The following is a 106,701-nucleotide window of genomic DNA, read 5'->3' as shown; positions in this document are numbered from 1 at the left end:
CCGACGGTCACCGCGATGTCGGCGTTGATGACGATGCCCTTGTCGAGGAGCATCTCGACGACGTCCGCCAGACTGTCGCCCTCGCGGGTCGGCCCCGCCGTCCGCGTCGGGCGGTTCGGCTCGTCGTCACTCATCGTCGTCACCCCCCTCGCGGGCGTCGGCGTCCTCGAACCGGTCGCCGTAGATGCGCTTGCGGTTCGGCGCGGTGGAGTACTTCGTCTCGCGGGGCACCGTCGAGTAGCGCGTCCCGCGACCGACGCTCGGGCCGGACGACGCCGAGGCGAGCGTCGAGTACGCCGTCGGGTTCCGCGAATCGGGCTGGGTCGCCCGTCCGGTTCGCTCCTGGTTCTCCTCGCGGAGCGTCTTCAGGCGGTCGTGGGTTTCCAGCAGGCCCTTCCGAAACTCGTCGACGGCGTCCCGAAGCCCCGACTGGATGGCCGCCTGGAAGGCCTCCGTGTTGGTGTCGTCGGGGATGCTCGCGAAGTCACCGTCGTCGTCCCCGTCCATCATCCCCTCGCCCGCGCCGTCCATCGCGTCGTCGAAGGCGGACTGGAGTCGCGAGAGGCGGCTCTCGTCGTCGTCGATGTCCTCGCCGAGCGCCTCCTCGAGGGCGGTCTCGAACTCGTCTTTGTTGCGCCAGAACTCCCGGACGTCGACGGTCGACCACAACTTCCCGAGTTCGACGACGTCCAGCAGTTCGCGCGACTCGATGGCGTCGGTGGGGTCGCCGCTGGCGACGGCGTCGGGGATCGACTCCACGTCGACGATGTCGGGTAGTTCCTCGACGTTGATGGCCTCCGGTAACTCCGAGAGGTTCACCGTCTCCAGCAGTTCCTCGGCCTCGAGTGCGACCTGCCGGAGGTCCTCCAGCGCCGTCTCGGCCTCCTCGACCGATTCGTCGAGGACGAGCGCCCGGAGGAAGGTGAGGACGTCGCCCTCGGCGCGCTCGACGAGCGTCGCGATGTCCTGTGTCCCCTCGTCTTGCGTTCCGCCGTCGCCAGCCTCGGACGCGTCGGGATCGTCGCTCATCGCTTCACCTCCACCCGGCCGCTGAGTTGCTCGCGGGCGCGCTCGGCCACGTCGAGTTGCGCCTCCAGTTCCGCCCGCCGCCGTTCGTACTCCTCCTCGGAGTACTCGCCGAGTTCGTACAGCAGGCGGTTCTCCTTCATCTCGTCCCGGATGGCGCCCGTGTCGTACATCTCCTCGATGGCCATCGAGTGGATGACGTTGAGCACCGTGACGAGCGGTTTGAGCAGGAGGTCGTCAACGATGAACATCAGCGCTTGGCCCCGATTTCGATGTCGACGAAGTTGTACGGTGCCCACGGTCCCGTGTACTGTACCGTGAGGTCCTCGCCATAGTCGTCGTCGATGGCGCTGACGGCGTCGTCGAACGCCTCGCGGTCGGCGCGGTCGACGAGGTACGACCGGTTGAACACGAGGCGGTCGCTGAAGAGGTCGTTCTCGGACTCCTCGTCGCTGACCGCGCGCAGGCGGTCGGCGACGTCCGCGACGACGGCCTCGCGGTCGAGGGAAGCGCCCTCGTCGGCGACGAGTTTGACGCCCATCTCGACGGCCCCGTCTATCTCGCGGAGCGACTTCGTGAACGCCCGACGACCCCCGCGGAGGACGGACTTCAGCGCCCGCCCGTTCTTGAACGTCATCCCAAAGCGCATCGGCACGATGGTCCGCCCGGTCTCCAGAACGGCCTGCAACACGTCGTCGTGCGCGCGGGCGTTCTCGTCGGTCCGTTCGGGGTCCATCGTCCCGATGTCGGTGACGACTGCCGCCAGCGGGCCGTGGCTGACCGTGTAGACACGGTCGGCCCCCTCGACGCCGTCGACGGAGAGGTCGAGGGGGTCGTCGTCCTCGACCACCCCGTACGTGTAGAGATGTGAATCGCTCATGGTGGGCTGGGGTGTATCGCGGAAGCCTTCTCCGTTCGCGGATAAAAACCCCCGGCCCGCAGATGAAAGCGGGCGAGGAAATAGACACCCCAGAGAACTGTACTCGTCCGCGACTAATCGTACTGTGCAGGCAGAACTACCATCCCGGTTCTCCGTCACTCGGACAGTGATGGTACAGCAGACACCGGGGACGGCGAGTCTGGCGGAGGTACTCGACCGCATCCTCGACAAAGGCATCGTCATCGACATCTGGGCCCGCGTCTCGGTGGTCGGCATCGAGATTCTGACCGTGGAGGCCCGTATCGTGGCGGCGTCGGTCGACACGTTCATCCACTACGCGGAACAGATCGCGAAGGTCGAGCAAGCGAGCCAGTCCGGGGAACTGGAGGACCTCCAGGACCTCGAGACTGGCACGCAGGCCATCCCGCCGCGGGCGGCCGAAATCGAACACTCGGCACAATGAGCCGACCGCGGGCGGCCTGAGCGATGGCCGACGACACGGAGCAGTGTCGGGCGCTCACGGAGGGCGGCGAGCGGTGCTCCCGTCCCGCCCGCGAGAACGGTCTCTGCCACCAGCACGACGAGGACGACCCGACCGTCGACGACGAGTCCGACGGGTCGGAGGAGTCGAGCGAGTCCGGTGGCGCCGACGGGACCGATAGCTCCACGGACGAGGAGCGCGAGAGTGAGGACATGAACGAGGACACCGACGAGTCCGATACCGACGAGTCCGATACCGACGAGTCCGGCGACGCGGACGGCGACGTCGGCCTCATCGAGATACGTGACACCGTCCGCGCCAACGCGACGGCGCTCATCGGCCACCCCCTCGACGCCGTCGTGGCCATCGGGGCCGACGGCGACGACGGCTGGCGGGCCGTCGTCGAGGTGGTCGAGCGCTCGGCGGTCCCCGACACCGAGGACATCCTCGGGCGATACGAGGTGTACCTCGACGACGGGGGGAACTTCCAGCGCTACGGGCGACTGGACCGCTACCGGCGGGCCGACACCGACGTCGAGGCCGTCTAGCGCCAGTCGACCAGTTCCTCGAAGCGCTCCCACGCGGCGCGGTGGCGCGCGCCGCCGCACCGTTCGACGACCTCCCCGAAAAAGCGGATGCGCTCGCGGAGTTCTTCGCTGTCGTACCTCGGTACGTCGAGCCGTGAGGCCGCGACGGTCGCTTCCACCACCGCCCCGTGCGCCCGGTTCGTCACGGGGACGACCCGTCGCTCGATGCCCGATTCGACCGGCGAGAGCGCCCACTCCTCCCACGTCGTCCCGCCGTCCTCGCCCGAGTCGACGGAGTCGACGGTGACGTGCGCCCACGCGTCGGCACTCGGGAGCACCGGGTCGTCCGCCTCGCGGACCGAACACGCGGCCTCTACGAAGTCGACCGGGTCGCGCGTGAACTGGACGTAGCCCTCGCCGCGGTCGCGGAAGTTGCGCCACGTCCGGGTGCGCCCCCACGTGCGCGCCGTGGCGGGACCGTCAGCGTCGGGTGCGTGCAAGCCGAGGGCGGCGACGTTCCAGCGCCCGTTCGGGCCGAGCGTCGTCACGACGGACTCGACGACCCCCTCGAACGCGACGGGCCACCCCGCGAGCGCGTTCGACTCGCCGTCGGTCATACCGCCAGCCCCCGTTCGAGGGCGACGTAGAGGGCCGCCGCGATCAGATCAGCCGTCGTGCCGGGGTTGACGCCCTCGGCGACGAACGCCTCGGCCAGTTCCTCGGGGTCCGTCTCCCCCGCGAGCGCTGCCCGTGCCCGTTCGGTCGCCTCGCGGGCCGTCGCCGCGTCGCGCTGTTTCTCGACGAACGTGTCCGGCCGGTCGGCCAGCAGTCGGAGGAACGCTCGCGCGGCCCGGTCCGGGACGGGTCTCTCGTCGTCGAGAATCCACTCCGCGGCCTCGAACGTCCGGGGAAAGCCCGCCGCCCACTCCTCGGCGACGCCGTCCACCTCGCGGCTCTCGGCCATGAGGTCCGAGAGGGTCAGGCCGCGCCCCCGGAGTGCCGGAATCGCCTCGCTCCCGCGTCGCACGTCGAGGGCGGCGAGGTCTCCGGGCGGGTCGCTCACGGCCACGTCGACGTGCTCGAAGGCGCGGTAGAACTCGCAGGCGTCGGCGACGGTGGTGGACTCGACGACCCGTTCGACGCCCTCTCGGTCGAGCGACCCGCGACTCGCCGCCCGGACGAGGGGGACCAGCAGCAGTAATGCGCCGAACTGCGTGTTGCCGGCGGTCTGGTCCGCCATGCCGAACACCCCGCGCTCGAAGGCGAGGCCGAGGGAGGCGTTCCCCGCCGCGAGGCGCAGGCCGGGGGCGCTCCCCACCGCGCCGGCCACGAAGTGCTCGAAGCGCAGGTCGTCGTGGTCGCGCTGGCGGTCCACGTTGCCAGGTTTCGGCGTCCCCGTCACCTCCAGCAGGAGGGCGAGTTCCGCGTGCTGGGCGTGGCTCCGGCGACTCATCGGGTCGCCCTCGGCCCCCCTTCGTTCTCCCCGTCGGCGCGCTCCGCGAACCAGTCGTCGGCCGCCTCTCGCACGCGCGAGAGGACGCGCGGGTCGTCGCTCGGCCGCCCGACGCTCACCGCGTCCGCGCCGTGGGCGAGGTACTCCCGGACGGTCGCGCGGTCGCGGACGCCGTTGTTGGCGACGACGAACCCGTCGAACGCCTCCACGATGTCACTGACTGTCCACTCCGAGTCCATCGCGTCCACGTGGAGGACGCTCGCGCCCGCGTCGTCCAGTCGCCGGGCGAGGGCGGGGAGGTCGACGCCCTCGACTTCGGCGCGGACCTTCACGCTCACCGTCGCGCCCGCCTCGCTGGCGGCGGCGACCTGTTCGCAGAGTTGGTCTGTGTCCCGGAGGAGGGTCTCGCCCGCGCCCGCCGCGCACATCTCGTCCTGTCGGCAGTGGGCGTTCACCTCGAGGAGGGCGTCGTGGTCGTCACAGACACGGGCGACGTCGCGGAGTGGCGCGAGCGTCGTCGTGCGGACGTTCACCCCGAGGGTCATCGGGAGGTCGTCGGCCGCGGTCAGTTGCGCGTCGACGAACGCGACGGGGTCCTCGGGGAGGAACTCGTCGCGGTCGCGGGCGACGAGTGCGCGTGCGGCCTCGCGGGTCGGACCGTCGAGGGAGAGGCCGCCGAGGAACGCACACCCCGCGTACTCGCTCGCGGCGCGCGCCCACGCGGCGTCCGCGGCGCCCGAGAGACTGGCGAGGGCGACGCGCGGCGAGAAATCGACCCCGCTCATCGCGCGACGACCTCCAGTGCGCCCGCGACGGCCCGCGCCACGCGTTCGGAGTCCTCGCCGTTGTCGAGGGCGGTGTCGGTGCGGACGATGGGTCGGTCGAGGTCGGTCGGATCGTCCTCGTCGAGGACGAAGGCGTCGGCGAAGGGGTACGCCTCGGCGACGCCCGCCGTCGACGCCTCGTGACCGGTCGCCTCCATGAGTTTCGCGGCGGGTCCCGAGAACACCCGGTCGCCCACGAACGGCGAGACGGCGACGACTGCGGTGTCGTCGAGGGCGGCCCGGAACTCGTCCATGGCGGTCATCGGCCCGATGCTCGTCACGGGGTTCGAGGGACCGACGACGACGGGGTCCGCGAGGGAAGCGAGGACGGCCTCCGTGGGGGTGGCGTCGTCCGCGCCCCGGAACTCCACGTCCTCGACTGCGGGTTCGCCGCCGCGGGCGACCCACCACTCCTGGAAGTGCATGGGCCCCTCGGGGGTGTGGACGATGGTGGCGACGGGGTCGTCGCTCATCGGCAGGAGGTCGCGGTCGAGGCCGAAGGCGTCGGCGAGCGTCCGGGTGGCCTCGGTCAGCGTGTGTCCCTCGTCTACGAGGCTCGTCCGGGTGATGTGGACCGCCCGGTCGCGGTCGCCGATGTACATGAACTCGCCGACGCCGGAGAAGCGCCGCCAGCGGGCGATGTCGCGGCCCGCGGTCTGTGCGTCCTCCGGCAGGTAGCGCGGGCCGACGCCGAGTCCGACCTCCTCGGCGAGGCGGCGGAGTTCCTCGTGGGTCGTGCCCCCGTCGTCGGCGATGCCCCACCACGTCTCCCGGTCGAGGACGCCGCCGTCCATGAACAGGATCGTATCGAGATCCGGCGAAACGAGGTGCCCTCCCAGTTCCACGTCGTCGCCCGTGTTGCCCACCACCGTCGTCCCGGTGGGCGGGAACACCTCGCTCGCCCCCGCGAGCAGTTTCGGTGTCCCCGTCCCTCCGGCGAGGAACGTCGTCATTGGAGGTGATTTCGTCGTGGTGGGTTTGTATCTGACTGTCGGCCGTGGCAGGCCACAGAACTACCCGTCGGACGCGAGTCCCGGCGTGCATGGCACTGCGAACCTACCGACTGGTCGTCGCGGAGACGGAGACGGGCGAGGACATCACCGCCGACGTGTACAACGAGGAGGGGACGCTCGCGGAGTCTGCCCGCATCCCCTACGAGGACCACGGCCTGACCGTGGACCGCGAGGGCGACGCGCCCTCGGAACGCGAACACACCTTCCAGGCGGACGTGACGACGATGCAACTCCAGACCCAGCGAGTCGACGGGGCGTTCGACGTGTCGGTCCTCGGTGACGGCGAGACCGTCCACAGCGAACGACTGACCGACGAGGAGTGGGGGCTGACGTCGTCGTAACTGAACTATTCTGAATACATGACTGTGTGGTTAATTTAGTTGTGTGGGCGACAACTTAAACCACCGGGAATAGCCCCGTGAAGCGTTACCGTGCTCTGGGGAATCATTCACGGTAGACCATGCCACTGGACAAGAAGCGGTTCGCGGTCGTGTTCCTCGCGGCGAACGTGCTACTGGTCGGCGTCGGTGCCTCCATCGCCCTCGGTGGAGTGGCGGTGGCCGTCCCGACGGCCGGCGTCGGCGGGTTCACCGTGACCTTCGACGAGTTGCAGGGACAGGGGTTCACCCAGTACGCGACGATAGAGAACAACAGCGACTGTGCGGCCTACCCGGCGACGGTCGCACAGATCGAGTCGGGCTACATCAAGGGTCTGCACCTCTACAAGGACGTCACCATCCCGGAGGGGATGCCCGGGGGTGGTGACACCATCCGGCTGTCGGTGAAGTCCGACCAGAAGGCCGAGTTCACCGGCCTGACCCAGAAGGCGACGTACATCGGCGCGGACCTCACCTTCAAGAACGGCCAGCGAATCGAGGCTGGCGCGCCCAGCGCGAGCGTGCAGGACGCCCTGAGTATCACCTCGCCGAGCGTCGTCATCGCCGACGCGAAGATCAAGGCACAGAGCCAGTTCGTCCAGTCCATCACGCTGCCGGGAACCGAGGTCACCACCACGGTCAACCCCGAACAGCGCGCCGACTTCCCGCAGGCGGCCTGCGCCGCATCCAACGGGTCCTGACATGAGTACCATCTCCGACACCATCGGCGACAACCGGGCCGTCCAGTCCGTCTCGAACTACCGCTCGCGGTTCGGGGCGTGGAAGCGCCAGCGGCCGTTCTGGGGGGGTTCGCTGCTCGTCCTCTCGGGACTGATCATCGCCATCATCCCGCTCGACCTCGCGTTGAAGTTCGCGCTGGTGCCGACGGACTTCGCGTTCGTCGGCCTCATCTTCGCCGTGTTCGTGGTGCTGTCGGGGGTGTTCGCCCTCTACCAGCCACAGTTCGCGGGCTTCTTCGGCGCGGCGGGGATACTGGTCGCCATCATCTCCATCTTCGGGGCGCTGGGCGGCTTCGTCGTCGGGACGCTCGTCGGCATCCTCGGCGGGTCGCTCTGCGTCGCGTGGGAACCACCGCGAGAGGAATCGGCGGGCGCGACTGCGACGGACGGGAGCGCGACGACGAACGACGGAGCGGCGGCGGACGACTGAGCCGACGCCTCCCCGTCAGCCGAGCAGTCCGGTGAACAGACGCGATTCCGCTTTTCTGAGGTGCTCGTCGATGGTGCTCGACGCGACGCCGAGCTGTGCGGCGATGTCGTTGTGCGTCGCCTCGCGCGGGATGGTGTAGTAGCCCATGTCGACCGCCGTCTGGAGGACCTCCCGCTGTCGGTCGGTGAGCGCGGAGAGCAGTTTGTCCTCGCCGGGCGCGTAGTCGCCCGCCTGCTCGATGGAGACGTCGACGCTGTCGGGGAACTCCTCGTAGGCCTGCCGGAGGTTGGCCTGCGTCCCCGCGACGGTGACGAGCAGTCGGCCGTCGTCGGTGTACTCGAGCGGGGTGTCGATGATGAGGGCGTACTTCTGGGCGACGTACATCAGCGTCCCGGCGGGCGACCCCGGGCGAACGTAGATGTAGAGGTCCGTGGCCCCCTCGTGCGTGTCGATGACGTCGTGGGCGATGACGTCCGGGTGGTCGGCGAGTTCCTCGCAGAGGGGCCCGACGTCGCCCCGGAGACGGTAGAACAGCACGCCGTTGCCGTTGAAGAGGGCGTCGACGTGGAGGAGTTTCTCACGGACGACCCCGTCGTGCTGGGCGATGAGCGTACCGACGGGGTGGATACCGCCCTTCTCGGGCCTGATGGAAATCGTGACATACCGCATGCTATCACAATTCTGTCGGTTCGCGGTATCACTGTGGTGGCTAATCCTTCGGGGTCGTCAGTGACGGATATAAATACCCGGTCATACCTCACGCAATCGCCATGCACCGTCACGTGGTGTCATGGATAGAGAGCCGTGAGTTCCCACATCACCGCCATCGGTGTCGTCGTGGTCGTCGGGGTGTTGCTCGTCGCGTCCGTCCCGGCGGCGGCACAGCCCCAGCCCGCGCCGACAGCTCAGGAGGTACCGCCGGACGGCGCGGCGAACGACGGGTCGGACAACGGGACGGACGAGGGATCGGGGAACGAGTCGGTGCTCGACCTCCGGGAGGCGTTCGGCTGTTTCCCCGCGGTTCCACTCAGTGACGTGGAGATGGACGCCTACCGGCAGGAGGCGTCGAACCTGTTCATCCGGGCCGCCGCCGAGCAGTCCAAACCCGTCACGACCGAGGGGACGTTCTCCATCGCCGCCGAGCGCATCGAGTCCTCGACGCTCTGCGTGGAGTCGGCCGGTCCCGACCGCGTCCGCCTCCGCATCGAGGACGCCACCATCTCCACGGGGTCCATCCGCGGCGGGGGCATCGACCTCGCCTTCGAGGAGGCGACGGCCGACTCCATCACGCTCGTCATCCCGCCCGACCAGGTGCCGCGCATCATCGTCGAGCAGTTGCTCGCCCCCGCTGCCGAGAACGGCACCGCCGACCCCATCGACGAGGTGACCGCGCCGGTCGAGAACGTCACCGGCGACGTGGGTGACGTGGTGAACGACACGACGGACCTCGTCAACGGGACAGTCAACGACACGACGGACCTCGTCGACAACACCACTGACACCGTGCGCGATACGGTGAACGACACCACCGGGACCGTCGGGGACGCGGTCAACGACACCACCGGGACCGTCGGGGACGCGGTGAACGACACGACGGACACGGTTGGTGATACGGTCAACGACACCACAGACACCGTGCGCGACACGGTGAACGACACCACCGACACGGTGGGAGACACCGTCGACGACACGACCGACGCCGTCGAGAACACCACCGAGGACCCGACGAGCGCCCCCGACGAGACGGCGGACCTCGTCAACGACACCACCGGGACCGTCGACGACACGGTGAACGACACCACGGACACGGTCGACGAGGCGGCGAACACGGTGACGAACACCACCGACGGGGCGACGGACACCGTCGACGAGACGGTCGACGACACGACCGACGCGGCCGACGAGACGGTGAACGAGACGACGGAGGCGGTCGACGACACCACGGAGACCGTCTCGGAGACGACCGACGAGGTGACCAACGACACGTCGGAGGCCGTCGACGGGACGACCGACACCGTCGAGAACACGACCGACGGGGCGACCGACACGATAGAGGAGTCGACGGGGGCTACCACGGAGACCGTCTCGGAGACGACCGACGACGTGACGAACGCGACCGGCGACGTCACGGACGCGACCAGTTCGACGGTCGAGACGGTCACGGGCGACGAATCGACCGACGAGCAGACCGAGACGGCGACCCCGGAGCCGACCCCGACGGCCACAGCCACACAAACTGCGACTCCGACGGCTACGGCGACACCGACCGCGACGCCAACCGCAACGCCGACAGCCACACCGACTGCCACGCCGACCCCCGACGCGGGTGACACGGTGGAGACCGTAGTCGACGGCGCGTCGGAGACGGTGGACGACACTGTCGGGTCGGTGACGAACTCCTCGGGCGAGGACGACGACTCCGACGACGGCGGAATCCTCTGATAGCGCCCGCCACGCGGCCCGCGAGTGCTGACCCTTTTATCCGAACGCGCCGAACCCGACGTATGAACTCCGTCAAGGACAGCGTCCACGACCACATCGAGGTGGAGGGCGTCGCGGAGGCCCTCCTCGACACGCCGATGGTCCAGCGACTCCGGCGCATCCGGCAACTCGGGACCGTCTCCTTCGTCTATCCCTCCGCGAACCACACCCGCTTCGAGCACTCCCTCGGGGTGTACCACCTCGCCAATCAGGCGCTCGGGCACCTCGGCATCGACGGGCGCAACGCCGAGCGTATCCGGGCGGCGGCGCTCCTCCACGACACCGGCCACGGTCCCTACTCGCACAACCTGGAGGACCTCATCTACCGCCACACCGGGCGCTACCACGACGAGATTCACGACCTGCTGGGGGAGGGGGAGGTGGCGGCCATCCTCGAAGCCCACGACCTCGACCCCGAACGAGTGGCGGACCTCGTGCGCGGCGACGGGCGCTACGGACAACTGGTGTCGGGCGAACTCGACGTCGACCGGATGGACTACCTCGTGCGCGACGCCCACCACACGGGCGTTCCCTACGGCACCATCGACCACGGGCGACTCGTGCGCGAACTCCAGTTCGTCGACGACGAACTCGTCCTCGCGGAGGGGAACATCCAGACCGCCGAGTCGCTCCTCCTCGCGCGTGCGCTGATGAACCCGACCGTCTACAACCACCACGTCGCCCGCATCTCGAAGGCGATGCTCCGCCGGGGCGCGCAGCGACTCCTGCGGGCGGGCGCGACCGACGCCGGGGCCCTCCGCCGGATGGACGACCGGGACCTGACCGTCGCGCTCCGCCAGTGTGAGGCGACCGCGGAGTACGCCGAACGGCTGGACACGAGGAACCTCTACAAACGGGCGGTCTGGGCGGAACTGGACGCCGTCGACGACGACTTGCTGATGGCCGACTCGCAGAAGATACGCCGCTTCGAGGAGGACATCGCCGAGGCGGCGGGCGTCGACCCCGAGGCGGTCGTCCTCGACGTGCCGGGCAAGCCCTCCATCCCCGAATCCACCAGTCGCGTCGTCGTCAACGGCGACATCCGCAAACTGGAGAACCAGTCGACGCTCGTGCAGGCCGTCCTGCGGGTGCAAGAAGACCAGTGGCGCTTCGGCGTCTACGCCCCCGCCGGGGAGATGCAGGCGGTCGGCCACGCCGTCGAACGCGTCCTCGGACTGGACCTCGACGCCCTCGTCAGCGACATCCGCGTGGGGCGGCCAGCCACGCTGGACGAGTTCGCCGGGAACTAAGCCCTCCCCGTCCGCCTCTCGACTATGCCCACGCACGTCGAGGGGACCGTCCTGCGCGGCCCCGACTTCGACCCCGTCGAGGGGCGCGTCGTCGTCGAAGACGGGCGTATCGCCGACGTCGAGGAGACCACGACCGACTCGACCGATATCGTCTGCCCCGCGTTCGTCAACGCCCACACCCACATCGGCGACTCCATCGCCAAAGAGGCCGGCGGCGGCCTCTCGCTCGAAGAACTCGTCGCGCCGCCGGACGGTCTGAAACACCGCCTCCTGCGCGCGGCCGACCCCGACGAACTGATCGAGGGGATGCGACGCTCGCTGTCGTTCATGCAGGCGGGCGGCACCGCCGCGTGCATCGAGTTCCGCGAGGGCGGCGTCGACGGCGTTCGCCACATCGAACGAGCCGCCGACGGACTCGCAATCGACCCGGTCGTCCTCGGTCGGGAGACGGTCGAGGCGATGCACGCGAGCGACGGCTTCGGTGCCAGCGGGGCGAACGACGCCACCTTCGACGCCGAACGCGAGGAGACCCGCGAGGCGGGCAAACTGTTCGGCATCCACGCCGGCGAGGTGGACGACAGCGACATCGGCCCCGCGCTGGACCTCGACCCGGACTTCCTCGTCCACCTCGTCCACGCCGACGCGGACCACCTCGACCGCATCGCGGAGATGGAAATCCCGGCGGCGGTCTGCCCCCGGTCGAACCTCGTCACGGACGTGGGCCTCCCGCCCGTCGAGGACCTCCTCGACCACACGGACGTGGCCCTCGGGACGGACAACGTGATGCTCAACTCGCCGTCGATGTTCCGCGAGATGGAGTTCACGGCGAAACTGTACGACGTCACAGCGAGGGAGGTCCTCGGGATGGCGACCCGCGCGGGCGCGGACGTCGCGGGACTGAACTGCGGCCTGATAGAAGAGGGCCGCGACGCGAAACTCCTCGTCCTCGACGGCGACTCGGACAACCTCGCGGGCGCACAGGACGTCGTCCGCGCCGTCGTCCGACGCGCGGGCGTGAGCGACGTGAAGGATGTCGCCCTCGAATCGGCCGACTGACCCCGGCCACTACTCGACGGGGCGGAGGTGTTCGCAGTCGCCCGCCGTCACCCGCACGTCGCCGTCTGCGGTGCGGACCACGAGCGTCCCGGGCCGTTCGACGTCCCTCGCCTCTCCCACGACCTCTCCGCCGGGCGTCTCCACGCGCACCCGCTGGCCGAGCGTGAGGGCGTGCTCGCGCCACGCGTCGAGAATCGCGTCCGGGTCGCCCCGGAGTCCGTCGAAGGATTCGAGCAGTCGCTGGGTGAACACCCGCCGGTCCACCCGCTCGCCCGTCTCGACGCGAAGGCTGGTCGCGCCCGCCGGGAGGTCATCGCTCCCGGCGTCGGCGTTGACGCCGATGCCGACGACGACCCACCCGACGCGGTCGGCCTCGCCGCGCATCTCCGTGAGGATGCCCGCGAGTTTGTCGTAGTCCGGTCCATCACGTGGGACGACGACGTCGTCGGACTCCGTCCGACTGGCAGTCATCCCGCGTGGGACGACGACGTCGTTCGGCCACTTGATGTGCGCGTCGACGCCCGCCTCGCGGGCCGCTTGCGTGGTGGCGACGGCCGCCGCGAGAGTGTAGAGCGGGGCGTCCGCGAGTGGCAGGTCCGGCCGACAGACGAGACTCAGGTAGACGCCGCCGGGCGGCGACTCCCACTCGCGGTCCAGTCGCCCCCGTCCGCCGGTCTGGCGGTCCGCGACGACGACCACGTCGCTCGCGCCCGCCTCCGCGAGTTCGCGGGCACGGCGGTTCGTCGAGTCCAGCGTCTCGTGGTGCGCTACCTCGAAGGGGGCGTCCAGTCCGAACGACAGCGCGAGCGCTCCCGACTCGGGCACCGTCGTCAGGGAGTACCCCTCGGTCTCGCTCTCGACGCCGAACCCGGCCTCGCGGAGGGCCTCGACGTGCTTCCAGACCGCGTTCCGGGAGATGTCGTGCGAGTCGGCGAGCGTCGGCCCCGAGACGGGGCCGTCGGCGAGTGCCTCCAGTACCCGCAGGCGCGTCTCGTTCATATCGGGGGTACCGGGCGTCCGGGCTTGAGGCTGTCCGTCCGGCGGGGCCGTCGCTCGCGGGGGCGAAGCGAGACGAACGCGGCGCTCAGAAGGGGACGGTGTCGCGGTCGAACCCGGCGGGCGTCTCGCCGAAGGTCGCGCCCGTCTCGGCGTGCACCTCCGTAATCTCGGGAATCTCCTGCACCAGCCTCGTCTTCAGCGCCTGAATCGTCATCGGGGAGATGCCGCATCCCGAGCAGGCGCCGCCGAGGGCGACGGTGACCGACCCCGCCTCGGGGTCGAGGTCGAGGATGGAGTGGCTCCCGCCGTGCATCTCTATCTGCGGGAAGTTGCGCATCAAGAATCGAGAGACTCGCTCGCGGAGTTCCTCCTCCGTCGGGGTGGCGTCGGCGCTCATACCGGAGACGACGTCCGGGGGCGATATAGCGTGCGCGGTCCCGTCGAACGGGACGTGAGTGACCGGAGTCAGTCGATGACGACCAGCACGTCGCCCATGTCGACGCTCTGGCCCTCCTCGATGGCGACTTCGGTGACCGTGCCGCCGTGTTCGGCGACGATGTCGTTCTCCATCTTCATGGCCTCCAGCACGCAGAGGATGTCGCCCGATTCGACCTCGTCGCCCTCGCTGACGCCGACCGAGAGGATGGTCCCCTGCATCTCGGCGGTGACCTGTTCGCCCTCTGCGGAGACCGACGAGCCACCGTCGTCACCGCCGCCCCCGGACCCGCCCGAAGAGGGGCGTCGGCCGCGACTCTGTCCGCCGCCGCCCCCGCCCCCTGCGGGGAGCGTCGGGCCGCCGCGCTCTTCGAGCGAGACCTCGAAGCGCTTGCCGTTGACCTCGACGGTGAACTCGCGTTCGGTGACTTCCTCGTCGTCCTCGTCGTCGTCGGTCGCCTTCGGCCCCCACTTCTCCTGGGCCTCCTCGATGCGCGTGCGGTCGAGTTCGTTGTCGAGGTAGTTCGTCGTGTGCGTGCCCGCGACGAACGCCTCGTCGGTGAGCATCAGGCGGTGGAACGGGATGATCGTCGTGACGCCCTCTATCTCGTACTCGGCGAGCGCCCGCTTCGACCGGGCGATGCAGGTGTCGCGGTCCTCGCCCCAGACGACGAGCTTCGCGATCATCGAGTCGTAGTCCCCGCCGATGGTGTCGCCCTGTCGGAGGGCGTCGTCCATGCGGACGCCGATGCCGCCCGGCGGGTCGTACGTCTTCAGCTTCCCGGTGGCGGGCGCGAAGTCGTCGGCCGCGTTCTCCGCGTTGATGCGGAACTCCATCGCGTGGCCGTCGAGTTCGACCTCGTCCTGCGCGAAGCCCAGTTCCTCGCCGGCGGCGACGCGCAGTTGCCACTTCACGATGTCGATGCCCGTTATCTCTTCGGTGACGGTGTGCTCGACCTGAATGCGGGTGTTCACCTCGAGGAAGAAGAACTCCCCGTCCTCGACGAGGAACTCGACGGTGCCCGCGTTGTAGTAGTCGGCCTCCGCGACGCCCTGTCGGGCGGACTCGCGGATCTCCTCGGCGAGGTCCTCGGCCAGGGCCGGCGAGGGGCCCTCCTCGATGACCTTCTGGTGGCGGCGCTGCAGCGAGCAGTCGCGCTCGCCGAGGTGGCGGACGTTGCCGTGGTGGTCGGCGATGACCTGCACCTCGATGTGGCGTGGGGCTTCGAGGTAGCGCTCCAGATACACGGAGTCGTTGTCGAAGTAGGCCTCACCCTCCCGCTTCGCGGAGGTGAGCTGGTCTTCGGCCTCGTCGGGTTCGTGGACGACCTTCATCCCGCGGCCGCCGCCGCCGCCCTCGGCCTTGATGGCGATGGGGTAGCCGTACTCCTCGCCGAAGGCGTGGACCTCCTCGACCTCCTCGACGGGATCGGTGGTGCCGGGGACGATGGGGACGTCCGCGGCCTGCATGACCTTCCGTGCCTTCGTCTTCTCGCCCATCTGCTCCATCGAGTCGCTGGAGGGGCCGACCCACGTGACGCCCTCGGTCTCTTCGACGAGTGCGGCGAACTCTGCGTTCTCGGCGAGGAAGCCGTAGCCGGGGTGGACGGCGTCCGCGCCGGCTTTCTTCGCGGCGTCCACGATAGCCTCCTGGTCGAGGTACGAGTCGGCCGCTCGCGCGGGACCGACGTTGTACGCCTCGTCGGCGTAGCGGACGTGACCGGCGTTCTTGTCGGCCTCGCTGTAGATGGCGACCGTGTCGACCCCGAGTTCTTCGCAGGCACGCATGACGCGTACCGCGATTTCACCTCGGTTGGCGACGAGTACCTTCTCGAACATGCCCGTGTCTATCAGCACTCGCCCAATAAATCTAGTACCTTCGATTCGGCCCCCGTGTGTCGCTCCCGTGGTCCGAAGCGGCCATGTGGGTGGCGGGCGGAGAGAGAGTATGCGATGTATCGCTCACCGGGGCTGTGCGGCCCGCGCCCCGGAGAACACGGTCCGGGCGGTCGAACTCGCCGCCCCCCACGTCGACATGGTCGAAGTCGACGTCAGACGCTGTGGGTCCGGCGAACTCGTCGTCTTCCACGACGAACGCCTCGGCCGACTCACCGACGGCCGCGGGCGCGTCGCGGACCGGTCGTACGACCACCTCCGGCGACTCTACGTCGAGGGCTCCGACGAGCGAATCCCCCTCCTCCCGGACCTGCTGGCCGCGGTCCCGCCGGACGTGGGCGTCAACGTCGAGTGCAAGCACGCGGGCGTGGCCGCCGACCTCCTCGCCGCCCTCAACGGCGTCCCCAACGAGGTGCTCGTCTCCTCGTTCGACCCCGACGCCCTCCGCGAGGTGGGCGAGGCGAGCGACCTGCCCCTCGCGTATCTCTTTCACCGCGAGGTCAGACGGTTCGGCCGCGACTGGACGCGGGCCATCGAGCGCGCCCGCCGTCTCGGCTGTTCGTACCTCCACCCGGAGTACCGCCTCTGTCTGGAGCGCCCGGAGCGAATCGACCGCGCGCACGACGGGGGCTTCGAGGTGAACACGTGGACGGTCAAACACCCGCGGACCGTCGAGCGACTCCGCGAGGCGGGGGTCGACGGCGTCATCGTGGACGACTGGGCCATCGTCTGACCTGACCGCGACCCTCACCGTTTTCCCCTCCCTCGCCCATCCTCGGCCATGACTGACTCCGGGACCGTAGCGGCCGTCCACGTCGCCCCCGAATCGGGTGCCCCGGTGGTGGAACGGGCCTCGGTCGAGGCCGTCGCGGGCCGCGGCCTGCGCGGCGACCGCTACTTCGAGGACCGAGGGACGTTCTCGCAGTCCGCGAACGACATCCCTCGGGACATCACGCTCATCGAACGCGAGACGCTGGAGCGCGTCGAACGCGACTACGACATCGCGCTCTCGCCGGGCGAGCATCGGCGCAACGTCACCGTCTCGGGCGTCGCCCTCGACCACCTCGTCGGCAGGCGCTTCCGAGTGGGCGAGGTGGTCTGCGAGGGCGTCGAACGCTGCGAGCCGTGTTCGTACCTCGAACGGTCGCTGGAGAAACGCGGAATCCGGGAGGCGATGGTCCACCGCGGCGGCCTCCGGGCGCGAATCGTCGAGTCCGGAACTATCGCTGTCGGCGACGCCGTGGAGACGGACGAGTAGTCAGAAGCGGTCGGCGCGACCCGCGGCGGACCACGCGTCTGTCGGCGCGCCGAGTGGGACACGCTGGCGGGGGCCGTCGAGTCGCGCCCGCCCGGCGAACGCCCAGCGGAGGCCCTCCCACGTCTCCTCCTCGCCCTCGGCGGCGGCCAGTTCCTCGGCGGCGAGGTGGGCGCGTACCGCGGCGGCGATGGCCGCGGCCTCCTCGCTGTCTGCGTCCGCAGGCACGCGGAGTGAGGTCATACCCGGGGGTTGGCGGAGTCGGGACTTGAGTCGTGCGGTAGCGACAGCGCTTCGGCCGCGCTGACCCGGGGGACGGCGCGGGCGGCCTCCCGCCTCAGAGCGGGATGTTCCCGTGCTTGCGCGAGGGCTGGTCGACGCGCTTGCTCCGCAGCATCTTCAGGTCCTTCACGAGGCGGCGGCGCGTCTCGGTCGGTTCGATGACGTCGTCGACGAACCCGCGGTCGGCGGCGGTGTAGGGGTTCGCGAACTCCTCGCGGTACTCGTCGATGAGTTCCTCGCGGCGCTCCTCGGGGTCGTCCGCGCCTTCCAGTTCCTCGCGGTAGAGGATGTTGACCGCACCCTTCGGGCCCATGACGGCGATTTCGGCGGTGGGCCACGCGTAGTTGACGTCCGCGCCGATGTGCTTCGAGGCCATGACGTCGTACGCGCCGCCGTAGGCCTTGCGCGTGATGACGGTCATCAGGGGGACGGTGGCCTCGGAGTAGGCGTACAGCAGCTTCGCCCCGTGTTTGATGATGCCGCCGTGTTCCTGGTCGGTGCCGGGCATGAACCCGGGGACGTCCACGAACGTGAGGATGGGGACGTTGAAGGCGTCACAGAAGCGCACGAAGCGCGCGCCCTTCAGCGAGGCGTCGATGTCGAGGGTGCCCGCGTTCGCGCGTGGCTGGTTGGCGACGACGCCGACCGAGTGGCCGTCGAGGCGGGCGAACCCCACGACGAGGTTCCGGGCGTACCGGTCTTGCACCTCGAAGAACGACTCCGTGTCCACGACGCCCTCGATGACGTTCGTGATGTCGTAGGGCTTCTGTGGCTGGTCGGGGACGACGGATTCGAGTTCCTCGTCGGCGCGCTCGGGGTCGTCCCACGGCTCGACGCGCGGGGGGTCCTCGACGTTGTTCTGGGGCAGGTACGACAGCAGGCGGCGGACGTGGTCCAGCGCCTCCTCCTCGCCGGGTTCGGCGAAGTGGGCGACGCCCGACTCGGTGGCGTGGGTGGTCGCGCCGCCGAGTTCGTCGAAGCCCACCTCCTCGCCCGTGACCGTCTTGATGACGTCCGGCCCGGTGATGAACATGTGGCTCGTGTCCTGCACCATGAAGACGAAGTCCGTGATGGCGGGAGAGTAGACCGCGCCGCCCGCACACGGCCCCATGATGGCCGAAATCTGCGGGACGACGCCCGAGGCCATCTGGTTGCGGTGGAACACGTCGGCGTAGCCCGCGAGGGCGTCGATGCCCTCCTGGATGCGCGCGCCCGCCGAGTCGTTCAGGCCGACGATGGGCGCACCGACCTCCATCGCGCGGTCCATCACCTTACAGACCTTCTGGGCGAACACCTCGCCGAGCGACCCGCCGAAGACGGTGAAGTCGTGGGCGAAGACGAACACCGTCCGACCTTCCACCTCGCCGTAGCCGGTGACGACGCCGTCGCCCTCGACCTGTTTCTCCTCCATCTCGAACTTGTGCGTCCGGTGGGTTCTGAGCTGGTCGAACTCCTCGAACGTGCCGTCGTCGAGGAAGTAGTCGATGCGCTCGCGGGCGGTCATCTTCCCGCGGTCGTGCTGTGCCTCGATGCGGTCCTCGCCGCCGCCGAGCGCCGCCCGCTCCTTGCGTTCGCGCAACTCCTCGATCCGCTCCTGCATCGTCATTGGTTGGCGTGGGTTTCTCACACCCTCTGCAAAAGGATACCGGGAACGGACGGAGGTAGGCCGAAGCCCTATCCGGCAGTCGCGAGTACCGCGACCCATGGCACGAGAGCACGACCTGCCGCCACTCGTCGACTTCGGTGACGCCATCGACAACATCGAACGCGAGGTAGACACCGACGACCGTGGGGGAGACGACCCGGACGTGGGCGTGGACGTGTCCGAGCACGTCGCTCGGCTCCGGGAACAACTCGACCGCCTCAAGGAGCGAGGCGACCAGCAGAGCCGCGAGGGCGTCCTCGACGACATCGACAACACGGTGCTCTCGCTCCGGGAGGCCCTCGAGGAGGGGAGCACCGCCGACCAGTACGCGCAGGGTATCCAGAACCGCATCCAGCAGTACCGCACCAACCGCGAGGCCGGCAGCGAGACGCTGACCCTCTCGCGGGTCCGCCTCGAACACAACGGCGTGGCCATCGACGTGGCCGACAAGCAGGGGGAGACGGCGGTCCTCAGGGGAACGCTCGTCAACGGCGGGGACGACTCCGACGCCCTCGTCGTCCTCTCGTTCTACGACGAGGGCGGTGCGGTCTGCCGGACCGTCGAGCACTACCAGCGCGCCCTCGCGGCAGACGAACAGCGTGACGTCGAGTGTACGGTGTACGTCCCGCCGACGGCGGCCCACTACGCGGTCCGGGCGATGGACACCGCGGACGGCCGCGCGCTCTCCGGGGCCGAACCCGTCCCGGACGAACTCGCCCGCGAACGGGCCGAGGACGACGACGAGGGGCCCGACGACGGCCGGCCCGCCTCCGAGCGGAGCGCCGAGGAGATAACCGACGACCAGAACTGAGTGGTCGTCGGGCCGCCCCGCCGAACCACACCGGCTTTCTATCCCGCACGCCACACACCGGCGTGGAGAACGTCACCGACCGCACGAGCAACCCGTTCGGGATGCGCCCCTCCTGCGAGGCGTTCGTCCCCGGCTACGGCGACGCCAACGCCGAGTTCCACGTCGTCGGCGACCACCCCGGCGTCCACGGCGGGGCCGCGACGGGGACCAGCCCCGACGGGGGGAGCGCCACCGTGGCGACTGCTCGTTCCGACGACGACTCGGCCCCCGAGTCCGCCCTGCGCGTGCCGTTCACGAACGAGGCGGGTCTACGTCTCCAGCGAGCGCTCGTCGAGGGGGGACTGCTCGCCTCGGCCGGGCCGCGCCCCGAGGTGAACCGGACGTTCCTCTCGTACCTGCACATGTGCGTCCCAGACGACGGGGAGACGCCCGAGGAACGCGACTACGTGGAGATGGAACGCTTCTTCGACGCCGAACTCCGGGCCATCGCGGCCCACGTCCTCCTCCCCGTGGGCGAACGGGCGACGCGCCACGTCCTCGCGAACTACACCGCCGACGATGCGACCGGTCCCCTCGACATGACCGCTCTGCACGGCACCGAGATTCTCGGGAGCGGCTTCCTCGTCTACCCCATCCGCGACCCGGGCGAGTGGGAGGAGGGCGACCACGACCGACTGGTCGGGGCGCTCCACGACCTCCAGTCGACGGACTTCCACCGCGAGGTCGACCTCGGGCGGTTCCTCCCCGGCGACGACGACTGGCGCGTCCGATAGGGGCTTGTCCCCCGAGTCGCTACCGTCCGACATGACCGCCGAGTTCACCGTCTCCACCGACCGTCGGGTGCGGGTCGTGGACGTGACCGACCGCGTCGCCGCCACCCTCCCGGACGGGTACGACGGCCTCGCCACCGTCTTCGTCCGCCACACCACCGCCGGAATCACGCTCAACGAGGCCGAATCGCGGTTGGTCGGTGATATCGAGCGGTTCGTCTCCGGGCTCGCGCCCGAGGGCGAGTGGGACCACGACGAACTGGACTCGAACGCGGACGCCCACCTGCGCTCGATGCTCCTCGGGCGCGACGTGACGGTACCCGTCAGCGACGGCCGCCCGGACCTCGGGACGTGGCAGTCGGTCCTCCTCGTTGAGTGCGACGGTCCGCGCGAGCGCCGGGTGTCGGTCCACCCGCACGCGTCCCGCGAGTGACGCGGCTCAGAGCGCGCCCGCGAGGAGGTAGATGGCCCCCGTGAGGACGGCGGCGGCGACGACGGAGAAGACGGTGATTCGGAGGGCGTAGCGCGTGTCGGCCTCCCGGTCGGCGGGGGCGTCGACGGTGCCCGACTCGCCGCCGGACTCGCTGAAATCGTAGTGCCCGAGCAACGCGAACCGGACGCAGAACTATGTGCGCGCCTGCACGAAGAACTCACAGCCGAGGGCGAGGGGAGCGAACGCCCCGAGGAGAAGTTCGGTGGGGACCGACGTCAGGAGGACGCTGGCGGCGTAAACGACCGCGACGAGGAAGCTGGCCAGCGCGTAGTGGTACCGCTTGCGCTGTTCCGCCCGGCCGATGTTGCAGTAGCCGGGCCGGTAGGCGGAGGCGCTCATCGGCCCTCGTAGGGACTCGTCGTGTAAAGCGGGTACGCTCGGCGCAATCGAGGAACCGCGGCCCGCGACAGCAGCGGACCGTCAGCGGAGCGGTCCGGGGACGATGTAGTACCCGGAGTTCGGCGTGAGAAAGAGGTCGTTCAGGTTCAGGGCGACGACGACGACGATGCCGAGGAGCACCACCGTCCGGAGCGCCCACAACCAGACGACGGGGAGCGACCCGACGCCGCCGGTGCCCTGTCGAATCTCGTCGACGGCCTCCTGTCCCATGACCCAGCCGACGAACAGGACGACCAGCAGGACGGCGAACGGGAGGAACAACGTGACGGCAATGCCGTCGAACCAGTCGAGCCACCCGAGGCTGAGCGCCGAGGGGATGCCCAGCACGAAGATGACGCTCCCCAGCCCGAGTGCGGTCGGGGCGCGCGGCAGTTCGTAGTTGTCCACGAGGTAGGAGACGACGGCCTCCAGCAGGCTAATCGAGGAGGAGAGCGCCGCGATGAGGACGGTGCCGAAGAAGACGACGCCCACCACCTGCCCGAGCGGACCGGGGAGGTCCGCGAGCGCCGTCGGGAGCGCGATGAACACCGCGCCCGCGCCGCCGCCCGCGGGGAACGACTCCGTGCCGGGGACGATGCCGCCGACGAACAGGAGGGGAAGGACGACGAGTCCCGCGAGGACGCCGACGAACGCGTTCGAGACGGCGATGGTGAGGCCGTCCGCCCCGAGGTTGTCGTCGGCCCCGAGGTAGGAGGCGTACGTTATCATGACGCTGAACCCGACGGACAGCGAGAACAGCGCCTGTCCGGTCGCCGCGGGGATGACGGTGCCCGCGTTCGCGACGATTGCCCCGAAGTCCGGCGTGAGGAAGAAGTCGTAACCGCCGGCCGCCCCGGGGAGCGTGACGGTGTAGACGGCGAGACCGACGAGGAGGACGACGATGCTCGGTACCATCAGGCGCGTCGCGAGTTCGATACCGCGCTCGATGCCGAAGGCGACGATGACGATCGTCAGGAGCATGAACAGGGCGTGGAGCGCGACGGCTCCCGTCCCCGAGGCGACGGTGCCAAAGTACTCGCCGGGGGCGGCGAAGGCCGCGCCCGTCCCCGTCGCGTAGATGAATCGGATGACCCAGCCGCCGACGACGCTGTAGTACGAGAGCGTCCAGAAACTGCCGACGACGCCCAGCGCGCCGATGAACGCCCACTGCGGTCGGTTCAACTTGCTGAACGCCTCGATGGCGTTGATGTTCGCCCGGCGGCCGATGACGAACTCGGCGAGCAGTGCCGGGATGCCGATGAGGAGCACCGCGACCAGATAGACGACGAGGAACGCCGCCCCGCCGTTCTCCGCCGTCTGGAAGGGGAACCGCCAGATGTTGCCGAGTCCGACGGCGCTCCCGATGGCGGCGAGGATGAACCCCGCGCGCGTCGCCCACGTCTCTCGTTCTGCCATGTCACCCGCCAACGAGGGGGTCGTTGAAAAATGTGTACGAACCGTGTCGGCGGCGAACCGACGGATAGGCACGCCGGGGCAGGGTCCGCCTTTTTACCCTTCGACCGAGTCGGTCCGGCAATGGACACGAGCGACTTCGAGGGGACCGGTGCCTCGTCGACGGTCGGCCGCGACACCGGCGGTCCCATCGACAGTGCCCGGCAGTGGCTCCTGCTCGACGGCAACCGCCTCCTCATCGGTCTCGCACTGTCGGCGCTCGTGGGGGGTATCGTCTACGCACTCGTCGTGACGGGGTACGTCGGCGTCGGGAGCGGTTCGAACCTCCCGACGCTGACGGGGAGCGGTCTCACCTCGGGGCTCCTGACGGTCCTCACGGTGACGCTCTCCATCAACCAGCTCATCCTCTCGCGGGTGTTCGGCTCGACGGACAAGCTCTCGGACCGGCTGTCGGGCACCATCGACTTCCGGGACGAGGTGGAGCGACTGGCCGACGTGCCCGCCAGTCCCAGCAACCCGGCGGAGTTCCTCGCGCTCATCGGCGAGACCATCCGCGACCGAACCGAGCGGGTCCGGGAGGCGACCGACGGCGCGAACGAGGACCTCTCGGAGTCGCTCGACGTCATCGCCGAGTACGCCGATGGGCTGAGCGACATGCGCGAGAAGAACGACGACACCACGGAGGTGCTCTCGACGCTCCTCGGGCCGGGCTACGCGGACAACCTCGTCACGACCCAGCGGCTGCGAAACGAGTACGCCGAGGACCTCCCGGAGGCGGCCGCCGACCACCTGCAGGCCGTCCACGAACTCCTGAAGGCCGTCGCGGTCACCCGGCAGTTCTTCAAGACGCTCGCCATCCAGCAGGACCTCGCGAAGCTCTCGCGGATGATCGTCTACTTCGGCCTCCTCGCGTTCGTCACGCTCGTCTTCCTGACGCTCACCTACACCAAGTCCGCGGTGAACGTCGGCCCCGCGCTCCGACCGTGGGTCACGTCGGTCGGGCTGGGCGTCGTCTCCATCCCAATCACGGTGCTCGTCTCCTACATGCTCCGCGTGGCGACGGTGTCGCTCTACAGCGTCAGCGTGGGACCGTTCGTTCCGCCCGAGGAGCGCTCCGTGGACTGAGTCGGGTCCCCGGAGTCAGGCCTCGCCGTACACCGGCACCGCCGCACCGCTCGTGGGCGTCGCGCCGTCCGAACTGAGGAACAGGACGACCCGCGCGATGTCCGCCGGGTCGACCCACTTCTCGTGGTCGGCGTCGGGCATCATCTCCCGGTTGGCCGGCGTGTCGATGACGCTCGGCATGACAGCGTTGGCCCGGACCACGCCCCTGTTCTCCTCGGCGATGGTCTCGGTCAACAGGCGGACGCCGGCCTTCGACGCCCGGTAGGGGCCGTCGCCCTCGCCGCCCTCCAGCGAGGAGCGAGCGGAGACGCTGACGATTGTCCCGCCCGTCTCCTGTACGTGGGGGAGGGCGTGTTTCGACGCGAGAAACATCGTCTTCAGGTTCACGTCGAAGAGGAACTCGAACGTCTCGACGTCAGTCTCCTCGACCGGGTCGCCGCCGCGCCACGACCCCGCGACGTTACAGAGGTGGTCGATCCGCCCGTGGTCGTCGGCGATCGCCTCGACGGTGTCCCGGACGCTGTCCTCGTCGGTGAAGTCGCCCTGATAGAACTGTATCCCCTCGCGCCCCGCGTCAAGGGGCGCGTCCTCGTCGTCGGGGTCGACCACGTCCGTCGCGGCCACCGTCGCGCCCACGTCGGCGAACGCCTCGCAGATGGCGCTCCCGAGGGCACCGCTCGCGCCGGTCACCACGACAACCCGCCCGTCGAAGTCGAAGTCCACCTCGCTCATGTCACCGAGGTGGGACGCCGGCGGGATAACCCTAGGTGTCCCTACTGCTCGACTTCGAGGACGAGTTTCCCGAGGAAACTGTCCTCCAGCACCGCCCGCTGTGCCTCGGCGGCGTCTTCGAGGGGGTAGGTCCGCGCGATCTCCGGGACGACCTGTCCCGTCTCGGCGAGGTACGCGAGACGGTCGCAGACCGCGCCGATGTCGGGCGTGTTGTACATCGTCATCAACTGGAAGCGGAGGTCCTTCCCCTTGCCGCTCATCGGAACGGGCGCCTCGTCGGCGGTGTTGCCGATGCCGACGATGCGCGCGCCCGTCGCCGCCACGCGCGCGTCCATCGGGAAGTACTCGTTCATGATGGTCTCCAGCACCACGTCGGGTGCACCCGCCTCGCCGATGGCGTCCTCCAGGTCGTCGCGGTGGTAGTCGAGGGTCACGTCCGCGCCCAGGTCGCGCAGATGCCCGTGGTACTTCTCGCTCGCCGTCGTGACGACGCGCGCGCCCATCGCGTCGGCCAACTGGACGGCGACGTGGCCGACACCTCCGCTGCCCGACTGGACGAGACACGTCTCGCCGGGTTCGAGGCCCGCGTGGTGGACGAACGCCTGCCACGCCGTGACGCCGACGAGTGCCAGCGCGGCCCCCTCCGTGAACGACACCTCCTCGGGGAGTTCGGCGAGGCGGTCCGTCCGGGCGACGACTTCCTCGGCGTAGGTGCCGGGGTCGGTCCGCCCGAGGCCCGTCCCGAACACGCGGTCGCCCGTCGAGAACTCCTCGACGCCCTCGCCGACGGCGCTCACGACGCCCGCGAGGTCCGACCCGCCCTGCCACGGGAGGTCGGGGACGGGGTACTCGCCCTCGCGGAAGTAGGTGTCGACGGGGTTGACGCCCGCCGCGCGGATCGAGACGCGGACCTCCCCGCGTCCCGGGTCGGGCGCCTCGACGTCGTCGACCTGCAGTACCTCGGGACCGCCGTGTTCGTGATAGCGGACTGCTCGCATACTCGGGCGTCGGCGGGCGGGCGCAAAAAGGTGCCAGTCACGGCGACGGGTGGAGTTTTCACCGGCGGCGACGACCCCGTCGATATGGACGTGGACCCCCGCTGTCCGGACTGCGGCGTGACGATGGAGGAGATGAAGCTTCGAACCGACGACGGGTTCAAGACGAAACTCGTCTCCGACGAGGCCCGGGGTGGACTGCTCGGAAGCCTCGGGATGAAGGAGAAGTACGACGTCGAGGCGTGGGTCTGCCCCGAGTGCTCGTTGACGCGGCTGTACGCCGACGTGGACGAGTCGTAGTCGCAGGGGATTCAAGTCCCCGCTGGGCGAGCGTGGCGTATGGGACTGAAACGATGGGGGATGCTGCTGTTCGGCGTCGGAGTGCTCGCGGCGTCCGTGCTGTTCGCCCTCACGGACCCGCTCACGTCGGGAGCGTTCCCCGACTGCGCCGGGGCGCACACGCCGACGTTCACGGGAGTCGGCCCGGAGGGCATCCAGTTCACCAACGGCTGTAACGTCATCAGCTACGCACATCCCGCCATGTGGGGGGCCCTCCTCGTCGCGGTGGGTGTCATCGTGGGGAGTGTCGGCGTCGTCCGCGAGTTCCGCGAGTCACCGGCTTGAACGGAATCTAACGAGTTCACCCTCCACACGCGACAGGTTCTCACGTGACCGAACCGGCGGGATTTATGCGCGCGCCGCTCCGCCGTTCGCCCGATGAAGCTTCACGAGTACCAGGCGAAGCGGGTGTTCGCCGAGGCGGGCCTCCCGGTCCCCGAGTCGGAACTCGCCGAGAGCGTCGAGGAGGTCGTCGAGGCCGCCGAGCGCATCGGCTACCCCGTCGCCGTCAAGGCGCAGGTACAGGTCGGCGGGCGCGGGAAGGCCGGCGGTATCAAACTCGCGGACGACGAGGAGGAGGTCCGCGAGGCCGCCGACGCCATCCTCGGGATGGACCTGAAGGGCCTGCACGTCGACAGCGTCCTCGTCGAGGAGGCCGTCGACTTCACGAACGAACTCTACGTCGGCGTGACGATGGACCGCGGCGAGGGCAAACCCGTGGCCATGGTCTCGACGAAAGGTGGCGTGGACATCGAGGAGGTCGCCGCCGAGGACCCCGACGCCATCGCCCGCGAGCACATCGACCCCGCGTTCGGGATGCACCCCTATCAGGCACGGAAGGCGGTCTTCGACGCCGGCGTCGAGCGCGACATCGCGATGGACGTGGCGAACGTCCTCACGACGCTGTACGACCTCTGGGCGTCGAAGGACGCCACGGACATCGAGGTCAACCCCGTGATGGTCACGAGCGACCGCGAGGTCGTCTGTGCGGACGCCGTGATGAACATCGACGACGACGCCCTCTTCCGGCACTCGGACCTCGCGGAGATGGAAGACGAGGCCGCCGAGGACGACCTGGAGGCGAAGGCCAACGAGTACGGCTTCGACTACGTCCGCCTCTCGGGCAACGTCGGCATCATCGGCAACGGCGCGGGTCTCGTCATGACGACGCTCGACCTCGTGGACTACTACGGCGGGAAGCCCGCCAACTTCCTCGACATCGGCGGCGGCGCGAAGGCCGAACGCGTCGCGAACGCACTCGACATGGTGTTCGCCGACGAGAACGTCGATTCAGTGGTGTTCAACATCTTCGGCGGCATCACCCGCGGCGACGAGGTGGCCAAGGGCATCAACGAGGCGCTCGACGGCTTCGACGAGATTCCCAAGCCGGTCGTCGTCCGCCTCGCGGGGACGAACGCCGAGGAGGGCATGGAGATTCTGAACACGGAGCGCATCGAGGTCGAGAAGACCCTCGAGGAGGCCGTCCAGCGTGCGGTCGAACTCGCGGGAGGTGAGAACTAATGAGCATTCTAGTTGACGACGAGACGCGCGTGGTCGTACAGGGTATCACCGGCGGCGAGGGCAAGTTCCACACCGGGCAGATGGTCGACTACGGCACGAACGTCGTGGCCGGCGCGGTGCCCGGTAAGGGCGGGCAGGAGGTCGACGGCATCCCCGTCTACGACACCGTCGACGAGGCCGTCCACGAGGAGGACGCAGACGCCTCCGTCGTGTTCGTCCCGCCTGCGTTCGCGGCGGACGCGATGTTCGAGGCCCTCGACACGAACCTCGACCTCGTCGTCGCCATCACCGAGGGCGTCCCCCAGCAGGACATGGCGAAGGTGTACAAGCGCCTCTCGGAGACCGACACGCATCTCGTCGGCCCGAACTGCCCCGGTCTCATCACGCCCGGCGAGGCGAAACTCGGCATCCTGCCCGGGAACATCTTCTCGGACGGCAACGTCGGTCTCGTCTCCCGGTCGGGGACCCTCACCTACCAGGTCGTCGACAACCTGACCCAGCGCGGTATCGGGCAGACCACCGCCGTCGGCATCGGCGGCGACCCCATCATCGGGACGGACTTCGTCGACGCCCTCGAACTGTTCGAGAACGACGAGGAGACCGAGGTGGTCGTCATGTGCGGCGAAATCGGCGGCGAGGACGAGGAGGAGGCCGCCGCCTACATCGCCGAGTACATGGACACGCCCGTCGCGGGCTTCATCGCGGGCCGCACCGCACCCCCCGGAAAGCGCATGGGCCACGCGGGCGCCATCGTCAGCGGGTCCGGCACGGGCACTGCGGAGTCGAAGATCGAGGCGCTCAACGACGCGGGCGTCCCCGTGGGTGACACCCCCGAGGAGGTCGCCGACAACGTCGAAGACCTGCTGTAACGGCGTCAGAAGAGGCGATTTTTCAGTCGGACAGTTCGATAGTCCCGGAGCGACGCGACTCAGTTCGATCCGTTGGCGGAACCGTTGCCCGAGACGGTACCGGTGGTGTTCCCCGTCCCGTTGCTCTGCCCCTCCTCGACGGTGATGGTGATCCCGTCGGTGACGTCGTAGGCCTCGTGTGCGCCGTTTCCGGGCTGGAGGACCAGCGTGTGTTCGCCGGGTTCGAGTTCCAGACTGGCCGTCGTCGACCCGTCGCCGAAGTGGATGTGCTGTTCGTCGTTCGGGATGACCTCGCCCTGTGGGACGGCCTCGGCGTCGACCATGACGTGGAAGTGCCCGGCGTTCTCGTTCACCTCGCCGGCGGGTTCGACGGTGAACCCCTCGGCCTGCATCTCGACCTGCACGGGACTCGTGACCGTCGCGCCGTCCTCCGGTTCGACGAACGCGACCGAGGCGTTCTCGGGGAGACTCACCCCGCCGTCGGCGGTACCAGTTCCGTTCCCGGTGCCGTTGCCCGACTCGTTTCCGGTACCGTTGCCCGCGGTGGTCTCGTTTCCGTCCGTCGTTCCGCCGTCACCGGTCGTGTTGTTCTCTCCACCTTCGGAGCCGTCCGAGGAGTCGGAACACCCTGCGAGGGCGGCGGCCGCGGCTGTTCCGACGATACCGGTGAACTTCCGTCGCGTGAGTCGTCCCATCGTTTGATTCGACTCTCGGCCATCGGATAAAAGCCCTGAAGGAGAACAGTCTCACGAGAGCCCGTCGCCCCACGAACCACACGACGGAACGTCGACGCGAACAACCCTTATTCGCGGTCGGCCCGTGGTTCGTGTATGTACACGGAGCCGCCCGGCCCGTCCGGGTTGCCGGTCGTGGGGAACACCCGCCAGTACGCTCGGAACCCGTTCCGATTTATGACGGCGGTTCGGCGGGCGTACGGTGACCTCGCGCGGTTCCAACTCGGCCCCGTCGACGCCTATCTGGTGTCGAACCCCGACGACGTCGAACGCGTCCTCGTCACGGAGGAGGAGAAGTACCGCAAGGCGGACTTCCAGGACGACGCCGTCGACTCCCTGCTCGGGAAGGGACTCCTCGTGAGCGAGGGCGACTTCTGGGCCGAGCAACGCCAACTCGCCCAGCCCGCGTTCACCATGGGACGTATCGGCGGTCTCACCGATATGATGGCCGAGAAGACGCGGGCCACGCTCGATGGGTGGTCCGACGGGGAGACGCTGGACGTCCAGTTGCCGATGGCCCGGCTCACGGTCGAGATCATCGTCAATGCGATGTTCGGGACGGACATCGACGAGGAGACGGTGTACGCCGTACAGGACAGCCTCGAACCGCTGGGGGAACGGTTCGAACCCGACGTGGTTCGGTTCCTGACGCCGCCGTGGGTGCCTACCCCGGAGAACCGCGAGTACGAGGCGGCACTGGCGACGCTCGACGGCATCGTCGCGGACCTCATCGAGCGCCGTCGCGGCACCGAGCGAGAGGGGACGGACCTGCTCTCGATACTGCTGCGGGCGCAGGCGATGGGCGACCAGACCGACCGGCAGTTGCGCGACGAGATGATGACGATGCTGCTGGCAGGCCACGACACGACGGCGCTGACGCTCACTTACGCGTGGCACCAGATCGCTACCCACCCCGAGGTGGAGGCCCGACTGCACGAGGAGGTGGACGAGGTGCTCGGCGGGGGCCGCCGGCCGAACGAGGCCGGTGGAGCCGTGGACGACCGCCCCGTGACGATGGGCGACCTGCGTGACCTGAAGTACACCGAGCGGGTGCTGAAGGAGACGATGCGGCTCTACCCGCCGGTGTACACGCTGTTCCGCCAGACGAACACTGACGTTCGACTGGGGGGCTACCGCGTCCCGAAGGACTCCCTGCTGATGCTCCCGCAGTGGGTGGTCCACCGCGACCCGACGTACTGGGAGGACCCGGAGACGTTCGACCCGGACCGCTGGCTCCCCGAGCGCTCCGAGGGCCGCCACCGGTACGCCTACTTCCCGTTCGGGGCCGGGCCGCGCCACTGTATCGGGAAACAGCTCTCGCTGGTCGAGGCGAAGGTCATCACGAGTTCCGTCGCCCGGCAGTTCTCGATGGAACTCGTCTCCTCGCCGGAACTCCGGATGCGTCCGTCGCTCACGATGCACCCCCGGGACCCCGTGCGCGTCACCCTCCACGAGCGATAGCCCCCCACCGAAACGGGCGGCTCGACGCTGCTCGCGGCGCACAGCGGGTGAGCTGTCTCTGCCTGCAAAGAAGCTAAATAGACGCCTTGTGAACCGAGTGACCTGAGTATGACTGGAAGCGACGTGGCAGACGACCTGGAGATAGAGGACATCGAAACCAGCGGCGGCGGCACGGTCAAACGTGTCGTCGGCCTCGTCGCGGTACTCGCCGTGCTGGCCGTGCTCGCGAAACTGAAGCGCGGGAGCGGGTCCTCGGCCGAGGCCGAGGCACCAGCACGCGGCGACGTCAAGCACCCCGACGTCGATGCCGACCACGAGGAGGAACGCGGCATCGACACCGTCTCGACGCAGGACGAGGACGAGGAGGAGACGACCGCCACCTCGACCGACGAGGACGACAGCGACGACAGCGGCCTGTCGGTCAAGACGTCGAAGAACCGCGGCATCTCCGCGACGTCCGGCCGGTTCGAGGACCTCGACGTCGTCGACTACCTCGCCATCTTCGCCTCGGCGCTGCAGGCCGCCCGCGACGAGTACCGCATCCGCACCGAGAACTGACGGCGACCGCGGCCCCCGTTTTCAGCAGTTTCGGAGCGCCTTCGCCATCGCGAGGTGTGGTATCCCGGCGTCGAGGAACTCCTCCTCGCTGGTGACGTGGTAGCCCAGTCGCTCGTAGAACCCGACGGCGTGGGTCTGGGCGTCGAGTTCCAGACGCTCGTAGCCCTCGGCCCCTGCGACCGCCTCCAGTTCGTCCATCAGTCGTCGCCCCCAGCCCTCGCCCTGGACGGCCTCGCGGACGGCCACCCGCTGGACCTTCCCGACGCCCTCGCGGTACGGGCGGAGGCGGGCCGCGCCGACGGGGCGCGCCCCGTCGGTCCCGCCGTCCGACCCCGCGTACGCGACGAAGTGGACCGTCCGGTCGTCGTCGTCCCACTCGTCGTACTCCAGGTCCTCTGGCACGTCCTGTCCCTCGACGAACACCTCGTGGCGGACCGCCAGTGCGTCCGACAGGGCCTCGTCGGTGTCCACGCGGACCACGCGCTCGCTCATGGTCGGTCGTGGAGTGGAGCGGGGGAAACTCCCCCGGTTCGGGCAGAGGGGAAGTGGTTGGCCCGCCCGCCCCAACGGCGGGCATGGACGAACCCACCGTCACGCTGACCGTCCACCACGACGGCGGGGTGACGGTCCGCTCGGTTCCCGTCGGGACGAACCTCCGCCGCACGCTTCTCGACGCCGGCCTCTCGCCGTACACGCGGCTCACGGAGCGCCTGAACTGCGGCGGGCGGGGGCTCTGTGCCACCTGCGGCGTCCGCGTCGAGACGCCGCGCGCGCCCGACCACTGGCACGATACCCTCGCCGCACGCTTCGGCTACCCCCGACTCTCCTGTCAGCTGACCGTCGAGCGCGACACGACGGTGCGCATCCCCGACAAACTCGTCTGGGGCGGGCGCGAGGTGGAGTGACGCGCTACCCCACCGGGACGTCCCGGGGGTAGCCGTCGGGGACGGTGAACCCCGCCTCGCGGAGGCGGTCCGTCCCGGTGGCGAGGCGGCGCGCCCACGACGTCCCCCTGTCGGTGCGGACACCAACGCCGTACCTGATGGGCGCACCTCGGACCGTCCGCTCCGGAAGGTCGTAGCTCGCGTCGGCGTACGCCTCCGCGCGGTCCGGGTCCGAGAAGTCGATATCCGCCGGGAGGGGGACGGACGGCAGGTCGTGCTGGACGGCCATGCTCCGGTAGACGAAGGCGGCGTCCAGTCGCCCGCCGGCGAGGACGCTCGCGAGGTCCACCTCGCGGAGGACGACCGACCCGTCGAGGGCACCCCCCAGGCCGGCGAGGTCCATCGCCATCACGGTCCGGTAGCCGAGGGGGTCATTCTCGGGGTCGGTCCGGCCCACGCGCACCCCCGGGTCCGCGACGGCCCGCCAGTCCGTCCGAATCGCGTCGGCGTGGGGACCGTCGGGGTCGTAGGCGAGGACGAGGGCGTTCGTCGCGAACAGCGTCGCCTGGTCACAGACCCCCTCGAAGAGGACGGGGTCGGCGAGCGCCACCGCGTCGGGGCGGCGCGCACCCTCGCGGACGAGTCGATTGACCGCCGCACTGCCGTGTGCCTCGACGGTGCCGTCGGGGACTGACCGTGCGACGCGGAGGAGACTCCCGGCGACGAGCGCACGGGCCTCGGGGGCGTCGGGGGTGGACTCCCCGCCGAGGGTGCTTGCGAGCGCACCCCCCGTCAGGGTCGCCGCGGCACCGCCGGCGAGACCCAGCACGGAACGTCGGCGCATGGCGCAACCACGGAGGGGTACGACAAAGCCGTTGGGAAACCGTCGACGGTTACGTGTCGGGGTCGTCGTGGGTTGGACTCGCGACGGCGGAGGAGACCGAGGGGAGGTCGGGGGTGACGGCGAGCGGGTCAGTCGGTCCGCCAGGGGGTCGACCCGACGAGGAGGGTCGCCTCCAGAAGGGCGTCCTCGCCGCGACGGAGGCGTTCTGAGAGCGCCTGATGGGAGATACCGAGGTCGTCGGCGAGGTCGTCGAGGTTGGTCTTGCGCGGGACCGCGAAGTAGCCGGCCTCGTGGGCGGTCCGGAGCGCCTCGTACTGCTCGCGGGTCAGCCCGTAGCGTCCGGCGGGTTCGCCCTCCAGTTCGCGGATGCGTTCGACGTCGAACGTGACGCCGTGGGCGTCACAGAACTCGTGGGTCGCGGAGAGGTCGTCCCTGCTCGGGTACATCACCCGGAGGGTCCACTCCTCGCCGTTCCCGTACGCCTCGAGGACCGTCGCGTGGGCGTTAGTTATCATCTGGACGATGAGCTGGACCCGGTCGACCCAGTTCATCTGGTAGAGGCGCTCCTCCTCGAACTCGGCGAGGAGCGACACCTCCTCGACGGTCGGGTCGTCGGCGAGTGCTGCCTCCAGTGCCTCCGGGTCGTCCGCGCGCGCCCAGGTGAGGGGCATCACGATGTCTCCGCCCGACTCGACTACCCGCTCGCACTCGAACTCCACGTCGGGGACGGACGAGAGGGTGCGTTCCAGCGCGAACTCCCCTGCCGGTACCGTCCCGGTCACGACGGTTGCCATATCGGGTACGCGCGAGCGAGCCGCTAAAGTCTTGACCCCATCGCCGACTCGCCCTCGGTCAATTCGTCGCGTGTGCCCAGCCTGAAGTAACACCAATTTAATGCGGAAGGATGCCAAGCGTCGAACGCCTCTCGGCGTCCGATTCGGCGTTCCGCACCCGCTCCGGTGACACTGCACTTGGCCACCGGCCGTACTCGACCGGTCCGTCACCACTGGACCCGCGGGCGTCGGGAGGGTTTCCGTTTCCCGAATCCCACAAGACGAATCTCTTTGAGGGAGGGCCACGCAGCCACCGTCAATGGAGGCGGTCCTCTGGTACGTGCTCACCGGCACCCGGGGTGGTCCCAACCGCGTACGCATCCTCCGGACGCTGGACGAGCGCCCTCGCAACGCCAACAGGCTCGCAGAGGACCTCGACCTCGACTACAAGACCGTCCGCCACCACCTCGACGTCCTCGTCGACAACGGCGTCGTCACCTCCAGCGGCGACGACTACGGGGCCGTCTACGTCCCGTCCGGTCAGGCGCGCGCCCACTGGGACGTCGTGGAGGCCATCTTCGGCGAAGTCGCGGACGAATCGGAAGAACGAACCCCCCCGGAGGGTGCAGACAGTACCGACGGGGGACGCGAGGACCCCGAGACATGAGAACTGGAACCGACATGGGAGAGATTTGGGAAACAGCGTATCAAGACGGACGGAGTCGTGACGAACGATGAGCGCGCTCATCGACCTGATGCGAGTGCTCCTCGCCGCGAACCTGGTGCTCCTCGTCGCCCTCGGCTACGTCTGGGGGCGCAACTACCTCCGGTTCCGCTCGAAGCACACGCTCGGTCTCGCCCTGTTCGCCCTCTTCCTCTTCGGGGAGAACGCCGTCGGTTTCTACCTGTTCGTCCTCGAACCCACCCTCAGCGCGTGGGTCTCCGACCCGCAGGCCGTCCCGCGCCCGGCCCAGTTGACCCTGTTCGGCCTGCGGGCCATGGAGTTCGGCGGTCTCCTCTTTCTCACGTGGACGACGTGGGACTGATACACCCCATTTCGAGAACATTCAATAATTAGGGAGTATATTCGCTCCTTTTACGAACGAAATTGGGTGGGAGTTCGGCAAACGCTCTATTAGTCGATATTCGACTGTACAGACGCGCATCGGCGCACCCCCACTATGGACGACACCAACGGACCAACCGGCCACGAACTAGTACAGAACATCGTCGGCGACGCGAGCGACCTCCTGACCGACCGGCGGAGCTTCATGTCGAGTGCGGCGAAACTGGGCGTCGGCGGGGCGCTCCTCTCGTTCGCGGGCAGTGGCGGGGCGGCCGCCGAGGACCACGCAGGCGAGGTCAGCGACGTCGACATCCTCAACTACGCGCTGACGCTCGAGGAACTTGAGGCCCACTACTACGCGGAGGCCCTCGAGACGTTCGACGAACTGGAGGACATCGAGAACGAGGGGACGGTCGGCGGCGAGGTCTTCCAGGACCTCTCCGTCCAGCACAGCACCTACCAGTTCCTCGAACAGATCGGGATGCACGAGCGCGAACACGCCGACGCGCTCCGGGCGACCATCGAGAAGGTCGGTGGCACCCCCGCGGACATCCCGGAGTTCACCTTCCCGTACCAGACGCCCGAGGAGTTCGTCGCCCTCGCACACACCATCGAGAACGTCGGCGTCTCCGCGTACGCGGGCGCGGCCCCGATGATTCAGAACGAGGAGATTCTGAAGGCGGCGCTGTCCATCCACAGCGTCGAGGCGCGCCACGCCGCCTACCTCGGCGTCCTCAACCAGCGAGCGCCGTGGAGCGGTGCCTTCGACCCCGCTCGCAGCATGGAGCAGGTACTCGCCATCGCCAGCCAGTTCATCGAGAACTGAGAGAGCGACCGCGTCCCCCTCTCAGACGCCGCGACCGGGCTGTCCTCGCCGCGGACCGGACTCGGCGAGGTGTTCGACCAGTCGCGCCGTGACGAGGAGTCCGAGCGCGACGGTCCAGAGGCTCACCGCGGTCCATACGCCCATCCGCCCGCTCGCGATTCCCACGAAGCCGACGAACTCCAGCAGGATGGCGGAGAGGACGAGCACGACGATGGGCGTGTCCATCACAGGTACACGGACGGCCTCTGAGGACATTGTTACTCGGTGCCCAACCGGTCGGACGATATCACCGCGAGGAGGGGCGACGACTGCTTTCGGACGGTTAGCGTCCCCCTTTCGGGCGCCGTCGCTCGTCGAGGGAGAGTGCATCCGAAGAACCCGTCGTGGGGACGGACCGGATGCACGTCGGAACGTACGTAGAACCCGGTCGTGGGGTCCGGGTTCAGGTACGGCCGTTCACAGGTGGTACTCCCGGCGCGTGCCGGTGCTGGCTCCCGAAACGTCGCTCCCTCGGAAGCCACTCCATCCGACGACCAGCGCCATAATAGCTGTACCGCTCGTCGGTCCCCGTGACATCCACACGATACGAGTAGTCCGCCCGACGGAGCGACCGGTCAGGGTCCGTCCCACTCGTCTCGGCAGGTCGCATCGCAGAAGTGCTCGGTTCGAGCGCTCCCCTCCTCGACCCACGTGACCACGCGGTGGTCCGCGCTCACCACCGGGTCGCCACAGACCGCACAGCGCGGTGCCTCGTCCTCGTCGACGTCCTCGTTCAGATCCGACGTCGGGTCGACCATCTCGCCGTCACCCCCCTCACCAGTCGATGCGTCAGTCGCTCGGCTCGTACGTCCATCGTTGTCGAGCCAAGGGTACCCCGTAACTTAGTCCCCGCGTCGCCGCGGCTTTTTGCCGAACGCCGGGAGTTCGGCCGACTCGCCCCCCGGTCAGGGTCCCCGGGCGGAGTCGACCAGCGCCTCGACGATCGCCGTCTCGGCCTTCCGGAGGTGCTCGGCGGCCGTCGCGGGGGCACAGTCGAGTTCCTCGGCCACGTCTGCGACCGACCCCGTCCGCGGCGTCGCGTAGTACCCCACGTCGACCGCTCGCTCGACGGCCTCCCGCTGACGTGCCGTGAGGCCGGGGTCGAACGCGCCCGGACCGCCGGTGTACCGCCCGATGCGCCGGACGTCCACGCCGACCACCTCGGGGAGCGAGTCGACCACCCGCTGGAGCGCCGTCGCGTCGCCGAGGACGGTCAGGGACGCCGAGCCGTCGCCCTCGAACGTTACCGGGGGGACGACGACGGCCCCCGCCCGCGTCACGGCCCCGAACACGTCCTCGTCTACGGGGCGATGCTCCTGTCTGACGTACGTGTAGAACCGTTCCGGCCCGATCGGGGCGACATCGTAGTCGACGACGAGGTCGGTGTCGTCGAGGACCGACTCGAAGGTCGACCGGTCGCCCTCGACGAAGTAAACGAACGTGTCGGGCCCGTCGCCCGCCGTGTTCCAGTGACAGAGGTAGTCTCGCGTCAGCGACTCGCGGTCCACGATGGCCCGGTGGACCGGGTGCAGGCTTCCGCCGGCGAACCGGAGACGACAGTGGAGCGACTTCATCCGTCCCGCCCGGTCGGACCGCTTCCAACTAAGCCTTGATAAACGGGCTAGTCGGTGCGGCAGAACGCTCCTCGGTGTCGGGGGGCCAGCACTCACATGCGCTCCGACGGAACAGTGGTCTCCCGCGACGCCGACGTACCCTCCCCGCTTCGAACTGCGCTCGCCGACTTCGCCATCGAATGGGAGGTCCACGGCAACGCTCCCGCCGTCGTGGTCCGACCCGACGACGTGCAGGCGACCCTTCGGACGCTCCGGGACGACCTCGACTTCGACCACCTCGCCTGCGTGACGGCACAGGAGTACGACGACCGCTTCGAGAGCGTCTACCACCTCAGGCGGTACGCCGACCCGACGGAAGAGGTAGGCGTCGTCGTCCCCGTCCCGCGCGACGACCCACGCAGCGAGACGGCCGCGCCCGTCTTCTCGTCCGCCGAGTGGCACGAACGCGAGGCCTACGACCTCCTCGGTATCGAGTACGACGGCCACCCGGACCCGCGGCGCATCCTCCTGCCCGAGACGTGGGTGGGCCACCCGCTCAGGGCCGACTACGACGCCGAGCAGTCGCAGGTCGTCACCTTCCGCGAACACGCCAACCCCCTACAGGACGATCGGCGCGACGGCGCGGACACGATGTTCCTCAACGTCGGGCCGCACCACCCCTCGACGCACGGTGTCCTCCACCTGAAGGTGGTACTCGACGGCGAGATGGTCGCGGACGTGGACCCCGACATCGGCTACATCCACCGCTGTGAGGAGCAGATGTGCCAGCAGGGGACCTACCGCCACCAGATCATGCCGTACCCCGACCGCTGGGACTGGTCGGGTGCCGGACTGCTCAACGAGTGGGCGTACGCGCGCGCCGCCGAGGACCTCGCCGGGCTGGAGGTGCCCGAGTACGCACAGGTCGTCCGGACGATGAGCGCGGAACTCTCACGGATGCTCGGACACCTCCTCGCCGTGGGGACGTTCGCCCTCGACGTCATCGGCGAGTTCACCGCGACGTTCATGTACGCCATTCGGGACCGCGAACTCGTCCAAGATTTGCTGGAGGACCTGACGGGCCAGCGCCTGATGTTCAACTACTTCAGGCTGGGTGGGGTCGCGTGGGACCTGCCCGAACCCCGCGAGGAGTTCTTCGACGAGACGCGGGACTTCCTCGACGGTCTGCCCCCGAAAATCGAGGAGTACCACGATCTGCTCACCGCCAACGAGATATTCCAGCTCAGGACCGTCGACACGGGCCGTCTGGACCCCGAAGTAGCGAGGGACTACGGCGTGACGGGACCGGTCGCCCGCGGATCGGGCGTCGACTACGACCTGCGCCGCGACGACCCCTACGGCTACTACCCCGAACTCGACTGGGACGTCGTCACCGAGGATGGCTGTGATAACTACGCCCGCGTCCTCGTCCGGATGCACGAACTGGAGCAGTCCGCCCGAATCGTCGAGCAGTGCGTCGACCTGCTGGAGGACTGGCCGGAGTCCGACAGGGAGATTCAGTCGAACGTCCCGCGGACGCTCAAGCCCGAGGCCGACACCGAAGTCTACCGTGCCGTCGAGGCCGCCAAGGGCGAACTCGGCATCTACATCCGCTCGGACGGCACCGACAAACCCGCCCGCTTCAAGATTCGCGGGCCGTCGTTCTCGAACCTGCAGGCGCTCCCCGAGATGGCCGAAGGCGAGTACGTCCCCGACCTCGTGGCGACGCTCGGCAGTCTGGACCCCATCATGGGCGACGTGGACCGCTGAGTCCGGACGGTCAGGTCGACCCCGTCGTCCGCGTCGCTTCGAAGTGGGTGTAACTCGCGGGTGTCGCCGTCCCGTCGGCCCGGTTCGGGAGCGAACATCCGGCGAACAGGGGGAGGGTCAGGGCGGCGCGACGGAGGACGGTCCGCCGCGCGAAGGGACATGTCATGGCACGAGCATACGTGCCGTCCGCCAGGGGTCTTCCGGGGACTATCGGTCGCGCGTGACCGACTCGCCGGGCGTCGTCATCGCGCCCGCCGAGAGGACCACGCCGGGGGCGAGCGACGTGTTGATACCCGTCTTCGCGTCGTCGCCGGCGACGACGCCGTACTTCCGGCGGCCGGTCGAGACGCGTTCGCCCTTCACAGTCTGTCGGACGTCCTCGTCGTCGTGCCGGAGGTTCGCGACCTGCGTGCCCGCACCGAGGTTCACGCGGGGTCCGAGGAGGCTGTCGCCGACGTACGAGAGGTGCGGGGTGTTCGCGCCGGCCATCAGGACGGAGTTCTTCAGTTCGACGCCGTGGCCGACGTGGCAGTCCTCGCCGACGAGCGTCGCCCCCCGGACGTAGGCGTTCGGCCCGACGTCCGCGCCCGAGCGAATCAGGGCGGGGCCCTCGACGGTGACCCCCGCCTCGACGACGGCGCCCTCCTCGACGACGACAGTGCCCCGCAGGTCGGCGTCGCCGCGAACCTCGCCGTCGATACGACGCTCCATCTCGCCGAGTTTCCACTCGTTGGCCTCCAGCAGTTCCCACGGGCGGCCCACGTCCATCCAGCGGTCGACCTCGACAGCCTGTACCTCGTACTCGTCGATGACCCTGGCGAGGACGTCCGTGAACTCGTGTTCGCCGCGCTCGCTCTTGGGCACGTCCAGCCAGTCGCGGGCCTCCTCGGGGAAGACGTACGCCCCGGCGTTCGCGAGTTCCGTCGGCGGGTCGTCGGGTTTCTCGACGATGTCCACCACCCGCTCGCCGTCGAGGGTGAGCACGCCGTAGTTCGTCGGGTTCTCGACCCGGAAGGCGGCGACGCTCGGGCCGCTCTCGAAGAGGTCGGCGATGCTCGGCGCATCGTAGAGGTTGTCGCCGTAGAGGACGGCGAAGTCCCCGTCGATGTACTCGCGCGCGCAGCCGACGGCGTGGCCCGTTCCCAGTTGCTCCTCCTGGACGGCGAAGCGGACGGGGACGCCCGCGTACTCCTCGCCGAAGTACTCGCGCACGTCGTCTGCCTCGTATCCCACGACGAGGACGAGTTCGTCGGCGCCCGCCTCGACGGCGGCGTCCGCGGTGTGCGCGACCAGCGGCCGGTCCGCCACCGGGAGCATCGGCTTCGGCGTCGAGTGTGTGAGCGGTCGCATCCGGGTCCCCTCGCCGGCAGCGAGAATCACAGCCTGCATACCGGCCCTCCTCGGGCAGTCGGGATATGCCTACTGGCTCGGGGACGGTCACGAAACCCTACTCGCGGAAGATTTATCACTCGTCGGTCGACCCTACCGACAGGTCGCACAGGCCACAGTTTGCGGACCACGTCCGAGAGGTCATGGGGGAAGGGGCGGGAGAAAGTCCACGCGAAGCCCTGTGGGACCGCCGGTTCACGCGTCCATCCGGCGGACGACTTCTACCACGCAGTACCCTTCCGCGTTCCCCGTACTCCACCGAAGGACAAATAACCTACCATCACATGCACAGCCGACTGTCGGCGGGGGAGTGCGTCCCCGCTCCGGACGCCCCCGGCCGACCTCAGTACGAGCGCTCTTTCGGCTCGTACGTCTTGTTCTCGCCCTCCAGGATGGTGTCGGTGTAGTACAGTTCGGGCCGACCACCGTTCCAGGCGACCATCGTGTGCTTGAGCCACTCGTCGTCGAGACGCTCCTGGAACTCCTGGCGCCAGTGGGCACCGCGGAACTCGTTGCGCGCGAGTGCGCCGAGCGTCAGCGCCTCCGCGAGGTCGATGAGGTTACGCGTCTCGATGGTGTGGATGAGGTCCGTGTTGAACGTCCGCGAGGGGTCCGAGACGGCGACGTTCTGGTAGCGCTCGCGGGCCTGCCGGATGTCGCGGAGCGCCTGCTTCAGGCCGTCTTCGTTCCGGAAGACGTTGACGTTCGCCGTCATGGACTGCTGGAGGTCAGAGCGAATCTCGGCGTGGTTGACGCCGTCGCGCTCCATGAGCGTCTCGACGCGCGCCCGCTCGCGTTCGACGGCACGTTCGACCACTTCCCCCGCGGGGGCGTCGAGGAGTGCGCCCCCGTCCGCAGCGACGTCCTCGTCACCGATGCCGGCCTCGCCGAGCGTGACCGGCGACTCGACGACGCCGTCCTCGGTCTTGGCCGAGGGGCCGGTCTCGATCTTCGCCTCCGCGCGCTCGCGCTTGGCGGCGTGGCGACCGGCGCGCGCCCCGAAGACGATGAGTTCCGGCAGCGCGTTCCCGCCGAGGCGGTTCGCGCCGTGGACGGAGACGCAGGCGCACTCGCCGGCGGCGAACAGGCCGTCGATGCACGTCGCGCCGTTCTCGTCCGTCTCGATGCCGCCCATCTCGTAGTGCTGGCCGGGCTTGACCCGCATCGGTTCCTTCAGCGGGTCGACGCCCTCGAAGTCCTCCGAGAGGTGGACGATGTTCTCTAGACGGTCGATGATGCGTTCCTCGCCGAGGTGGCGCATGTCCAGCAGGACGTAGTCGTCCTCGAACCCGCGGCCCGCGTTGACCTCGGTGAGTTCGGCGCGGGCGACGACGTCGCGCGAGGCGAGTTCGCCGGCGTTGTTCGCGTAGCCGCGTTCGAACATGAAGCGCTCGCCCTCCGAGTTGTAGAGGATGCCGCCCTCCCCGCGGACCCCCTCGGTGATGAGGACGCCCGTCGAGGGCAGGGTGGTGGGGTGGAACTGGACGAATTCCATGTCCTCCAGCGGGACGCCCGCGCGGTAGGCCATCGCCGCCCCGTCGCCGGTGTTGGCGACGGCGTTCGTCGTGTGGTCGTACATCTGCCCCGGACCGCCAGTGGCGATGACGACGCCGGTGTTGGCGACGAAGCCGTTGATCTGCCCGGTCTTGATGTCGTAGGCGACACAGCCGTAGCACTCGCGATCCTCGGGGTCGTCGTGGTCGGTGACCGCGAGGTTCATCACGTAGTGCTCGTCGTACACCCGGATGCCCCGCTTGACGACCTGCTCGTACATCGTGTGGAGCAGGTGGTGGCCCGTCTCCGCGCCCGCGTACGTCGTCCGGGGGAACGAGAGGCCGCCGAACGGCCGCTGGCTCACCCGCCCGTCGTCGTCCCGGGAGAACGCCATCCCCCAGTGTTCGAGTTGCATCGTCTCCTCGGGGGAGTCCTGACAGAGCGTCTCGATGGCGGGGGCGTCGCCGAGGAAGTCCGACCCCTTCATCGTGTCGTAGGCGTGGTCCTCCCACGAGTCGCCGTCGCGGAGGGCGGCGTTGATGCCCCCCTCGGCCGCGCCGGTGTGACTCCTGACCGGGTGGAGCTTCGATACGAGTGCCACGTCGGCACCCTCCTCCTGTGCTGCGATCGCCGCTCGGAGGCCGGCGCCGCCCGCGCCGACCACGATGACGTCGTGTTCGTGAATAGCCATGTGAGTTGCTTGGTGGGGGTTCGCTAGTGTGTGCTCTGGGTTACCAGAACTTGAGGTTGTTCTTCACGGCCTCGCGTTTCAGTTCCTGGATGTGCTCGGTCAGCGGGATGTCCTTCGGACAGACCTCCGTACAGGAGAACTGGGTCTGACACCGCCAGACGCCCTGTTCCTGTTCGAGGATCTCCAGTCGGTGCTGTTTCAGTTCCTCTTCCTCCCGGTCGTCCATCGCGAAGCGGTAGGCCTTGTTGATGGCCGCGGGGCCGAGGTACTCGTTGTTGCCCGCCGCGATGTTACACGAGGACATGCACGCGCCACACCAGATACAGCGCGTGGACATCTTGATCTTCTCGCGGTTCTCGCGGGTCTGGCGCTGCTCTTCGAGGCCGTCGGGGACGTCCTCGCTCTGGAAGTACGGTTCGACGGCGTCCATCTGGTCGTAGAAGTGCTGCATGTCCACGACGAGGTCCTTGACGACCTCCTGGTGGGGCAGCGGTTCGATGCGGACCGGGTCCGCGAGGTCGCTCAACTGCGTCTTGCACCCGAGACGCTGTCGACCGTTGATGAACAGCGCGTCCGACCCGCAGATGGCCTGCCGGCAGGAGTGCCGGAAGGTGAGACTGGAGTCGTAGTGGTCCCGCGAGTACATCAGCGCGTCGAGGACGGTCATCCCCTGCCTGAAGGGGACGGTGAACTCGTCGAAGCGGGGTTCCATCTTCCCCTCGACCTCGGGGTCGTAGCGGAACACCTTGAGGGTGCGCGTCTCCCGCCCGCCGAAGCGGGGTGCGCTCTCCTCTCGCTGGCGCTCCGTGCTCTCGGCGCGGTCGCGCTTTCGCTCCATGCGACGCTGCTGCTGGGCGGACTGCGCTTCGGCGTCCGCCTCGTCTGCGGCCTGTTCTTCCTCTTGCTTCTGGATTTGCGTGCTCATTAGACGATGGTGGTGCCCGTCATCGCCATCGCGACGCGGATGCCCTGCGCGACGAGTGCGAGGCTGATGAGGACGAAGGTGTACTTGAGAACGGTGCGCTGGGTGCCCTCCAGACCCTGGTTGACGAGGGCGTTGTAGACGCCGTTGACGCCGTGGAAGGTGCCCGCGACGAGGAAGCCGACCATCGTCACGAAGTACCCCGGCTGGCTCATGCGGGCCTGCGTCCCCATGAACGTGATTTCGGCGGCGTGGTTGACGAAGTGCAGGAGCATGAAGTGGAACGCCAGCACGCCGATGAGGAACACGGCGGTCAGGCGCTGGAGGAGCCACCCGGTGCCCTTGCGCTCGAACGAGGAGTAGTGCTCCGCCATCAGATGGCCCCCGCGAGGAACGTCGGGATGGACGCGACCACGATGGCGCCCGTCAGCACCAGCGAGGCGTAGAAGCTCTTGTCCTGTGCGTCGAGGCCGACGCCGAGGTCCACGAACAGTAGGCGGATGCCGTTCATGATGTGGAAGACGGCGACGGCGAGGAGACCGACTTCGAGGAAGCGGACGACCAGTAGCTCCTCGAGACCGACGAGCGTCGTCGTGTAGATGTCCGTTCCGCCGGCGGCCGCCCCGCCCTGCGCGGCCGGGATGGCCGTACTCAGTACCGCGATGTGTGTAAACAGGTAGCCGATGAGGACCCACCCGGTGAACTTGTGGAACACCCACGCCCACATGCCGGCGGAGAACTCCCGCCAGCGGCCGAAGTCCTCGACGAGGCCCCTGTCGTACGACTGGCTCATGTACGTGAGTGACAGGGTGCGACCCCGTATAGTAGTTACTAACTCATCGCCCGCCTGCTGGCGGTTTTCGCCGGAATTCGGCCCGGACGGCCGACCTCACGGGCGCTCGATGGTCCCCTGTTCCTGTTCGAGCGCCCGGAGGGTCGTATCGCCCAGTTTCACGAGGTGACAGAGGGGGTTGCCGGGGTAGACCAGCGGGTTCTCGAGCAGGCCGACGAGCAGGCCGGTGAAGGGCGCCTCGACCGGGATGGACTCGTCGCGGAACGGGTCTGAGATGGTGCAGATGGCGTCGCCCTCGTGGACCAGCGCCCCCCGGCCGTAGTGGTTCTCGACGAGGCCGCCCACGTCGGCGCGGAGCCACGTCTTCTCGCCGGAGTCCTCGATGACGGTCCGCCAGCCGGGCCAGCTGACCTTCTCGGCGGGTTTCAGCCCGAACTCCGCGAGGACGCTCACGACGCCCTCCAGCGCCCGGTCGATGAGGTCACGCTGGAAGCGGTGGGCCTCGCCCATCTCGATGGTGATGGTGGGCGTCCCGGCGAGCGACGCCTCCCGCCGAAGCGTGCCGTCGGGACCAGAACTGGAGAGGATGACGTTCGAGGCGAAGGCGTTGGCGAGGCGGGCGACCTCCGGGTCGTCCATGTCGCCACGGACGTGAATCATGTTGGTCCGGCCGCGGGTCGAGGTGTGGAAGTCCAGCCCGTAGTCGCAGGGTTCGATGAAATTGCGGAAGATACGGTAGGCCATCCGCTTCGCGCCGGTGGAGGTGTCGCTGCCGGGGAACGAGCGGTTCAGGTCGCGGTCGTAGATGGGGAGGTAGCGCTGCTGGGCGATGAACGCCGGGACGTTGAGGACGGGGAGGCAGACGAGCGTCCCCGCGAGTTCGGAGTGGTCCCAGCCGTAGGCCACCTCGCGGACCACCTCGATGCCGTTGAGTTCGTCGCCGTGGGCCGCCGCACTCAGGAACACCGTCGGGCCGGGACGTTCGCCGTTGATGATGGTGACGGGAATGCGCACGGGGTCGCCGAGGTACGTCTCGCTGACGCTGTAGCGGATGTTCTGCGTCTCGCCGGGCGCGACCGTCCCACCGTTGTACGTGAACGCCTCGGACTCAGCCATATCGGGTCACGGCGGCGGGCACGTATAAATCACGCCGTCCCGGTCCCAGATGTCCGAATCGGGCGGATTCTGTCGTCCCGTACCGGCACGCATTTCACGCGCGCCCACCGTGTTCCATCCATGTCCGCCAGAGACGACGAACACGTCCGGGTCGGGGTCCTCTCGCTGCACAACAGCAAGGAGACGAAGGCCATCCTCAACGCCGTCGAGGACCTCGGCCACCGTGGTGAGTGGCTGCGACAGGAGAACACCGCCATCTCCATCGAGGACGGAGAGGTACAGGTCGAACCGGAGGTGGACATCATCGCCAACCGCCTGCTCCTCTCGAACACCGAGGAACCCGCCGAGGGCCTCGGACTGGCGACCACGTTCAACCGCCTGCGCCCCATGCTCAACCAGCCCGGGGCGGTCCTCACGGCGATTCACAAGTTCGCCACGGCCGTCACGCTCGCCGACTGGAACATCGCGGTGCCCGACGCCCTGCTCGCGCTCTCGAACGAGCGCCTCAACCAGGGCCGGGGCCGCTTCGGCGAGGAGGGGGTCTACAAGACGGCCATCGGCACCCACGGCGGCGGGACGTGGAAGGTCGACCTCACCGACCCCGTCAACCCGAAGGTCGGTAACCGGCAGGCGTTCCTCCAGAAGTTCATCGACCGCGACTCCGGCCGGCACCGCGACCTGCGCGTCTACGTCGTCGGCGAGGAGGTCGTCGGCGCGATGAACCGCTTCGCCCCCGAGGGCGAGTGGCGGACCAACGTCGCACTGGGCGGCGACGTCGAGGACATGACCGACGAGATGCCACAGGAGGCGAAGGAGACGGCGCTGTACGCCAGCGAGGTCATCGGCCTCGACTACGCCGGCGTCGACCTCATCGAGGGCAACGACGGCTGGTACGTCCTCGAAGTCAACCCCACGGCCGGGTTCAAGGGGCTCTACAAGGCGACCGGGCGCAGCCCCGCCCCCTACATCGCGAAGATGGCCATCGAGCGGGCAGGCGGCACCGTCGACGACGACCGCGTGGACGAACTCGCGGCAACGCTCGACGACTCGACGCCCACCGCCAAGCCCCGGCAGGCCGCCACGAGCCGGGAGGACACGCCCCTCATCGGCTACATCGAGGAGGTCGTCGTCTCGGGGACCAGCGGGTCGGCGACCACGCTCGCCAAGTCCGACACGGGCGCGACCCGGACGAGCATCGACACGTCGCTCGCCGCGGACATCGGTGCCGGCCCCATCAAGAGCATGACCCGCGTGAAGTCGGGGAGCATGAAAGGGGGGAAGGCCCGCCCCGTCGTCGACCTCGTCATCGGTATCGGCGGCCGTCAGCACACCGTCACCGCGAGCGTCGAGGACCGCTCGCACATGGACTACCCGCTCCTCCTCGGGCGTGACATCCTCCAGCACTACCAGGTGGACGTACGTCGCCGCGTCGACAGCGACGCACCGGAACCCGACGACGACGAAATCCTCGAAGAAGAGGAGTAGTCGTACCGCCGGGTTCGTCTCCCCCGTTTTCTCTCGCGGTGTCCCTCTCGTTTTCTGCTCTCCACTCACTTCTCGCCCCGCGTCGGCGTCCCTCCTCAGGCCAGCGGTGCCCGCTCGTCGTCCTCGTACCACCGCCAGAGGAGGACGGTGGCGTACGAGCGGTAGGGGGCCCAGCGTTCCGCGAACTCGACCATCTCCGCCCGCGTCATCTCGCCGTAGAGTTCCTCGATGGCCCGTCGGACCGCGAGGTCACCGACCGGGAAGACGTCCTCGCGACCCAGCGCGAACAGGAGGTACATCCGGGCGGTCCACTCGCCGACGCCGCGAATCTCCGTCAGGAGGTCGACCACCGCCTCGTCGTCGTGGTCTCCGAGGGTGTCGCGGGAGTACGAGCGCTCCTCGAACGCCTCGGCGATGTTCCTGACGTAACCCGTCTTCTGCTTGCCGAGGCCCGCGTCCACGAGGACCGCCTCGTCGGTCGCGAGGACGTTCGCCGGGGTGATGTCGTCGTCCAGTGCGTCGTACACCCGTTCGCGGACGGCGTTCGCGGACGCCGTCGAGATGGACTGATTGATGACGCTCACGACGATTCGCTCGAACTCGTCGTCGTACATCGCCTCCTGCAGGTCGACGGGGCCGTACTCCGCCTCCAGACAGCCCATCACCGGGTCGTCGGCGAAGCGACTCGCCGCATCGGCGTCGGTCCCGCGCTCGGGCTCAGGCTCACTCATCACCCGACGGTTGGGCGCGAGGGGACGTGGTTACTGTGCTTTCCGGTCGGCGTCCCGCCGGACCGCGGAGAGGGGACGGGCGGGCGACCCGACCACCGTCTGGCCGGGCGGGACGTCCTCGACGACCACCGCGCCGGCCCCCACGCGCGCCCCCTCGCCGACGGTGATGTCGCCGATGAGCGTCGCGTTCGCCCCGACGACCACGCCGTCTTCGAGGGTGGGGTGGCGCTTTTCGGGGTGCGGGGAGTTCCCGCCGAGGGTGACGCCGTGGTACAGGTGCACGTCGTCGCCGATGTGTGCCGTCTCGCCGACGACGACGCCCATCCCGTGGTCGATGAACAGGCGGTCGCCGATGGTCGCGCCGGGGTGTATCTCGACGCCGGTGGCCCCTCGCGCGAGGTGCGAGAGGACGCGGGCGGCCAGCGGGTGGCCGCCCGTCCAGAGGCGGTGTGCGAGTCGGTAGGCCCAGACGGCGTGGACGCCGGCGTAGGTGAGGACCACCTCGGCGGCGCTTCGGGCGGCGGGGTCTCTGTCGAGTGCGGTGCGGACGTCGTCGCGGAGTCGGTCGAACATTTCGTTGGGTCGGTGTCGCTGTGGTCTGCGGGCGGCGCGGGTGGTAAGGGTGAGAAGAGTGCTCAACAGCGACAGCACGGACCCACGGGTGGGCGATTTGCGAACGACCGACGGCGACCGGTGCTGTCGCGCATGCCACGGGGTTGCGCGGGGGTGCTGAAAAGCGTGACGGGGAGTCGGCCGGAGTCGGCCGGAGTCGGGAGCTCCGCCGGCCGGCGGGAATTTCGTTGCTGTGCGCGTAGTTGGCGGTAGCTTCCGGTGTGGCTGCTAGACCTGTGTCGCGGGGGTATCACCGGGAGGCCATTCGACGGTTGGATGAAGTGAGCAATTGAACCATCGGGAGTGTATTAGTGTCGGCACGCTACCAGTTCGTATGCATCGTCGGAGCGTTCTGGGCTGGCTCGGGGTCGCTGTTGGGGTAGGCACGACTGGCTGTGTCGACTCACTGGTGGCCCGCTCGAGCAGTGAACCGACCCCGTCAACGACCAGTTCCGGCACTGAAACACGGTCGTGTGGGGAGTACGTGTATCAAGGTGAGGCCGACGACGAGCGAGAGTTACCGTGGCATCTCACCATCCGAAACGCCGGATTGGGAACTTATCCAGTGGCGATCTCTATCAGTGACGTCTCGGGGAGTCCTCCCAGCGAAGTCATCACCTGTACTGCCACCTCCGCGGGCCATAGCGAGCTTGTGTTCGACCTCGCTGCGGAGACCGAGTACCGAGTCGAAGTCACCCTCGAGCGTTCCGGTGGCACAGAGACGGCGTCGACCACGGTATCGGGCTGGAATCGAGTAACTGGCAGCAATGAAGCGCTGGAGGTCACCGTCGAGAACGGGGAGTTCCAGATCCCTCACTTCCACTACGACGAAGGGGTATCAACTGAACGGAACGCGTAGTTCACACCCGGCGGTTAGACCCGCGGTCTCTGTCTATCGTCGACCCTTGCCGCGTGTATCGCAGGAACCTGCTCGATCGGTGCTTTAGTTGGTTGTCCGTGCGGACTCCGAGCTACTCCGCTCGGGCGATTTCACATCCTAACACGCTGTCGAGGTCCCCTCTGATGCATTCGTCCGCTAGTTCGACCAATCGAGGCCCCGGTTGCTGGGAGACCCGATAGAACCGCTTTCGTCCCTCCTGTTCGACCTCGGCGAGCGCACAGTTGTTGAGACACTGCAAGTGGTGCGAGACGAGGTTGTACGAGAGGTCGGTTCGTCCACAGAGGTCGGTGACGTTCAGGACGAACACGGGACGTGTACCTGCCGAACGGTGCAGATGAAAGACGTTCCGAAGGCGAAGGCCATCGAGGACACGCGCGGCCTCCTGCAGGCCGTCAAGCACCACGAGACGGACGAACTCGTCGGCGTCCACATCGTCGGGCCCCGTGCTGCGGACATGATTCCTGAGGCCACGTTGGCGGTCAAACACGGTCTGACGGTCGACGACGTCATCGACACCACCCTCCCGTTTCCGACGTTCTCGGAGGCATTCAAACACGCGTGCCAAGCGTTCCGGGGACTACACAGCGAGTGCCGCGCTGTAGGCCGTGAGCGGCGTCAGCTGACGAGTTCGGCGACGATCGTCCGTCGTTTCAGAACACCGAACCCCGCAGCGATGAACGCGAACCCCACGAGCGCCGACGACGGGAGCGCCTCGCCGAACAGCACGTACCCCGCTCCGATCGCCACGACGGGAAAGAGGTAGTGAATCAGATTGGTCTCCACGGCGGACCGCCGGTCGATCAGGACGAAGTAGATGACGTACGCGAGCGCAGTCGAGATCACCGAGAGGTACCCGAGTGCGAGCACTACCGTGGCGTTCACCGTCACGTCCGCCAGCGACTCGCCGACGGCCGGACTGAGCGCGTGCATCAGTCCGGCACCGAGGAGCATCGACCACGCGGTCACCGCGGGCGCGGAGATGACGTTCTCGGCGCGCCGAATCAGGACACTCCCGAGCGCGGTTCCGACCGCTGAGGCGACTATTATCAGCTTCCCGACGACGCCCGGGCTGAACAGCGAGGTGGTCCCGGGAATCAGGACGAGGAGCACGCCCGCGAACCCGATGCCGAGTCCCGCGAGACGCTCTTTCGACACCTGCTCTTCGGGGACGAGCACCCACGCCCAGGCGGCGGTCAGAATCGGGATGAGACCGGCCATCAGTCCGGAGAGGACGCTCGTCGTGAGTTCCTGGCCGACGTACCAGACGCCCTGTCCGAGCGGGAAGAACAGGGTCCCCCCACCCACGATGGCGAGGACGTCACCGCGGGTCGACGGACGCCACCTGTCGGTCGTCGTGAGCGCGTACCCCAGCATGAGCACGCTGGCGAGGTCGAACCGGACGGCGGCGATCAACAGCGGTGGCACGTAGGGGAGGGCAGCCTCGACGGCGGGAAACGCCCCACCCCCCATCACCGAAAGGGCGAGGAACAACGCGAGGTCGCGGTACTGGCCCGAATCCACGCCGGGACACTCGGCGGGGAGTGACAAAAAACCGCCGTCGTCCGTAGACGCATCGCCGCCGTCGCGTCGACGGCTGGTCGCGACGACCGAGCCACGCTCTCGCCGTCCCGTCGGCAGTTCTCGTTCGAAGTGCTCAGTCGGTGCTCGAAACGGTCCGTGGGGGTAGCCGACGTCTCGGCGCTCTCCGTCTACCGGCAGAATCAGCGACTCTGCCGACGAAGCGAACCCACGAATAGCAGGGGACGACAGTCCGCACGAGCGAACGCAGTGAGCGAGCGTGGTTCCCCGGTTCCGAGCGCGAAGCGCGAGGAACCGGCCTTTTTCGTGCAGGGTTTTGCGCCGAGGGGTGCGCGAAGCGCACCCGGGGCGTAAAACGGTGCGCTCTAGAAGCCCTTGCCGAGCAGTTCGCGGGCGATGATGTTCTTCTGAATCTCCGTGGTGCCCTCGTATATCTGCGTGATCTTGGCGTCGCGGTAGAGGCGTTCGACGTCGAAGTCGTTGACGAAGCCGGCCCCGCCGTGGATCTGGACGGCCTCGTTGGCGGCGTCGACGGCCACGCGGGAGGCGAACTCCTTGGCCATCGAGGCGAGCGTCGTCAGTTGCTCGTCGGAGTGGTCGACCGACCACGCGCTCTTGTAGGTGAGCTGACGGGCGGCCTCGGTGCGGGTGTGGATGTCCGCGAGTTTGTGCTGGATGGCCTGGAAGTCGCCGATGGGCTTGCCGAACTGCTCGCGCTCCTTGGCGTAGTCGAGCGCGCGGTCACAGGCGCCCTTGGCGATGCCGACGCCCTGTGCGGCGACCATCGTGCGCGTGATGTCGAAGAAGTTCATCAACTGGAGGAAGCCCATGCCGCGCGTGCCGACGAGGTTCTCCTCGGGGACGCGCAGGTCGTCGAAGACGAGTTCGGCGGTGTCGCTGGCGCGGATGCCGAGTTTGCCGGTGATCTTCTCCGACTTGAAGCCGTCGCGGTCGGACTCGACGACGATCTGCGAGAAGCCGTTGTAGCGACCCTCGGCCTCGGGGTCCGTCTTGCACATGGCGACGAAGAAGTCGCCGACGGTGCCGTTCGTGATCCACATCTTGTTGCCGTTGATGACCCACTCGTCGCCGTCCTTCTCGGCGGTGGTGGAGACGGAGGAGACGTCGCTGCCGGTGTCGGGTTCGGAGATGGCCGCGCCCATGATGGCCTCGCCGGTGGCGACGGGTTCGAGGAACTGCGCTTTTTGTTCTTCGGTGCCGTACTCGAGGAGGGCGTCGCTCCCGAACGTGGTGGCGGTAATGGAGAGGGCGATGCCGGGGTCGACGGCGAACATCTCCTCGACGATGAGCGCGGTCTCGAGGGCGCTGTAGCCCGCACCGCCGTACTCCATCGGGATGTTCGCGCCGGTCAGGCCCATCTCGGCGGCCTTCTCGAGGACCTCGTGGGGGAACTTCTCGTCGACGTCGTACTCCTGTGCGACGGGGCGAATCTCGTTGTCCGCGAAGCGGCGGACCTCCTCCTGTATCTGTTTCTGCTCGGCCGAGAGTTCGAAGTCCATACCGAGTCCCTCACGGACGTTCCCACATAACGATTTCCCGACTCGTTACAACCTGTAAGGAGTTGTCGCACAGACGAGTGGAAACGTTCAACACAGGGGCGACAGACCCTACACCCGTTAGCATGGAGTTCGACGACATCCAGACCATCGCCATCCTCGGCGCCGGGAACATGGGCCACGGCATCGCCGAGGTGGCCGCCATGGCCGGCTACGAGGTGAACCTGCGCGACATCAACGAGGAGTTCGTCCAGAACGGCTACGAACAGATCGAGTGGAGCCTCGGGAAACTCGCCGAGAGCGACCAGCTCAGCGAGGAGGAGGCCGACGCCGCGCTCGACCGCGTCACGCCCGTCGTGGAGATGAGCGAGGCCGTCTCCGACGTCGACTTCATCATCGAGGCGGTGCCCGAGAAGATGGACATCAAGAAGGACGTCTACGGCGACGTCCAGGAGTACGCGCCCGAGGAGGCCATCATCGCGACCAACACCTCCTCGCTGTCCATCACGGAACTCTCGGAGGTCACCGAGCGCCCCGAGCAGTTCTGCGGGATGCACTTCTTCAACCCGCCCGTTCGGATGCAACTCGTCGAGGTCATCACCGGCGCGCACACGGCCGAGGAGACCCTCGACCTCACCGAACAGCTCGCCGAGTCGTTCGGCAAGACGCCGGTGCGCGTCCGCAAGGACTCGCCCGGCTTCATCGTCAACCGCATCCTCGTCCCCCTGATGAACGAGGCGTGCTGGATCGTCGAGGAGGACGACGCGACGATGGAGGAGGTCGACTCCACCGTGAAGTACGACATCGGCCTCCCGATGGGCGCGTTCGAACTGGGCGACCAGGTCGGCAACGACGTGACCTACCACGTCCTCGAGTACATGCACGAGGTACTGGGCGAGGCGTACGCGCCGTGTCCGCTCCTCGAACGCACGGTCGAGGAGGAGCGCTTCGGCAAGAAGACCGGGAAGGGATTCTACGACTACGAGGACGGTGACGGCGCGGACGTGCCCCCTGACCAGACCCGCGAGGACGTCAAACGCCGGCTCCTCGCCGTGATGGCCAACGAGGTCGGCAACCTCGTGGGCAACGACGTCGCGCCCGCGAAGGACATCGACGAGGCCGTCATGCTCGGCGGCGGCTACCCGACCGGTCCCGCGAAGATGGCCGACGACTACGGCCTCGAATCCCTTGTCGAGACGCTCGACGACCTCCGCGAGGAGAAAGACGCCGTCCGCTACGAGGTGTCGGACTACCTCCGTGAGCGCGCCGGCGAGGGCGGGTTCTACGAGCAGGGCGACGACGCCGACGTGGAGTTCTCGACCATCGAACTCGAGTACCCCGGTGATATGGTCGGGCAGATAGTCCTCGCGCGCGAGGCGCGGATGAACACGGTCAACCCCGAGATGCTCGACGAACTCTCGGAGGCCATCGACCACTTCGAGGAGGACGACGACGTGCGCGCCATCCTCATCACGGGGAAGGGCAACCGGGCGTTCTCCGCGGGCGCTGACGTGAGCGGATTCGCCGCGAGCGCCGACCCCCTCGAAGCCATCAAGCTCTCGAAGAAGGGTCAGGAGACGTTCGGCAAACTGGAGGAGTCGCCGCTGCCCGTCCTCGCGGGCATCGACGGCTTCGCGCTCGGCGGCGGGTTCGAACTCGCGATGTGCTGTGACCTGCGCCTCGCGAGCGAGCGCTCCGAACTCGGCCTGCCCGAGCACAGCCTCGGCCTCCTGCCGGGGTGGGGCGGCACCCAGCGACTCCAGCGTCTCGTCGGGATGAGCCGCGCGAAGGAGATCGTCCTCACCGCCGACCGGTTCGACGCGGACACGATGTACGACTACAACGTCGTCAACGAAGTGGTCCCGAACGACGAGTTCGAGGAGCGAGTCCACGAGGCGGCCGCCGACCTCGCTGGTGGGCCGCCCATCTCGCGCTGGCTGACGAAGCGCGCGATGCTCCGCGGCTGGGAGGACACCGAGGCCGGTCTCGACCTCGAGGCGCAGGCGTTCGGCCACCTCATGGGCACCGACGACCTGATGACCGGCATCACGGCGTTCATGAACGGCGAGGACGCCGAGTTCGAGGGCAAGTAGGGGATTTTTCGGTCCGTCCCACGGTATCGTACGGACCTCCCGACGGCGAAAGACAGGCTTTATGAACCGGTGCGACGGAACTGTGAATGTAGCTCGGTTGGTGTAGTCCGGCCAATCATTTCGGCCTTTCGAGCCGATGACACGGGTTCAAATCCCGTACCGAGCACTTTTCGAACAGAGTGAGAAAAGCGCGCAGGGGAGGGATTCTGAACCAGGGAGCGACTGGACGAGGGGCCCGTGGTCCGGGAGCCCGTCGGTTGCGGGAGCGACGCACCGATAGCGACGGGATCGGCGTCCCGAGACCGCGTGCGAGAGGCGAATCTCCCGCCCGAATATTTCATCTCGATGGCAAAATTCCGCACACTGACCCGTCGGATCTATTCACCAAATATTATATATTTCTCTGATAATAATGCCGTATGGACCAGGAGCGCGCCAGACGGGTGACGAACAGGTCGGTCTCGCGGCGAATCGCCACGGCGGGCGTGTTCGTGGGGACGAGACTCGTTCTCTGGGCGCTCGTCCTCGTCGTCAGGGCCCACCGGGCGGTCGAGCGGTGCGCGGCGGCCGTCCGGCCCCCACGAGGGAGGGGGGCCGACTCGGGCGCGGTTCGCTCGAAGGACGACCTGAGCCGAGGGGGACGGAACGGTGCCGACGCGTCGCGGACCGTGGACGTGGTCGAGGCGAGGGACCTCCCCGGGGAGTGAGCATCCTCCTCCCCGGCAACGGGGCGCCGAGCGAGGGACCGGCCCGAACCGTCGCGACGGGGCCATCGAACCGCGCTCCGTCCGATACCGCCCTACTAATTTGAATTACAAGTCTGACAAACATTCATATATCTGTACTCGTAGTGTCTAGCAGAGGCCAGAGGGAATGAGCACGCTCGATTCACGGAATGACGTCCAGCCGAGACCAGTTACGACCGACAGCGGCGATGCGTACTGTGCGACGCACGACCTCACGACGCCGGGGTCGCTCAGCATCACCATCGTCGAGACGGTGTGTGCGGTCCTCGAAGAATCGCCCGCGGCCGTCGAACCACTGTACGATGTCGTCGACCCGGACGCACTCGACTCCCTGTTCCGCCCGAAAGCGGACGGGACACCGCGAGTGGAGGGGTCGGTCACGTTCACTCTCAGTGACTGTACCGTGACCGTGGAGGGAACGGGCGAGGTCGTCGTCGTGCCACCCGACGGGGACTGACACCGCGTCTGACCGGGGCTGCCGAGTGGCCCGGCCGTGCCGAGCAGCGTGACGTTCACCTGTAGTTAGTCGTTCAGTAGCGGCGCTGAGAGCTGTGATATCAGCAGTCGCGCAATCGTTATTATCGAATCCGACCATACTGGACGTCGAGTACTATGGCAAACCGACGATACCCCTTCGACGAGATGGATCGCATGTTCGACCAGATGCGCCGCTCCATGCTGGGCAACTTCGGTGGCATCGGCAACTGGGGCGACCGTGACTTCGAGATGCCCCAGTTCGGGCGTGGGGCCGACGACTTCCACGGCCGGGGTATGCACAGTGACATGAACCTCAGCCTCGACACCGACGAGTCGGGCTACGTCGTCCTCGCGGACATGCCGGGCTTCGAGAAGGAGGAGATCGACCTCCGCTTCGACGACGGCCGCCTGTTCATCAGCGCCCGCCACGAGGTGTCCGAGTCCGGCGAGGACAGCATGAGCATGCGTTCGCGCCACGTCCACGAGTCCATCGGCATTTCCGCCGAGGTGCGCGAAGACGAGATCACGGCCTCGTACCGCAACGGCGTCCTCGAGGTCCACCTCCCCACCGTCGAAGACGTAGAGGAGTCCGGCACCTCCATCGACATCGACTGACGCGGCCTCGCCGCATCCCCACCCACGCTTTCTCGGCGAACTGCCCGAATAAACGATAGTTCCGCGCTTTACCCGTAATACAACAACGTTCATGAGTGTCACTATCGTTGGTCGAACAACGATGTCACCGACACCTACCCCTCGGGCGGCGTGGCTCGACCGCGAACGGGAGTACACCGACGAGGTCATCGGCGACGACACGCTCGGTCGGATGTTCGAGGCGAGCGCCGACCGGAACGCCGCCCGCCCGGCCCAGCGCTATAAGGGTGGCGTGTACGACCGCTCGCTGGTCGCGGAGGGTGTCGTCGACGCCGCCCCGCGCGGGGGGTACGCGACGCTCACCTACGCCGAGATGCGCGACGTCGTCCACCACCTCGCGGCGGGCTTTCGCGACCTCGGCCTCACGGCGGGCGACCGGGTAGGTATCTTCGCCAGCACGCGCATGGAGTGGGCACAGACCGACTTCGCCCTCCTGCAGGCCGGCGGGGTCGTCACCACAGTGTACACCGAGTCCTCGTCCCGGCAGGTCAGGTATCTCCTCTCGGACCCGGGCGCGACAGGCGTGGTGGTGGAAAACGCCGAGTTGCTCGACCGGGTGCTCGAAGTCGAGGACGACCTCGACCTCTCCTTTGTCGTCGTGATGGACGAGGCGGACACGGGCGACCGCGAGGACGTCCTGACCCTCGGGGAACTCCACGAACGGGGTCGGGAGGTGTTCGACCCCGCCGCCCACGAGTCGTGGCTCGACGAGCGCTCGCCCGGGGACCTCGCGAGTCTCATCTACACCTCGGGGACGACGGGCAAGCCCAAGGGCGTCGAACTCACTCATCACAACCTCCGGTCGAACGTCAACCAGAACCGGAAACGGATGGGGCCGCGACCGGACCGCTCCGCCGATATCCCGACGCTCGGCGCGCACACGAACACGATGTCGTTCCTCCCGCTGGCGCACGTCTTCGAGCGGACGGCGGGCCACTTCCTCCCGTTCGCCTCCGGGTCCTGCGTCGGGTACGCCGAGTCCGCCGACACCGTCGCGGAGGACATCCAGACGCTCTCGCCGAACGTCGTCACCAGCGTCCCGCGGGTGTACGAGCGCATCCACGACGCCATGCGCGAGCAGGCGAGCGAGTCCGACGTGAAACAGCGCATCTTCGAGTGGGCCGTCGACGTCGGCCGGGAGTACGACCGGACCGACGACCCCGGACTCGCCCTCGAAGCCAAGTACCGCGTCGCCGACCGCCTCGTCTTCTCGGGGGTGCGCGAGAAGATGGGGGGCGAAATCGACTTCTTCGTCAGCGGGGGCGGCAGTCTCTCGAAGGAACTGGCGGAACTGTTCAACGGGATGGGCCTGACCATCCTCGAGGGGTACGGCCTGACCGAGACGGCCCCCGTGGTGAGCGTCAACCCGCCCGAGGACGTCCGTGCGGGGACTCTTGGCGTCCCCCTCGTCGACATCGACGTCCGCGTCGACGGGAGTGTGCTGACCGACGACCAGAAGCGCCGGGCGCGCGGCGAGGTGGGCGAACTGCTCGTCTCCGGCTCGAACGTGACGCGTGGGTACTGGAACCGCCCCGACGCGACCGAGGAGGCGTTCACCGACGACGGCTACTTCCGGACCGGCGACATCGTCGAACTGACCGACGACGGCTACCTCGTCTTCCACGAGCGCCTGAAGCAGATTCTCGTCCTCGACACGGGCAAGAACATCGCACCCGGTCCCATCGAGGACCGCTTCGCCACCAGCGACCGGGTGGACCAGGTGATGGTCGTCGGCGACAGCGAGAAGTTCGTGGGCGCACTCGTCGTGCCGAACTTCGAGGCCGTCCGCCAGTGGGCCGAGAAGTACGACGTGGACCTGCCCGCCGAACGGGCCGCCATCTGCGAGCACGAGCAGGTGCGGGCGTACGTCGAGACGGTCGTCGAGGAGGTCAACGAGGGCCTCGAGAAGGAAGAGCGCATCAAGCGCTTCGCGCTCGTCCCCGACGAGTGGACGGCCGAGAACGACCTGATGACCCCGTCGATGAAGAAGAAACGCCGGAACATCCTCGACCGGTACAACGACCAGCTGGCGGACATCTACGGTCGAGAACAGTCGGCGACGGCGGACTGACCACGATGACGGTGGCGGCACCGGGTCCCGCGACGCCGGGTATCGACGCCGTCGTGGCCACGGCTCTCGGGAACGCAGGGGTTATGTGCTCTCACCCCCGGAACAGAGATATCTATCCACACCGAGCGGTCGTCCCCGTCGGGACCGGACGAGGTCAGCGGGGAGAGCGCCGACCACGAACCCATAGACAGCGCCGGCGTCGAGGGCCGGGCCGGGACTGGGTCGTCCCGACGTGTGGGGGCGACACGCTCGCAGGCACGTGGAGGGGGGACGAATGACCAGGCGAACTGATTCCCCGGGGAACCGACTGGACGGTATCCTCGGCGGGGCTGGCGAGGAATCGACGGACGGGTCGTCCGGGACGTCCGGGAAGCGGTGCACGGCCCGCCGGATGGCAGAGCAGGTCTGTGCGGGCTTCATGCTGCACGACGACGACGACAGGGAGGGGACCGTCGCGGCCTTCCACTTCGTGGACGCGCGTCAGTTCCGGGACCTCGACGAGTCGACGGCGCGGACGGCCGCTGAGTCCTACGTCGACGCCCTCTGGGCGAAAGACGCCGTCGAGCGCGACCACGTCGACGGGGCGGGCATCATCGACAGCGAGACCATCGCCGAGGCCGACTGGTCGCCGGTCCGGGACGCTCTCGCCCGGCGGGCGGAGGTGGTGGGCATGTCCGAGCGCTACGCCGAGCGGACGACGACGGCGTGGCGCCGACACAAGACCGGCGGCGACTACTGGACCCCGTTCATGCATGCCCAGCGGGTGGAACTCGCGGTGGCGTTCGGCGACACCCCGCTCCCCGAGAAGCCGAGCGAGGGGCAGTCCGGGCCGGGGTCGCTCCCCGTCCGGTACGTCCTCGGCGTCGAACTCCACGACCGACACACCGAGGCCGCGTGGCGGGAGGCCGTCGAGGTGATGGTCCCGTACTACCGGGCCATCCTCGACGCCCACGAGGGGTGACCGGGGCGTCGCGCGACCCCCCCTCCCGGACGACGCGGCTTCTCGGTGACTTACCATACACAGATAGCTGTGTACTTTATACGTAATTGTCTCCATTCTCGATACGATATGGCTGTATCGACGGGGTCGACGAGTCTCGACGCGGTTCTCGCCGGTGGAATTCCCGAACGACGGACGGTACTCGTGACGGGTGGACCGGGGACGGGAAAGAGCACGCTCGGGATGCAGTTCCTGCAGGCGGGTCTCGACCGCGGCGAGCGCTGCCTGTTCATCAGCACGGAGCAGACCGTCGCGGAGATTCGGGACTCCTTCGAGGACTTCTCGTTCGGCCTGGACCACGAGGGACTCTCGCTCGCGACCGTCCACGCCGGGGAGGGGACGACGCTGGAGGGGGGCGCGGACCAACTCGTCATCGAGTCGCTGGGGACGGAGTCGGACGCGTGGGGCGAGGGCGGCACCGAGACGGGGATGGGCGGTCACGCCGTTCCGTTCTCCTGGCAGTACGTCCGCGAGTTCGTCCGGTCCCACCGACCCGCAGACCGGGTGGTCTTCGACAGCATCTCGGGGCTCTCCGTGATGACGGCGGACGAACACCGGTTTCGCCGGTTCGTCCTCGACCTCATCAGACTGTTCACCGACGAGTTCGGCGCGACGACGCTGTTCCTCGCCGAGGAGGACCTGGCCGGGGAGTCCCACGCAGACCTCGTCTCGCACAACATGCTGCAGTTCAACACGCACGGCGTCGTCAACCTCTGGCGCGAGCAGGTCGACCGGGACTACCGGCGACACCTGCAGGTGTCGAAGATGCGCGGCGTCGACCACGCCACCCGGCAGTTCGAGGTGGAGATCGCCCCCGATGGCCTCCACGTGGGCCCCCTGATGCGAACGCCGTCGCCCGCCTTCCTCCCGTTCGAGGTGGTGTCCTCCGGCATCGAGGGCCTCGACTCGCTCTGCGGTGGCGGGTTCGTCCGGGGCGGGACCACCCTCGTCGAACACGACGGGCGGGCGGACGTCCTCGGGTTCGTCTCGAACGCCATCGTCGAGCGAATCGACGAGGGCGGTGTCGTCGTCCTCCTCCCGCCGGCGAACCTCTCTCCGGAGAAACTCGACCGCGTCCTCGACGGTCGCGTTGGGTCCGTCGACCACCTGCTGGCGACGGACCGCCTGTTCGTCCTCGACCTCGTCGGGACGTGGCGCGACCGGGGGCCGAACGTCTACACACTCCCCGAGTCGAGTCGCCTCGCCACGCAACTGCTCACGTCGTTCAAGCCAGCTCTCTCGTGGTTCCTCCGGTTCGTCTTCAACCGGATGAACGACGACCGGGACGGTCGTCCCGCGACGGCCGTCACCTACACCGAGGCCCTCCTTCAGGAGTTCAGCCCGACGGACGTCAGACGCATCCACTACTGGGGCAAGGAGTCGCTCCTCGACGACCGCGACTCCGTCCTGTTCGTCCAGAACCCGAGCGTCATGGCCGAGGAACTCTCCGAGTCGTTCGTCTACGACGCCGACCAGGTCGTGCGGACGTGGCTCCACGAGAGCGGCCTCCAGTACGTGAAACTGGCGAAGTCGCCGACCGGCCGCCTCGGGGACACCCGGCTGGTCGAGTACACCGACGACCCGCCGTACGTCCGCGTCCAGCAGCCACACCGGGACCGGGACGACCCGTCCGAGTTCCGGTGAGTCCGACGGGCGTTCTCCCGGGGGTCCGTGTGTCGACGCAGTAGACGGGGACGACCCGGTCGGCCGCCACGACGGCCAGCAGCGGCTCTCGTCGTGGACGCGGCGGTCGGACCGGAAGTAGACGATGACTGATGCCACGGGGCAGGTAGCGGTGGGTTGCGGCGGGTGGGTCTGCCCCTCGCGCTCCCGGTCAGTACAACCGGCTGAACGGGAGGCCACCCTGCTGGGTGTAGACGTGGTAGGTCGCCGAGAGGACGACCCCGAGGAAGAAGATGATGGCCCACTGGGCGGGTGTGATGAGTGCGAATCCGACGATACCGAGTTCCGCCGCGATGACGACCAGCATCCCGAGGAATGCGAAGGCGATGTAGTACTCGCCCCACGAGATGCCGTAGCGCGGGACGACCTCCATGTACACCTCGACCTCGCGGACGCGCTCCTGGAGGTAGACGACCTTGCTGTCGTCGTCGTACTCGACGATGCCGAGTTTGTGGAGTTTCGGCAGGTGCGTCTGGTGGAGCGAGACGTAGACGCTCTGGCGTTTCTTCCGCGGCGGCGGGTCCTCGCCCGTCTCCTCGGTCGCGACCCGTTCGGAGAGGTCGCGGACGCTCATCGTGCCGTTCTCGCTCGCCTGAAGGCTGTCGATGGTGAGTCGCCGCCGCGTGTTTCGCAGGACGTCGTGGATGTCCCCCTCGTCGAGGGTTTGCTCTTGTTGAACGATTGCCATAGTCACCCGACCGAATAGGTCTCGTACGTATGGTAAATTTTCCTGAATAAAAGGATAGTGGATTACACGGTAGCCCCCGATGTAGGGACATCAGAAATTACACTAACATCAATAAAATATACTTATGGAATAATTGGTCAGGCCAGCCACTCCTCGGGTTTCGTGTCGTAGTCCACGTCCGACGCGGCGAGGTGTTCGACCTCGTCCCACGCGAGGTCGGTCACTTCGAAGTCCTCGCCGTCGAACCGGATGAGTTTGCCCTGCTCGTCGGGAACGGGTTCCCGGTCGCGCCGGCGGGCCACCTCCACGTCGTGTTCGTCGAGTTCCTTCACGATGGTCTTGAGGTTCACCGGCCGGCCCCACAGTTCGAAGACGCGTTCGAGCACCTGTTCGGCCTGCCTGACGTCGAGCATGACGCCGTTGTACTGGTGGCTCAACAGCAGTTCGTTGCGGTTGTCGTAGTTCGCGTCCTCCACGACGACGGTGGGCTTGCCGAAGTTGGTGAACTGGAGCATCAACTTCTTCTTGACGTCCTCGACGTCGGTGCTCGTCGCCCGGAAGTCGCGCGTGGTCTGGGTGTACTCGTAGGTGAAGTAGTGGTTCTCGTCGACGAACTCCTGGGTGAGGAACTCGTCTAAGAACGTCACGTCGTTGTGGCTCTCGCGAATCTCGCGCATCCGGTCCCACCCGGCGGTGCGGTCCACGTCCGCGAGGGCCTCCTCGACGGTGGCGTAGCGCGCGTCGTCGAACAGGTATCGCGCGATACGTTCGAGGTCGGACTGCGTCAGGCGGTGGAGGAACCCGCGGTTCTGTGCCTTCACCAGCGAGTAGTGGCGCTCACAGAGGCCCTCGTAGGTCAACACCTTCCACGGGTAGCGGTCGGCGTCCACCTCCCCCGCCTTCGCCGCCGCCAGTCCCTCCACGTCCACGCGCGGGTCGTCCGGGTCCAGTCGGTCGAGGGCGTCGTTCCCGACGGTCGCGACGGCGGGGTCGGGTTCCAGCGCCGCCAGCACCGCGTCTAGGTCCACCTGGTCGCGGAAGTTCCGCCACGTGACGCCCTCCACCCGGAGGAGGCGCTCGACGACCTCCCGGCGGTTGGTCGTGTTCTCGATGTACTCCCAGAGTTCCTTGCCGAGTTTGTACGGGTTGAACCCCGGCGAGTTGAGCACCATCGCCTGGTGGTCGGCGTAGTGGATGAACTCGTTGGCGTCCGCGAACCCCTCCTCGCCCATCATCATCGACTCCCAGTAGGCCGCCCACCCCTCGTTCATCACCTTCGTCATCTTCTGGGGGGCGAAGTAGTACGCCTCCCGGCGCAGCAGTTCGAGCACCTCGCGCTGCCAGTCTTCGAACTCCACCGCCTTCCCGCTCTCGCGGTCGTAGCGCATCCCGTGGGTGCGCAGGAAGGCGATGACGTCGAGTTCGGGTTCCGCCGGGAACCGCGCCGCGCCGACCTCCGGGCGCTGGGACTCCAGCCACTCCTCGTCGAACACCTGCCGGCGCACCTCCTCCGAGAGGCCGAGTTCGTCCAGTCGCTCGTCGATGTCGTCCGGGTCGAGCGAGAGGGCCTCGGACTCGACGGTCGTGAACGGGCGGTGCTGGTCGATGCAGTCTTCCAGACAGAGCACGTTGTCGATCCACTCCTCGACCTCCTCGCGGTCGACCTCGGGGTCGTCCATGAACGACTCGACGATGCTCGCGTGACTCGCCAGCATCGCGGCGGCGTCGGGGTTCTCGCTGAAGAGGTTGAACCACTGGTTGTTCTTGAAGAAGTCGGCGTGTGCCTCGACGTGCGTGATGACGGCCTTCTGGTCGGCCAGCGCGTTCGACTCCTGCAGGAAGGCGTGGCTCGGGTTGTCGTTGTTGACGATCTCGAAGGCCTTCCCGCCGAGGAACTGGCGCTGTTTGCGCTGCTGGTCGTACTGCATCCCCCAGCGCCAGTGGGGGTAGCGCTCCTGGAACCCGCCGTAGGCGATGAGCTGGTTCATCTCGTCGTAGTCGATGATCCAGTAGTTCACCGGGAACGGGTCGAGACCGAGTCTCCGAGCCAGCGCGTTGGCCTCCCGAACCGGCTCTTCGAGTTCCTTCGCGATGCGCTGTTTCGCCACTCGGTCCTGGTCTGATTCGCTCATTGTGCCTTTTTCCCCTCCGTACTCAGGATGGTGTAGATGGCGTCGACCACGTCCTCCGGGCCGGTGACGTAGGCGACGGCCACGTTGTCGCTCTCCTGGAAGTGTCGTTCGACCTCCTCGGCGTGGGTCGCGTTGATGGCGTTCCCGCTCGGCTGGGTCTCCACGTAGGCGTGGAGGTTCGCCGGAATCGACTCCATCAGCGGGATGACGTGCTCGTCGGTGTCGTTCGAGGAGTTCTCCGAGTCACCCGCCGCGAACACGTAGCGGTTCCACTCGCTCCAGGGGTACTCCTCTAAGAGGACCTTCGCGAGTTCGTACGCGCTGGAGATGCGCGTCCCGCCGCCCGAGCGGATGCCGAAGAACTCCTCGCGTTCGACCTCCCAGGCGTCGGCGTCGTGGGCGATGTAGACGAATTCCGCGTTGTCGTACTTCCCCGTCAGATACCAGTCGAGGGGCGTGAACACCCGCTCGACGAGTTCGCGCTTCTTCTCGCGCATGCTCCCCGACACGTCGCGGATGTTGACCACGACGACGTTCTTCTCTCGCTCCTCGATGATCTCTGGGTAGCGGTAGCGCTCGTCCTCGCGGCGGAACGGGACCTGCTTGAGGCCGTCACGGCGGATGCGCTGGATGGTCGTCGTCTCCTCGACGTTCGCCTCCATCTCCTCGATGCTGGCCCACTTCGTGCGCTCGTCGGCCGAGAGCGACGAGTAGGCGTCGTCGATCCACGCCCGCGAGACGGGCATGTTCTTCTCGCGCGCCCACCGGTAGACCCGCGTCGGACCCCACCCGTCGACCTTCAGCGCCTCGCGGACGTACTCCTCGTCGAAGTCCATCGCGAGCTTGCGCTTCAGGCCCTCCTTGAACAGGTGCTCGAAGTCGAGCGTGCTCGCCGGCCCCGTCCGGGTGATGTCCGTGTAGTCGCCCTCCTTCTCCTCGATGACCTTCTTGCCCTTCGGTTCGAGGTCCAGACCCAACTGCTCGTCGAGTTCCTGGGCGAACTCCTCGGGGTCCATCTCGTAGTACTCGTGGTCGCCGCCCTCCTCGCCGGGTTTCCCCTCGCCGTCGCCCTCGCCGGGCTGTGGCTGGGGCTGACCGACCGGGTCGCCGGGCTGGGGGGTGCCGCCCTGACCCTGCCCGACGCCGCCCTTGTCGCGGACGTCGTACTCGAACGCCGGGAGGTCGACGATCTTGATGGGTATCTTCACCTCGTCGGGAAGCGACCGGCCGAGGTCGCCGTACTGGATGAACTCGGAGAGATCCTGTCTGCGCTCCTCGCCCACCTCCCGATACCGTTCGAGGTCGTCTCTCAGTCCCATCTGTAGCTCACCTGGCTCATGACGTGCCGACTCGTGAGTTCGGCCGACGCCTCGCTGTAGTCGAACATCTCCATCATGTTGCGGACCGTCCGCTCCTTGACCGCGGCCGTCTCCGTGCCCGCCGGCGGGTCGTCCCACTGGCGGGGTTCGAAGTCCTCGAACGCCCGGCGGACGTCGCTCCAGTCGTGACTGCCGAGGACCGTCCGGATGACGGGAATCTCCTTGACGTTCACGTCGGCCACCCGGAACTCCTCGTCGCGGTTGCGCCACGCGTGGCGGTTGATGGCCGTGATGACGCGCTCCGAGCGGAACTCCTCGACGTCTGGACCCGCCTCGGAGCCCTCGTAGTCGTCCTCGTCGAACCGCCCGAGGTGCTCTATCTCGAACACCTTCATCTTCAGCGGGTCGGGGTCGAGTAGTTCCCCGCGGTCGTTCTCGATCTGCTCGTTCTCCGTCCACGCGTAGACGTGCTCGATGTACTCCTCGACGGTGGCCTCGTCCACGCGCTTCTCGCGCATGATGGCCGCGAGCACGTCCGACTCCTGCTGGCTGAAGATACGGTTTTTCACCTGTACCACCCGGTTCTCGAACTCGGTGCGCTCGCTGTCGGAGAAGACGGGTGCCTCGACGAACCCATCTGCCATCGCGTTCAGCACGTCGCGGGGCATGATGACGTGCTCGACGGGCAGGGTCGGGTGGTGGCGGTCCGACTCCTCGTGGAGCAGGTCCGCGACGACGTCCCGCGTGTAGGTGACGGGGATGCCGTGGATGCCGTCGCGCGGGTCCGACTCGAACTCGAAGTCGTCTTTCTCCCGGCGCTCGTCGCCCTGACTGATGAACCCCGCGTCGAACAGCAACGCCTTGTCCACGAGGTCGAGGCCCGTCGGCAGGTCGTCGGTGTCCAGTCGCGAGACGACGTTGTACAGCGCCGCCGCCTCGATGGCGTGCGGCGCGAGTTCCTTCGTGAACACCTGCCGCTTGTTGTCGCGGACCTTGATCTCGACCGGCTGACGGATCTTGCGCTCGAGTTCGTCGTAGGACTCGGCGGTCCACACCGTCGTCTCGTTCGTGAGTTCCCGCCGGAGCAACTCGGTCTCCAGCGAGAGGTTCGTCAGGTAGCGGAACTCGTGTTTGTCCAGCCGGCGCTTCAGCGCCTTCAGCGGGTCCGCACCCGCCCGCTCTGCGTGCTGGTTCAACTGGGCTTCGAGGTCCGGGTTCGAGATGATGACCAGTTGCGTGTCGATGTCCATCCCGATGCCCTTGTCCAGTTTCACGTGGCCCTCGTCGGGGACGTTCAGCAGTTTCTGGAGCAGGTCGGCGTGCTGGGCGGCGTCCTCCACGAGCGTCAGGAGGCCGTTGCCCTGCGAGAGGACGCCGTCGTAGCTGAACGCCTGCGGGTTCTTCCGGCCGCGCGAGTCGAGTTCGCGGAGCATCCCGTGCATCCACGATCCGACCAGCCGTTCTTTCGGCGTGCCGTCGTCTTCGCTGTGGAGGACGCCGATGCCGTCGCCCACGTCCACGACGAAGTTCTTCACGCGCAGGTGCTTCGGGTTCGTCACCGCCGAGAACAGGTCGTTGCGGCCCTGCCTGCGGTAGCGCTCTTCGAGGTAGTCGTACGCCTCGCGGCAGAACGGGTCGAGTTTTCCGTCGACCTGCACCGCGATGTGGTCGTCGAGGCGGTCGTTGAGTTCGGCCAGCAGGTCGCGCCGGACGTTCTTCGGGAACACCGAAAGCGGGTGCGACTGGACGGGGCTGACGTACCACTGCTCGTCGTCGCTCACGGGTTGCTCGCCGTAGGTGAACCCGCTGCCCTCCGAGTCGGCCCCCGAGACGTTCCACTCGACGGTGTAGCGCCGTCCCTCGTCGGTCTTCGAGTACTCGCGCAGGCCGTTGATGAGACAGCGCTTGAGTTCGGACTTGCCGGTAGCGGTGGGACCCTCCAGCCAGACGATCTTCTCTTCCTTGCCGCGGCGGGCCGCGATGGAGCGCAGGTCCGCGACGAACTCGTTCAACACCTCGGTGTTGCCGAGGATGGCGTGCTCGCCGTCGTTGTACGGGTCGTCGAAGAACACGTAGCGCTCCTTCTCCTCGCCTTCCTCGATGACCGTCCGGGTGCCGGCGGCCTCGATGGCCTCCAGCAGGTACTTCGAGGCGTGGGAGGCCAACTGTGGCCGCTCGAAGATGCGGTCGACGTACGCCCCGAGGGTCATCGGCTCCTCGTAGGTCTCGGTCAGCGCCCGGTCCGCCTCGGCGATGTAGTCGCGTTTCATTCCTCCATTTCGGCTTTGGCGACCTCCGCGCCGGCGAACTCGAGGACCTCCTTCGCACCCTCGCGCGAGTAGCCCTGTTCGACGAGCGCCTCGACCCACGCGTTGCGCTCGTCGTCCTCCAACTCGCCGCTGGAGACCAGCGCCGAGAAGTTGATGTTGTGCTTCTTGTCCTCCCAGAGCTTCCGCTCCAGGGCGCGGCGCAGGCGGTCGTTGTCCTGCGGGTTGAACGAGGTGCCCTCGCGCGCGCGCCGCGAGACCCAGTTCGACACCTCCTGGCGGAAGTCGTTCTTGCGGTCTTCGGGGATGTTGAGTTTCTCCTCGACGCTCCGCAGGAACTTCTCGTCGGGTTCCTGCTCCCGGCCGGTTATCTCGTCTTCGATGGTGTCGTCGTCGATGTACGCCATCACGTGGTCCATGTACTTCTCGCCCTGTCGCTGGATCTCGTCGACGTCGTAGGCGAGGGCGTGGCGCACGTCCTCGATGGCGCGGTCCTTGTACTCCTCGCGGACCATCTCGAGGTAGCGGTAGTAGCGCTCGAAGCGGTCCTCGGGGATGGAGCCGTGGTTCTCGAGGTTGTGCTCGAGGTGGTTGAACGTCGTCAGCGGCGAGAGGAACTGCCGGCCGCGGTGCATCGAGTCCATGATGGCCTCGGCGATCTCGTCGCCGATGAACCGCGGGGAGACGCCCTCCATGCCCTCGCCGATGTCGGCCGTCGTCGCGGCCTCGTCGCGGAGTTTCTTCACGTCGACGTCGTCGGCGTCGTCGATCTCGCCGTTGTAGGCCTTGGCCTTCTGGACGATGTCGATCTGCCCGCCCGAGGGTTCCTCGATGCGCGTCAGAACGCCGAACAGGCCCGCCATCTCCAGCGTGTGAGGTTCGACGTGGATGTCGGGGACGTCGGCGTTCCGGAGCATCTTCCGGTAGATGCGAGACTCCTCCTCGTACTGGAGGACGTAGGGGAAGTCGATGCGCTTGGTGCGGTCGTTGAACGCCTCCATCTTCTCGTCGCCCTTCTTGTCCTTGTACTCGGGCATGTTCGTGCGCCCGACGATGACCTGGTCGATGTCGATCCGGGGGTTGTTCTTCGGCTTGATGGTCTGTTCCTGCGTGGCGTGCAGGAAGTCGTAGAGGAACTCCCGCTGGAGTTTCAACAGCTCCTCCCCGCTGAAGATGCCCCGGTTGGCGTTACAGAACGCCCCGGAGTAGTCGAACGCCCGCGGGTCGCTTTCCCCGTAGATGGCGATCTTCGAGTAGTTGACGTCGCCCGTGAGTTCGGTCTCGTCCTGGTTCTTCTTGTCCTTGGGTTCGAACGTCTCGACGCACTGGCGCTTGTTCTCGTCGGCGACCAGCCTGATGATCTCGACGTGGTTCTCCAAGACCTGCTGGAGGTCGTCCTCGTAGTGGTCGAGCAGGCGGTCCATGTAGAACTCGCCCGCGGGGTCGAGGCTCTGCTCGTTGCGGATGGTGTAGGGGGCGTCGAGTCGCTCGTTGAGGTCCTCGATGACCCGGTCGCGTTGCTGGAGCGGGAGCAGGACGATGGGGTCCTGATTCATCGGCGAGCGGACCACGTCGTCGGCGGGGTCCTGGTCGGGGATGACGTCACAGAGGTTGGTCCACCGGAACGTGTACATCCGCCCCTCCTCGCGGTTCGTGTAGTCCTCGAAGTAGCGCCGGACCTGTCGGTCGAAGTCGGACTTGCCCGACCCGACCGGCCCGAGGAGGAGTTTGATGCGTTTCTCGGGGCCGAGTCCGCGAGCGCCCGACTTCACCTTGTTGACGAACTCGTGGATGGACTCGTGGATGTTGCGCCCGTAGAACACGTTCTCCCCGTCGTTGAGGGGGTCCTCGCTTGCGAGTCGGTACTCCACGACGCCGAGGTCCTCGTTGTACTCGGTACCGTAGTAATCGAACATGTCTGCGACGCGCTGGTGTGCGTTGCGCGCGACCCGCGGGTCCGCGTAGACCTCCTCCAGATACCAGTCGAACGCGTGGGTCTCACGCAGGTCCGACGGAATCGAGTCCCGGTACTCACGGCTGAGGTCTTCGAGTGTTTCCATGTCACCTGTCATTGTATCACGGAGACGTTGCGTCTCTTCCCCCGATGGGCCGGACAGCCACGCTGTCCGCAAGCCTCAGCGGCCACCCCACGCGTTGCCCGTACCATGTCACGTGGCACCGTCTGTCACTCTCCGGCGACCTACGACCCTGTCACGGGCCGGCTGACACCGGGGAGGACGCACCGCGGGACGACCACCGATACTATGGTTATTGTTAAGTGTTCACACACACATAAGCCTTGCCGCTATCCTAGCGTAACCGAGGCGTTCGGCCCGGCGATTCACCCGCGAAACCGTGTGGCGGGGAGCGGACCGCCGAACCGGTCGGTGTTCGGACCACTTCGGGGTTTATATACTTCTCTGTCTCCCGAGGGCCGACCACACGACTCTTCCCCGCCGCCGAGAAAGCGCGGGGCATGGACGCCGATTCGCTCGCCGCGGGGTGGACCGTCTGGAACGACGGCGGCGACAGACTCGTCCTCGCGTACCGCCCCGACGTGTTCAACGGCGGCGACTTCCCGCCGGAGTGTCTCCCCACCATCTACCTCACGCGGGGCCGACGCACCCGCCGCCCGGGGGTCCGCCCGAACCCCCAACCCGGCGACCCGTGGGTCGTCACCCTGTTCCTCGAACCCGACGTGGACCACGGCGGCGACCACTACGACTCCCGCGAGGAGGCCCTCGACGGGGCCGCCGCCCTCGCCGCCCGGTTCGCCGACGGCGAGGTGGACTACCGGGGGATGTATCAGGTGCCACGGGAGCGCTACTTCGAGAAACTGGAGGAACTGACCGGTCGGGAGGCTTAACCGCCTCGCTCGTCCAGAGTTGGACATGGCCACCGTCACGCTCATCGGTCCACGACTCGCGGAGGAGGGAACGGAGTTCGTCTTCGAGGGGGAGTCCCCAGACTGCGAGGGCTGTCCCTATCGGGGGCAGTGTCTCAACCTCACCGAGGGGATGCGCTACCAGGTGACCGGCGTGCGCGAGTCGGGAACCCTCGAGTGCGCCGTCCACGACACGGGCGTCACCGCCGTCGAGGTGGAACCCGCACCCATCCGCGCCAACGTCGCCTCCAACAGCGCCTACGCCGGATCGAACGCGAAACTCGAGGGGCCCTGTCCCTACACCGACTGCCCGAGCCACGAGTTCTGCGAACCCCTCGGCGCCGAGTTCGAGACGGGCTACAAGATACGTGAGGTGGTCGGCGACCCGCCGCACGACTACTGTGCGCTCGACCGGGACCTGACCCTCGTGGAGTTCGAACCCCGCGAGGAGACGTAGCCCGGCACCGTCCTCCCCGCCCGTCACGCCGTGTCCTCCACGCCCCGCACCGCGCTCCCCGACCCCGCCACGTTCGAGGGTCACAGCCGTCTGCTCGTCCGCCCGACCAGCTACGTCGATGCCCTCGTCGCGCTGGTGGAGTCACTCGCTTTCGACGCGGACGAGGCGTTCGTCCTCGTCGGCCGCCCGCCGAGTGGGGACCACGACGGCGCGCCACGCTGTCGGGACGTCTGGCGTTCCGTCGAACCCGCCCTCACACCGACGTGGACCGGATGGGCGAACGAGGGGACCGCACGACGCTGATACGCGCGGAACTCACTGGCCAGACAGGACCTACTCAGGCAGACGCAAACAGCACGTCAAGGACGATTCTCCCTTTCAGCAGGTCGCCGGGGCACTCTTCAGTGATGATCATTCCGAGCGTTACTGCAGCGCACCGTACAATACAACAATCAGTATAATCTATAAGTCTTTCTATACTGTATTTATTTAGCACAATTATTAGATGTGGAGACAGAGAATTCTTGCCACCGATGCTACTCTGATAGTCGGACTACTCCGTCACCCGAGATGCCGGACTACATTTCGTTCGGGGATATCTGAATCAGTGGCAAAATTGTACTTCCCAGCAGTCCGAATGGCACCGAGGACGACTACCCGCCGTAGGACTGTTCTGCCGACCGGCCCTGCACGGGCGACCCGCCGAGTTTCCCGGTGAGTTCACCCGCGTAGCCGAACTCGTTCTCGTAGCCGTACGGCGACATGAGGATGGGGTAGAACGACTCCTCGGCGACGAGGTGTTCGCCGTCGATAGCGGCGTACGGTTCGCCGGCGGGCACCCGTTCGAAGTTCGCCGCGAAGACGGCGTAGTCCTCGGCGGGTCGCTTCGGGACGAGGTGGGAGAGGCGGAAGATGGGTATCTCGCGCTCCTCGGGTTCGCCGCCGGGGAGCGCCCCCACCGCGGCGAGGAACTCCCGGACGAGAGTGACGGCGTTCTCTGCGGCGCGTTCGGTCCCCTGCAGGCCACACTCCACCTCGACGACGTCCGCGTACTCGACGAGTCGGCCCTCGGTGAACCCCGTCGCCTCCACGACGGCGTCCACCGAGAGGTACGGACAGACCGTCTCGGTGAGGGTGTCCGTCTCCTCGACCACCGCGAAGGGGTCGTCGTACGACTGCGTCGAGTGCATCGAGAACGTGATGCAGTCGCGTATCTCCTGTAGCAACTCGTGTGCGAGGCGGCGTTCGTGCGTGTCGGCGTCCGGGTCGCCGGGGAAGATGCGGTTCAGGTCCTCCTCCGTGTAGCGGACGCCACGGGCGAGTGCGCGTTCGTTGGCGACGACGAACTTCACGGGCCGTTCGACGTCGGGCGACTCCGAGAGGATGGTCTCGACGGCGTGGACGCCACACGGTTCGTCGCCGTGGACGGCCGCGAGCACCGCGACTTCCGGCTCACCCTCTCCCAACTGTTCGACGTACATTCACCCGTTCGTTACCGGTCACGGATAAAGAGTCACCCGGTCCGCGGACGGTCCGTCAACGGTCCGAGAGGACCTCGGGCGCGTTCCGTCCCCAGCCCGGACAGGAACTACTCGTCGGACACGACACTCCCTCCCGAAGACATTTACCGGCACCCGTCACACCATCGGCCGATGCCCTCCAGACGAACGGTGCTGACAGCGGTAGCCAGTGGTGCCGCCGCCCTCCTCGCTGGCTGTGCCGGTGGGTCGAACTCCGGCAAGCTGAGCGACACGGCCTGCCACACGAGCGCCCGCGCACACGGCGACGGCGACATCCTGAGTGGCGGTGCGATGGCGATGGCCGACGGCGGACAGGTCCGACTCTCGATTCCGCTTGACGCCGAACAGGTGCGCGAGACGGGGATGGTCGCCGTCGAACTGTACGTCGGCGACACCCTCGACCGCCGTATCCCCGTCTCGGCGGACGACAGGACCTACATGGACGACGATGTCGCGAACGGTCAGGTGCGCTACGAACACGTCCTCGGCCAGCGTCCACGACACGGCGAGTACCGCCTCGTGGCCGTCGATGGCGCAGGGGACTCCCTCGACGAGGTGACCATTTCGTTCAACTGCTTCGACGAGGACGGGTAGTCGCGCCGGCCCGCGAGCGGACCACCCTTCCCGTCAGTGCTCCAGCGACTCGACGTAGGCGAAGTCCTCCTCCCGGGCGGTCGGTGTCCCCCCGTCGAGTCGAACCTGCCACCCGTGGAGGGCCGTCGGGTCCTCCAGCGCGTTCGTGAGGACCGTGCGGACGTCCAGCAGGTCCACGCCGTAGAAGTCGTTGGGAAGGCCGTGGAAGTACTGGAGCGCCGTCCGGAAGAGCGAGCGCATGCCGTCGTCGTTGCCGGACCCCGTCCGGCCTCCCGAGGCGCTTTGCGCCTCGCTGTCCTCGAAGTCGAAGTGCTTGTACGCGCCCGCGGCGACCTGCACCATCCCGTGGAGGAACCTTGACTCGGCGTTCCCCCGTCCGTAGTTGTACCACTCGTCCTCGAAGCAGTCGTGTGACTCGTGGAACTCCCCGGCGTTGTAGAGGCGGACGCCGTGGACGGTGGCGCGCCGGAGGGTGCCGTGCTCCCAGTGCCCGTCCTCGGGGAGCCACCCGGTTGGGGTTCCCCGCTCGGGCGGGGCGACGGTCGGGTCGTGGGTGTGGTCGTCCATGTGGTGGTTCGTGCGACTGACTCAGAGGCCGCGGGCGATGTCGTTCAGGCCACGGACCTTCTCGGCGCGCCCCTGCAACTCGTCGGGGTCGAGAAAGCGCGAGAGCCCCGTCCTGCGGACGTGTTCGCGGAGCGTGTCGAGCGAGCGGTCCGCGACCGTGCGCCCGCGGAGGTAGTCCGCCAGCGCCCGGAGTTCCGTCTCGTCGGCCTGCCGGCCGCCGTCGGCACCCGTGATGTCCCACGAGACGTCCCGCGCGTCGCTGCCCTCCGGGAGCGACGCGCCGTCCGAGAGGACGAGTGTCTTCGTGGTCACCCACGGGACGATGTCCGCCGGGCCGTACCCCTGTTCTCGCAGGAGGTTGACGGCGGCGTCCGAGAGGACCAACTGTCGTCGGTGGGTCCCCACCGACACGTCGAGTTTCAACTGGTCGTCGTCGCGGACGAGGTGGGGCGAAGTGGCCATACCCCACGTTGGGCCTCCCGGGGCAAGTGTGACGTGGTTCGCTCCGGGGTGTCGGGTCAGAACGAGCGAGACGCGGTCACGAGTGACTCGACAGGGTGGCCTCGAAGTCGTCGACGGGGATGACCGAGTAGTCGACGGTGAGGGTGTCCTTCGTCGCGCGAATCTTCCCGACGAACGTCGATATCTCCGCGAGGGTCCCCTCGAGGATGAACAGTTCCATGCAGTAGTGGTTGCCCACGTGGCTGTGGACGTTCGAGGAGACGAGCGACTCGTGTTCGTGGCGCAGATGCATCATCCGTTCCTCGACGGTGGTCGTCTCGTAGTTGAACAGCACCGTGACGACGCCCATCAACTGGCGGTCCTCCAGTCGCTTGTCCTCGAACTCCCCGAGGAGGTTGCGCGCGGCCTCCCGGACCACCTCGCTCCGGCCGGTGTAGCCGTGTTCCTCGGCGAAGTCGTCGAGTCGCTGCAGAAGGGATTCGGGCATCGAGACGCTGACCACGGTCATGTATTAATCCAGGCCGGGTACGGTATTAGAAGTTCTTATCCTGAATTTGATAACTGCTGGCGGGTCGCTCGGCGCGGGCCACTCACGCCCCGGAGGTCCACCCGCCCGCCGCGTCGGCGTCCTCGTGGCCACGCTCCGCGGCCTGTTCGCGCCACTCCTCCGCGACGGATTCGCGTGCGCCCGTCGCGTCCACGAGGTCGGCGGTCGACGCCGCGGCGAGTTCCCGCATCGAGGCGTAGCCCGCCGCGCGGAGGCGCTTCGCGTACGTCTCGCCCAGTCGGGGCAGTTCCATCAGTTCGTCCTCGAAGGTTGGTTCCGGCCCCTCGGTCGCCTCTCGCGCGACCGTCGTCGGCAGGACGTACCGGAGTTCCTCGTGGGGGACGAACCCGACGACCTGCTTTCGCTTCAGGTCCTCGGTCAGGAGGACGCCACTCTCGATGGCCGTGAAGTTCGCACACTCGACCGTCGTCCCGTCCTTGCAGACCGCGGTGAGGCGGGTCTCCGTCGCGCTGTCGTCTCTCCTCGTTAACTCCGTACTCGACATCGTCGATCGTGACGTGTAGGCGACGTGAGATCGTGGCTCTTTGGGGTGCACACGGAGGACGACTCGGCTCGCGCACCCGTCTCCGGGCCGTCGGGGTCGGGACGGGGTCGACCGAGTACGTACGTCGGGACGAGGTTGACCGAGTACGTACTCGACATCCCCTGCTCGCGCGCGTAGTACATATACCATTCCGGTTCCGAAACTGGGGGCTTCGAGGCGGGCGACGACGCTGGGCTTCCACCGCTGCCCCGGTGGGAACTACAACGCCGGCGAGTTCGCCTACAACTTCATCGAGCGCGGATACAACCACGGCATCTGGGTCGTCGGAATCGTCAGGGCTGGCCCGACGGTGGACGTGATGGCCGTCTACACCAAGTGACGGAGGCTCCCGGCCGGACACACCGCGAACCGGAGCCTTGAAACCCCGAGACGGGATACACTCGGTCGCGTGCGAGGGTAGCCAAGTCTGGAAACGGCGGCGGATTCAAGCTCCGCTCCTGTAGAGGTCCGTGGGTTCAAATCCTACCCCTCGCATGACCGCACCACTGTGCGGGAGTGCGGAAGGCCGCAGGGCGGTCTTCCCTCGCAAAACCTTCACCGACTACGACTGAAGAGCGCTCGCTGGGACCGCCCGCTCGACCACTCCACTTCTTGTCTGAGCGACCGCCACTCCCCGTCAATGGTCGAACTCCGGCGCATCACCACCTACCCCGTCAAGTCCCTCGACCCGCACGACGCGGAGACGGCGGAACTCGGCCCGGCGGGCGCACTCGCCGGGGACCGCGAGTACGCCGTCGTCGCCAGGCCCGCCGACGAACCCCACGACCCCGAGACAGCCTCGGTGGGCGGGTCGGGCGTGTACGTCAACGGCAAGCGGACCGCGGCGGTCCACTGCTTACGTTCGTCGTTCGACCCCGACTCGCGGACGCTCACTCTCCGCGTCCACGGCGAGGACGAACGCCACGAGTTCGACCTCTCCGAGCGGGGCGACCTGAACGAGTGGCTCTCGGCGTACTTCGGTTCCGAGGTGAGCGTCCGGCGCGAACCCGTCGGGGGCTAACCCCGACGACCGCGAGGCCCACGGCCCCACGGTGGTCTCGACGGCCACGCTCCGCGAGGTGGCCTCGTGGTTCGACGTGAGCGTCGACAGCGCACGGCGGCGGTTCCGGGCGAACCTCGAGGTCGGCGCCCCGGACGTCCCGCCGTTCTGGGAGGACCGACTGGTCGCGGACCACGGCGAGGCCGTCGCGTTCAGGGTCGGCGAGGCGGAACTGCTCGGCGTCACCCCGTGCCAGCGCTGTGTCGTCCCCTCGCGGGACCCGAACACGGGCGCGGAGACGCCCGGGTTCCGCGAACGCTTCCTCGAACGGCGGGCGGCCACACGACCGGAGTGGCTCGACACCGACCGCTTCGACCACTACTTCCGCCTCATGGTGAACACTCACGTACCGGAATCCGAGGTCGGGGTGGCGCTCTCCGTCGGCGACCCCGTCGAGGTGCTCGGAACGCGGTCGCTCTGAGTGCGCGCGAGGCCCGCGAACCGCTGGCGGGCGGACCTGGTGCGCCGCCGAGTCGCTCGCCGGTCGTACTCCACGCTCGTCAGCGACCCGTGGGCGAGGCTGACGGCGAACACCGCGTCGACGTGGCGACCCGCACTCGGGAGGCGCGCCGGGTCGACGGTGAGCGTCTCGGGGGAGTCCGCGTCCTCCACGACGAGGACTGCCCGATCGCCCTCGAAGCGGTCGAGGACCGCGGTTCGGGTGGTCGGGGCCGACCCCGCGGGGTCGACGGGCGCGGTCAGTGAGAGGGCGAGGAGCGCACAGGCGAGGTACCGGAGGGAGGTCACACGGGGCGGTGGTCCCGTCACCGTACTTGAACGCTCGCCCGTGTGTCGTGTCGAGGAGGACTACGACTCGCCCGCGTCACCGTCGTCACCACGTCGGGGTGGGCGACGGGCCAGTCGGTCGAAGCGCGACTGGGCGCGTTCGCCCCGCGAGCGCGTCGCGTGGGGCTTGTAGCGGACGCTGCGTAGTTCGCCGTCGCGGACGACGACGGCGAAGACGGCGTCCTGCTTGCGCCCGCGTTCCGGCAGGTCCGACCGGGGGACGGCGATGTCGTCGACGTCCTCTCCCCCGCGTTCGAGGACGAGGACCGCGTCGTCGCCCTCGAAGCGGTCGAGGACCGCGGTGTATCTAGGCATACGCCTCCGTGAGGACCCGCGACCCGTTGGCCGTTTCGACCGTGACGGTGTCGCCGTCGTTGTTCCACACCGGCCCCGCTGCGCCCCAGTAGTGTTCGGCGGCGGTGTTCGACCCGCTTCCCGTCCGCAGGGTCAACTGCTCGCCCGGACCGAGCGTCGTCCCGTCTGGGAAGGTGTAGGTCCGTCCGGACTCGTCGCTGACGGTCCACCCGGAGAGGTCGATGGTCTCCTCGCCGGTGTTCTCGAAGACGACGTACTCGTCGTTCAGGTTGGTCCGGTCGTCGCCCGCGGCGTCCGCGTGGACCGAGTCGACGGCGAGGTCGCTCGCGGGTATCCCCGTGGGTGGTCCCGCGGACCCGCCCGCGGCGAAGGTCAGGCGCGGTTGGAGCGAGTCGGTCGCGTCGGGCGCGATAGCCTCGCTGGCCCGCAGGTCGAGGGGGGCCGTCGGTGCCGTCCGCTGGGTGTAGACGGTCACGTTCCGGCCGTCGCTGGCGACGACGGTGTCGCCGTGCGTCGCGGTCCAGAAGACGGGCACCGACAGGGCCGCGAGTCGGCGGAGGACCTCCTCGTGTGGGTGGCCGTAGCGCGAGTCATAGGCGCTCGATACCGTGATCACCTGGGGCGAGGCGGCCTCGAGGAACGCCGCCGAACTGCTGGAGCGACTCCCGTGGTGGCCCGCCGCGAGGACGGTGACGTTCAGCGCCTCGCGGTGGTTCGCGACGAGGTACGACTCCGCCTCGTCCTCCCCGTCGCCGGTGAGGAGCACGCTCGCCTCCCGGTAGTCGACCCGGAGGACGAGGCTGTTCTCGTTGCGCGCCTCGCCCGCGAGGTAGTCCTCGGGCGGTGCGAGCACCGACACGTTCAGGCCGGCCACAGGAATCTCGTCGCCCGCGAGCGTGAGGTAGAGGGGCACGTCGTACTGTTCGACGGCGTCGAGGTAGCGTTCGTAGGTGCGCGTCGAGGCGGCGATGCCGGGGTCGTACACCGCGCCCACGCCCTCACCTTCCGTCTCGAAGTACTCGATGACGGCGGCGTGGCCCCCGATGTGGTCAGCGTCGGCGTGACTCGTCACGAGGTGGTCGATTCGGTCGATGCCCCGCGCCCGGAGGTAGTCGAGGACATCCTCCCCGCGGTCGGTGAAGTCGCCCGTGTCCACGAGCACCGTCTCGCCCGAGGGGGCGACCACCAGCGTCGCGGAGGACTGGCCGACGTTGATGAAGTGGACGCTGAATGTCCCGTTCCCCCCGAGAGGGACGGCGTCGGGTGCGACCTCGTCGCCGCTTCCGGGTTCGGTTCCGGGGGTCGACGCCCCGTCGCCGAGCGTTCCTCCCGGCACTCCACCGGGGAACGCGCCGCTACACCCCGCGAGGACGACGAGCAGACAACAGCAGAGGGCGACGAGTCGCATCTACCCGACACAGCACTCGCAGGGACTTCCCCGCTTCCCTCGTCAGGTCGCTCCGTCGGTGCCACCCTCGGCGGCGGATTCGACTGACTCCACCTCGCCGAGGACCTCCCACCCGTCGGGGGTCTGGCGGGCGACCAGCAGGGGGTCGTCGTCGCCGTCGGAGACCATCCGGTAGGTCGTCTCGCCGTCGCTCGCCTCCCCCTGGAAGGACTCCTGGAAGAACTCGGTACTCGACACGTCGAGGTCGAGCGTCTCGCCGCCCGCGAGCGTCAGCCGCACCGGGTCGGGGGTGAGGTTGTGGACCCGCTTCGCCAGTCGGTTCATACCGCACCTGTCGCCACGGACGGACTTAATCGGTGGCGCTTTGACGCGCCGCGAGCGACCCTGCCCATGGACGACGAACGGACGCGCGTGGCCGTGGCCGAACGGGCGGCCCGCGCCGGCGCGGCAGTCGCGCTCGACGCCTTCCGGGACGACATCGACGTGGAGACGAAAGACGGCAAGACGGACGTGGTGACGTGGGCCGACCGGCGCACGCAGGAACGCGTCATCGAGATCATCCGCGGCGTCTACCCCGACGACGCCGTCGTGGGCGAGGAGGAAGACGCCCTGAAGGAGGTACCCGAGGAGGGGCCGGCGTGGGTCGTCGACCCCATCGACGGGACGAACAACTTCGTGCGCGACCTGCCCATCTGGGCGACGAGCGTCGCCGCCGTCCGCGACGGGGAGCCGGTGGCCGCCGCGAACGTCCTGCCCGCGTGGGGCGACGCCTACGTCGCCGGCCCCGACGGCGTCACCCGGAACGGCCACGAGGTGTCCGCCCGCGACGTCGAGGACCCCGAACAGTGCACCGTCGCCCCGACCATCTGGTGGGACTTCGACCACCGCGAGGAGTACGCCGCCGCCTGCGAGGCCATCGTCCAACGCTTCGGGGACATGCGCCGTCTCGGCTGTGCGCAGGCGACCCTCTCGCTCGTCGCGGCAGGTGGTCTCGACGGGACCATCACGAACGTCGATCCCAACCCGTGGGACTCCGTCGCGGGCGCGTTCATGGTCGAACGGGCCGGCGGGACCGTGACGGGACTGGACGGCGAACCGTGGCGACACGACTCGCCGGGGTTCGTCGCCTCCAGCGGCGCCTGCCACGACGTGGTCCTCGAGGCCGCGCGGGAGATCGAGGGCGACGTCGGCGTGTGGGACTGACACCGATTCGTCGAGCGGGGAACGCTCCCCCACCGCGCTTCGGGGTCCTGCACGTCGGGCACACGCGACCGGAACCCTCAACATAGCGCGGGCGGGCACATCGGTATGGAACTCGACCACCGGTTCGGTCGGAGCCTCGGCCCCGAACGGGTGTGGCTTCTGACCGCCGCCGTCGCCCTCGTCGCCCTCGTCGGCGGGTCCCTCGTCTTCCGCGGGACCGTCTGGGACGGCTTCCTCTGGCACTACTTCTGGGGGCCCGTCTTCGCGGACGCGAACAACGCTGCCTGTGCCGTGCGGGGCGGCGGCACGACCGAGTTGCTCTACTCCACGGCTGCCTGCGAGGAGGCCGTCGCCGCCGGCGGGAACATCGTCGCCGAACCCGGCTACACTCTCGTCTCCGAGGTGGGCTACGCCGCCACGCTCGTGTTCATGCTCGCCGGCGTCCTCTTCCTCCTGCGCCGACTGAAGGTGGGCCGCGAGCGCGGCCTGCTCTTCGCGCTCATCCCGTTCATGTTCTTCGGGGGCGCACTGCGCGTCGTCGAGGACGCGAACGACGCCGTCCCGCAGGGCGTCGAACCGGGCATCGCCTACCCGCTGAACTCGCTCATCATCAGTCCCGTCATCTACTTCACCGTCTTCGCCATCACGCTCGCGGCACTCGTCCTCTCGGTGGCGCTCGCCCGCCGGGACGTCGTCTCCCGGTACGAGTACCCGCTGGCGGCCATCGGGTCGGCAGTCCTCGTCGCGACCGTCGGGTACCTCGTCTGGTTCACGACGGCTCGCCTCGGCCCCGAACACCCGAGCGCCGGGTTCTACCCGCTCATCCTCCTGCTCACGCTCATCCTCTCGACGGTCATCGCCGGCGGCCTCTACCTCCTCTACGACCGCGCCGCGCCCGCCGTCACCGCCGGCACGGGCCTGATGAGCTTCGTCGTCCTGTTCGCCCACGCGCTGGACGGCGTGGCGAACGTCCTCGCAGCCGACTGGGCGGAACTGCTCGGCCTGCCCTTCTCCTACTCGCCGAAACACCCCGTCAACGAGTTCATCATCAACGTCACGGGGGCCGTCCTCCCGCCGTCGGTCATCGACACCATCGGGCGGGCGTGGCCCTTCCTCCTCGTGAAAATCGTCGCCGCCACCGCCGTCGTCTACATCTTCGACGAGACCATCTTCGAGGAGAACCCCCGGTACGCCATCCTCCTCCTCGTCGCCATCGTCGCCGTCGGTCTCGGTCCCGGAACCCGGGACATGCTCCGGGCGACGTTCGGTATCTGAGGCGTTCTCGACCCTTCCCCCGAACTCAGGGGAACGGGTGGTGTTCCCGGCCGAGTCGAGCCTCGAACCCGAGGTCCCCCGGAACCGTCTCCGCGCGCTCCCCGAAGTAGGCCTCGCCCATGAACAGCGGTTGCGCCTCGGGGACCAGCACGCGAACCGCCTCGAAGCCCAGTCGCTCCACGTCGCGCGGAGTCAGGCGGGCGGCGTAGGCGTCGAGTCCGGCGTCTCCCACCCGTCCGAGTAGTTCGTCGAGTTCGTCCTCCCCCGCGACGTCGTCGCCGACGCTGTCGGCGGGTATCGTCGTCTCGGGGTCGGTGAACGCCCGCGCGGAGTCGGGCAGGGAGGCGAAGTGGCCGATGCGTCCGCCCGCGTTCCGGGCGTCCGCCTTCCCCATCCGCGAGAGCTCCGTCCAGTTCTGGAGCGCCTCGCAGCACGCAGCGCGGGCCGCGTTCGCCACGTCGAGGTCGGCGTCCGTCCCGAGGGCGAATCGGGGCCACTCGCCCTCTCGGTGGACGGCGACGCTCACGACCGGCACGTCCACGTCCTGCGTCAGGAGCGTCGCCGTCACCGAGAGGTCCTCCGAGCGGGCGCGCCGGACGAGGGTGTCGTACCCCTCGTCGTCGACGGCGAGTCCGAGCGGGTCGTACGTCGAGTACCACGAGAGCATGGCGGCGTCGCGTTCCACGACTTCGGTGAGGCCCGCGACGAGCGCCTCGGCACCCGAGTTCCCGAGGCCGAGGCCCGTCGTGATGGTCGGCCCCGCACCCGAGAGGGGGAACTGCACGCGCTCGGCGGGGAGGAACACGGACTCGCCGTCGTGGAGGTGCTCGCCGGTGACCCACCGGCGCTGGCCGCCCGTCTCCACGTCGTCGGGGAGGACGAACTCGTCCAGTCCGACCGTGTTCGGCACGTCGCCGGCCCGGGCGGTGCCGAAGTCGGCCGTCGAGAAGACGCCCGCGCTGTAGCGTTCCAGCGCCTCGCCGATGGCCTTCATGTACGCGGCGTCCCAGTCCAGCGCCACCCCCGCGGCCTGCTGGCTCGCCTGTACGTCGCTGAAGCCGGTCGTCTCGCCCACCTGCGCGAGGTAGTAAGGGACAGGGAACGACGCCACCTCGCCCACCTGCCGGACGATGCCGACGCGGTCGTCGACGGCGCGTTCCGCCCGGTCGAGCGCGCCGTCGAGGTCCTGCGGGGCGTACTCCTGTCGGAGCGTCCGGTCGACCCCGGATCCGCACGTACAGCGCGGGAGGGGGAGGAGGTCGCGCCGCGCGTGAGGAACCTCGGTGACGGACCCGATGACGTCCGAGGCGCCGTCGAGGAGGCGGACGGCCTCGCGACCGGCGAGTGCGCCCGCGAGACGGGCCGTCGCCGCGTCCGGGGGCGTCGCGTCCCCCCCGTCGTTCCCGTCGCGGTTCGCGGCGACCCGTCCCCCGAGGCAGTCGTAGCACGCCGTATCGGGTCCGAAGCCGGAGACGGCGGCCTCGACGCCCGACACCGCAGTGGCGCCGACACCGCCCAGTTCCACCGCGAGCCAGGGGACGCCCGCGTCGAGGGCCACCTCGTTCGCGGTCTCGTGGACTCCCTCGCCGACGCCCGCGACGACGACGGCGAGAGTCGCCTCCCCGATTCCAGCCGGGTCGGTCGTCGTCAGCGCCGCGTCGGCGTCGGTCAGGGTCACCCGGACCGCGTCCGCCGCGGGGCCGTCACCGACGAGTGCGACAGTCATGTCTCCTCGCTGGTCCGACGGTCAAAAAGGCGTTCCCGTTCGTCCGTCATGGGAGCGGTCTGGGTGTGTGGAAGTCGGCGGCGGTTCAGTCGGAACTGACCGGCGGAGCGCCGTGGCCGCCACCCGGTGCGATCAGGACGCCAGCAGGGACTGGGCGACGTTGGCGAGTTCGCCGTTGTCGGCACCGCGCAGGCGGTCGTCGCCGAGGACGAGGCGGAGGCGCGGGCGGCCCACGTCGATGGGGACCTTCTCGGTGTCGATGAGGCCCATCTCCTCCAGCCGGGTCTTGGTGCGGGAGAACGTCGCCTTCGACGCGATGCCGACGTCCTCGCCCCACTTGCTGATGTCGTAGAGCAGTTCCTCGTTCTTCGCGGCCACGAGCAGGCTGATGGTGACCTCGTCGAGGCCGTCGCCGTCGCCGCGGGCCGTCTCCAGCGACGCGAGGACGCTGTCGAAGTCGGCGGCGACGTCGTCGCCGATTTCGGTCGAGAGGGACTGACGGACGCGCGTGATGGCGGGCGTCCGGAGGTTGAAGCTCTCGCTCGCCTCCCACGTGTCGGCGTACTGCTCGAGGGCGCGGTCGACGAAGTCGTCGTCGTCGGTGACGAGACCCGCGACCATGTCACCGGCGGCGACGACGGCGACGACGGCGTCCTCGGTGATGATGAGGGTGTTCGCCGCGTCGTCGAACGTCCGGAGTTCGAGGCGACCGGCGTCGATGAGGTCGGCGGCCGTGCTCGCGACGATGAAGTCGCCGAAGACGTCCTTCAGCGTTCGTTCCCCGCCGAGCAGGCGGACCGAGACGTCCTCGGCTCCCTCGACGGCCTCGATGGCGGCTTCGAGCGTCTCGGCGGACGGGTTGACCAGATAGGCCGTACCGTCGGCGTCCGCGAGTGCCGCTCCGAGGAGCGCTTCCACATCTGACTCGAGTAAGTTCGAGTTCATTGTTAAACTATAGGGGCAACTGGTATTTAATTTCACCGCACTAGTGCATCCCAAAACGGGTCGAGAGTTCTTTCGTCGACGGTTTGGGGCGAAATCGCAACACCGTGACGGTCTTAATACATGGTTACGTGAAATTCACGAGGAATTCATCACTCCAGTGGAGCGACCCGTCGTGGACGACCGGCATCCATCGTTCTTCGAGCAAATCGCGCACCTGCGGGGCATTAAGCGTCGTCTCGACGGTCGTCCCCCGCAGTCGTCGACAGTCCTCGAAGGGTGCGCGGTAGCTTCCGCCCGGCCAGCCGTCCGCGGGGACGGTGTAGGTGACGGCGTAGGCGGCCTCCTCGTCGTTCCCGCCGTCCTGTCCGAGGGGTTCGACCTTCAGGACCGACGGCTCGGCGTCCGTGAGCGAGAACGTGCCGTCCCCGACGACGGTGTAGTCGGTGCTCATCATGATCTGTCGGCGGGCCAGTTGCATCGCCCGCTCGATGCCGAATCCGCGCATCAGCAGGCGGGCGAACGTCGTCCCGACCGTCGCCGCCTGTTCGTTCAGCACGGTCCGGAGCGTGACGGCTCCCGCGATGCTCCCCGCGTCGACGAGCGTCCGTCCCTGGTGGAACGACCCGCAGGCGTTGAGGAAGAAGGTCCGCGCCCCCGACGTCGAGAGACTCGCGCAGTCGAGGCTCCCGTCCGGACACCGGAGGCCGTCAACCTCACAGTGGCCGATGTAGTGGACGAAGTCGTGTGGCGTCTCCAGCAGGTCGGCCAGTTCGTCGGCGCGCAGCGACTCGTAGAGCGACACCGACGCGGGCAGGCCCTCAGCACGTTTCCGGTAGGTGTCGGCGACCACGTCGTGTTCGCCTGCCATCGAACCGTCGTTGAGGACGACCGCAACGGCGAGTTCGCCGTCCGGCGGCGGGGCCGCGCGCCGGTGTTCGAACGCCGCCGGCCTGAGAGTGAACGCGGAGACGGGAACGCCCTCCGCCAGCCACGCGTGGAGTTCGCCCGAGTGGAGCGTCGGTTCGACGACGTCCACCGAGGCGACCCGCCCGCCGGGGGGACACCGGTAGAAGTCGTCAAGCGAGTAGCGCAGGAGGCCCTGTTCGTCGATGTCCGAGGACTCCGGCAGGTAGACGAGGCTGAGGGCGTCGAGCAGGAAGGGGAGACACCGAAGCGCCTCGTCGGTCGGGTCCGCGTACGTCGAGAGGTGCCACTCCGGACGCTTCCCGGCGAGTCGGTCCCGGTCGACGCCGAGGTAGGCGTCGAGGCGGACGCCCGGCGACGACCCGCGCAGGCCCGCCGGGCAGAGGCCGAGGTCGGTCACGAGGTCGACGCGACACGCGCGCCCCTCGCCGGACAGGTCGCGGACGAGGGCGTCGAGGGTGAAGACGTCGCGCAGGAGTGCCGCGGCCTCGTGCTGGAACGCCGGCAACGGGTCGAGGTCGTACTCACCGCCGGGGGTCGACAGGCGCGGCTGGTCGGCCCCGACCGACACCGCGGCACCGAGGTAGTACGCCAGCGGCGCGGCGACGAACAGGTGCTCGCGGTCGGCCGGGAGCGCGAGGTGGACCTCGGTGTCGGGACGCGCCGCCGCGAGCGACCCGGGTACCGTCGTCTCCGCGGCGTCCGGGTCGACCGTGACCAGCGGCGGGTGGGGGCGAACGGCGGGGTGTGAGCGCTCCGGGGCCGTCGCCCGGAGGCGGGAGGGCATGTGGGTAAGCGCCGTCGCGAGGCCGTCGACGGTGGGCGCGACCACGAGTTCGGGGGGGCCGGCTTCGTCGCCGGGCGACGACGCGTCCGGACCGCGCTCGGTCATCTATCACGTAGTCCACTCAGACTCGTAAAGGTGTATCGACGTATGGAGGGGTAGATTATTGGGAGGGCATCCCGGAGGGCCGGATATGGAGTACGACCACGTCCGGGAGGTCGACCCGGAAGTCGCCGACGCACTGGCGGGGGAACTCGACCGCCAGCGCGAGACGCTGGCCATGATCGCGAGCGAGAATCACGTCTCGAAGGCCGTCCTCGAAGCGCAGGGGAGCGCCCTCACCAACAAGTACGCGGAGGGGTACCCCGGCGAGCGCTACTACGCTGGCTGTGAGTACGCCGACGACGTCGAGGAACTCGCCATCGACCGCGCGAAGGAACTGTGGGGCGCGGAACACGTCAACGTCCAGCCCCACTCCGGGACGCAGGCGAACATGGGCGTCTACCTCGCGACGCTCGACCCCGGCGACAAGATCCTCTCGCTCTCGCTGACCCACGGCGGCCACCTGAGCCACGGCCACCCCGCGAACTTCACGGGGCAACTGTTCGAGGTCGAACAGTACGAGGTCGACCCCGAGACGGGCTACGTCGACTACGAGGGCCTCGCGGAGACGGCCGAGGAGTTCGAACCGGACATGATCGTTTCGGGCTACTCGGCGTACCCCCGCGAGGTCGAGTGGGAGCGCATCCAGCAGGTCGCAGACGACGTGGGTGCCTACCATCTCGCGGACATCGCGCACATCACGGGGCTGGTCGCCGCGGGCGTCCACCCCTCGCCCGTCGGCGTCGCCGACTTCGTCACCGGGAGCACGCACAAGACCATCCGCGCCGGTCGCGGCGGCATCATCATGTGCGGCGAGGAGCACGCCGACGACATCGACTCGGCCGTCTTCCCCGGCGGACAGGGCGGCCCCCTCATGCACAACATCGCGGGCAAGGCAGTCGGCTTCAAGGAGGCGCTCCAGCCCGCGTTCGGCGAGTACGCCCAGCAGGTCGTCGACAACGCCGAGGCGCTCTCGGACCAGCTCGCCGACCACGGCTTCTCCATCGTCTCCGGCGGGACCGACACGCACCTCGTTCTCGTCGACCTGCGCGACTCGCATCCCGAGACCACGGGCGGTGACGCCGAGCGCGCACTGGAGGACGTCGGCATCGTCCTCAACAAGAACACCGTCCCCGGCGAGACCCGCTCGCCGTTCAACCCGTCGGGAATCCGCGCCGGCACGCCCGGCCTGACGACCCGCGGGTTCGACGAGGCGGCCACCCGGGAGGTGGCCGACATCATCGCCCGCGTCGTCGAACACCACGACGACGAGGACGTGAAGGCCGAGGCCGCCGAGGACGTCGCCGCGCTCTGTGCGGACTTCCCGCTGTACGAGGAGTAGGGAGGTTCGGAGCCGCGAGTGAGGACCTCCGAAACCCGAACGGGGAGCCGTGCGGCGCCGGTGGCCCCCGGACGACTCGACTCGTCAGACGCGCGTCAGACGAGCGGCGTCGTGGGCCGAAACCGCCTTACGGAGAACCCGTGAAGCCGGCGTACGAGATTCAATATGCGTGATACGACGCCCACCTCCCGGTCCGACGACCCGTCCCCGACTCGCCGCGCCGTTCTCGCCGCCGCCGGTGGCGGCCTCACACTCCTCGCGGGGTGCAACACCGGACCGTCCGCCGGGGACGGGAACGGGAGCGACACGAACGGGTCGACGAACGGGACTACCGGGACGACGGACGCGAACACGACCGGGAACGGGAGCGGCGGGACGTCGACGCCCGAGCGCGACGACCTGGAGACGAACGTGTCGGGTCTGTTCTACAGCAGCGAGGGTCGGTCGTACACCTTCCGAGTCACCGTCGAACGCGAACGGGTGACGGATATCGGGTACGTCGAGGGCATCGTCGTCGAGACGGCCGGCGGGGACCCCCTCGGTGAGAAGTCGTTCGACGGCCCCGGTCCGTCGACGCGGAAGGCCTCCTTCGAGGTGAACGTGCCAGAGGGGGTCACCCGCGTCGTCGCGCGCGGCGTCGACAGTCTGAACGGACGGGGCGGCGTCGCGATGGCCACGGACCTCGACTCGAAGGCCATCGACGCGGTAGATCAGGGACCGGAACCGCGCTCGTTCGAGGACTACACTGTCGAAGGATGAGCGCCTGACGACGTTCGACGACGGCGACCGCTCGCGACTGTCCTCCAAGAACGTGCATACAACGGAGAGTTCGAACGCCAATCTGGGCACGAACCCGAGGGTTGAAGGGCGGTCGGCGCGCCACTCCACCCAATGACGACAGTCCTCGACGGCAACGCCGTCGCCGCCGATGTCCGCGACGGCCTCCGCGAGAGCATCGAGACGCTGGCCGACGCGGGCGCGCGTCCGGGCCTGGCCACCGTGTTGATGAGCGACGACCCGGCGAGCGAGACGTACGTTTCGATGAAACAGCGCGACTGCGAGGAGGTTGGCATCGACGGGAGCCACGTCGAACTCGCCCCCGACGCGCCCGCCGAGGACCTCTTCGACACCGTCGCTGACCTGAACGCCGACCCCGCCGTCCACGGCATCCTCGTCCAGATGCCCGTCCCGGACCACGTCGATAAGCGCCGCGTCCTCCGGGCCATCGACCCCGCGAAGGACGTGGACGGCTTCCACCCCGAGAACGTGGGTCGGATGGTCGCCGGGGACCCCCGGTTCAAGCCCTGCACGCCCCACGGTATCCAGAAACTCCTCGCGGCGGCCGACGTGGAGACAGAGGGCGCCGACGCCGTCGTCGTCGGGCGCTCGGACATCGTCGGCAAGCCGATAACGAACCTCCTCATCCAGAAGGCCCCCCTCGGGAACGCGACGACGACGGTGTGTCACTCCCGGACCCGTGACCTCGCGGCGAAGACCCGCGAGGCGGACATCGTCGTCGCCGCCGCGGGCGTCCCTGAACTCGTCACCGGCGACATGCTGAAGGAGGGGGCGACGGTCATCGACGTCGGCGTCAACCGGGTCGAGGCTGACACCGAGAAGGGCTACGAACTCGTCGGCGACGTGGAGTTCGAGAGCGCGAAGGAACGGGCGGGCGTCATCACGCCCGTCCCCGGCGGCGTCGGTCCGATGACCCGCGCGATGCTCCTCTACAACACTGTCAAGGCCGCGAGCGAACGGGCCGACGTGCCCATCGACCTGCCGTGACTGAGTCGGAGGCTCCCGGAGAGGGGGGCGACCCGCGCGTCCGCCCTCCCGACGCCCTCGTCGCGGAGTACGACGCGGGCGACACCGTCGTGCGCCAGCGCAACACCATCGAACTCCCGCCCGACCAGTGGGCGAAACTCGACCGCGACGGGGGGAAGTGGGGCGTCGGTGGGTTCGTGACCCGCGACGGGGACGTCCTCCTCGTCCGGGAGGACGCGAAGGCGAGCGACTGGGTCCTCCCCGGTGGGATGCTGGAGGCGGGCGAGACACATGCCGAGGGGGCCGCCCGGGAGGTGCGCGAGGAGACGGGTATCGCCGTCGACGTCGAGAGCCTCGCCGCTGTCAGCGAACAGACGTTCGTCCACGCGGCGGACGACCGACGCTTCGAGTTCTACTTCGCCACCTTCGACGCCACGCCCCGGGCGGCGGACCCGACGCCGAGCGACGACCCCGGCCTCCCCGACGAGGACATCGCGGCGGTGGCGTGGCACGCCGACCTCCCGGCGGACGTCTTCGACCGCGAACTCGTTCGGCGACTGCTCGCACGCGAGGGTTGACGTACTAGGGGGCGACCAGCGCCCCCGTGACCGACGTGACCTGACTGTCGGCTGGCGGGTGGCGCGACGCCGAGTCGCACCGCGGTAGCGTGGCACACCACCTGTCAGTACGGCCGTGCCGCCTGTTCGCCACTCGCCGTCAGTCCACCCGCCCCGCGAGGGTGGTCGCCTCGTCCAGACCGAGCGGTCCCTCTCGCTCCAGTTCGTCGAGCAGTGTGGTCACCCGCTCGTCGGTCGGCTCCCGACCCGCGCGTTCGAGGAGGCGGCGAACCGACTCTCGGCCGGTCTGCGCCCCGAACAGGAGCCGTCGTTCCCCACCGAACTCCGTCGGGTCGAACGCTTCGAACGTCGCCGGATCCGAGAGCATCGCGGCCGTGTGGAGGCCCGACTCGTGGCTCGCCACCGCCTCGCCGATGACGGCCTTCCGCGGGTCGACGGACTCGTCGAGCGCGTCCAGTACCTCCCGGCAGACCGGAACCAGTTCGCGTTCGACGAGACCGGTCTCCGTCCCCTCCTGACGCGCGGCGACGACCACTTCCTCGAGCGCGGGGTTGCCGGCGCGTTCACCGAGGGAGGCCACGCTCACGTCGATACGGTCGACGCCGAGCGACGCGGCCACGAGGGCGTTCGCCGTCGCACACCCGAGGTCGTCGTGGAAGTGGACCCCCATCCGGGTGACGTCCGCGCCCTCCTCCGCGAGCGTCCGGAGGTACCCCGCGACGAACGAGGGGGTCCGCGCGCCGACGGTGTCCGCCAGCGCGATGGACGCGTCGAAGCGGTCGAACGCCTCGCCGACGGCGCTCGGTTCCGCCCGAAACGCGTCGGTGAGCGTGAGGTGCGCGCGGGTGCCCCCCTCCGCCGCGCGGTCGAGTGCCTCGGCGGTGGCCGCGAACGCCTCCTCGCGGGTCATCCCCACCATGTGCTCCAGTTGACGTTCGGAGACGGGGACGAACACGTTCACGACGTCCGCGCCGGCTTCGATAGCGGCGGCCACGTCGTCCTCTCGGGCGCGGGCGATCGCGACCACGTCTGCGTCCAGTTCGCCCGCGAGCGTCGAGACCACGCGCGCGTCGTGGTCGCCCGTCGCGGGGAAGCCAGCCTCCACGAGCGGCAGGTCCAGTCGGTCGAGGGCCCGTCCCGCCACGAGTCGCTGGTCGACCGTGTACTCCCGCCCCGGCATCTGGCTCGCCTCGCGGAGCGTCACGTCACAGAGCCTCATCGCGACCCCTCCACGATGGCACCGTCGGTGGTCGGTACGTGATGGTCTGCGGGAGGACGCGCGTCGGCGCAGCGGTCGCTTCGCATGGCGGGGACTGTGCGGCCCCGCGGCTTGACTATTGGGTCACTCCAGTTCGGCGAGTCGCTCGCGGGCGGCCGCCAGTGCACCCTCGTCACCCTCCACGAGGTACCGGCCAACGTCCTGCGTGGCGCGGACGACCCGTTCGGTGGTCCGGACGTCCACCTCGCCGTCCAGCGCCTCGATTTGCCGGACGTGGTTGGCGACGGTCTGGAGGGCGGCGCTCGCCGCCGAGTCGGGATGTTCCCCGAGGTAGGTGCGGACGTCGTCGCGGTAGTCGTCGACGGCGGCGGCGTACGCGAGGCCACGGGCGGCGTGTAGCGACTCGGGGACCGACTCGGGGTCGGGTCGCTCGCCGTGGTCGGCACCGCGGAGCAAGTCGAGGAGGTACAGCTCCTCCTCGTCGGTGGTGCGCATGGCGCGACGGAGCGAGGACGTGACGGCCGCGAGTTCGGCCGCGGCGAGGTAGGTGTCCGAGAGCGGTTTGAGGTCGCCCGCGTGGACGAACCCCGTCTTGCGGACGAACTCGCGGCAGAGTTCGGCGGCCTCTTCGGCGGCGTCGAGCAGTCCGTCGTCCACGCGGTTTCGTGCCGGCGTGAGGTCGAACGTGACGGGCGTGTCCGTGTGTTCGGTGCGTTCGTCCACGCCGCGGCTCCTGAGGCTCCCACAGTTCGGACACTCGACCGTCCCGGTCTCGTAGTACGACCACTGGGTGCCGCAGTCCGTACACTCGCGTTGCCCCCGGACCTTCATGTGGGCCTCTACAGCCCTCCGAGGGAAAACGATACGTGGTCGGGGCGTGGTCCGGCGCGCTCCGGCCGCGTGACCCGAGGGGCGCGGCGTCCGACACCCCGACCTGTCCGACCGCCGGGCTTTATACGGCCGCCGTCGTACCGTTCGACCGTATGTCACGGAGTACCCACGCTCCTGGTCGAGAAATTCTCCGGTACTGAGACGCCCGACTCGGGTACATCACGTGTAACCGCCGACAGCGACGGCCACGAGGTGGTCGTGCGTCTCGGCGACGACTCGCACGTCCTCGACGCCGCGGAGGCCCGAACCCTCCGGTCGGCGCTCGACGACGCCCTCCACCGAGTGACGGAGTTCACGCACACGACGGGCGAACAGCGCCCGGACGGGTCGTACGTCGTCTCGCGTCGGCGTGCCTCGTCCTCGGGCCACCGCCGGGTGTTCGACTCCTTCGCGGCCCTCCGGGCGCGCTACGACGCCCTGCCCGAGACGTTCACCGCGGACGACGTGGAGTGGGCGACGGGTGGCCGCCGCCACATGCTCGTCTGGCACGTCGCGGAACACCCCGAGTTCGACTGTCGAATCGTCAAGCGCCAGCCCCTCACCGCCCGCAAGGGCGAGAGGCAGACGAGCGACGGTGAGGTACCGACGGAGGACTGAGCCACTTCCCCACAGTCCCCGTGGACGGTCGCGCCGTGCCGCGACACCGAGACATTTGGTCGGGCCGTCCGTGGGTCGTCTCATGCAGCCCAGACCATCGACGTTCTCCATCGTCGCCCGCGACCCGGAGACGGACGCCGTCGGCGTCGCCGTCCAGTCGAAGTTCGTCAGCGTCGGCTCCGTCGTACCGTTCGCCGCGGCAGACGCGGGCGCCATCGCCACGCAGAGCTTCGCGAACGTCGCCTACGGCCCCGAGGGACTCGACCACCTGCGGGACGGGAAGTCCGCCACCGAGGTGGTCGAGGCGCTGACCGACGCCGACGACGACGCGGCGACGCGACAGGTGGGCGTCGTCGGGCGGGACGGCTCCGTCGCGGCGTTCACCGGCGAGGAGTGCCTCGACTACGCCGGGGACCTGCAGGGCGAGCACTACACCGTCCAGGGGAACATCCTCGAGAACGCGAAGACGCTGGAGGCGATGGCCGACGCCTACGAGTCGACCGACGGCGGCCTCCCGGAACGGCTCGTCGCGGCGCTCCACGCCGGCAACGAGGCGGGCGGCGACAGGCGCGGCGAGCAGAGCGCGGCGCTGTACGTCGCCAAGCCGGAGGGTGGCTACGACGGCGGCAACGACCGCTGGGTGGACGTGCGCGTCGACGACCACGACCGCCCCATCGAGGAACTGGAGCGCGTGTTCAAGGTGTACGACGTGACCCTGCTGGAGCGCGTCGAACCCGCAGAGACGCGCGAACTGACCGGCGAGACGGCCCGCGAGGTGCGCGCGGCGCTCGCCGACCTCGGACTGTACGACGGCGAGGGGGCGGAGGCCGCCGACGAGGGGTTCGGCGAGGACGCGCGGGCCGCACTGGAGGAGTTCCGCGGCATCAACAACTTCGAGAACCACTCGCTGGTGGTGCTGGAGGACGCACTCGCCCGTGGCTGGTCGGACGCCGAGGGGAGCGGCGAGCAACGACTGGTCGACGCCGTCTGGCACGGCCTGTCGCGACTGGACCGCCGCTGACGCCGCCGCCGTCGCTCCATCGGCGGTCCGTGCACGCCCGAACCTTATGTCGTCGGCGCGTGAAGCGTCGGCCATGCGAGACGAGGAGGAGATACGCGAGCAGTACGAGTTCCTGAAAGAGCAACTGGAGAGCGAGGAGATGCGCCACGAGGGGGTCAGGCAGATGTTCACCCACTACCGGCGGGCGCTGGGGTGGGTCCTCGAAGAGGAGCACATCTGAGGCGCTGCCGGTACCTTTATGATGGACTGGCGGCTTGAGTCAAGTGACGCTTCGCTTGGAGGGCCGAAGCGTCAGCGGGGACCAATTTCAGGGCGGCGGGCCGGGGCGGGCGTTTTCATCCCGCCCGGCCCGCTTTCCTTTCCGAGACTACCCGTCGAGCGAGTCGCTTCTCCAACTCCCGAGTGACCCATCGCTCGCCGCTCCGACGACTACTCTACCCTACCCGTAATCAGGTCAGGACCTGAGCGGCGACGCTACTCGATGTTGAGGCCGGTCCCACCCGCCTCCTCGTCGCCCTCGGTCCACTCCAGTTCGAACTCGACGCTCAACTCGGGGGCACCGCTCCCCGTCTCGCGTTCCGCCTTCACCTCGAACGTCGCCCGCGCGGGCACGTCGAGGGTGACCGACTCCCCGCCGTCCGAGAGGGTGACGGCCCCCCCGGCATCGAGTTTGTCGGCGACGGCTCGCAGGTAGTCGGCGATGGCGGCGCGGTTCTCCTCGTGTTCCGACTTGAAGAGGACTTCTTCCATGGACCTGGTGTGTCTGCCGAGACGATAAGCCCCTCGCTCAGACATGATTATCCGTTGAGTAGATCGTCTGGCGACCTGTCCTGTCGGCCGCCCGTCCTGTCGCACGGCGCCGACGAAACCGACAGAAGGCCCACTGGACCGGTGCGCTATGGCGATACGCTTATGCGTGGTAACGGATACTATCTTGAAAGACACATGTACGATCTGACGGGGTTCCAGCGCGACCTGCTGTACGTCATCTCCGGGAGCGACGACCCGCACGGCCTCGCCATCAAGGAGGAACTGGAGGACTACTACGAGAAGGAGATCCACCACGGTCGGCTCTACCCGAACCTCGACACGCTGGTCGAGAAGGGACTCGTCGAGAAGGGGCAACGCGACCGCCGGACGAACTTCTACACCGTGACCCGCCGCGGTCGGCGCGAACTCCAGGCCCGCCGCGAGTGGGAGGGCCAGTACGTCGACATCGAAGCCTGAACCGCCCGCACTCCTCGATACGCCGCCACCCGAGCGGTCGCGCCGTGTGAATTCTCGCCCGTCAGTCGTCGTTGTCCGTGGTCGCGCCGTCGACCGGCGTCGGTGCGCCGGGATCCATCTCGGTGGACTCGACGGTCATCGCCGCCGGGTCCACCGCGTACGGTCGGATGGGCTTCCCGTCGAACAGCACCGGGAGGACGATGCGCGCGAAGTGGAAGACGAGGACCAGCAGGACCGGCCCGAGGAAGATGCCGTACCAGCCGAACAGGAGCGGGCCGAAGATGTACGCGAACATCACCATCCCGATGTGGAGGTTCCGCCCGGAGACGTAGGGGCGGAGGACGAAGTCGGGGACGGCGTCCACGACGACGAACGAGACGGCGAAGAAGACGGCGGCGAACCAGAGGCCCTCGCCGCCGGGCACCGCCCGCGCGACGAGGTAGCCCGTCACCGGGAAGTAGACGAGTTTCATCCCGACGACGGGGATGAGGCTGGCGACGCCCGTCAGCAAGCCGAGGAGCGTGGGGTAGGGGATGCGCACGCCCGGCGCGATCTCGTTCAGCATGGTGTACGCCAGCGCCCCGATGACGCCCGTGATGATGGCGTTGAGGATGTTGCCGAAGAAGACGGAGGCGAGGTCCGTGTCGACGGCCCGGGTGTACTCCTCGAAGACGCCCCGGTCGTCGCCGAACCGTCCCGTCACCCACCGAGAGAGACGGGGGCCGTCCCGGAGGAGGTAGAACGCGATGGCGAGCATGACGAACAGGTGGAGGAGGGCGTTCCCGATGAAGCCGACGTACCCCAGCGCCTGGTCGAACACCGCCTGAAAGGCGTCCCGGAGGCTGGGGTTCTCCAGCAAAGAGGAGGGGTCCTCGACGATGCTGGAGATGTCGAGGTACCGCTCGATGAGGGGTTCGAGGGGACCGAGGTCGACGGCCCCGGACGCCAGCAGGCGGGCGATTTCCTGTATCCCGATGGCCAGCGTGTAGACGAACAGCAGGATGGCGGGCAGGGCGAGGACGAACAGCGAGATGGCCGCCGCGAGACTCGGCGGGTAGACGCGGCGCTTCAGGCGGTTGTACACCGGGCGCGTCGAGTAGTAGATGAAGACGCCGAAGACGAACGTCCCGACGAACGAGTAGACGACGTACAGGAGGGCGACGCCGAGGAGGAGACCGACGATGCCCCACGCCAGTCGGGACCGGTCGAGGCGGGGGAGTTCCATACGTGCCAGTAGCTATCTGGTCACAAAAACCCCCTCGCAAGCGCCGTACTTAAGCAATACCGAGAGCTACATAGTAGAATATATGGATATGCAGATACCCGTCGTAGCGGACGGGCCCCTCCTCCGGCTGATGCTCGCGGCGGCGCTGGGGCTGTTCCTCGGCCTCGAACGCGAGTGGTCACACCGCTCTGCAGGTATCCGCACGTTCTCGCTCATCACCCTGCTCGGGGCGCTGTTCACCGTCCTCGAACGCGACCTGCTGCTCGCCGTCGGCGCGGTGCTGGTCGTCCTGATGGGGGCGGCGCTCGTCGTCCGGGGACTGTTCCGCGAGGACGAGGGGCTCTCGCTGACGACGGCCACCTCGATGCTCATCGCCTACGGCGTGGGCGTCCTCGTCGGCGTCGGCCTCATCACCGAGGGGGTCACCGTCACCATCCTCTCGTCGCTCCTGTTGATCCTGAAGCGGGAGCTCCACAGTTTCGCGTGGGGCCTCACCCGGAAGGAGGTGCGCTCGGCGACGGAGTTCGGCGTCCTCGCGTTCGTCGTCTACCCCCTGCTTCCGCCCGGCAAGATGCCCGTCACCGTGGCGGGCCTCGACATCGCCATCGAACCCCGGATGGTGTGGCTGCTGGTCGTCTCGGTGGCGGCCATCGGCATCGTAAACTACGCCATCGTGAAGGCCTACGGGAGCCGCGGTATCGCCGTGACGGGCTTCTTCGGCGGGCTCGCGTCCTCGACGGCCGTCGTCGGGACGATGCTCGACCACGTCCGCCAGCGTCCGGAGGCCATCTCCTACGCCGTCGCCGCCGTCCTCCTTGCGGACGCCGCGATGGCCGTCCGGAACCTCGCCATCGTCCTCGCGTTCACGCTCGGGACGGGACCGCTGGTGGGACTGGTCGTGCCCCTCGGCGTCGTCATCGTCGGGAGCGTCGCCGTGGCCGCGTTCACCGCCGACTGGTCGGAGTCGATCGAGATCGACCTCGAGAGCCCGTTCTCGACGAAGAACGCGCTCAGCTTCGGCGCGCTGTTCGCCATCGTCCTCGCGGCCAGCGCCGTCTCGCAGGCGCTGTTCGGCGACTCCGGGTTCCTGCTGGCGGCGGCGCTCTCGGGACTCGTCTCCAGCGCCGGGGCGACCACCTCCGCCGTCGTCCTCTACAACGGCGGAGCCATCGGCCAGCAGACGGCCATCCTCGGCGTGATGGTCGCCACCGTCGCCAGCGTCCTCGTGAAAGCGGGACTGACGCTCGCGGGGCCGACCCGGTCGTTTGGCTACCGGGTCTCGGTGTGGAGCGCGGGCCTCGCCGTCGCGGCGACGGGCGTGAGCCTCGCCCTGCTGGTCTGACCCGTCCGAAACCCGTCCTGTCGGCGTCGTAAATACTGCCCACAACCCGACTGTTTATTTAACCCCCTCGTCCGAACGGCCGCCATGAACCGTGAGACGGCGACGCCGGACGTGGGGTCGATGCCCGGCGAGAAGGCTCGCGAGTGGGCGGAGCGCCACCGGGAACACGCGGCGACGAGCACCTACGTCTACGACTTCGTCTGGGACCTGGCGGGCGACGCCGAGGGGCCGTTCTGTACCGACGTGGACGGCAACGTCCTCATGGACTTCACGAGCCACGTCGGGGCCGCACCGCTCGGCTACAACAACCCCCTCGTCATGGACCGTCTGCGGGAGTTCGACCTCGTGGACCCGCTGAAGATCGCCGGACAGGACTTCTACGTCTCCGGCGAGAACGTCGGCGAGGACGTTGGGATGCCGGGTCCCGCGGGCCTGATGCGCCGCCTCACCGAGATTACGGGCCACTACGGGATGGACACCGTCTTCCTCTCGAACTCCGGCGCGGAGGCCGTCGAGAACGCCATCAAGATCTCCTACGACCACACGGGCGGCAAGTACGGCATCACCTTCGAGGGGGCCTTCCACGGCCGGACGCTGGGGGCGCTCTCGCTCAACCGCTCGAAGGAGGTCTACCGCCGCGAGTTCCCCGAGATTCCGAGCATCCACGACGCGCCGTTCTGTCGTGACGAGGGCTGTACGCCCGCGACGTGTGGGTGTGGCTTCTTCGCGGGCGGCACCTCCCAGTTGCGCAAGATGCTCCACCCCGAGACGGGGTACGTCAACGCCGACGAGGTGGCCTACCTCATCATGGAACCCGTACAGGGCGAGGGCGGCTACTACTTCCCGAGCGACGCGTTCGTCGAGGAGGTCGCGGCGCTGGTCGAGGAACACGACCTGACGCTCGTCGCCGACGAGATTCAATCGGGCATGGGCCGCACGGGCGAGTGGTGGGGCGCGGACAACTACCCCCTCGAACCCGACGTCATCACATCTGCGAAGGCGCTCCGGGTCGGTGCGACCGTCGGGCGCGAGGCGGTGTTCCCCGACGAGTCGGGCCGCCTCTCCTCGACGTGGGGGGCGGGCGACATCATCGCCAGCGCGCAGGGGGCGCTCACCATCGACGCCATCCGCGAGAACGACCTGCTCTCGAACGCCACCGCGCGGGGCGAGCAGTGTCTGGAACTGCTCCGGGACGCCGCCCCCGAGGGCGTCGTCGACGTGCGCGGGAAGGGTCTGATGCTCGGCGTCGAGTTCGAGACGAGGAACCTCCGGGACGACGTGCAGGAGGCCGCACTCGCCCGGGGCTTTCTCACGCTCGGGTGTGGCCACAAGACCCTGCGACTGCTCCCGCCGCTCGACGTGACCGAGCGCGAAATCGACCTCGCGGTCGACCTCCTCCTCGCGTCCATCGAGGACGCCGCCTGAATCGCCGGGACGAACGGTTATCCCCCTCGGATGAGTTACTCACGCATGGCGACTTCCGACAGTATCGGGAGCGGGGGGCACAGCGTGGAGGTCCGACTGGACGGGGACAACACCTTCCAGTTCATGCCGGGGCCGATGGACGGCGTGGCCTGTCCCTGCTGTTTCCGCGACCAGTTGCTCCGCGAGGTCATCGCGTCCGGCCGGTGTACGGCCTGCGGTGCGGAACTGGAACTCGCCTTGCGCGCGACGCCCGCCGGGTGACCCTGGCGCGGATCGCTACTCGATACCCGGACAGTCGTGGTTCTCGGGGAGTCGGTGGGTCGAACAGTACGTGCCGCTACAGTACGAACAGCCACGGACGTCGTGCAGTCGGTCCCCGCACCGCCGGCAGGTGACGACGCCCGACCGGTAGAGGCGCCAGTCGCGCAGCGCACGGTCACCGCGCTCCCCGAGCGAGTACGCCACGCGCGGGGGCGACCCCGCTTCGACCTCCCGGCCGACGAACCCGCCCGCATCGAGTTCGTTCAGCGTCTCCGCGAGTGCCCCGGCGTCGACTTCGGCCCGCAACCTCTCCAGGTCCCCCTCCGCGACGGTGGAACGCCGGCCCTCCGGCGGTTCCCCGTCGACAGCGTCGAGCGCCATGCGTAGTCTTACACGAACGAAGAGGTAAGATTCACGTTCACTGCTCGACCCGATAGAAGTCGGGTCGGGGCCGCCCGCCGCCGCGAGGGCGACAGTCGAGGGCGGGACTCGGAGCTAGAACTGGTAGCGTCGGCCGTCGTTGTCCGGTGGGTCGGGTTGGCCGGTCATCTGCTCGTAGGTCATCCCCGAGAGGTACTCGTCGTAGGTGACGTCGTAGCCCCGCCGGAGGTGGAAGTCCACGCGGCCCGTCTCGACGGTGCCCTGAAAGAACTGGTGGAGCGCCCGTCCGAGGATGTCGTCGGCGTCGGCGCCGAGGACGGTGGTGAGGAAGGCGAGTTCGTTGCGCGTCTCGCGGTCGAGTTCGACCGAGAGGTCCTCGCCGAGGTCGCCGTACGCGTCCTGTACCTCCTGTGAGAGGTCGTCGAGACTCATACCCCATCGAGCGACGCGGGCCGGAAACGGGTTTCGCTCCGCCTACCCGTCTCGCGCCTCGCTCCCGCCGTCCGCGTCGCCCGCGGCGACCCCCTCGTAGGCGGCGTCGAAGAACGCCACCTCGTACTCGACGGTCCGTCGGAACAGGCGGCGGACGGCCCGTTCGCGGTGGGGTGAGAGGGTCGGCCCGACGTCGTCCAGTTCCCCCCGGAGGAACCCGACGACGCCCTCGAACCCGGCGCCGCGGTGGAGGTCGACCCACTCGGCGAGGTAGAATCGTTCGGGTGGGGACTCACACCGCGACGCCCACGTCAGGTACACCCACTCGGCGGGGACGAGGACGGCCAGCGTCTCCGCGTAGTCGCCCTCGTGGACCGCGCGGCGCAACAGGTCGTCGAAGCGGGCGGTGACGGGGTGGAGCGCCGGGGCCTCCCGGTCGGCCTCGGGGACGGCGAGGGCGTCGAACGACCGCCGGAAGAAGTCGTCCTCGTCGGTGGCGACGGTTCGGAGGAAGGCGGCGAACTCGGCCTTCGCGGCGAGCGTCGGGGCCTGTCCGGCCGCGTGGCCGACGACGCTCGCCAGCGTCCGGACGAACGCGTAGTCCTGGACGAGGTAGCGCGCGAACACCTCGTCCGGGAGGGTATCGGCGAGTAAGGCCTCGGTGAAGCGGTGGTCCGTGGCCTCGGTCCACGCGGGTTCGGCGCGTTCGCGCAGGTAGTCGGTGAACCGGTCGTGGTCGCTCGCGGCGAACAGGTCGTCGTCCGCGGCGGGCGAGTCGTCGGTCATACGGACCACTCCTCGCCGCGGTACGCGGCGTCCCAGAAGCGGTACTCGTAGCGCGAGGACGTGACGAACAGCTCTCGCAGGCGCGCGCGGCGTTCGGGTCCGGCACCCTCGGCCACCTCGTCCATCAGGTCGCGACACCACGCGGCGAGGTCGGCGAACTCCTGTGAGGAGTAGGTGTCTATCCACTCGGCGTACAGGTCGTGGTCGGGTCGCCCCTGTTCGTCCAGACGGCGGCCCGTCTCGTGGAACCCCCACATACAGGGGAGGAGCGCGGCCACCGTCTCGCCGAACCCCTCGTGGCCCGCCCTGACGAGGAAGTCGGTGTACCCCCGCGTGGTCGGACTCGGTTCCGTGGCTTCGAGGTCGGCCTCCGAGATACCGAACTCGGCGGCGTACGCGCGGTGGAGGTCCATCTCGGTGTCGACCGTCTCGTGGAGGAGGTCCGCGAACGTCCGCAGGCGGGCGAGGTCCGGTGCCTGCGCCGCCCCGAGGGCGAACACCCGCGAGTACTCCACGAGGTAGACGTAGTCCTGTCTGACCCACTCGCGGAAGCGGTCCTCGTCGAGGGTGCCATCGCCGATGCCCTGCACCATCGGGTGGTCCATCGTCGCCGCCCAGATGGGGTCGGCGGCCTCGCGCAACTCGTCGGTGAAGGCCATGTCCGGTGGTCGCCGGCCGGTGCCATGAGCGTACCGACCGGTGATACAACCGTGTTGCGCACCGCCACCGCGGGGGAAACAGCACGCCTAAGCGGGTGACGGCGCAATCGGGGGCAATGACCGACGCCCTCCCGACGGAGGCGGACGCGGCGGCCGAGTTCGACCGCGAGGCGGTGCGCGAGGCCCTCGTCTCGTGGTACGAGGCCGACCACCGCTCGTTCCCGTGGCGCGAGACGGACGACCCGTACCGCATCCTCGTCTCCGAGGTGATGAGCCAGCAGACCCAGTTGGCCCGCGTCGAGGAGGCCTACCGCGAGTTCCTCGACGAGTGGCCGACCGTCGAGGACCTCGCGGCCGCCGACCGGAGCGACGTCGTGGGGTTCTGGACGGCCCACTCGCTCGGCTACAACAACCGCGCGAAGTACCTCCACACCGCCGCCGGACAGGTGGTCGAGCGCGGCGGGTTCCCCGAGACGCCCGACGAACTGCAGGACCTCCACGGCGTCGGCCCGTACACCGCCAACGCGGTGGCCTCCTTCGCGTTCAACGCCGGCGACGCCGTGGTGGACACGAACGTCAAGCGCGTCCTCCACCGCGCGTTCGACGTGCCGGACGACGACGCGGCCTTCGAGGCGTGGGCGAACGACCTCATGCCCGAGGGCGAGTCCAGAGTCTGGAACAACGCCGTCATGGAACTCGGCGGGGTGGCCTGCGGGAAGGCCCCCCGGTGTGACGAGGCCGGGTGCCCGTGGCGCGAGTGGTGTCACGCCTACGCGACGGGCGACTTCACCGCCCCCGACGTGCCCACTCAGCCGAAATTCGAGGGGAGCAGGCGGCAGATGCGCGGACGAGTGGTGGGTGCCCTCCGTGAGGGCGACGAACTCGAACTGGACACGCTGGGCCACCGGGTCCGCGTGGACTACGCACCCGACGGCGAGTACGGCCGCGAGTGGTTGCGGGGACTGCTCTCGGACCTCGAATCGGACGGCCTCGTGACCGTCGACGAGGAGAGGGCCTCGCTCCGACGATAAACGTGAAGACCGAGAACCTCGGGCGCGCCGTCGTGGGCTTCGTGGGTGCGCTCCTCGGCGTCGCCGTCGTCGGCGCACTCGTCGGCCTCCCGATTCAACAGGTGCTCGTCTTCGGGACGGCCCTCGGCATCGGCTTCGCCATCGGCGCGTTGATGGTCGGTCGGTCGTAGCCCCCGCGAGTCCGGTCGGGAGGCGGGGCGGTGGGGTTATGTCCCGCGCGTCGTCACGTCCTCCATGGACGACGTTCGCGTGGCGGCGGTCTGTGGGAGCCTCAGGGACGCGAGCTACACCCGACAGGGCCTCGAACGCGCGCTCCGGGCCGCCGAGTCGCTCGGCGCGGAGACGGACCTCGTCGACCTCCGGCACCTCGACCTGCCGGTGTTCGACCCCGACGCCGACGACCCGGCCGACGCCGCCGAACTCACCCGGCGGGTCGGGGAGGCCGATTCGGTCCTCCTCGGCTCGCCCGTCTACCACGGGTCGTTCTCCTCGCCGCTGAAGAACGCCCTCGACTACTGCGGGTTCGACGAGTTCGAGCACACCACCGTGGGACTCCTCGCCGTCGCGGGCGGGGCCTTTCCCAGCGGGACGCTCGACCACATGCGACTGGTCTGCCGGGCGCTCAACGCGTGGGTCCTCCCCCATCAGGCTGCCATCCCCCGGGCGCACGCGCAGTTCGCCGACGGCGACCTGACGGACGAGAGCCTCGCGGAACGGGTGGACGTCCTCGGCCGCCGGGCCGTCCAGTACGCGCACATCGAACCCGACCCGCGGACCGTCGAAGCCCAGCAGAACAAGGGCGCTGGGGACTGACGGTCCGCCTCCCGCAGTCGGCGGCCCGCCGCCCGTCCGTCACTGGCCCGACTCGTCGGGGGTCGCGTCCTCGGCGTCGGGCGTGGCCGCCCCCGCGTCCCGTGGCGTATCGTGGGGCCGGGCGGTCGTGTCCTCGGCGTCCAGCAGGCCCATCTCGTTGCCGCCGCTCGCCGCACCCGGGTCCTCCGGCGACTCCTCCGACGCGGCGGACTGCTCCTCTCCCGCGAGGTCCGCCGCATCTGGCGTGTCCGCCGGGTCTCTCGTTTCGGCTGTGTCCTCCGATTCGGCCGCGTCCCCCGAGTCGAGGCCACCGACCTCGTCGCGGGCGGTGTCGACGCTTTGCGGCACGTCGACGCCGCCCGCGAGTGACGCCGTCCGCGCGAGCACGAGGGTCGCGAGGAAGCGTCGTCGACGGAGGCTATTCACTACTCAGTTACTTTCACGAATAGTTAAATAATTGGCGGTGGCACACCGAGAGAATCCCGCAACCCCTTTGCGGTGTCCACGAGTCCTCACGCACGTGACTCAGTGGGTCGAGACGCCGTCGGGTGGGCGGGACCGGGGACCGGCGGGCCTCCTGCGCGCGTGGGCCGAGGTGATGGTCCGCCCGCGGCGGTTCTTCCGGAACGGGGTCGCGCCGGGCGACCAGGCGCCGGGGCTGGTGTTCGCCGTCGCGGTGACGCTGGCGCACGTGACCGTCCGATTCCTCCTCGACCCGGCGCAGGTGCCGGTCATCGCGGGCCGCCCGACGGCGAGTCTCGGGTTCGCCCTGCTCGTGGCGGCGCTCATCGCCGCCCCCCTCGCGCTCCACCTCACGGCGGCGCTCCAGACCGTCCTGCTCGTCGTCCTCTCGGCGGTCGGCGTGGTCGGCGAGCGCGCGGGCGTGAGTCAGACCGTACAGGCCGTCGCCTACGCCACCGCGCCGTGTGCCCTCTCGGGCGCGCCGGTTCCGGTCCTACAGTCGCTCGCCGCCGGCTACGGCTTCGTCCTCCTCGTCGTCGGTATCGGGACGGTCCACGACCTCTCGTGGCCGCGGGCGCTCGTGGCGACGGTCCTGCCGGGCGTCCTCGTCTTCGGCTACGGCTTTCGCGGATTCGCGGCCGCCGCGCAGATGGCAGACGGACGGCTCCTCTGGGCAGTCTCGAACGAGACGAACGCGACGGGCGCGGCGCTCGTGGACCTGACACTCGCGGTCCAGTTGGTCTAAGCGATTCCGACAACCGTTTCAACCCCGACAGGTAGTTTCTGGTAATGGGTAGCTGTATCATCTGCGGCACGTCGACTGACGGCCGCATCTGCCAGAGCCACGAAGAGGACGTCGTCTTCGAGTTCCGAGGAACGAGCCCCGACCAACTGACCAACGGCCGCTTCTACCGCGGGTCCGTCGACGGCTACGCCGACTTCGGCGTGTTCATCGACATCGGCGACCACGTCACCGGTCTCCTCCACCGGAGCGAACTCGACCGGCGACTGGAGAGCCTCACCTGGGAACCGGGCGACACCGTCTTCGTACAGGTGAAGAACGTCCGGGACAACGGGAACGTCGACCTCGGCTGGTCCATCCGGCAGGCCGAACGGGAGTTCCGCGGCGCACTCGTCGACGACCCGAACGCCGACGAACCGACCTTCCTCCCCGAGGAGGAGGAGGGCGCGGCCTCCGAGAGCGAGGCGGAACCGCCGACGCCGGAGGTCCGAACCCCCGACCCGGACAGTGAGGACGAGAGCGAGGCCGAGTCCGAGGCCGAACCCGAACCCGAAGGCGGGGACGAGGCCGCCGCGGCCGAGGGCCAGTCGGACACGCGGCTCGACCGGTCCGGGCCCGACACCGACTCAGACGAGGGCATCGAGTCCGACGCCGGAGCCACGGAGGACGGCGCCGCCTCGCCGGGGAGCGGGTCGGTCGAGACGGACGCCGGGGGCCGGTCCGAGCGCGGCTCCGAGGAGGGCGCGGTGGTCCAGCAGGAACGCCCCGAGACCGAGGAGGCGGCCGACATCGAGCGCGTCAGCGTCGACTCCCTGCGCGACCACCTCCAGGAGGTCGTCCGCCTGGAGGGGCGTATCGTCACCGCCCGGCAGACCAGCGGACCGACCGTGTTCGAACTGCGCGACGAGACGGGCGTCGTCGACTGCGCCGCGTTCGTGGAGGCGGGCGTCCGCGCCTACCCCGACGTCGACCGGGGTGACCTCGTCCGACTCGACGGCGAGGTCCGCGAACGCCGCGGCGAACTGCAGGTCGAGACCGAGGCGCTGGTCGTTCTCGACGACGACGAGGCCGCCACGGTCACCGGCCGGATGGACGACGCACTCGACGAGCGCGCCCGTCCCGCGGAACTCGAACCGCTCGCCGACGACCCCGCAGTCGAGGACTCCCTCGACGGCATCCGCGAGGCCGCCACCGCCATCCGCCGGGCCGTCATCGAGTCCCGCCCGGTCATCGTCCGCCACGACGCCAGCGTGGACGGCTACCTCGCCGGCGCGGCCATCGAGCGTGCCGTCCTCCCCCTCGTCGCGGAGGAGCACACGGACTCGGACGCCGCCTACCACTACTTCGACCGTCGCCCGCTGGAGGACGGCGTCTACGACATGGACGACGCGACGAAGGACACCACGTCGATGCTCTCGAACCGCGAGCGGCACGACGAGAAGCTCCCGCTCGTCGTCTTCGCCGCCGCGGGCACCACCCGCGACTCTCTCGACGGGTTCGGCCTCCTGTCGGTGTACGGCGCCGACCGCGTCGTCATCGACGGCGGCGCGGCCGACGAGGAGATCGCAGAGGACGGGGACGCCGTCGTCAACCCCGCGCTCGCCGGGAGCGAGAGCGACACTAGCGCGACCGCACTCGCCGCGAACGTCGCCGCCCACGTCAACGACGGCGTGGCCGACGACCTGCGCCACCTCCCCGCCGTGAGCTTCTGGGAGGACGCCCCCGACGCGTACGTCGACCTCGCCGGCGAGGCGGGCTACGACGCCGACCGCGTCGAGCGCCTGCGCGAGGCCATCGCGCTGGAGGCGTACTACCAGTCCTACGAGGACAAGCGCGAACTCGTCATCGACCTCCTGTTCGAGGACACGGCGGGCCTCGCCGAACAGATCAGCGAGCAGTTCCGCGAGAAACTCGCCACCGAGGTGGAGACGGCCGAGGCGAACCTCGAGACGCGCTCCGAGGGCGGTGTCGCCTTCGCCGTCCTCGACACGGACGCGTTCACCCACCGCTTCGACTTCCCGCCGACGGGACTCCTGCTCGACGAGATTCACCGGCGCAACCGTGACGGGGCGTTCGTCACGCTGGGCGTCGGGACGGACGAACTCCACGTCCGCTCCACGTTCGACCTCGACGTGCGGAGGGTGGCCGACCGGGCCGCCGAGGCGGTCGAGGACGCGGGCGTCGCCGCCCGCGGCGGCCGCAACCGCATCGAGTTCGTCGCCGGCGAACGCGACGCCGTCGTCGACGCCGTCGTCGACGCCATCGCGGACCTCGCGTAGACACTCCCGACCCGCTTCTTCTGTTCGTCGCCCCGGCGAGCGCGCCGACGCTCTGACCAGTGCGAGACAGGTTCAAACGCTGACGTGACCATACTGTAGGGAGATGCCCACGATTCGGACCGGTGACGTCACGACCTACTACGAGCGACGGGGCGACGGTCCGTCCGTCGTCTTCGTCCACGGGGCCATCGTCGACCACGGCCAGTGGGAGCCGCAGATGGAGGCGCTGAGCGACGAGTACACCGTCGTCGCCTACGACGTGCGCGGCCACGGGCGGACCGGCGGCTCCGACCGCGAGTCGTACTCCGTCGACCTGTTCGCCGACGACCTCGCCGCCCTCGTCGAGGCTCTCGACCTCGACCGGCCCGTCGTCTGCGGCCTCTCGCTGGGCGGGGCCGTCGCGCAGGCCTACGCGACGCGCTACCCCGACCGGCTCTCGGGGCTCGTCCTCGCCGACACGTTCACCCCCGGCGACTGGCGGTGGCCCGAACGCCTCCAGTGGGCGATGCTCCGGGGCACCGTCCTCCCGGCGCGACTCGTCGGGTACGAACGCGTCGAACGGGCGATGGTGTGGTTCCAGGAGCGCGTCCGGGGCGAGGAGGCCAGCGGCGACTACGAGCGAATCGGCGAGGTCCGGGCGGGTGGTCCGAGGATGACGACCGACGAGTTCGCCAAGGTCGTCGAGGCGCTCGTCCAGTTCCCGGAGACCGACATCGACCTCTCGACGGTTGCGGTCCCGACGCTCGTCGTCTACGGGGAACACGAGATGGGGTTCGTGAAGCGCCACGCGGCGCTGA

Annotated in this window: 120 protein-coding genes, 2 tRNA genes and 3 pseudogenes (2 of these 125 running past the window's edge); 62 read left to right on the top strand and 63 right to left on the bottom strand. The window is 68.5% G+C overall.

Annotated elements, in window-relative coordinates; genetic code table 11:
* The 4 genes from NKG96_RS11655 to NKG96_RS11640 all read right to left on the bottom strand — a co-directional run.
* Window positions 1-53, bottom strand: the start of a protein-coding gene (locus tag NKG96_RS11655; protein WP_254538145.1) for a gas vesicle protein. 433 nt of this gene lie to the left of the window's left edge; the window shows 53 of its 486 coding nt (coding positions 1-53); the start codon lies at window positions 51-53; the stop codon falls past the left edge of the window.
* Between the two features lie 73 nt (window positions 54-126).
* A complete protein-coding gene (locus NKG96_RS11650; protein WP_254535119.1) occupies window positions 127-1,029 on the bottom strand; it encodes a hypothetical protein in 903 nt (300 codons plus the stop codon).
* Window positions 1,026-1,277 (bottom strand): gas vesicle protein GvpG, encoded by a 252-nt coding sequence (gene gvpG, locus NKG96_RS11645; RefSeq protein ID WP_254535118.1) that lies wholly within the window; start codon window positions 1,275-1,277, stop codon window positions 1,026-1,028. Before gvpG ends, NKG96_RS11650 begins: the two co-directional genes overlap by 4 nt.
* Window positions 1,277-1,906: a GvpL/GvpF family gas vesicle protein gene (locus tag NKG96_RS11640; RefSeq protein ID WP_254535117.1), complete on the bottom strand. Its 630-nt coding sequence runs from the start codon at window positions 1,904-1,906 to the stop codon at window positions 1,277-1,279. The genes gvpG and NKG96_RS11640 overlap by 1 nt, the downstream gene beginning before the upstream one ends.
* Window positions 1,907-2,075: 169 nt before the next feature.
* Between NKG96_RS11640 and gvpA the strand changes: the two genes are divergently transcribed.
* Together gvpA and gvpO are read left to right on the top strand one after the other, a co-directional pair.
* Complete coding sequence (gene gvpA, locus NKG96_RS11635; RefSeq protein WP_254535116.1) at window positions 2,076-2,369, top strand: gas vesicle protein GvpA; 294 nt, start codon at window positions 2,076-2,078, stop codon at window positions 2,367-2,369.
* Between the two features lie 23 nt (window positions 2,370-2,392).
* A complete protein-coding gene (gene gvpO / locus NKG96_RS20970) occupies window positions 2,393-2,935 on the top strand; it encodes a gas vesicle protein GvpO, halophile-type (RefSeq protein ID WP_303651779.1) in 543 nt (180 codons plus the stop codon).
* On the opposite strand, the gene NKG96_RS11620 is transcribed toward gvpO, so the two are convergent.
* Genes NKG96_RS11620 through cofD form a run of 4 tightly spaced genes read right to left on the bottom strand, consistent with a single transcriptional unit; the run spans window position 2,932 to window position 6,144 of the window.
* Window positions 2,932-3,531, bottom strand: a complete 600-nt coding sequence (locus NKG96_RS11620) for a DUF447 domain-containing protein (protein WP_254535115.1) — start codon at window positions 3,529-3,531, stop codon at window positions 2,932-2,934. The two genes, gvpO and NKG96_RS11620, sit on opposite strands and share 4 nt — an antisense overlap.
* Window positions 3,528-4,367 (bottom strand): triphosphoribosyl-dephospho-CoA synthase, encoded by an 840-nt coding sequence (locus NKG96_RS11615; RefSeq protein WP_254535112.1) that lies wholly within the window; start codon window positions 4,365-4,367, stop codon window positions 3,528-3,530. Before NKG96_RS11615 ends, NKG96_RS11620 begins: the two co-directional genes overlap by 4 nt.
* The gene (locus NKG96_RS11610; protein ID WP_254535110.1) at window positions 4,364-5,152 is read right to left on the bottom strand and encodes a tRNA-dihydrouridine synthase; all 789 of its coding nucleotides are present in this window, start codon (window positions 5,150-5,152) and stop codon (window positions 4,364-4,366) included. Before NKG96_RS11610 ends, NKG96_RS11615 begins: the two co-directional genes overlap by 4 nt.
* Window positions 5,149-6,144 carry a 2-phospho-L-lactate transferase gene (gene cofD / locus NKG96_RS11605; protein WP_254535109.1) on the bottom strand — a complete coding sequence of 332 codons (996 nt, stop codon included), beginning with the start codon at window positions 6,142-6,144 and terminating at the stop codon, window positions 5,149-5,151. The genes NKG96_RS11610 and cofD overlap by 4 nt, the downstream gene beginning before the upstream one ends.
* A gap of 89 nt (window positions 6,145-6,233) precedes the next feature.
* On the opposite strand from cofD, the gene NKG96_RS11600 reads away from it, so the two are divergent.
* The 3 genes from NKG96_RS11600 (at window position 6,234) to NKG96_RS11590 (ending at window position 7,751) form a co-directional block, all read left to right on the top strand.
* The gene (locus NKG96_RS11600) at window positions 6,234-6,545 is read left to right on the top strand and encodes a hypothetical protein (RefSeq protein WP_254535107.1); all 312 of its coding nucleotides are present in this window, start codon (window positions 6,234-6,236) and stop codon (window positions 6,543-6,545) included.
* A 119-nt stretch (window positions 6,546-6,664) separates the two neighbouring features.
* Window positions 6,665-7,282 carry a DUF6230 family protein gene (locus NKG96_RS11595; protein ID WP_254535105.1) on the top strand — a complete coding sequence of 206 codons (618 nt, stop codon included), beginning with the start codon at window positions 6,665-6,667 and terminating at the stop codon, window positions 7,280-7,282.
* Between the two features lies 1 nt (window position 7,283).
* Window positions 7,284-7,751 (top strand): DUF6114 domain-containing protein, encoded by a 468-nt coding sequence (locus tag NKG96_RS11590; RefSeq protein ID WP_254535103.1) that lies wholly within the window; start codon window positions 7,284-7,286, stop codon window positions 7,749-7,751.
* Window positions 7,752-7,766: 15 nt separating this feature from the next.
* Here NKG96_RS11590 and NKG96_RS11585 read toward each other — a convergent pair whose 3' ends face one another.
* Window positions 7,767-8,420: a helix-turn-helix domain-containing protein gene (locus NKG96_RS11585; protein ID WP_254535100.1), complete on the bottom strand. Its 654-nt coding sequence runs from the start codon at window positions 8,418-8,420 to the stop codon at window positions 7,767-7,769.
* Between the two features lie 135 nt (window positions 8,421-8,555).
* On the opposite strand from NKG96_RS11585, the gene NKG96_RS11580 reads away from it, so the two are divergent.
* The 3 genes from NKG96_RS11580 to NKG96_RS11570 all read left to right on the top strand — a co-directional run bounded on the left by NKG96_RS11580 (window position 8,556) and on the right by NKG96_RS11570 (window position 12,538).
* Window positions 8,556-10,193, top strand: coding sequence for a hypothetical protein (locus tag NKG96_RS11580; RefSeq protein WP_254535098.1), 1,638 nt, complete (start codon window positions 8,556-8,558; stop codon window positions 10,191-10,193).
* A 62-nt stretch (window positions 10,194-10,255) separates the two neighbouring features.
* Window positions 10,256-11,482: an HD domain-containing protein gene (locus NKG96_RS11575; RefSeq protein ID WP_254535096.1), complete on the top strand. Its 1,227-nt coding sequence runs from the start codon at window positions 10,256-10,258 to the stop codon at window positions 11,480-11,482.
* A gap of 24 nt (window positions 11,483-11,506) precedes the next feature.
* Window positions 11,507-12,538: an amidohydrolase family protein gene (locus tag NKG96_RS11570; RefSeq protein WP_254535095.1), complete on the top strand. Its 1,032-nt coding sequence runs from the start codon at window positions 11,507-11,509 to the stop codon at window positions 12,536-12,538.
* 9 nt (window positions 12,539-12,547) lie between these two features.
* On the opposite strand, the gene NKG96_RS11565 is transcribed toward NKG96_RS11570, so the two are convergent.
* The 3 genes from NKG96_RS11565 to NKG96_RS11555 form a co-directional block, all read right to left on the bottom strand.
* Window positions 12,548-13,537, bottom strand: a complete 990-nt coding sequence (locus NKG96_RS11565) for a biotin--[acetyl-CoA-carboxylase] ligase (RefSeq protein ID WP_254535094.1) — start codon at window positions 13,535-13,537, stop codon at window positions 12,548-12,550.
* 85 nt (window positions 13,538-13,622) lie between these two features.
* On the bottom strand, window positions 13,623-13,934 hold the full coding sequence (locus NKG96_RS11560; protein WP_254535093.1) for a NifU family protein: 312 nt from the start codon (window positions 13,932-13,934) through the stop codon (window positions 13,623-13,625).
* Between the two features lie 68 nt (window positions 13,935-14,002).
* Window positions 14,003-15,811, bottom strand: a complete 1,809-nt coding sequence (locus NKG96_RS11555) for an acetyl-CoA carboxylase biotin carboxylase subunit (protein ID WP_254535092.1) — start codon at window positions 15,809-15,811, stop codon at window positions 14,003-14,005.
* Between the two features lie 109 nt (window positions 15,812-15,920).
* Between NKG96_RS11555 and NKG96_RS11550 the strand changes: the two genes are divergently transcribed.
* Window positions 15,921-16,601, top strand: coding sequence for a glycerophosphodiester phosphodiesterase (locus NKG96_RS11550; protein ID WP_254535091.1), 681 nt, complete (start codon window positions 15,921-15,923; stop codon window positions 16,599-16,601).
* A gap of 48 nt (window positions 16,602-16,649) precedes the next feature.
* Complete coding sequence (locus NKG96_RS11545) at window positions 16,650-17,126, top strand: MOSC domain-containing protein (RefSeq protein WP_254535090.1); 477 nt, start codon at window positions 16,650-16,652, stop codon at window positions 17,124-17,126.
* On the opposite strand, the pseudogene NKG96_RS11540 reads toward NKG96_RS11545, so the two are convergent.
* Together NKG96_RS11540 and NKG96_RS11535 are read right to left on the bottom strand one after the other, a co-directional pair.
* Window positions 17,127-17,357, bottom strand: a pseudogene (locus NKG96_RS11540) (DUF8022 family protein); the annotation flags it as partial.
* Window positions 17,358-17,460: 103 nt separating this feature from the next.
* Complete coding sequence (locus NKG96_RS11535; protein WP_368409308.1) at window positions 17,461-19,005, bottom strand: acyl-CoA carboxylase subunit beta; 1,545 nt, start codon at window positions 19,003-19,005, stop codon at window positions 17,461-17,463.
* 103 nt (window positions 19,006-19,108) lie between these two features.
* Here NKG96_RS11535 and NKG96_RS11530 point away from each other — a divergent pair, with 103 nt between their 5' ends.
* The 3 genes from NKG96_RS11530 to NKG96_RS11520 all read left to right on the top strand — a co-directional run bounded on the left by NKG96_RS11530 (window position 19,109) and on the right by NKG96_RS11520 (window position 21,064).
* Window positions 19,109-19,861, top strand: coding sequence for a hypothetical protein (locus tag NKG96_RS11530; RefSeq protein WP_254535087.1), 753 nt, complete (start codon window positions 19,109-19,111; stop codon window positions 19,859-19,861).
* 62 nt (window positions 19,862-19,923) lie between these two features.
* The gene (locus tag NKG96_RS11525; RefSeq protein ID WP_254535086.1) at window positions 19,924-20,634 is read left to right on the top strand and encodes a uracil-DNA glycosylase family protein; all 711 of its coding nucleotides are present in this window, start codon (window positions 19,924-19,926) and stop codon (window positions 20,632-20,634) included.
* 31 nt (window positions 20,635-20,665) lie between these two features.
* Entirely contained in the window at window positions 20,666-21,064 is a 399-nt protein-coding gene (locus NKG96_RS11520) for a secondary thiamine-phosphate synthase enzyme YjbQ (RefSeq protein WP_254535085.1), read from the top strand.
* A gap of 6 nt (window positions 21,065-21,070) precedes the next feature.
* Here NKG96_RS11520 and NKG96_RS11515 read toward each other — a convergent pair whose 3' ends face one another.
* The 3 genes from NKG96_RS11515 to NKG96_RS11505 all read right to left on the bottom strand — a co-directional run bounded on the left by NKG96_RS11515 (window position 21,071) and on the right by NKG96_RS11505 (window position 22,918).
* Window positions 21,071-21,238: a hypothetical protein gene (locus tag NKG96_RS11515; RefSeq protein WP_254535084.1), complete on the bottom strand. Its 168-nt coding sequence runs from the start codon at window positions 21,236-21,238 to the stop codon at window positions 21,071-21,073.
* 18 nt (window positions 21,239-21,256) lie between these two features.
* Window positions 21,257-21,463: a hypothetical protein gene (locus NKG96_RS11510; RefSeq protein ID WP_254535083.1), complete on the bottom strand. Its 207-nt coding sequence runs from the start codon at window positions 21,461-21,463 to the stop codon at window positions 21,257-21,259.
* A gap of 81 nt (window positions 21,464-21,544) precedes the next feature.
* Window positions 21,545-22,918, bottom strand: coding sequence for a sodium-dependent transporter (locus NKG96_RS11505; protein ID WP_254535082.1), 1,374 nt, complete (start codon window positions 22,916-22,918; stop codon window positions 21,545-21,547).
* A gap of 120 nt (window positions 22,919-23,038) precedes the next feature.
* Here NKG96_RS11505 and NKG96_RS11500 point away from each other — a divergent pair, with 120 nt between their 5' ends.
* Window positions 23,039-24,040: a DUF7972 family membrane protein gene (locus NKG96_RS11500; RefSeq protein WP_254535081.1), complete on the top strand. Its 1,002-nt coding sequence runs from the start codon at window positions 23,039-23,041 to the stop codon at window positions 24,038-24,040.
* A gap of 15 nt (window positions 24,041-24,055) precedes the next feature.
* Here NKG96_RS11500 and NKG96_RS11495 read toward each other — a convergent pair whose 3' ends face one another.
* Window positions 24,056-24,772 carry an SDR family oxidoreductase gene (locus NKG96_RS11495; RefSeq protein WP_254535080.1) on the bottom strand — a complete coding sequence of 239 codons (717 nt, stop codon included), beginning with the start codon at window positions 24,770-24,772 and terminating at the stop codon, window positions 24,056-24,058.
* Window positions 24,773-24,813: 41 nt separating this feature from the next.
* Entirely contained in the window at window positions 24,814-25,770 is a 957-nt protein-coding gene (locus NKG96_RS11490; protein WP_254535079.1) for an NADPH:quinone reductase, read from the bottom strand.
* A gap of 84 nt (window positions 25,771-25,854) precedes the next feature.
* Between NKG96_RS11490 and NKG96_RS11485 the strand changes: the two genes are divergently transcribed.
* The 4 genes from NKG96_RS11485 (at window position 25,855) to sucD (ending at window position 28,496) form a co-directional block, all read left to right on the top strand.
* Entirely contained in the window at window positions 25,855-26,067 is a 213-nt protein-coding gene (locus tag NKG96_RS11485) for a hypothetical protein (RefSeq protein ID WP_254535078.1), read from the top strand.
* A 39-nt stretch (window positions 26,068-26,106) separates the two neighbouring features.
* A complete protein-coding gene (locus tag NKG96_RS11480) occupies window positions 26,107-26,391 on the top strand; it encodes a hypothetical protein (protein ID WP_254535077.1) in 285 nt (94 codons plus the stop codon).
* 93 nt (window positions 26,392-26,484) lie between these two features.
* Window positions 26,485-27,627, top strand: coding sequence for an ADP-forming succinate--CoA ligase subunit beta (gene sucC / locus NKG96_RS11475; protein WP_254535076.1), 1,143 nt, complete (start codon window positions 26,485-26,487; stop codon window positions 27,625-27,627).
* Entirely contained in the window at window positions 27,627-28,496 is an 870-nt protein-coding gene (sucD, locus tag NKG96_RS11470) for a succinate--CoA ligase subunit alpha (RefSeq protein WP_254535075.1), read from the top strand. Before sucC ends, sucD begins: the two co-directional genes overlap by 1 nt.
* A 59-nt stretch (window positions 28,497-28,555) precedes the next feature.
* Here sucD and NKG96_RS11465 read toward each other — a convergent pair whose 3' ends face one another.
* Complete coding sequence (locus tag NKG96_RS11465; RefSeq protein WP_254535074.1) at window positions 28,556-29,191, bottom strand: DUF4399 domain-containing protein; 636 nt, start codon at window positions 29,189-29,191, stop codon at window positions 28,556-28,558.
* A gap of 135 nt (window positions 29,192-29,326) precedes the next feature.
* On the opposite strand from NKG96_RS11465, the gene NKG96_RS11460 reads away from it, so the two are divergent.
* Together NKG96_RS11460 and NKG96_RS11455 are read left to right on the top strand one after the other, a co-directional pair.
* Window positions 29,327-30,691: a cytochrome P450 gene (locus NKG96_RS11460; RefSeq protein ID WP_254535073.1), complete on the top strand. Its 1,365-nt coding sequence runs from the start codon at window positions 29,327-29,329 to the stop codon at window positions 30,689-30,691.
* A 108-nt stretch (window positions 30,692-30,799) separates the two neighbouring features.
* Complete coding sequence (locus NKG96_RS11455; protein WP_254535072.1) at window positions 30,800-31,249, top strand: hypothetical protein; 450 nt, start codon at window positions 30,800-30,802, stop codon at window positions 31,247-31,249.
* 21 nt (window positions 31,250-31,270) lie between these two features.
* Here NKG96_RS11455 and NKG96_RS11450 read toward each other — a convergent pair whose 3' ends face one another.
* Window positions 31,271-31,741, bottom strand: a complete 471-nt coding sequence (locus NKG96_RS11450) for a GNAT family N-acetyltransferase (RefSeq protein ID WP_254535071.1) — start codon at window positions 31,739-31,741, stop codon at window positions 31,271-31,273.
* An 83-nt stretch (window positions 31,742-31,824) separates the two neighbouring features.
* On the opposite strand from NKG96_RS11450, the gene NKG96_RS11445 reads away from it, so the two are divergent.
* Window positions 31,825-32,154: a 2Fe-2S iron-sulfur cluster-binding protein gene (locus NKG96_RS11445; protein WP_254535070.1), complete on the top strand. Its 330-nt coding sequence runs from the start codon at window positions 31,825-31,827 to the stop codon at window positions 32,152-32,154.
* Between the two features lie 4 nt (window positions 32,155-32,158).
* On the opposite strand, the gene NKG96_RS11440 is transcribed toward NKG96_RS11445, so the two are convergent.
* Window positions 32,159-32,977 carry a substrate-binding domain-containing protein gene (locus tag NKG96_RS11440; protein WP_254535069.1) on the bottom strand — a complete coding sequence of 273 codons (819 nt, stop codon included), beginning with the start codon at window positions 32,975-32,977 and terminating at the stop codon, window positions 32,159-32,161.
* A gap of 128 nt (window positions 32,978-33,105) precedes the next feature.
* Window positions 33,106-33,771 (bottom strand): helix-turn-helix domain-containing protein, encoded by a 666-nt coding sequence (locus NKG96_RS11435; protein WP_254535068.1) that lies wholly within the window; start codon window positions 33,769-33,771, stop codon window positions 33,106-33,108.
* A 298-nt stretch (window positions 33,772-34,069) separates the two neighbouring features.
* Here NKG96_RS11435 and NKG96_RS11430 point away from each other — a divergent pair.
* The 3 genes and pseudogenes from NKG96_RS11430 to NKG96_RS11420 form a co-directional block, all read left to right on the top strand.
* A pseudogene (locus NKG96_RS11430) lies at window positions 34,070-34,339 on the top strand (ArsR/SmtB family transcription factor); the annotation flags it as partial.
* A gap of 145 nt (window positions 34,340-34,484) precedes the next feature.
* Window positions 34,485-34,796: a DUF8036 family membrane protein gene (locus tag NKG96_RS11425; protein ID WP_254535067.1), complete on the top strand. Its 312-nt coding sequence runs from the start codon at window positions 34,485-34,487 to the stop codon at window positions 34,794-34,796.
* A gap of 135 nt (window positions 34,797-34,931) precedes the next feature.
* Window positions 34,932-35,642 carry a ferritin-like domain-containing protein gene (locus tag NKG96_RS11420; protein WP_254535066.1) on the top strand — a complete coding sequence of 237 codons (711 nt, stop codon included), beginning with the start codon at window positions 34,932-34,934 and terminating at the stop codon, window positions 35,640-35,642.
* A 21-nt stretch (window positions 35,643-35,663) separates the two neighbouring features.
* On the opposite strand, the gene NKG96_RS11415 is transcribed toward NKG96_RS11420, so the two are convergent.
* The 3 genes from NKG96_RS11415 to NKG96_RS11405 all read right to left on the bottom strand — a co-directional run bounded on the left by NKG96_RS11415 (window position 35,664) and on the right by NKG96_RS11405 (window position 37,255).
* A complete protein-coding gene (locus NKG96_RS11415; protein ID WP_254535065.1) occupies window positions 35,664-35,897 on the bottom strand; it encodes a hypothetical protein in 234 nt (77 codons plus the stop codon).
* Window positions 35,898-36,256: 359 nt separating this feature from the next.
* Window positions 36,257-36,439, bottom strand: coding sequence for a DUF7576 family protein (locus NKG96_RS11410; protein WP_254535064.1), 183 nt, complete (start codon window positions 36,437-36,439; stop codon window positions 36,257-36,259).
* A 147-nt stretch (window positions 36,440-36,586) separates the two neighbouring features.
* Window positions 36,587-37,255 (bottom strand): helix-turn-helix domain-containing protein, encoded by a 669-nt coding sequence (locus NKG96_RS11405; protein ID WP_254535063.1) that lies wholly within the window; start codon window positions 37,253-37,255, stop codon window positions 36,587-36,589.
* 96 nt (window positions 37,256-37,351) lie between these two features.
* On the opposite strand from NKG96_RS11405, the gene NKG96_RS11400 reads away from it, so the two are divergent.
* The gene (locus NKG96_RS11400) at window positions 37,352-39,004 is read left to right on the top strand and encodes an NADH-quinone oxidoreductase subunit D (RefSeq protein ID WP_254535062.1); all 1,653 of its coding nucleotides are present in this window, start codon (window positions 37,352-37,354) and stop codon (window positions 39,002-39,004) included.
* Window positions 39,005-39,014: 10 nt separating this feature from the next.
* Here the strand turns inward: NKG96_RS11400 and NKG96_RS11395 are convergent, their stop codons facing one another.
* From NKG96_RS11395 to NKG96_RS11365, 7 genes are all read right to left on the bottom strand, one after another.
* A complete protein-coding gene (locus NKG96_RS11395) occupies window positions 39,015-39,170 on the bottom strand; it encodes a hypothetical protein (protein WP_254535061.1) in 156 nt (51 codons plus the stop codon).
* 41 nt (window positions 39,171-39,211) lie between these two features.
* A complete protein-coding gene (gene glmU / locus NKG96_RS11390) occupies window positions 39,212-40,393 on the bottom strand; it encodes a bifunctional sugar-1-phosphate nucleotidylyltransferase/acetyltransferase (RefSeq protein ID WP_254535060.1) in 1,182 nt (393 codons plus the stop codon).
* 343 nt (window positions 40,394-40,736) lie between these two features.
* Window positions 40,737-42,572, bottom strand: coding sequence for an FAD-binding protein (locus NKG96_RS11385; RefSeq protein WP_254538143.1), 1,836 nt, complete (start codon window positions 42,570-42,572; stop codon window positions 40,737-40,739).
* A 46-nt stretch (window positions 42,573-42,618) separates the two neighbouring features.
* Window positions 42,619-43,503 (bottom strand): succinate dehydrogenase/fumarate reductase iron-sulfur subunit, encoded by an 885-nt coding sequence (locus tag NKG96_RS11380; protein ID WP_254535059.1) that lies wholly within the window; start codon window positions 43,501-43,503, stop codon window positions 42,619-42,621.
* Window positions 43,503-43,874: a succinate dehydrogenase hydrophobic membrane anchor subunit gene (locus NKG96_RS11375; RefSeq protein ID WP_254535058.1), complete on the bottom strand. Its 372-nt coding sequence runs from the start codon at window positions 43,872-43,874 to the stop codon at window positions 43,503-43,505. Before NKG96_RS11375 ends, NKG96_RS11380 begins: the two co-directional genes overlap by 1 nt.
* Entirely contained in the window at window positions 43,874-44,293 is a 420-nt protein-coding gene (gene sdhC / locus NKG96_RS11370; RefSeq protein WP_254535057.1) for a succinate dehydrogenase, cytochrome b556 subunit, read from the bottom strand. Before sdhC ends, NKG96_RS11375 begins: the two co-directional genes overlap by 1 nt.
* A 96-nt stretch (window positions 44,294-44,389) precedes the next feature.
* The gene (locus NKG96_RS11365) at window positions 44,390-45,409 is read right to left on the bottom strand and encodes a succinylglutamate desuccinylase/aspartoacylase family protein (protein WP_254535055.1); all 1,020 of its coding nucleotides are present in this window, start codon (window positions 45,407-45,409) and stop codon (window positions 44,390-44,392) included.
* 120 nt (window positions 45,410-45,529) lie between these two features.
* Between NKG96_RS11365 and NKG96_RS11360 the strand changes: the two genes are divergently transcribed.
* Entirely contained in the window at window positions 45,530-46,894 is a 1,365-nt protein-coding gene (locus tag NKG96_RS11360; RefSeq protein WP_254535054.1) for a putative ATP-dependent zinc protease, read from the top strand.
* A 95-nt stretch (window positions 46,895-46,989) separates the two neighbouring features.
* On the opposite strand, the gene NKG96_RS11355 is transcribed toward NKG96_RS11360, so the two are convergent.
* Together NKG96_RS11355 and cysE are read right to left on the bottom strand one after the other, a co-directional pair.
* Window positions 46,990-47,625, bottom strand: a complete 636-nt coding sequence (locus NKG96_RS11355; protein ID WP_254535053.1) for a DNA-3-methyladenine glycosylase family protein — start codon at window positions 47,623-47,625, stop codon at window positions 46,990-46,992.
* A gap of 30 nt (window positions 47,626-47,655) precedes the next feature.
* Window positions 47,656-48,198 (bottom strand): serine O-acetyltransferase, encoded by a 543-nt coding sequence (gene cysE / locus NKG96_RS11350; RefSeq protein ID WP_254535051.1) that lies wholly within the window; start codon window positions 48,196-48,198, stop codon window positions 47,656-47,658.
* Between the two features lie 604 nt (window positions 48,199-48,802).
* On the opposite strand from cysE, the gene NKG96_RS11345 reads away from it, so the two are divergent.
* The gene (locus NKG96_RS11345) at window positions 48,803-49,096 is read left to right on the top strand and encodes a hypothetical protein (RefSeq protein WP_254535049.1); all 294 of its coding nucleotides are present in this window, start codon (window positions 48,803-48,805) and stop codon (window positions 49,094-49,096) included.
* Between the two features lie 268 nt (window positions 49,097-49,364).
* A pseudogene (locus NKG96_RS21055) lies at window positions 49,365-49,712 on the top strand (oxidoreductase dimerization domain-containing protein); the annotation flags it as partial.
* Between the two features lie 41 nt (window positions 49,713-49,753).
* On the opposite strand, the gene NKG96_RS11330 reads toward NKG96_RS21055, so the two are convergent.
* Together NKG96_RS11330 and NKG96_RS11325 are read right to left on the bottom strand one after the other, a co-directional pair.
* Window positions 49,754-50,659, bottom strand: a complete 906-nt coding sequence (locus tag NKG96_RS11330) for a DMT family transporter (RefSeq protein WP_368409250.1) — start codon at window positions 50,657-50,659, stop codon at window positions 49,754-49,756.
* Between the two features lie 383 nt (window positions 50,660-51,042).
* Window positions 51,043-52,197 (bottom strand): acyl-CoA dehydrogenase family protein, encoded by a 1,155-nt coding sequence (locus NKG96_RS11325; RefSeq protein WP_254535048.1) that lies wholly within the window; start codon window positions 52,195-52,197, stop codon window positions 51,043-51,045.
* A gap of 122 nt (window positions 52,198-52,319) precedes the next feature.
* Here NKG96_RS11325 and NKG96_RS11320 point away from each other — a divergent pair, with 122 nt between their 5' ends.
* From NKG96_RS11320 to NKG96_RS11285, 8 genes are all read left to right on the top strand, one after another.
* Window positions 52,320-54,287, top strand: a complete 1,968-nt coding sequence (locus NKG96_RS11320; protein ID WP_254535046.1) for a 3-hydroxyacyl-CoA dehydrogenase/enoyl-CoA hydratase family protein — start codon at window positions 52,320-52,322, stop codon at window positions 54,285-54,287.
* A 91-nt stretch (window positions 54,288-54,378) separates the two neighbouring features.
* Window positions 54,379-54,453, top strand: a tRNA-Glu gene (locus NKG96_RS11315).
* A gap of 253 nt (window positions 54,454-54,706) precedes the next feature.
* On the top strand, window positions 54,707-54,994 hold the full coding sequence (locus NKG96_RS11310) for a hypothetical protein (protein ID WP_254535045.1): 288 nt from the start codon (window positions 54,707-54,709) through the stop codon (window positions 54,992-54,994).
* A gap of 166 nt (window positions 54,995-55,160) precedes the next feature.
* On the top strand, window positions 55,161-55,490 hold the full coding sequence (ddfA, locus tag NKG96_RS11305; protein ID WP_254535043.1) for a DdfA family disk-determining factor: 330 nt from the start codon (window positions 55,161-55,163) through the stop codon (window positions 55,488-55,490).
* A 155-nt stretch (window positions 55,491-55,645) separates the two neighbouring features.
* Complete coding sequence (locus NKG96_RS11300; RefSeq protein ID WP_254535042.1) at window positions 55,646-56,125, top strand: Hsp20/alpha crystallin family protein; 480 nt, start codon at window positions 55,646-55,648, stop codon at window positions 56,123-56,125.
* Window positions 56,126-56,246: 121 nt separating this feature from the next.
* Window positions 56,247-58,235 (top strand): AMP-dependent synthetase/ligase, encoded by a 1,989-nt coding sequence (locus NKG96_RS11295; RefSeq protein ID WP_254535040.1) that lies wholly within the window; start codon window positions 56,247-56,249, stop codon window positions 58,233-58,235.
* A 274-nt stretch (window positions 58,236-58,509) separates the two neighbouring features.
* Window positions 58,510-59,196, top strand: a complete 687-nt coding sequence (locus NKG96_RS11290; protein ID WP_254535039.1) for a hypothetical protein — start codon at window positions 58,510-58,512, stop codon at window positions 59,194-59,196.
* Window positions 59,197-59,304: 108 nt separating this feature from the next.
* On the top strand, window positions 59,305-60,879 hold the full coding sequence (locus NKG96_RS11285; protein ID WP_254535038.1) for an RAD55 family ATPase: 1,575 nt from the start codon (window positions 59,305-59,307) through the stop codon (window positions 60,877-60,879).
* Between the two features lie 190 nt (window positions 60,880-61,069).
* Here the strand turns inward: NKG96_RS11285 and NKG96_RS11280 are convergent, their stop codons facing one another.
* The 5 genes from NKG96_RS11280 to NKG96_RS11260 form a co-directional block, all read right to left on the bottom strand.
* Window positions 61,070-61,606, bottom strand: coding sequence for a DUF7344 domain-containing protein (locus tag NKG96_RS11280; protein WP_254535037.1), 537 nt, complete (start codon window positions 61,604-61,606; stop codon window positions 61,070-61,072).
* A 137-nt stretch (window positions 61,607-61,743) separates the two neighbouring features.
* Window positions 61,744-63,738, bottom strand: a complete 1,995-nt coding sequence (locus NKG96_RS11275; RefSeq protein WP_254535036.1) for a SpoVR family protein — start codon at window positions 63,736-63,738, stop codon at window positions 61,744-61,746.
* Window positions 63,735-65,057 carry a YeaH/YhbH family protein gene (locus NKG96_RS11270; RefSeq protein WP_254535035.1) on the bottom strand — a complete coding sequence of 441 codons (1,323 nt, stop codon included), beginning with the start codon at window positions 65,055-65,057 and terminating at the stop codon, window positions 63,735-63,737. The genes NKG96_RS11275 and NKG96_RS11270 overlap by 4 nt, the downstream gene beginning before the upstream one ends.
* Window positions 65,048-67,327 (bottom strand): PrkA family serine protein kinase, encoded by a 2,280-nt coding sequence (locus tag NKG96_RS11265; RefSeq protein ID WP_254535034.1) that lies wholly within the window; start codon window positions 67,325-67,327, stop codon window positions 65,048-65,050. The genes NKG96_RS11270 and NKG96_RS11265 overlap by 10 nt, the downstream gene beginning before the upstream one ends.
* Window positions 67,324-69,396, bottom strand: a complete 2,073-nt coding sequence (locus NKG96_RS11260; protein ID WP_254535033.1) for a PrkA family serine protein kinase — start codon at window positions 69,394-69,396, stop codon at window positions 67,324-67,326. The genes NKG96_RS11265 and NKG96_RS11260 overlap by 4 nt, the downstream gene beginning before the upstream one ends.
* A 404-nt stretch (window positions 69,397-69,800) precedes the next feature.
* On the opposite strand from NKG96_RS11260, the gene NKG96_RS11255 reads away from it, so the two are divergent.
* Genes NKG96_RS11255 through NKG96_RS11245 form a run of 3 tightly spaced genes read left to right on the top strand, consistent with a single transcriptional unit; the run spans window position 69,801 to window position 70,968 of the window.
* Complete coding sequence (locus NKG96_RS11255) at window positions 69,801-70,190, top strand: DUF5820 family protein (RefSeq protein WP_254535031.1); 390 nt, start codon at window positions 69,801-69,803, stop codon at window positions 70,188-70,190.
* A 25-nt stretch (window positions 70,191-70,215) separates the two neighbouring features.
* Complete coding sequence (locus tag NKG96_RS11250) at window positions 70,216-70,665, top strand: UPF0179 family protein (RefSeq protein WP_254535030.1); 450 nt, start codon at window positions 70,216-70,218, stop codon at window positions 70,663-70,665.
* Window positions 70,666-70,695: 30 nt separating this feature from the next.
* Window positions 70,696-70,968 carry a hypothetical protein gene (locus NKG96_RS11245; protein WP_254535029.1) on the top strand — a complete coding sequence of 91 codons (273 nt, stop codon included), beginning with the start codon at window positions 70,696-70,698 and terminating at the stop codon, window positions 70,966-70,968.
* Window positions 70,969-71,318: 350 nt separating this feature from the next.
* Here the strand turns inward: NKG96_RS11245 and NKG96_RS11240 are convergent, their stop codons facing one another.
* Complete coding sequence (locus NKG96_RS11240) at window positions 71,319-72,146, bottom strand: M14 family metallopeptidase (protein WP_254535027.1); 828 nt, start codon at window positions 72,144-72,146, stop codon at window positions 71,319-71,321.
* A 171-nt stretch (window positions 72,147-72,317) separates the two neighbouring features.
* Here NKG96_RS11240 and NKG96_RS11235 point away from each other — a divergent pair, with 171 nt between their 5' ends.
* Window positions 72,318-72,779 carry a hypothetical protein gene (locus NKG96_RS11235; protein ID WP_254535025.1) on the top strand — a complete coding sequence of 154 codons (462 nt, stop codon included), beginning with the start codon at window positions 72,318-72,320 and terminating at the stop codon, window positions 72,777-72,779.
* A gap of 33 nt (window positions 72,780-72,812) precedes the next feature.
* Here NKG96_RS11235 and NKG96_RS11230 read toward each other — a convergent pair whose 3' ends face one another.
* The 4 genes from NKG96_RS11230 to NKG96_RS11215 form a co-directional block, all read right to left on the bottom strand.
* Complete coding sequence (locus tag NKG96_RS11230; protein ID WP_254535024.1) at window positions 72,813-73,346, bottom strand: DUF309 domain-containing protein; 534 nt, start codon at window positions 73,344-73,346, stop codon at window positions 72,813-72,815.
* A 21-nt stretch (window positions 73,347-73,367) separates the two neighbouring features.
* Window positions 73,368-73,808, bottom strand: a complete 441-nt coding sequence (locus tag NKG96_RS11225; protein ID WP_254535023.1) for a hypothetical protein — start codon at window positions 73,806-73,808, stop codon at window positions 73,368-73,370.
* Between the two features lie 76 nt (window positions 73,809-73,884).
* Window positions 73,885-74,316 carry a CopG family ribbon-helix-helix protein gene (locus NKG96_RS11220; RefSeq protein ID WP_254535022.1) on the bottom strand — a complete coding sequence of 144 codons (432 nt, stop codon included), beginning with the start codon at window positions 74,314-74,316 and terminating at the stop codon, window positions 73,885-73,887.
* Window positions 74,317-74,398: 82 nt separating this feature from the next.
* Window positions 74,399-74,860, bottom strand: a complete 462-nt coding sequence (locus NKG96_RS11215; RefSeq protein ID WP_254535021.1) for a helix-hairpin-helix domain-containing protein — start codon at window positions 74,858-74,860, stop codon at window positions 74,399-74,401.
* Window positions 74,861-75,310: 450 nt separating this feature from the next.
* Here NKG96_RS11215 and NKG96_RS11210 point away from each other — a divergent pair.
* The 3 genes from NKG96_RS11210 to NKG96_RS21045 all read left to right on the top strand — a co-directional run bounded on the left by NKG96_RS11210 (window position 75,311) and on the right by NKG96_RS21045 (window position 76,380).
* A tRNA-Leu gene (locus NKG96_RS11210) sits at window positions 75,311-75,394 on the top strand.
* 145 nt (window positions 75,395-75,539) lie between these two features.
* Entirely contained in the window at window positions 75,540-75,920 is a 381-nt protein-coding gene (locus tag NKG96_RS21050) for an MOSC N-terminal beta barrel domain-containing protein (RefSeq protein ID WP_368409249.1), read from the top strand.
* A gap of 31 nt (window positions 75,921-75,951) precedes the next feature.
* The gene (locus NKG96_RS21045) at window positions 75,952-76,380 is read left to right on the top strand and encodes an MOSC domain-containing protein (RefSeq protein WP_368409248.1); all 429 of its coding nucleotides are present in this window, start codon (window positions 75,952-75,954) and stop codon (window positions 76,378-76,380) included.
* On the opposite strand, the gene NKG96_RS11200 is transcribed toward NKG96_RS21045, so the two are convergent.
* The 4 genes from NKG96_RS11200 to NKG96_RS11185 are packed head-to-tail and all read right to left on the bottom strand — an operon-like array spanning window position 76,302 to window position 78,792.
* Entirely contained in the window at window positions 76,302-76,706 is a 405-nt protein-coding gene (locus NKG96_RS11200; RefSeq protein ID WP_254535020.1) for a DUF3006 family protein, read from the bottom strand. The two genes, NKG96_RS21045 and NKG96_RS11200, sit on opposite strands and share 79 nt — an antisense overlap.
* 60 nt (window positions 76,707-76,766) lie before the next feature.
* On the bottom strand, window positions 76,767-77,060 hold the full coding sequence (locus NKG96_RS11195) for a DUF3006 domain-containing protein (RefSeq protein ID WP_254535019.1): 294 nt from the start codon (window positions 77,058-77,060) through the stop codon (window positions 76,767-76,769).
* Window positions 77,053-78,468, bottom strand: coding sequence for a lamin tail domain-containing protein (locus tag NKG96_RS11190; protein ID WP_254535018.1), 1,416 nt, complete (start codon window positions 78,466-78,468; stop codon window positions 77,053-77,055). Before NKG96_RS11190 ends, NKG96_RS11195 begins: the two co-directional genes overlap by 8 nt.
* A gap of 42 nt (window positions 78,469-78,510) precedes the next feature.
* Window positions 78,511-78,792, bottom strand: a complete 282-nt coding sequence (locus NKG96_RS11185) for a DUF8072 family protein (RefSeq protein ID WP_254535017.1) — start codon at window positions 78,790-78,792, stop codon at window positions 78,511-78,513.
* Window positions 78,793-78,858: 66 nt separating this feature from the next.
* Here NKG96_RS11185 and NKG96_RS11180 point away from each other — a divergent pair, with 66 nt between their 5' ends.
* Entirely contained in the window at window positions 78,859-79,671 is an 813-nt protein-coding gene (locus NKG96_RS11180) for an inositol monophosphatase family protein (protein ID WP_254535016.1), read from the top strand.
* Window positions 79,672-79,776: 105 nt separating this feature from the next.
* Window positions 79,777-80,946 carry a DUF63 family protein gene (locus tag NKG96_RS11175; protein WP_254535015.1) on the top strand — a complete coding sequence of 390 codons (1,170 nt, stop codon included), beginning with the start codon at window positions 79,777-79,779 and terminating at the stop codon, window positions 80,944-80,946.
* Between the two features lie 25 nt (window positions 80,947-80,971).
* On the opposite strand, the gene NKG96_RS11170 is transcribed toward NKG96_RS11175, so the two are convergent.
* From NKG96_RS11170 to NKG96_RS11160, 3 genes are all read right to left on the bottom strand, one after another.
* Entirely contained in the window at window positions 80,972-82,672 is a 1,701-nt protein-coding gene (locus tag NKG96_RS11170; RefSeq protein WP_254535014.1) for a YcaO-like family protein, read from the bottom strand.
* Window positions 82,673-82,804: 132 nt separating this feature from the next.
* Window positions 82,805-83,617 (bottom strand): transcriptional regulator TbsP, encoded by an 813-nt coding sequence (tbsP, locus tag NKG96_RS11165; RefSeq protein WP_254535013.1) that lies wholly within the window; start codon window positions 83,615-83,617, stop codon window positions 82,805-82,807.
* Window positions 83,618-83,741: 124 nt separating this feature from the next.
* Complete coding sequence (locus NKG96_RS11160; RefSeq protein ID WP_254535012.1) at window positions 83,742-85,433, bottom strand: hypothetical protein; 1,692 nt, start codon at window positions 85,431-85,433, stop codon at window positions 83,742-83,744.
* 85 nt (window positions 85,434-85,518) lie between these two features.
* Between NKG96_RS11160 and glyA the strand changes: the two genes are divergently transcribed.
* From glyA to NKG96_RS11140, 4 genes are all read left to right on the top strand, one after another.
* Entirely contained in the window at window positions 85,519-86,769 is a 1,251-nt protein-coding gene (gene glyA / locus NKG96_RS11155) for a serine hydroxymethyltransferase (RefSeq protein WP_254535011.1), read from the top strand.
* A gap of 165 nt (window positions 86,770-86,934) precedes the next feature.
* Entirely contained in the window at window positions 86,935-87,528 is a 594-nt protein-coding gene (locus tag NKG96_RS11150; protein WP_254535010.1) for a hypothetical protein, read from the top strand.
* Between the two features lie 132 nt (window positions 87,529-87,660).
* Complete coding sequence (locus NKG96_RS11145) at window positions 87,661-88,554, top strand: bifunctional methylenetetrahydrofolate dehydrogenase/methenyltetrahydrofolate cyclohydrolase (protein WP_254535009.1); 894 nt, start codon at window positions 87,661-87,663, stop codon at window positions 88,552-88,554.
* Complete coding sequence (locus tag NKG96_RS11140; RefSeq protein WP_254535008.1) at window positions 88,551-89,111, top strand: NUDIX domain-containing protein; 561 nt, start codon at window positions 88,551-88,553, stop codon at window positions 89,109-89,111. The genes NKG96_RS11145 and NKG96_RS11140 overlap by 4 nt, the downstream gene beginning before the upstream one ends.
* A gap of 139 nt (window positions 89,112-89,250) precedes the next feature.
* Here the strand turns inward: NKG96_RS11140 and NKG96_RS11135 are convergent, their stop codons facing one another.
* Window positions 89,251-90,330 (bottom strand): LeuA family protein, encoded by a 1,080-nt coding sequence (locus tag NKG96_RS11135; RefSeq protein WP_254535007.1) that lies wholly within the window; start codon window positions 90,328-90,330, stop codon window positions 89,251-89,253.
* Between the two features lie 123 nt (window positions 90,331-90,453).
* Window positions 90,454-91,161: a DUF7117 family protein gene (locus NKG96_RS11130; RefSeq protein ID WP_254535006.1), complete on the bottom strand. Its 708-nt coding sequence runs from the start codon at window positions 91,159-91,161 to the stop codon at window positions 90,454-90,456.
* Between the two features lie 252 nt (window positions 91,162-91,413).
* Here NKG96_RS11130 and NKG96_RS11125 point away from each other — a divergent pair, with 252 nt between their 5' ends.
* From NKG96_RS11125 to NKG96_RS11115, 3 genes are all read left to right on the top strand, one after another.
* A complete protein-coding gene (locus NKG96_RS11125) occupies window positions 91,414-91,818 on the top strand; it encodes a DUF7528 family protein (protein WP_254535005.1) in 405 nt (134 codons plus the stop codon).
* Window positions 91,819-91,900: 82 nt separating this feature from the next.
* Window positions 91,901-92,839: a DUF1028 domain-containing protein gene (locus tag NKG96_RS11120; RefSeq protein WP_254535004.1), complete on the top strand. Its 939-nt coding sequence runs from the start codon at window positions 91,901-91,903 to the stop codon at window positions 92,837-92,839.
* A 73-nt stretch (window positions 92,840-92,912) separates the two neighbouring features.
* Window positions 92,913-93,059 carry a DUF8555 family protein gene (locus tag NKG96_RS11115; RefSeq protein WP_254535003.1) on the top strand — a complete coding sequence of 49 codons (147 nt, stop codon included), beginning with the start codon at window positions 92,913-92,915 and terminating at the stop codon, window positions 93,057-93,059.
* A gap of 254 nt (window positions 93,060-93,313) precedes the next feature.
* On the opposite strand, the gene NKG96_RS11110 is transcribed toward NKG96_RS11115, so the two are convergent.
* The gene (locus NKG96_RS11110; protein WP_254535002.1) at window positions 93,314-93,589 is read right to left on the bottom strand and encodes an amphi-Trp domain-containing protein; all 276 of its coding nucleotides are present in this window, start codon (window positions 93,587-93,589) and stop codon (window positions 93,314-93,316) included.
* 195 nt (window positions 93,590-93,784) lie between these two features.
* Between NKG96_RS11110 and NKG96_RS11105 the strand changes: the two genes are divergently transcribed.
* Window positions 93,785-94,066 carry a PadR family transcriptional regulator gene (locus NKG96_RS11105; RefSeq protein WP_254535001.1) on the top strand — a complete coding sequence of 94 codons (282 nt, stop codon included), beginning with the start codon at window positions 93,785-93,787 and terminating at the stop codon, window positions 94,064-94,066.
* Window positions 94,067-94,127: 61 nt separating this feature from the next.
* On the opposite strand, the gene NKG96_RS11100 is transcribed toward NKG96_RS11105, so the two are convergent.
* Entirely contained in the window at window positions 94,128-95,291 is a 1,164-nt protein-coding gene (locus tag NKG96_RS11100) for an AI-2E family transporter (protein WP_254535000.1), read from the bottom strand.
* Window positions 95,292-95,379: 88 nt separating this feature from the next.
* On the opposite strand from NKG96_RS11100, the gene NKG96_RS11095 reads away from it, so the two are divergent.
* The 3 genes from NKG96_RS11095 (at window position 95,380) to NKG96_RS11085 (ending at window position 98,319) form a co-directional block, all read left to right on the top strand.
* Window positions 95,380-96,633, top strand: a complete 1,254-nt coding sequence (locus NKG96_RS11095) for an MgtC/SapB family protein (RefSeq protein ID WP_254534999.1) — start codon at window positions 95,380-95,382, stop codon at window positions 96,631-96,633.
* An 84-nt stretch (window positions 96,634-96,717) separates the two neighbouring features.
* Window positions 96,718-98,058 (top strand): aminotransferase class III-fold pyridoxal phosphate-dependent enzyme, encoded by a 1,341-nt coding sequence (locus tag NKG96_RS11090; protein ID WP_254534998.1) that lies wholly within the window; start codon window positions 96,718-96,720, stop codon window positions 98,056-98,058.
* Between the two features lie 45 nt (window positions 98,059-98,103).
* Window positions 98,104-98,319, top strand: a complete 216-nt coding sequence (locus tag NKG96_RS11085; protein ID WP_254534997.1) for a hypothetical protein — start codon at window positions 98,104-98,106, stop codon at window positions 98,317-98,319.
* Window positions 98,320-98,334: 15 nt separating this feature from the next.
* Here the strand turns inward: NKG96_RS11085 and NKG96_RS11080 are convergent, their stop codons facing one another.
* From NKG96_RS11080 to tenA, 4 genes are all read right to left on the bottom strand, one after another.
* Complete coding sequence (locus tag NKG96_RS11080) at window positions 98,335-98,700, bottom strand: AN1-type zinc finger domain-containing protein (RefSeq protein WP_254534996.1); 366 nt, start codon at window positions 98,698-98,700, stop codon at window positions 98,335-98,337.
* Between the two features lie 114 nt (window positions 98,701-98,814).
* Window positions 98,815-99,132: a ribbon-helix-helix protein gene (locus NKG96_RS11075; protein WP_254534995.1), complete on the bottom strand. Its 318-nt coding sequence runs from the start codon at window positions 99,130-99,132 to the stop codon at window positions 98,815-98,817.
* Between the two features lie 42 nt (window positions 99,133-99,174).
* A complete protein-coding gene (locus NKG96_RS11070; protein ID WP_254534994.1) occupies window positions 99,175-99,918 on the bottom strand; it encodes a TenA family protein in 744 nt (247 codons plus the stop codon).
* The gene (gene tenA / locus NKG96_RS11065; protein WP_254534993.1) at window positions 99,915-100,577 is read right to left on the bottom strand and encodes a thiaminase II; all 663 of its coding nucleotides are present in this window, start codon (window positions 100,575-100,577) and stop codon (window positions 99,915-99,917) included. Before tenA ends, NKG96_RS11070 begins: the two co-directional genes overlap by 4 nt.
* 116 nt (window positions 100,578-100,693) lie before the next feature.
* Between tenA and NKG96_RS11060 the strand changes: the two genes are divergently transcribed.
* The 3 genes from NKG96_RS11060 to NKG96_RS11050 all read left to right on the top strand — a co-directional run bounded on the left by NKG96_RS11060 (window position 100,694) and on the right by NKG96_RS11050 (window position 102,421).
* On the top strand, window positions 100,694-101,608 hold the full coding sequence (locus NKG96_RS11060) for an HhH-GPD family protein (protein ID WP_254534992.1): 915 nt from the start codon (window positions 100,694-100,696) through the stop codon (window positions 101,606-101,608).
* A 2-nt stretch (window positions 101,609-101,610) separates the two neighbouring features.
* Complete coding sequence (locus NKG96_RS11055) at window positions 101,611-101,778, top strand: hypothetical protein (protein WP_254534991.1); 168 nt, start codon at window positions 101,611-101,613, stop codon at window positions 101,776-101,778.
* Between the two features lie 64 nt (window positions 101,779-101,842).
* Window positions 101,843-102,421 (top strand): NADPH-dependent FMN reductase, encoded by a 579-nt coding sequence (locus NKG96_RS11050; protein WP_254534990.1) that lies wholly within the window; start codon window positions 101,843-101,845, stop codon window positions 102,419-102,421.
* A 39-nt stretch (window positions 102,422-102,460) separates the two neighbouring features.
* Here the strand turns inward: NKG96_RS11050 and NKG96_RS11045 are convergent, their stop codons facing one another.
* Window positions 102,461-102,847, bottom strand: coding sequence for a hypothetical protein (locus NKG96_RS11045; protein WP_254534989.1), 387 nt, complete (start codon window positions 102,845-102,847; stop codon window positions 102,461-102,463).
* Window positions 102,848-102,941: 94 nt separating this feature from the next.
* Between NKG96_RS11045 and NKG96_RS11040 the strand changes: the two genes are divergently transcribed.
* The 3 genes from NKG96_RS11040 to NKG96_RS11030 all read left to right on the top strand — a co-directional run.
* Window positions 102,942-103,628, top strand: coding sequence for a YIP1 family protein (locus NKG96_RS11040; RefSeq protein ID WP_254534988.1), 687 nt, complete (start codon window positions 102,942-102,944; stop codon window positions 103,626-103,628).
* A 44-nt stretch (window positions 103,629-103,672) separates the two neighbouring features.
* A complete protein-coding gene (locus tag NKG96_RS11035) occupies window positions 103,673-105,904 on the top strand; it encodes a DHH family phosphoesterase (protein WP_254534987.1) in 2,232 nt (743 codons plus the stop codon).
* Between the two features lie 103 nt (window positions 105,905-106,007).
* Window positions 106,008-106,701: the 5' portion of an alpha/beta fold hydrolase gene (locus NKG96_RS11030; RefSeq protein WP_254534986.1), read on the top strand. 179 nt of this gene lie beyond the right edge of the window; 694 of the gene's 873 nt are visible here — the first part of the coding sequence; the start codon lies at window positions 106,008-106,010; its stop codon lies off the right edge, out of view.

This window comes from Halomarina litorea, assembly GCF_024227715.1.
GTDB classification, from domain to species: Archaea; Halobacteriota; Halobacteria; order Halobacteriales; family Haloarculaceae; genus Halomarina; species Halomarina litorea.
Note: the sequence above shows the minus strand (reverse complement) of the source record. Positions and strands in the feature narration are given on the sequence as shown.

What these genes read in the sequence shown, in the direction of transcription:
- NKG96_RS11650 (WP_254535119.1), bottom strand. Translation starts at nt 1,029, where the DNA reads ATGAGCGACGATCCCGACGCGTCCGAGGCTGGCGACGGCGGAACGCAA.
- gvpG (WP_254535118.1), bottom strand. Translation starts at nt 1,277, where the DNA reads ATGTTCATCGTTGACGACCTCCTGCTCAAACCGCTCGTCACGGTGCTC.
- NKG96_RS11640 (WP_254535117.1), bottom strand. Translation starts at nt 1,906, where the DNA reads ATGAGCGATTCACATCTCTACACGTACGGGGTGGTCGAGGACGACGAC.
- gvpA (WP_254535116.1), top strand. Translation starts at nt 2,076, where the DNA reads ATGGTACAGCAGACACCGGGGACGGCGAGTCTGGCGGAGGTACTCGAC.
- gvpO (WP_303651779.1), top strand. Translation starts at nt 2,393, where the DNA reads ATGGCCGACGACACGGAGCAGTGTCGGGCGCTCACGGAGGGCGGCGAG.
- NKG96_RS11620 (WP_254535115.1), bottom strand. Translation starts at nt 3,531, where the DNA reads ATGACCGACGGCGAGTCGAACGCGCTCGCGGGGTGGCCCGTCGCGTTC.
- NKG96_RS11615 (WP_254535112.1), bottom strand. Translation starts at nt 4,367, where the DNA reads ATGAGTCGCCGGAGCCACGCCCAGCACGCGGAACTCGCCCTCCTGCTG.
- NKG96_RS11610 (WP_254535110.1), bottom strand. Translation starts at nt 5,152, where the DNA reads ATGAGCGGGGTCGATTTCTCGCCGCGCGTCGCCCTCGCCAGTCTCTCG.
- cofD (WP_254535109.1), bottom strand. Translation starts at nt 6,144, where the DNA reads ATGACGACGTTCCTCGCCGGAGGGACGGGGACACCGAAACTGCTCGCG.
- NKG96_RS11600 (WP_254535107.1), top strand. Translation starts at nt 6,234, where the DNA reads ATGGCACTGCGAACCTACCGACTGGTCGTCGCGGAGACGGAGACGGGC.
- NKG96_RS11595 (WP_254535105.1), top strand. Translation starts at nt 6,665, where the DNA reads ATGCCACTGGACAAGAAGCGGTTCGCGGTCGTGTTCCTCGCGGCGAAC.
- NKG96_RS11590 (WP_254535103.1), top strand. Translation starts at nt 7,284, where the DNA reads ATGAGTACCATCTCCGACACCATCGGCGACAACCGGGCCGTCCAGTCC.
- NKG96_RS11585 (WP_254535100.1), bottom strand. Translation starts at nt 8,420, where the DNA reads ATGCGGTATGTCACGATTTCCATCAGGCCCGAGAAGGGCGGTATCCAC.
- NKG96_RS11575 (WP_254535096.1), top strand. Translation starts at nt 10,256, where the DNA reads ATGAACTCCGTCAAGGACAGCGTCCACGACCACATCGAGGTGGAGGGC.
- NKG96_RS11570 (WP_254535095.1), top strand. Translation starts at nt 11,507, where the DNA reads ATGCCCACGCACGTCGAGGGGACCGTCCTGCGCGGCCCCGACTTCGAC.
- NKG96_RS11565 (WP_254535094.1), bottom strand. Translation starts at nt 13,537, where the DNA reads ATGAACGAGACGCGCCTGCGGGTACTGGAGGCACTCGCCGACGGCCCC.
- NKG96_RS11560 (WP_254535093.1), bottom strand. Translation starts at nt 13,934, where the DNA reads ATGAGCGCCGACGCCACCCCGACGGAGGAGGAACTCCGCGAGCGAGTC.
- NKG96_RS11555 (WP_254535092.1), bottom strand. Translation starts at nt 15,811, where the DNA reads ATGTTCGAGAAGGTACTCGTCGCCAACCGAGGTGAAATCGCGGTACGC.
- NKG96_RS11550 (WP_254535091.1), top strand. Translation starts at nt 15,921, where the DNA reads ATGCGATGTATCGCTCACCGGGGCTGTGCGGCCCGCGCCCCGGAGAAC.
- NKG96_RS11545 (WP_254535090.1), top strand. Translation starts at nt 16,650, where the DNA reads ATGACTGACTCCGGGACCGTAGCGGCCGTCCACGTCGCCCCCGAATCG.
- NKG96_RS11535 (WP_368409308.1), bottom strand. Translation starts at nt 19,005, where the DNA reads ATGCAGGAGCGGATCGAGGAGTTGCGCGAACGCAAGGAGCGGGCGGCG.
- NKG96_RS11530 (WP_254535087.1), top strand. Translation starts at nt 19,109, where the DNA reads ATGGCACGAGAGCACGACCTGCCGCCACTCGTCGACTTCGGTGACGCC.
- NKG96_RS11520 (WP_254535085.1), top strand. Translation starts at nt 20,666, where the DNA reads ATGACCGCCGAGTTCACCGTCTCCACCGACCGTCGGGTGCGGGTCGTG.
- NKG96_RS11510 (WP_254535083.1), bottom strand. Translation starts at nt 21,463, where the DNA reads ATGAGCGCCTCCGCCTACCGGCCCGGCTACTGCAACATCGGCCGGGCG.
- NKG96_RS11505 (WP_254535082.1), bottom strand. Translation starts at nt 22,918, where the DNA reads ATGGCAGAACGAGAGACGTGGGCGACGCGCGCGGGGTTCATCCTCGCC.
- NKG96_RS11500 (WP_254535081.1), top strand. Translation starts at nt 23,039, where the DNA reads ATGGACACGAGCGACTTCGAGGGGACCGGTGCCTCGTCGACGGTCGGC.
- NKG96_RS11495 (WP_254535080.1), bottom strand. Translation starts at nt 24,772, where the DNA reads ATGAGCGAGGTGGACTTCGACTTCGACGGGCGGGTTGTCGTGGTGACC.
- NKG96_RS11490 (WP_254535079.1), bottom strand. Translation starts at nt 25,770, where the DNA reads ATGCGAGCAGTCCGCTATCACGAACACGGCGGTCCCGAGGTACTGCAG.
- NKG96_RS11485 (WP_254535078.1), top strand. Translation starts at nt 25,855, where the DNA reads ATGGACGTGGACCCCCGCTGTCCGGACTGCGGCGTGACGATGGAGGAG.
- NKG96_RS11480 (WP_254535077.1), top strand. Translation starts at nt 26,107, where the DNA reads ATGGGACTGAAACGATGGGGGATGCTGCTGTTCGGCGTCGGAGTGCTC.
- sucC (WP_254535076.1), top strand. Translation starts at nt 26,485, where the DNA reads ATGAAGCTTCACGAGTACCAGGCGAAGCGGGTGTTCGCCGAGGCGGGC.
- sucD (WP_254535075.1), top strand. Translation starts at nt 27,627, where the DNA reads ATGAGCATTCTAGTTGACGACGAGACGCGCGTGGTCGTACAGGGTATC.
- NKG96_RS11465 (WP_254535074.1), bottom strand. Translation starts at nt 29,191, where the DNA reads ATGGGACGACTCACGCGACGGAAGTTCACCGGTATCGTCGGAACAGCC.
- NKG96_RS11460 (WP_254535073.1), top strand. Translation starts at nt 29,327, where the DNA reads ATGTACACGGAGCCGCCCGGCCCGTCCGGGTTGCCGGTCGTGGGGAAC.
- NKG96_RS11455 (WP_254535072.1), top strand. Translation starts at nt 30,800, where the DNA reads ATGACTGGAAGCGACGTGGCAGACGACCTGGAGATAGAGGACATCGAA.
- NKG96_RS11450 (WP_254535071.1), bottom strand. Translation starts at nt 31,741, where the DNA reads ATGAGCGAGCGCGTGGTCCGCGTGGACACCGACGAGGCCCTGTCGGAC.
- NKG96_RS11445 (WP_254535070.1), top strand. Translation starts at nt 31,825, where the DNA reads ATGGACGAACCCACCGTCACGCTGACCGTCCACCACGACGGCGGGGTG.
- NKG96_RS11440 (WP_254535069.1), bottom strand. Translation starts at nt 32,977, where the DNA reads ATGCGCCGACGTTCCGTGCTGGGTCTCGCCGGCGGTGCCGCGGCGACC.
- NKG96_RS11435 (WP_254535068.1), bottom strand. Translation starts at nt 33,771, where the DNA reads ATGGCAACCGTCGTGACCGGGACGGTACCGGCAGGGGAGTTCGCGCTG.
- NKG96_RS11425 (WP_254535067.1), top strand. Translation starts at nt 34,485, where the DNA reads ATGAGCGCGCTCATCGACCTGATGCGAGTGCTCCTCGCCGCGAACCTG.
- NKG96_RS11420 (WP_254535066.1), top strand. Translation starts at nt 34,932, where the DNA reads ATGGACGACACCAACGGACCAACCGGCCACGAACTAGTACAGAACATC.
- NKG96_RS11415 (WP_254535065.1), bottom strand. Translation starts at nt 35,897, where the DNA reads ATGTCCTCAGAGGCCGTCCGTGTACCTGTGATGGACACGCCCATCGTC.
- NKG96_RS11410 (WP_254535064.1), bottom strand. Translation starts at nt 36,439, where the DNA reads ATGGTCGACCCGACGTCGGATCTGAACGAGGACGTCGACGAGGACGAG.
- NKG96_RS11405 (WP_254535063.1), bottom strand. Translation starts at nt 37,255, where the DNA reads ATGAAGTCGCTCCACTGTCGTCTCCGGTTCGCCGGCGGAAGCCTGCAC.
- NKG96_RS11400 (WP_254535062.1), top strand. Translation starts at nt 37,352, where the DNA reads ATGCGCTCCGACGGAACAGTGGTCTCCCGCGACGCCGACGTACCCTCC.
- NKG96_RS11395 (WP_254535061.1), bottom strand. Translation starts at nt 39,170, where the DNA reads ATGACATGTCCCTTCGCGCGGCGGACCGTCCTCCGTCGCGCCGCCCTG.
- glmU (WP_254535060.1), bottom strand. Translation starts at nt 40,393, where the DNA reads ATGCAGGCTGTGATTCTCGCTGCCGGCGAGGGGACCCGGATGCGACCG.
- NKG96_RS11380 (WP_254535059.1), bottom strand. Translation starts at nt 43,503, where the DNA reads ATGAGCACGCAAATCCAGAAGCAAGAGGAAGAACAGGCCGCAGACGAG.
- NKG96_RS11375 (WP_254535058.1), bottom strand. Translation starts at nt 43,874, where the DNA reads ATGGCGGAGCACTACTCCTCGTTCGAGCGCAAGGGCACCGGGTGGCTC.
- sdhC (WP_254535057.1), bottom strand. Translation starts at nt 44,293, where the DNA reads ATGAGCCAGTCGTACGACAGGGGCCTCGTCGAGGACTTCGGCCGCTGG.
- NKG96_RS11365 (WP_254535055.1), bottom strand. Translation starts at nt 45,409, where the DNA reads ATGGCTGAGTCCGAGGCGTTCACGTACAACGGTGGGACGGTCGCGCCC.
- NKG96_RS11360 (WP_254535054.1), top strand. Translation starts at nt 45,530, where the DNA reads ATGTCCGCCAGAGACGACGAACACGTCCGGGTCGGGGTCCTCTCGCTG.
- NKG96_RS11355 (WP_254535053.1), bottom strand. Translation starts at nt 47,625, where the DNA reads ATGAGTGAGCCTGAGCCCGAGCGCGGGACCGACGCCGATGCGGCGAGT.
- cysE (WP_254535051.1), bottom strand. Translation starts at nt 48,198, where the DNA reads ATGTTCGACCGACTCCGCGACGACGTCCGCACCGCACTCGACAGAGAC.
- NKG96_RS11325 (WP_254535048.1), bottom strand. Translation starts at nt 52,197, where the DNA reads ATGGACTTCGAACTCTCGGCCGAGCAGAAACAGATACAGGAGGAGGTC.
- NKG96_RS11320 (WP_254535046.1), top strand. Translation starts at nt 52,320, where the DNA reads ATGGAGTTCGACGACATCCAGACCATCGCCATCCTCGGCGCCGGGAAC.
- NKG96_RS11310 (WP_254535045.1), top strand. Translation starts at nt 54,707, where the DNA reads ATGGACCAGGAGCGCGCCAGACGGGTGACGAACAGGTCGGTCTCGCGG.
- ddfA (WP_254535043.1), top strand. Translation starts at nt 55,161, where the DNA reads ATGAGCACGCTCGATTCACGGAATGACGTCCAGCCGAGACCAGTTACG.
- NKG96_RS11300 (WP_254535042.1), top strand. Translation starts at nt 55,646, where the DNA reads ATGGCAAACCGACGATACCCCTTCGACGAGATGGATCGCATGTTCGAC.
- NKG96_RS11295 (WP_254535040.1), top strand. Translation starts at nt 56,247, where the DNA reads ATGTCACCGACACCTACCCCTCGGGCGGCGTGGCTCGACCGCGAACGG.
- NKG96_RS11290 (WP_254535039.1), top strand. Translation starts at nt 58,510, where the DNA reads ATGACCAGGCGAACTGATTCCCCGGGGAACCGACTGGACGGTATCCTC.
- NKG96_RS11285 (WP_254535038.1), top strand. Translation starts at nt 59,305, where the DNA reads ATGGCTGTATCGACGGGGTCGACGAGTCTCGACGCGGTTCTCGCCGGT.
- NKG96_RS11280 (WP_254535037.1), bottom strand. Translation starts at nt 61,606, where the DNA reads ATGGCAATCGTTCAACAAGAGCAAACCCTCGACGAGGGGGACATCCAC.
- NKG96_RS11275 (WP_254535036.1), bottom strand. Translation starts at nt 63,738, where the DNA reads ATGAGCGAATCAGACCAGGACCGAGTGGCGAAACAGCGCATCGCGAAG.
- NKG96_RS11270 (WP_254535035.1), bottom strand. Translation starts at nt 65,057, where the DNA reads ATGGGACTGAGAGACGACCTCGAACGGTATCGGGAGGTGGGCGAGGAG.
- NKG96_RS11265 (WP_254535034.1), bottom strand. Translation starts at nt 67,327, where the DNA reads ATGAAACGCGACTACATCGCCGAGGCGGACCGGGCGCTGACCGAGACC.
- NKG96_RS11260 (WP_254535033.1), bottom strand. Translation starts at nt 69,396, where the DNA reads ATGACAGGTGACATGGAAACACTCGAAGACCTCAGCCGTGAGTACCGG.
- NKG96_RS11255 (WP_254535031.1), top strand. Translation starts at nt 69,801, where the DNA reads ATGGACGCCGATTCGCTCGCCGCGGGGTGGACCGTCTGGAACGACGGC.
- NKG96_RS11250 (WP_254535030.1), top strand. Translation starts at nt 70,216, where the DNA reads ATGGCCACCGTCACGCTCATCGGTCCACGACTCGCGGAGGAGGGAACG.
- NKG96_RS11240 (WP_254535027.1), bottom strand. Translation starts at nt 72,146, where the DNA reads ATGTACGTCGAACAGTTGGGAGAGGGTGAGCCGGAAGTCGCGGTGCTC.
- NKG96_RS11235 (WP_254535025.1), top strand. Translation starts at nt 72,318, where the DNA reads ATGCCCTCCAGACGAACGGTGCTGACAGCGGTAGCCAGTGGTGCCGCC.
- NKG96_RS11230 (WP_254535024.1), bottom strand. Translation starts at nt 73,346, where the DNA reads ATGGACGACCACACCCACGACCCGACCGTCGCCCCGCCCGAGCGGGGA.
- NKG96_RS11225 (WP_254535023.1), bottom strand. Translation starts at nt 73,808, where the DNA reads ATGGCCACTTCGCCCCACCTCGTCCGCGACGACGACCAGTTGAAACTC.
- NKG96_RS11220 (WP_254535022.1), bottom strand. Translation starts at nt 74,316, where the DNA reads ATGACCGTGGTCAGCGTCTCGATGCCCGAATCCCTTCTGCAGCGACTC.
- NKG96_RS11215 (WP_254535021.1), bottom strand. Translation starts at nt 74,860, where the DNA reads ATGTCGAGTACGGAGTTAACGAGGAGAGACGACAGCGCGACGGAGACC.
- NKG96_RS21050 (WP_368409249.1), top strand. Translation starts at nt 75,540, where the DNA reads ATGGTCGAACTCCGGCGCATCACCACCTACCCCGTCAAGTCCCTCGAC.
- NKG96_RS11195 (WP_254535019.1), bottom strand. Translation starts at nt 77,060, where the DNA reads ATGCCTAGATACACCGCGGTCCTCGACCGCTTCGAGGGCGACGACGCG.
- NKG96_RS11190 (WP_254535018.1), bottom strand. Translation starts at nt 78,468, where the DNA reads ATGCGACTCGTCGCCCTCTGCTGTTGTCTGCTCGTCGTCCTCGCGGGG.
- NKG96_RS11185 (WP_254535017.1), bottom strand. Translation starts at nt 78,792, where the DNA reads ATGAACCGACTGGCGAAGCGGGTCCACAACCTCACCCCCGACCCGGTG.
- NKG96_RS11180 (WP_254535016.1), top strand. Translation starts at nt 78,859, where the DNA reads ATGGACGACGAACGGACGCGCGTGGCCGTGGCCGAACGGGCGGCCCGC.
- NKG96_RS11175 (WP_254535015.1), top strand. Translation starts at nt 79,777, where the DNA reads ATGGAACTCGACCACCGGTTCGGTCGGAGCCTCGGCCCCGAACGGGTG.
- NKG96_RS11170 (WP_254535014.1), bottom strand. Translation starts at nt 82,672, where the DNA reads ATGACTGTCGCACTCGTCGGTGACGGCCCCGCGGCGGACGCGGTCCGG.
- tbsP (WP_254535013.1), bottom strand. Translation starts at nt 83,617, where the DNA reads ATGAACTCGAACTTACTCGAGTCAGATGTGGAAGCGCTCCTCGGAGCG.
- NKG96_RS11160 (WP_254535012.1), bottom strand. Translation starts at nt 85,433, where the DNA reads ATGACCGAGCGCGGTCCGGACGCGTCGTCGCCCGGCGACGAAGCCGGC.
- glyA (WP_254535011.1), top strand. Translation starts at nt 85,519, where the DNA reads ATGGAGTACGACCACGTCCGGGAGGTCGACCCGGAAGTCGCCGACGCA.
- NKG96_RS11150 (WP_254535010.1), top strand. Translation starts at nt 86,935, where the DNA reads ATGCGTGATACGACGCCCACCTCCCGGTCCGACGACCCGTCCCCGACT.
- NKG96_RS11145 (WP_254535009.1), top strand. Translation starts at nt 87,661, where the DNA reads ATGACGACAGTCCTCGACGGCAACGCCGTCGCCGCCGATGTCCGCGAC.
- NKG96_RS11135 (WP_254535007.1), bottom strand. Translation starts at nt 90,330, where the DNA reads ATGAGGCTCTGTGACGTGACGCTCCGCGAGGCGAGCCAGATGCCGGGG.
- NKG96_RS11130 (WP_254535006.1), bottom strand. Translation starts at nt 91,161, where the DNA reads ATGAAGGTCCGGGGGCAACGCGAGTGTACGGACTGCGGCACCCAGTGG.
- NKG96_RS11120 (WP_254535004.1), top strand. Translation starts at nt 91,901, where the DNA reads ATGCAGCCCAGACCATCGACGTTCTCCATCGTCGCCCGCGACCCGGAG.
- NKG96_RS11115 (WP_254535003.1), top strand. Translation starts at nt 92,913, where the DNA reads ATGCGAGACGAGGAGGAGATACGCGAGCAGTACGAGTTCCTGAAAGAG.
- NKG96_RS11110 (WP_254535002.1), bottom strand. Translation starts at nt 93,589, where the DNA reads ATGGAAGAAGTCCTCTTCAAGTCGGAACACGAGGAGAACCGCGCCGCC.
- NKG96_RS11105 (WP_254535001.1), top strand. Translation starts at nt 93,785, where the DNA reads ATGTACGATCTGACGGGGTTCCAGCGCGACCTGCTGTACGTCATCTCC.
- NKG96_RS11100 (WP_254535000.1), bottom strand. Translation starts at nt 95,291, where the DNA reads ATGGAACTCCCCCGCCTCGACCGGTCCCGACTGGCGTGGGGCATCGTC.
- NKG96_RS11095 (WP_254534999.1), top strand. Translation starts at nt 95,380, where the DNA reads ATGCAGATACCCGTCGTAGCGGACGGGCCCCTCCTCCGGCTGATGCTC.
- NKG96_RS11090 (WP_254534998.1), top strand. Translation starts at nt 96,718, where the DNA reads ATGAACCGTGAGACGGCGACGCCGGACGTGGGGTCGATGCCCGGCGAG.
- NKG96_RS11085 (WP_254534997.1), top strand. Translation starts at nt 98,104, where the DNA reads ATGGCGACTTCCGACAGTATCGGGAGCGGGGGGCACAGCGTGGAGGTC.
- NKG96_RS11080 (WP_254534996.1), bottom strand. Translation starts at nt 98,700, where the DNA reads ATGGCGCTCGACGCTGTCGACGGGGAACCGCCGGAGGGCCGGCGTTCC.
- NKG96_RS11075 (WP_254534995.1), bottom strand. Translation starts at nt 99,132, where the DNA reads ATGAGTCTCGACGACCTCTCACAGGAGGTACAGGACGCGTACGGCGAC.
- NKG96_RS11070 (WP_254534994.1), bottom strand. Translation starts at nt 99,918, where the DNA reads ATGACCGACGACTCGCCCGCCGCGGACGACGACCTGTTCGCCGCGAGC.
- tenA (WP_254534993.1), bottom strand. Translation starts at nt 100,577, where the DNA reads ATGGCCTTCACCGACGAGTTGCGCGAGGCCGCCGACCCCATCTGGGCG.
- NKG96_RS11060 (WP_254534992.1), top strand. Translation starts at nt 100,694, where the DNA reads ATGACCGACGCCCTCCCGACGGAGGCGGACGCGGCGGCCGAGTTCGAC.
- NKG96_RS11050 (WP_254534990.1), top strand. Translation starts at nt 101,843, where the DNA reads ATGGACGACGTTCGCGTGGCGGCGGTCTGTGGGAGCCTCAGGGACGCG.
- NKG96_RS11035 (WP_254534987.1), top strand. Translation starts at nt 103,673, where the DNA reads ATGGGTAGCTGTATCATCTGCGGCACGTCGACTGACGGCCGCATCTGC.